Raw genomic sequence first — 84,056 nt, 5'->3', positions numbered from 1 at the left:
CATCGGGGCAGCCGATAGCGGCTGCCCCGATGCTCCCCAAGGCCGGCCTCCCGTGGCACACACCGTCGTTTCCCAAGCGGCGGTCGCGCAGGACCTTCCAGGTCTTCATACGGGCGAAGGCGTGCTCGACGCGGGCGTGAACCCATTTGTGGCTCATGTCGTGGGCCTCCTTCCCGTCGGGCGGTTCCTCGCCCTTGCGCCGGCGGTGCGGCATGATCAGCCCGGTGCCCAGGTAGCCGCCGTCCGCGATCGTCGTCGTGTTGCCGGCCGCCCGCTTGGCACCGGACTCGACCCGGGCCAGGCGGCCCTCCAGGGGCGGCCGAGATCGGAGACTCGCTGGAGAGCCCACGTCCCGGGCCGAACCCGCCGCTCCCGTGTCGAGCTCAGAGATCATTCAACGGACCGCCCCGAGGTCTTACGGGCGAGCAGGTGAATCGCCTGGAACTGGCGGCGGTCGGTGGGCTCGGGCTCTCGAACCATCCGGGCCACCTCTGCCAACCCGGTCTCACGCAGCATGGCGGCGAGGTGGTCGGGCGACCATCGATAGGCCGGAGCGACCGCGTGATCGAAGATCTGTGTCGCATGAGTGGGGCCGTCGGTGGCCCAGAGCCCGATCAGAAGGTGGCCACCGGGTGCGAGTACGCGGTGGAACTCCGTCAAGATCGCGGGCAGGTCCTGCGGCGGGGTGTGGATGATGGACCAGCGGGAGAGCACGCCGCTCAGCGCGCCGTCCGCGGTGTTCAGCGCCGCCATCGAGCCCACCTCGAACTTGATGGCCGGATACGCCTGTCGAGCCAACTCGATCATCGTCGCGGAGGCGTCGACGCCGAACGCCGCCAGCCCCAGCTCGTCCAGATGAGCCGTGATGTGGCCGGGCCCGCAGCCCAGGTCCGCGACCCGACCGTCCCCACTCGCACGTACGACCTCGGCAAAGGCACTCAACATCGCACGGTCCAAGGGAGCGTCACGCAGCTCGTCGCGGAACAGCTGTGCGTACTGAAGGGCGGCCGCGTCATAGGCTCGGCGGGTGGTGCTGAGGGCATCGTGTTCGACCATGCTCGCGACAGTAGTTCCCGGCCCCGAGGCGTGCCGAGCGAATTCCGATCATCCGTCCCACCCCATGCGCGACGACCGGCCGCTCAGGGTGGGGAAATCAGCCACCTTGCATTGTTCTCTCGCTGCTCTTGACGGTTGCTTGGTGGAATGAGTGAGGCATGACGCCAGCAGGCGAAGGATGACGGTGCGGGAAGGTCGGGAACTCCGATTCGGGCCGGTATCGCGGCAGTTCAGCGGGCGCACCCGAGGATTCGAAGAGACTTGTGGGGCTGTGGGTGGGCCGCGTTCGGCCGCGCTGCTGGTGACAGGCCGTCATTGACCGACACCACATCAGGATGAAGGACTGCTCGCTGTGCTGATCTACGCTTTCCGTGACGCCCGAGGCACGTGGCACGGAGACCCTGACACCACCACCCATGGCGTCCAGCCGGCCCGCGGTGCTCTCACCCTCCCGCCCACTGCCCGAGGCGAGGAGCCGGGTCTGTTCGACGGCGAGCGTGTCGAGGTTCTGTACGCGGCATGCGACCTGGAAGCGAGCGAGACGAGCTACCGACTCGACAACGGCGACACCTTCCTGGCTACCTGGCATGTCCACGAATTGCTGTCTCCCGCCTACCGGCAGGTGCCCGCGGCCCCCGCCGCAGAGGCGCGGGAATCGGCGACAGTGAGGTTGGAGATCGGCAGTTCCAGCCGTCGCTACAACCTGCACGCCGACCTCCTTCCAGGAGGGCGCGTCGGGATCACGATCGTCGTCTGCACGCCCGACGGAGTCATTCGAGGTGAACTCACGGGAGAGCTGGAGGCGGGTGACCTCGGGGAGGTCAGCCGCCTTCTTGCCTCAGCGCCCATCGTCGCGGCACCCGTCGCTTCCGCACCCAACGCCGCGGCACCCGTCGCCTCAGCCCCGATCGCTTCTCCTCCGGTCCCCGACGAGTTCGCCCCTTCGGCTCCCGCCGCGTCCGTGAAGGCCATGTCGTCCACGACCACACAGTCCACCGCCGACCCGTCCACGACGCCCGTGGCCTCCGCCCCTGCCAAGGCCGCCCGCCACGGTCAGGCATGGACCGCCGAAGCCCTCGCCCAGCTCAAGGAGCACCACCGGGCGGGCAAGAGCCCGGAACAACTGGCCCAGCAACTCGGGCGCAGCGAGAAGTCCATCCGCTGGAAGCTCTACAGTCTCAAGCTCGCGCCCTACCCCGGCGACCTCGTGCCCGAGCCGCGTCCGCCGGCCGAGCCGGAAGAGCCCAAGGCGTACACCGTGGAGGCGAAGCGGGAGCAACACCCAAACGCTTACAAGCCCTGGGAGCCCGGAGACGAACTGAGGCTGGCCGAGCGCTGCGCCCAGGGGGCCTCGCTGTCGGATCTGTCGCGGGAGTTCGGCCGCAATGAAGGAGCCATCGCCTCTCGACTGCTGAAGATCCAGGCCGAGGGGCCGGCTGTGGAGGCCGCATGGGAGTACGGCGGTTAGACCGGCCGCCTGTCGAATCGAAGCCCCCGTCGAACGTCAGCCCGCGCCGTCGCCGTCGTCGGCTGATGTTCGCCGGCTGACGTTCGACGGGTGCGGGCACCGGATCATCCAGTGGGTGCCGCACGGAGGTTCGACTGCGAGGAGCGGCAGTGCCCCGGCCGAGACGTGTCGTGCCCCGGCGGGGTGGCTGAAAAGGCCAGGCGGCGTGCCGCGTACGCTCAGCGCATGTACGACCGACGAGACCAGGCTCAGGGCCCCGGCAAGGCTGCGCCCAAGCCCGCCGCCTCCGCTACAGAGGGCGCCGCAGAGGCCGAAGCGGTGGTCTTCGTCTGCGCGACATGTGAAGTCCCCCTGACGGGCCCTCTCACTCGACTGCACGCGGTTCCCGAGCTGCCGTACTACGAGTGGTGGAACGCCGAGGAGCCCGGTCCGTCGCCGTCCACTGTCCCGTCAGGCTGCTACGCCATCGAGACGGAGCCGTACGGCGCACCCCTGGTGGTCTCCGAGGTGCCTGCGCAGGTGATGCCGCGCTACGGGACGAAAAGCAACGAGCACGGGCAGTACCTCGTGTCGCAAGGCCCGCGAGGCAACATCGTCATCAACCCGGACGATGCCCGCGGACTGGAGGTTCAGCATGTGTCCTCAGCCTGCTGCGGAGCGACCCCGACCGGCGGAATGAACCAGTTGTGTGCCTGCGGCACCTTCGTCGCCACACTCTGCTCCGACTGCTGTTGTCCGTACGAGCTGCACCTTTCAGCCGACCGCGTCCGCGCCGTCGGCCCCTGAGGGGAGAGCGGGCCACTCACGCTGCTCGCCCGCACATCCCACGTCCGTCAGGCAGCGGATGCGGCCAGTAACCATCGACACCTGCTGCCGGCTCGCGGTCGCACCAGCACAGTCAGTGAGCTCGCAACCGATGCGCAGGGGGGGGGCGTCCGGCCGGGTCTCGCCGGGAGTCCTAGATCCGCGAGTTACGCAGCGACTGCCACACCGCACCGGCCAGCCCGCGCGTCGCCTGGGGGACCGACAACCCTTCGTGCCGGCGGTAGAGCTCCCAGTTGTACTGGACCAGGGACAGCTTGTTCGAGGACAGCGAACCCGCCTGATGCGCTCTGTACACCGCGAGCGGCTCGGTCAGACCCCGGGCGTCGGCGCCGTCCCGCATGATCGACAACCACAGCGCGTAGTCCTGTCGCTTCCGCATCTCCGGCATCAGCCGCGTGCCGAGCACCTTGCGGTCGTACATGGCGGTCAGAGCGCCGATGTAGTCCCGCACCAGCATCGCCCGGTAGTCCACGTGTTCCCGCGCGCGGACCACTCGTCCGTTCGGGACGAAGTCGGTGCTCTCGCCGTCGTAGTCGGCATCCATCTTGTAATAGGAGGTGAACGTCAGGGGCGCATCACCCGCAGCGGCGAACTCGATCTGCCGCTCGGCCTTCTGCGGAAGCCACATGTCGTCGCTGTCGAGGAAGGCGACGTAATCGCCCCGGGCCCGCTCGATGGCGAGGTTGCGTGCCCGGCCGGCACCGCCCTGCTCCGGTGCCGACTCCGGCTTGACGCGCTCGTCCTGCCGGGCGAACTCCATCAGCAGGTCCAAGGAGTCGTCGGAAGACTTGTCGTCGGTGACCAGCAGTTCCACATCGCTGTGGGTCTGCGAGAGCACAGATCGAACCGCCGCGCCGAGCGTCGCTGCCGAGTTGTACACGGGCATTACGACGGACACCAGGGGCACAGTGCTTCTCCTTGCGTGATCAAAGACGATGTTCCATTGAAGCACCGGAATCCTAGTGGGTGTGCCACGCGTGTGTTGTCGCTGGTCAGGGTTACGTGGGGCCGGCGCCGGCTCTACGGCCCGGAGACGGGCCGGTGTGTCCTCGGCTACGACGTGGCGGCGAACGCTCGGCAGGTCACCGTCGGCCAGTCGTACGTCGAGGACGCGGGGTCCGCACGGCCCGCACCACCTGGACTCCTGATCCGCCGCCGTTCCCGTTACCCCGCTGCGACGCGTCCACCCGCCGAGGGGGCGGGATCTCGAGAGGTCGGACAGATTCAGTGCCGCACGAACGGCAGATCCGCAGGCTTCACGTGTTCGCGCGGCCCGGCCGCTCTCAGCACTACGTCGAGCACCCGCGCCGGGTCAGCGGCGTACGCGTGGGAGAACCACGCCATATTGGCCTCCACCACGGCCCACTGGTGGCCCGGGCGGTAGGCGTCGAGCAGCTGCCCGACGTCCACGACGACGGCACTCGGCAGGGCGGGACCGGCGTCGGCGACCAGGCGGTCGATGAATTCGGCGATCTCCGCGGCGAGGGGCCCGTGCCGGTCGAGCGGGTATGGGTCGAGCCGGCCGAAGACCGCGTATCGACTGCCTGTGGCGATCTGTCCGTCGAGCAGGAAGAGCCGGTACTCGGCAGCGAAGGTCACCACGTCGGAGAGCAGCACAGGAGTGAGAGGGTCCAGATCGGCGGGAAGCCGGGAGCCGTCTGCGTAGACGTCCGCGGGGAAGGACTTGTCCCGCGGTGGCTTGACGAACGTCGGCCGCTCGATCGCCCATGCGTCCAGGACGGTTGCCGCACGGACGTCCCGCCCGGTGAACTCCTCAGGCAGGTCGGCGAGCCACTCATCCGCCGGTTCGAGCAACGCGAACCCCAGCCGTCCGGCCCACCGCGCGCCTGCTGCGGGACCCCCGTACCAGTACGACGGTCCACCCGCCGTGGCAGCCTCCTCCGCGGTCAGGACCTCCATGCCCCGCCCCGCCGCCTCCACGGCCAACAGCTCCATCGTCGACGTCCGCCGCCCAGGCATGACAAGCACCGCAATCCTCCTTCGCGACGTACAAAGCCGCCAGGCTAGCCCCGCCCCGCTCTGGCCGCCTTCGGTTCAGACGTCGGTTTGGACGTCGTCTCATTGAAGTCGGAGTCTGCGCTGTGCGGTGATGATCGAGCCCTTGGCCCCGGGGGGTGCGGGGGAGCTGCTCCAGCGGGTGGTCCGGCCGCTCCGGCCCGGCCGCGGCGCGGCGGGCAGCGCCCCGGGCCGGGGACCGGGAAATGCCTGCCCGGCCCCAGGGGCGGTCCGAGACTCACCCGTGACCTGCGGAAAGTTCCACGGCGGACGTTAACGCCGGTTTCGTCGGCACGCGCACAGGATCGTCACCGAACCGACATACCGCGCGGTCGGAACCCCCTTACGCAGGAGCTATACCCATGAGTAACGTACGCGGACCACCAGCGCCACCCGCCCGTTCCCCGGGGCGGCAAGGAGCAAGATCGATGTCATACCACCAGCCTTTCCCCGGCCCACCGCCCGTCCCCCAGCACCAGAATGCCGGGCGGCACCGCCATGAGGCGGCGTCGCAGTCCTGGGAGGGCGGATCGCCGTCCTGGGACACCGATCCACAGGCAGCCTGGGACTCGTCCCCGCGAGCGTGGGACTCCTCGCCGCAGGGCTGGGACGCGCCCCCGCAGCCGCGACCGCCCGCTGCCACCGATGATCGTGATGACTTGCACCGGCTCGGAACGGCGTACCGCAGGCTTCGCCGCGTCGCCACCTTCACCGCGCTCGGCTACTTCGTCGTCTTTCTCTTCCTGTCCGGCTACGCCCCCTGGATGATGACCAGCAAGATCACCGGCGGTCTCACCGCCGGTCTGGTCCTGGGGCTGCTCCAGCTGCCCGTGGCGCTGGCCGCGATCGCGCTGTACGAGCGGATCGCGCGCAACCGCGTCGACCCGCTCGCGGCGGCGATCCGTCAACGCGCCGAGCAGGCGGCCGCGCCCCGGCCGGAGCGCCAGGGCCGCCCCGGACGTCCCGTGTGGCAGCAGCCCGGCGGAGGTGCGCGCGCATGACCAGCTTCAGCTCCGAGGCCCAGACCATGTCGCTGATGGCGTTCATCGCGGTCATCACCGTCACGCTGCTGCTGTGCGTGATGACCGGCCCTGATCGTGACGACCTGGGCGATTTCTACACCGGCTACCGCTCGCTGTCCCCCGTGCAGAGCGGCCTCGCGATCGCCGGCGACTACATCTCGGCCGGCACCGTGCTCGGCACCATCGGCATCATCGCGCTCGTCGGCTACGACGGCGTCACGCTCGCACTGAGCACCGTGCTCTCGCTGGTCCTGATGATGTTCCTGCTCGCCGAACCACTCCGCAACGCCGGGCGGTTCACGATCGGCGACGTCTTCACCCGGCGGCTCCCCGGCCCCGCCGTGCGGATCGCCACGGCCTCGGTCACCCTGACCGCACTGCTGCCGCTGGTGATCTTCCAGCTCGCGGGCGCGGGCGATCTTCTCTCCGTCGTCCTCGGCTTCGACGCCGACGGCTTCAAGACGGGGGCGATCGTGTCCCTGGGCCTGCTGATGATCGCCTACGCGGCGATCGGCGGCATGAAGGGCACCGCCTTCATCCAGATCGTCAAGACCGTCGTCCTGCTCGGCGCGTCCTTCGCGATCGCGGTGCTCATCCTCAACCGCTTCGACTTCAGTTTGCCCTCCCTGCTGGACGCCGCCAAGCGCGGCAGCGGGGCGGGAGACGCCTACCTCGCCGCCGGTCTGCAGTTCGGGGGGAACGAACTCGACATGATCAGCACTCAGCTGACGGTCGTGCTCGGTGCCGCGGTGCTGCCGCAGATCACCATGCGCATGTTCACCGCGCGCAGCGCGGCAGCCGTGCGGCGCTCGATGTCCTGGGCCGTGTCGACCGTCGTCGTGACCTGTCTGCTGATCACCGTCATCGGGTTCGGCGCGGCGGCGATCGTCGGCCACCAGGGGATCGTCGCCGGCGACCCGCAGGGCAAGACGGCGTTCCTCCTGGTGAGCCAGGCCGTCATGGGCGCGGACCAGACGGCCGTCGAGACACTGCTGTTCACGGCCGTGTCGACGGCCATCTTCCTCACCCTGCTGGCCTCGGTCGCCGGGATCACCCTCGCCTGCGCCAACACCCTGGCGCACGACCTCATCACGCACGGGTTGCGCCGCAAGGCGCGACTGAAGGGATCCGCGGAGATGGTCATCGCCCGGACCGCCGCGGCGGGCGTCGGGTTCGTGGCGATCGCGATCGCCGCCGGTGCAAGGCATCTGAACCTTCAGGCACTGCTCACGCTGTCGTTCTGCATCGGCGCATCCGCGGTCGCACCGGCCCTCATCTACAGCCTCTTCTGGCGCCGCTACTCCCGTACGGGACTCCTCCTCACCCTCATCGTGGGCAGCGTCTCCGCGTTCATCCTCATGGCCGGCAGCAAGCTGGTGTCCGGATCGCCCCAGGCGATCTTCCCGGACCAGGACTTCAACTGGTTCCCGTTCACCACGTCGGGCATCCTCTCGGTCCCGCTGGGCTTCCTCGCGGGCTGGCTCGGCACGGTGCTCTACGAACGTGACCCGGCCGACCAGCGCATGCGGTACGAAGCGGTGGAGGAGACGATCCTGGCCGGCACACCCGCGCCGAACAGCGCCTCCGCGTCCTGACGCGCACGCCCCGACGAAAGCAGCGCCCGGCCTGAAGTTCCAGGCCGGGCGCTGCTTTCGGCCGCCCCGAGGTGCCTAGAGCCTCTCTCTCGGCTCTTGCCGAACGAAAGACCCTAGTCGGCGACGCCCCGGTTCCGGCACCATGAGCCGGTTGAGGCCCCTCGGCCGCGCGCATGGTCGGGGGACCGTTGTTCGAGAACCGGGGGAGTGGTCGTGGGCAGGTTCAGGCGGGGTGGGCCGACCATCGAGGCGGATGCTCAACGACGGGTGCGACGAAGCCCGTTGCTCTTCACGGCGCCGATCGTGATGCTGGTCCTGCTGACGGCGGTGCTCGGCTGGGAGGTCGTCCGGGCCAACATGACGGCGGCGGCCAGGATCGAATGGCCGTGGCGGCTGGAGCTGCTCGACATGGAGCCGCTCGGCAGCCTGCTCGCCGTCGCGGTCGGAGCGGTTCTCGCCAGGGCACAGTACGCCCGCACCGTACGGCCGGCCCTGGGCTGGCGCGCCGACTGGACGACCGGGCACCTGCGGGGCGGCGTACCGGAATGGCAGGTCGGACTGCTCAACGGAGGTTCGCACACCGTGGTGGTCGAGGCCTACGAGTGCCGGGCCGTCCTGCGCGGCGAGGACCCGCGGCACGCTGCCCCCTGGACTGACGTCCAGGGCGTGGCGGAGGTGCTGACCGGCGCCGGGCTCACCGTGGGGGAGGACTTCCAGCTGGTCACCATGGGGCACTTTCCCCTGGTGGGCACCGGCTCCTACGAGACGACGATGCTCGGCGCCTTCTCCCAGCGCTTCGTCGACGAGGTCGAAGCGCTCCACCTCAGGGTCCGGGTCGGCGATGTCGTCGGGGACAGCCATGAACGGATCCTCGACGCCTTGAAGGGCGCCCGCTCGACCTCGTATCAGCGCCCGGCGCCCTGACCCTCCATCCAGCGCAGCACATCGGGCAGCGCCAACTGGGCGGCGAAATGACCGGCGTCCGGTACGAGGACGGGATCGGCGCCGGGGATTCGTCCGGCCAGCCAACGCGTGTGCGCCACCGGCGAGAAGGCGTCGTCGAGGCCGTGCCACAGCAGCACGGGTGAAGTGATGGAGGAGACGTCGAAGCCCCACGGGCGGACGAAGGCCAGGCAGTCGTCGAGCCAGCCGTGGTGCGAGACCCGCAGGGCCTCCTGGTAGGTGCGCAGCAGCACCGCGCGCACCCGGGGATCCTCGACGACCGGCAGGTCATGGGGGGACAGGTCGGTACGCAGGTCGTCGAGGAGCCGGACCGGGTCCCGCCGGAGGTCGGCGGCCCGGGCGGCGAGGTCCCGTTCGAGCCCGCCGGGGTCCCGCCCGTCCAGATGGGCGAGGGCCAGTCCGTACTCGTGCACGTTGAACGGGGTCATGCCCGCGTACCAGTCGAGACCGGCCGCGTCCGGCGGCGCGAGCCCGACCAGTACGGCGGCCGCCCGGACGCGGTCCGGCAGCAGCGCCGCGCACGCGAGCGCGTGCGGGCCTCCGCCGGACCGGCCGACCACCGCGAACCTCTCCACTCCGAAGGCATCGGCGACGGCGGCCGCGTCCCGGGCCGCGTCGGCGACGCGGCGGCCCGGGACGCGCCGGGACTCCCCGTAGCCGGGACGGTCGTACGCGAGGAACCGGAAGCCGGGGTGCTGCTCGGCGAGCCCGGGAAGCAGGGTGCCGAGACGGGTGCCGGGCGTCCCGTGGAAGAGGACCACGGGGGCACCCGAAGGATTGCCCCATTCCTCGGCCACGAGGACCCGGCCGTCGTCGGTGCGCACAGGGTGTCCCATGGGAGGGAGCCTAGGCCGGGACGACGGTGTTGCGCATCGCCGGCTGCAACGACATCGATTCCGACGGCGGCGATCCGTCTCCTGGTGTGCCCGTTCGCGTGGGGATCCAGTCGGCGAGATCCTCACGTGCCCCTCTGCACACACCAGGCCGTCCTGCCGATCGCCTCCCGGGCCGGAGAAGTGCGAAAGGGGCGGCCTACAGTGATGAAATGCCCACGTGTGCCGACCCCGACCGGACTGCCCTGGACCTGCTCGACGCACGACTGGAAGCGCTCCGGGACGGAGCGGTTCTCCCGCTGCCGCAGGCGCCGGCTTGTCTCCCGGTGGAGGGTGAGGGAGGGGTGGAAGGTGCCGACGGCGGGGGCGAGCTCCTCCGCTGGGTCCTCGACCGGCTCCGTCGTATCCCCTGTGAGCCGGAAGACGTCTTCGTGCGGCAAGTCGGCAGTTTGCTGGGGGAGTTCCGGCGCCGTCGTAGTCCCTGGAACGCTGCGGCACTGCGGTTGCTCGACGACACGTACACCTTTGCGGCCACCGGCCCCCGGCGGAACGAGAACTGGGCGTACGACGTTCACGCCGTACTGCACCGGACGGTCGCCGACCCCCGGGGCTGGGTTCGACTGGACGGGGACCGCACCAACACCGCCCGCCACACGGTTCCCGCGTACCCTTTCGATCCCCCGGACGTCTCGGAGATCCCCGACCGCCTGTACCCCCTGGACCCGGAGGCGGCGGTTGCCGCGCTCGCGATCATGGCCGAGGAATGGCAGTCGGAGCATGCCCCTGTCCGCTCCCGCCCGGACCGGGACGCCGTGCTGGCGGACGCCCGGATCCTGCTCGACCGGTACGGTCCCACCGCGCGCTACTGGACCAATGCGACGGCCGCCGCCGGAGACCCGGCCCCGGACTTCCTCGCGGCCGGCCTCCAGGGCACGAAATCCCATGGATTCCTCACCTCCGAGTACCTCAACGGCCTCGATCTCTTCGAGGACTTGGGCCTGATCGCGGTGGCCGACGAGGAGGTGGGCGTCTTCTGGTCGTTCGGGGCGTACTGACGACTGCCTTGGCTGGGTCCAGCGCTTGGCAGGCTCCAGAGCTCGGCAGTGTCCAGCGCTTGGTCGGCTCCAGGGCTTGGACTATGGCGCGCGCCAGAGGTTGGCGTAGGCGGAGTTCTCGATGGATCGCCTCTGACGTACGGCTTCGAGTTCCATGACCGCGTCGTGGGTGATGGCCACCACGGTCGTCGCAGCTTCGTCGTCGAGGTTGAGGTCAACGTCGTCGTCGGGCCGGCCACTGTCGATTCCTACGACGGTGGCGAAGGCGACCAGCACGGGTTCCTTGTCCTTCCAGCGTTCGGCCGCCCTGCGGCTGGCGGGCGTGTCGACCTGCTCGACGCGCTCCTGGCCGAAGGGCAACCGGCCGCTTCGCTTCCGAGTGAGCTCCCCGTCCTCTTCGAGGGCGGTCTGGTACGAGGCCGACAGGTCTTGGCCGCGCCGCCACAACCAGTCCTCGATCCGCTCGTAGGGCGCCTGCCGGGTGAGCTGTGCGGCGGCCTCGTCCAGAAGTCGATCGTCCACGCCGATGGGCCCGCCGGGCACGATGCGGTCGCCGTCCACGGCGACGGCCCCCGTACCGATGAGATCGATCAGCTCGGCCCCGGCGAGTGCGAGGGAGAGGTCTCCCTGCCCCACGGGGTGTTCCGCGGCCGGGTTCATGGCGATGATGAACAGGTCCTTCGCCGTGGTCATGAACGACTTCCCTTCGGAGACATCGGCAACGGGTGCGCCGGTGCCCGGTCGGCCCGGGTCCGGGGCGGGTCGCGATGGTGAAACGGCTGTCGTGATCAGTATCGCCCGGGACACCTCCTGACGGAACGGCCGACGCTCCTGACGGAACGGGTGAGGCTGGCGCCGGGAGTGGTTGAACAGTCCGGGATCTCCGAGCAAGCCACCCCGTCGACCAGCGGCCGACGAACCCCCTCAGCCCGCACGGCTGAGGCGTGCTGCCGGTATCGCCCCGTGCGTACGGCCTGACCGACGGGTGACACCGTGACCGCCGACAGCCAGGACCCAGAACAAGAGAGGGAAGGCGGCGACCCGCTCCATACCTCCCATGCCGAGACCGAGGTAGTGGTGGGAGAGGAACAGCCCCAGGGCGGCGATCGCCGTGACTCCCAGCAGTCCGGCTGCCCACCGCAGGGGGATCGGCATCCGTTCCCTCAGACCGAACCCGGCCAGGACGAGACCGATGTTGCCCGCCACCATGATGAGGAGGGCGCCCAGGACATGCTGGTTCTCGTTGACGTCGGCGGGAGCCAGCCCGGCCGTCACGAATCCCGCACCGGCACCGGCGAGCAGCAGACGAGCCATGGCGGCGGTCCGGCCTGTGCGCCACAGGGCACCATCGGTCAGGACCACGCCGAGGACGAGGAGCACCCCGAGGGTGATGAATGAACCGTTCATCAGACCGTGCTCGGGGGAGCAGATGTACCGCGGTTCGGGCTCCGGTTGCACGGCGCAGTGAGCGTTGCCCAGGTCGCTGATGTTGTTCCGCGCCCAGCTGTACGGTCTGGCCCAGGCCGACTCGGCGATCCGATGGACGACGAAGAACTGCGCCACGCCCACGATCCACGCCAAGTACCCGATACGGACTCTCATCTGTCCACCCTCCGTCACGCGAATCCCGTGCGGACAGCCGACCATGCGATGCCGAACCGAGGCACTCCGACAAGCCCCCGGAACAGGGTGGGGCGAACCCGACTGCGGCTGTCCGGGGCGGGTCCGGATCGGCATCCATTCCCTGCAGGTCTCTTGACGGGACACCTGCAACACTGGCTTGATGGCGAATGGGAGCGCTCCCATTCGTCTGCTCCCCTTCGTGGAAGGCCCCCACCCTTGCCTCGTGTCATCCTCCGCGGCGCGTTACGTCGCGCTGCCGCCGTGTTCACCGGTCTCGCCCTGGCCGCCGGCACCCTGACCACCACCGCGCTGGCGGCGGACTTCGTCGGCGCAGACGGCGGTACGGCGCTCGCGGCGCCCTCCGACTTCCCCGTCCGGGTCAACCAGCTCGGCTACCTGCCGGACGGGCCCAAGCGGGCCACCCTGGTCAGCTCGGCCTCCGCTCCGCTCGCCTGGCAGCTGCGCGACGGGTCCGGTGCGCAGGTCGCGTCGGGCGCGACGACGGTGAAGGGTTCCGATCAGGCGTCCGGCCAGTCGACGCACCTGGTGGACTTCGGCGGCCACACCGGTACAGGCTCAGGCTTCACCCTGGTGGTCGGCGGACAGGCCAGCCATCCGTTCGACATCTCCGCCGCGCTGTACGACGGGCTGCGCGCCGACAGCATGTCGTTCTTCTACCAGCAGCGCAGTGGAATCGCGATCGACGCCGGCCTGACGGGCAGCCAGTACGCCCGCCCCGCCGGTCACCTGGGCGTGGCGCCGAACAAGGGTGACACCAGCGTGCCGTGCCAGGCCGGCGTGTGCGACTACCGGCTGGATGTCCGCGGCGGCTGGTACGACGCGGGCGACCAGGGCAAGTACGTGGTCAACGGCGGGATCGCGACCTGGCAGGTCGTCAACTCCTATGAGCGGGCGCGCCGCTCGGGCGGTGACGCCGCTCTCGGCGATTCGACCCTGCGAGTGCCCGAGCGAGGCAACGGGGTGCCCGATGTGCTGGATGAGGCCCGCTGGGAGCTGGAGTTCCTGATGCGGATGCAGGTTCCGGCCGGCAAACCGTCAGCGGGCATGGCGTTCCACAAGATGCATGACACCGAGTGGACCGCTCTCCCCACGCGTCCCGAACTCGACGACAAGCAGCGCGAGTTGCACCGCCCGTCCACGGCCGCCACTCTGAATCTGGCGGCCGTGGCCGCCCAGTGCGCCCGGGTGTACGCGCCGTACGACTCCGCGCTCGCCACCCGCTGCCTGGACGCCGCCCGCCGGGCCTGGACGGCGGCCAAGGCCAACCCGAACGTGCTCGCGTCGGCCACCGACAACGCGGGCGGCGGGGCGTACGAGGACGCGGATGTCTCGGACGAGTTCTACTGGGCCGCGGCCGAACTGCTCGCCACCACCGCCGAGACGCAGTACCGGGACGCGGTGACCTCTTCCCCGCACCACGCGAAGCCCGCGGACGCGTTCTGGTGGGGCGGTACGGCCACGCTCGGGCGGATCACCCTCGCCACCGTCCCCGGGACGGCCCTGCCCGCGGACGACCTGGCCCGTGTACGAGGCCTGCTGACCGCCGCCGCCGACGGACATCTCTCCACCATGGAGGCAGGGGGATACGCGGTACCGATCCCGGCCACGGGCTACGTGTGGGGATCCAACAGCGCCGTCTCCAACAACGCGATCACCTTGGCCGTCGCGTACGAGATCACCGGTGCGCAGCGCTACCGCGCGGGCGCCCTGGAGTCGCTGGACTACCTGTTGGGGCGCAACGCCCTGGACCACTCGTACATCACCGGCTACGGCGAGCGCGCCTCCGAGAACCAACACCACCGCTTCTGGGCCCATCAGAGCGATGCCTCCCTCCCGCACCCGCCGGCCGGCTCCTTCGCGGGCGGGCCGAACGCGGGGCTCGACGACCCGGTGGCGAAGGAACGGCTGAACGGCTGCGCTCCGGCGGCCTGTTACGTGGACGACATCGGTTCCTACTCCACCAACGAGGTGGCGATCAACTGGAACTCCTCGCTGGCATGGCTGGCGGCCTTCGCCGCGGAGCGGCGCGGTGCTCCTGCGGCGCCCGCGGTGCAGGTGACGCCCGCCGCGGTGGCCGTGCCCGAAGGAGGCTCCGCCTCGGTGAACGTACGGCTGTCGGCCGCGCCTTCTCAGAGCGTCACGGTGACCGTCTCCCGAACGGCGGGAGACCAGGACCTCACCGCGACCGCGGGTTCGACCCTTGTCTTCACGCCCGCGAACTGGGCCACTCCGCAGCAGGTGTCGGTCTCCGCCGCACAGGACGGCGACACGGTCGCGGGCAGTGCGACGTTCATCGCCGGGGGACCCGGTGTGTCGGCGGCGACCTTCACGGCGACGGAGGTCGAGGACGACCTCGCGCCGCCCGCGGCGTCCTGTGCGGTGACGTACCGGGTGGAGAGCTCGTGGGGCAACGGCTTCACGGCCACAGTTGCCGTGAAGAACGCCGGCACCACGGCGATCACCGGCTGGACCCTCGGGTGGACCTTCGAGGGTGACCAGAAGATCAGCAGCGCGTGGAACGCGACGGTGAGCCAGTCGGGCAGCGCCGCGACCGCCCGGGACGCGGGGTGGAACGGCGCGCTCGCGGCCGGCGCGAGCGCCTCCTTCGGGTTCCAGGCCACGTACACGGGGGCGAACGCGCTCCCCGCACGGTTCACCCTGAACGGCGCCTCCTGCTCCTGAGCCGGGCCCGACCCTGCCTGCCGTACCGGCTCGGTGCGGCAGGCAGGGTCTGCAAGGCCTCCGGGGGACCGGCCGAACGGCTACTGGTCTCGGCCGCCACCGGCGTGAGGCCTCAGTTGCGGGCGTTGAGCTCCGTGACGATGGAGGCCGGCGTGTGGCCGCTGCTGTCGGATGTCCGGTGGAAGTCGACCGAGACGAAGTTCGGGTCGCGGCCGCCGGCCGCCGGGCGGCACTGTCCGTTGATTCGGTCCCGCAGTTTGGCCCCGTTGTCGAGGGCGGCGTTGATGAGCGTGGGCACGTTCCGATGGTGGCTCATGGTGAAAAGCCGCCGGAAGCCAGTCTCCTGACGGTCCAGCGGTACGTCGGCCCACCGGCTCACGCAGGAGACGTCGTTGCCGAGGTCGCCGAGGCTCCAGAAGTTGCTGACGGTCCAGGCCCTGTCGTACATGACGCCCAGGTGCTCACGGTCAGGCGCGTCGCTGAAGATCAGCAGGCGTTTCCCGGAGCCGACGAGGTCGGTCATCCTCGGCCACCCCTGTTGGCGTACGTTCCACGCGTCGGGCCGGAAGAGCAGCTGCTCGAGGCCGCGTACCCGGCCGAGCGCGCTTCCCAGCTGCTGGGCGCTGACGTAGTCCTCCAGGAAGATGGTCGCCACCTCCTGGGGATTCGCCGCGAGGAAGTCGACCACCGTCTGCATGCTGTTCTGGAAGGACTGCCGAGGCAGCGCGTAGGTGACCCCGGCGAAGGTCTTGCACTCGCCGTGACAGAGGTAGACGTCGCTCGGGTAACAGTCGCTGCCGAAGCTGATGACGCAGAGCCAGGTGCTCCGCTCGTACCAGTGGGTGTCCAGGCTCAGACCGCGCACGCCGTTCTCGAGCTGGTGGCGAATGGATTCGGACTGCGACACCGAACTCCACCGGGAGTCCTCGTAGTTGGTGAACGCGTTGTGGGCGCCGAGGAAGGAGACCTGGTCGAGTCGTCGGTCGCCCCAGCGCGCCTGGGCCTGGGCCACGGGGTCGCCGTTCGCCGTCGCGGCCGTCGCGGCCGTCGCGGCGGAGCGGGCCGGTGGAGGCGGTGCGGCGCCGGCCGGGGACGGTGCCCCGAGGCTCAGCAGACTCAGCAGAAGGAGGAGGGTGAAGGAGAGCCGGACGGGTCTCCTCGAGGACGTGGTCCCGACCGACCGCGGTCCGAACCGCGGGGCCGCGCCGAGGCGGGTGCCCCATAATGACATGTTCACGTTCGGCATGGACGTGAGCGTAGCGTGCCGACAGCCGATTCGACCCTGTTTGATACGACGCGGTCTCCCGCCGCTCCCGGCGGCATCGACGAGCGGAGCCAGGGGCCGCCGCCGGCCCTCGGCGAGTCACCTCCGCGGCCTCCGGCGGCCGAAGGTACTGAACCACCGGTCAGCCGGACGCATCCTGAACGCCTCCCGCCGACGGGCGCAGGACTCCGGGCCGCCGCGTACGGCGTCCGCGGCGCCGGCCGGCACGCGCAGGACGCGCGCGGACCCGTGACCGTACCCGATCCGCGACGAGCAGTGCCGGTCCATCTGCCGTCACCGCCCGCGTGGTGGACCGGTGGACTTCCCGCTCAGGCAACCCGGGTCGATTTCCTGGCGTCCAGCTTGGTGACGGAGGGTTGCCGAGCAAGTGGGAGCGCACGTGGCGAAGAATGACCAGACGGCCGAGGCGGCACGGGAGAAGGACCGCGAGAGGTGGATGGCGCGGTTCCAGGTGCGGCTGGCCATGCAGCCCGGTGTGGACCGGCCGATCGTGCTCCAGGCGGTCAAGGACGTCACGGCGCATTGCGCGGAGACGGGGGAGCACCCGAGGGATGCGTTCGGCGACCCGGATGCCTGCGCGGTGGAGGTGGCTGGACGGTTGGTGCCGCACGACCGGGCCGCGCGCGCGAGGCGGCGCGACGGTGGGCTTGCCGCGCTCGAGGCCGTCGTCCAGAGGATCAGGGACGCCACTGGACTCTGACGGCCGCGGAGGTGGGTGTCAGGGCGTGCGGCCGCTCGCTGCGAGGGCGCGGGCGAAGGCGGGGGCGTCGGATTGCACCGGAACCGGGACGGCGAAGCCCTCGTACGTGCGGTACATCTCGGCATAGCGCTCGACGACGTCGAGGAGGTAGGTGCCGGTGTCCTCCGGCAGGGTGAACGCCTGCCCGGTCGAGCGGGCCAGGTCCCAGCCGTGCAGCGCGAGTTCGGCGACGAGCATGGCGGCGATCTCGCCGGCGGGCATCATGTTGCCGCCACCGAGGTCGATGTCGCCGTCCCACGCCTCGGGCTTCGCCCAGGCCGTGAGCGCCCGGTCGAGCTGAGCCGCGTAACGCTCGGGCCAGTCGGCGTCGGCGGTGAAGTCGCGCGCGACCAGCTCGTCCGGGAGCTGGGTGCGCGAGGCGCGGTGTTCGAGGCCGTGTGCGGTGTAGAGGACGAGGTGGTTCGCGAGCTCGCGAACGGTCCAGCCGGCGCAGACGGAGGGCCGGTCGAGCTGCTCCGGGCTGATGCCACGGGTGGCCCGGGCGGCCTCGGCGGCGGTGCAGGCGAGGTGTGCATGGATCTCGTTCATGCAGCCCACGCTAGGGACTGTGCCCGCGTCGGTCTTGAACTTTCGCGACACGTCATCGGATGGGGCCGCGCCGGCCCGCGTCTTCTGCGACCAGCACTTCGGGCGGTACGCGAAGGGCAGCTCGCGGACCGCTGCCCCGGCCGACAACCACCAAGCCCTGCTCGACGCGCCTTCCCACCCGGCCGACGACGACCAGGTCGTATCTGGTGAATGCCATGTCGGTGTACTGCGAGGGTGTCTCCCACCCGGACCCTTGGGCCGGGGACGTGCCGACGACGACGCGAGGCACGTACGAGCAGCGACGTGCTCCTGCCTTCACAAGTGCGGCAGGCGATGAGAGAAAAGGAGCGGGTCCGAGGGCGTAGCCTGCCCCCGGACCCTGTGGATGCCGCTCACATCACACGTCGGCACACTTGAGAACCCGGGTCATTCGTCATTGCGTCGCGTCCTGCCTTTGGACCACCGCCGATCGAGCTCGGCGGACCAGATTCGAACTGGCATTTCGACGCACCAGGGCCCGGGCCCGGTCGATCCGGCGATGAGCGGCGCATGCTGAGTCTGGAGCAATAGTCTGAGATTGACCGCGGTCTGCCTCTGCCTGGTTGGGCCATCCCGGCAGGAAGTGCCGGGAGGAGGACTCGAACCTCCACTGGAACCGCGGATGTCACGACAAGGCTCAGCTTCAGCTTTGCGCTCCTCGCGCACCCCGACCGCTCTGCGCGACCGGGGAGTCTGTGGTGCCCCGGCTAACCGAACAGGTAGCCGAAGACTGCGTCGCCGACCCGCTGGTCGGTGACCTCGGAGCCGTTCGCCTCCTCACGGGCGAACTTCACCGCCTGCTGGAGCTTCTCCACCCGCTCCAGCAGTTCGTTGACACGCCGGGCGGGCAGCGCGCCCGAGAACTTCACCGTGGTCCAGTAACCGACCGGCACGTCCTCGTAGTACACCTCGACCTGCGCCGGGTGCTTGTCCGTGGCCTCCGCCTTGACGTGGTTGCGCGGCACCTTCTTCGTACGGACCGTACGGACGACCTCGGTCTTCCACGAGTCGGTCGAAGGGTCCTGCGTCCAGGACTCGGCGGCGTCCAGCACCGGAAGCTTGCGGACGAAGGTGTTGATGTCCGTCAGCTGCTTCTCCAGGAAGAGCAGGTAGGCGACGGGCACCCGTTCCACCAGCACCCGTCCGTCGACCATGACGTCGGCGCGCGCCTCGCAGTTCGCCCAGTCCTTGGTGGCCGTCACATCGAAGAGCCGTGTCAGCGCCCGCGCGGTGTCGCGCAGCGCGTCCTCCGCCTTCACCTGCACGAGCGTCGACTCGGGCGGCAGCTGCTCGCCCTCCTCGTCCTTCGGCTGGTACGTACGGGAGATGCCGGCGAGCAACGCGGGCTTCTGCAGGCCGTGGTGGGCCGCCGTCAGGTCCTGGTGCGCCCTGGACTTGACGCCCTTCTCCACTGCGATGATCTGATTGAGTTTCGTTGCCACGTCGCCGACTCTAGAACGAGCAGGGACGACTGATCGAACGATTTTCCACCGCGAGATTCCGGAAGCCGGGCGACCGCCCCGCCGAGATCACCGGATTGCCGGCTCCCCTCCCTAAGCTGGCCCCACGCGTACACGCGGTGGTTCGGCCTGGCCGGTCGCATGGACGGTGGTGGCGTGGGTGACAGTGGAGTGGTGATGCGACTGGGTTCCGGAGGCCCGGAGGAGCCGGGGGACGACGCCGACGGGTTGTTCGGCATGGGCGACCTCGCCGCCGCCGCAACGCCGACCGAAGGTGCGGACGGTCGGCGGTTCCACGACGGGCCGCAGGCGCGCAGGCTGCTCGACGTGGAGGAGATCCACGCCGAGCCGGCCGCCGCGGACTCGTTGCGGGGGCGGCAGATCATCGCGCGTTTTCCCGAGGCGCGTCTCATCGAGACGGCCTCCCACTGGCGCATCCCGCACCTGCACGGAAACGAAGGAAACGTGGAGCGGTGGGTGAGGGTCAAGCGGGAGACCCTCGTCCTGGGTGAGCGGAAGTCCTTCGGCGTCCGGCCCAACGGCCGCTCCGCCGACTGGATCGCCCCGGGACTCTCCAACGGCTGCGCCATGGCCTGCGCGTACTGCTATGTCCCGAGGCGCAAGGGGTTCGCGAACCCCATCACCGTCTTCACCAACGTCGAGCGCGTCCTGAGCGTTCTGGGCCGCCACATCGCGGGGTTGGGACGCAAGGAGGAACCCAACCAATGCGATGAGCACGCCTGGGTGTACGACATCGGGGAGAACGGCGACTGCTCGGTCGACGACCTCATCAGTGACAACACCGCCGACCTGATCCGTACGTTCCGGCGCTGGCCCACGGCCAAGGCCTCGTTCGCCACCAAGTTCGTCAACCCCGACCTGCTGCGACTCGATCCACAGGGCCGTACCCGGATCCGGTTCTCCGTCATGCCGCCCGACGACTCCCGACTCCTCGACATCCGGACCAGTCCGGTACCGGACCGTATCGCCGCCGCGGCGGATTTCCTCGACGCCGGGTACGAGGTGCACTTCAACCTCTCACCGGTGGTGATCCGCCCCGGCTGGGAACAGGCCTGGGGCGATCTGCTCCGGGCCATGGACGACGTACTCCCGCAGCGGGTCAAGGACCAGGCGGCGGCGGAGATCATCCTGCTGACCCACAACCAGGACCTCCACCAGGTCAATCTCGGCTGGCACCCGCGCGCGGAGGGTGCTCTGTGGCGTCCGGACATCCAGCAGCCGAAGCGCTCCGAGAACGGCAGCTGGAACGTGCGCTACCGCAATGCCACCAAGGCGCAGGCCGTCGACGCACTGGCCCGCCTGATCGAGGACCGAGCCCCGTGGATGCGGGTGCGCTACGCCTTCTGACCCTGGCCCCACGATGGGGCGGTAACGGCAGGTTCCGAAGAGAGGGCCCCTGTTTCGCTGGTGTCGGCCGCCCGTCCCCGTGATTCCGGGTCGCGATGTGGGTGGGAGCAGGTCATGGGTCGTACGACCGCGCCGGAGCCGGGATCGGCTCCGGCGCTTCAGGGTCGCTTCATACGACGTCGGCCTCCGAGGCCAACGGAACCTCGCCGGCGGTCTTGCTGAAGCCGAGGGCCTCCGCGATCCGGCCCTCCGTCACGCGCATGACGTTGACGCCGTGCACCCACTGGTCGGTGCCGTCCCCGAAGCGATAGGTCCACACGATCGTCGCGCGGTCACCCGCCACGATCACCTCCTGCGGGGTGAACTGCGTGGCGGGGTCGTCGACGAGGGCCGTCCACCACTCCGTACAGGCTTCTCGTCCGACGACCCGCTCCCCGCTCGGCGCGGGCTGGACGCTCTCCATGACGCAGTCCTCGGCGACCAGATCGGCCAGGAGGGCCGCATCACGCTCGGTGAACGCGCGGTTGAAACGGTCGATGACTTCGGCGGTGCTGCGCACGGACATGACGCCTCCTCGAACGAGATAGACCAGTCGATCTACTGTCTGCAGAAATAGATAGACCGATTGATCTATCGCGTCAAGCGCTGGCACAATCACGCCATGACCGCTTCCGTCAGACCCGGCCCCCGCGAACGCCTGCTGCTCGCAGCCCAGGAGCTGACCTACACACACGGTGTCGGTGTCGGCGTGGACAGCCTGCTCAAGGCGGCGGACGTCGCGCGCCGTTCCCTGTACGAACACTTCGGTGGCAAGGACGGTCTGATCGCCGAGGTCCTGCGCCGCAGCACCGCCGAGGACGTGGCGAAGTACCGCGCCACCATGGACGCCGCAGGCGACGACCCGCGGACGCGGCTTCTCGCGGTCGTCGACCAGCTCGGCCGCATCGCCGCAGGCCCGGACTTCCGCGGCTGCCGCTACCTCGCCGCCGACCTCGCGCTCACCGACCAGGAGCATCCCGGCCACGAGGTGACACGGGCCTACCGGCATACCCTTCACGGTCTGTTCACGGACGAGTTCACCGCCCTCGGGCACCCGCGCCCCGCCTTCGCCGCCGACCAACTGCTCATCCTCGTCGACGGCCTTCTCGCCGCCGGTGCGGCTCGCCCCGAGGACCGCCCGCCCGCCGCCGCGGCCCGCGAACTCGCCGAACACATCGTCGACGCCGGGCTCCCGGCCGCTGCAACCGCGGACCCGGCTACAGCGCCGTGAGGGCGTATCGGAAGCCCCGACCGACGATTTGGCCGGCGGCACCCCGCTCCACAGCCAGGGCCCGACCGGCACGTGCCATGGCGAGCGGCCCGCACCGCGTCAAGAGGGTGCGGGCCGCTCGGCCTCTCGTAGGGCCTCCGGGAAGACGCACGGTTTCTTCGGAGGCAGTCTGCGACGAGTGGATGGCACTGTCGCGAAATGCCTGAGCATGACCGGGCGCTGCCTGAACCTGACCGGGCGCAGGCTGTCCCACTTCGGCAGGAACACCAAGTGATCCGCCTGACGAACGGCGATTGCTGCTCAGACCGACCGGGACCTCGACGCGGTCAGGTGGGCGAAGACGACGACGTTGGCCGAATATCCGCTCTTCTTGTCGAAACGCCCGCCGCAGGTGATGAGTCGCAGTTCCGCTCGGCCCCTGGGCCCGTACACCTCGTTGCTGGGAAATGCTTCCTTGGTGTACGTCTTCACCTCGTCGACGGAGAAGACGGCGACCTGGCGATCGGCACGGGTGACCTCGACCGCGTCCCCTCGCCGTAGCGCCTTGAGGTTGAGGAAGATCGCCGGTCCCGTGAGGGTGTCACGGTGGCCGACGAGCACGGCTGTGCCCACTTCCCCGGGTGCGGGCCCGCGGCGGTGCCAGCCCACCGTCATCGGCTTGCTCAGGGGCGGCGCCCCCAGCCGCCCCTGGGAGTCCAGGCCCAGAGGACGGATGGGAGCCTCGATGAAGATGACGGGTACGGCGACGGTCGTCGGCGGTGAGCGCACCAGGGGCGGCGCCGGCGCGGTCCGCTGCGACGGCGCGGGCGGGGTGCCGCCGCCCGCGCCGTCATCCGCGCGGACAGCGGCAGTCGCCGCCCCGGGCTCGTCGGACGACCCGGAGCAGGCGGACAGGATGCCGCCCAGCACGCCGAAGGTCACCGACAGTGTCATGCTGAGACGGACCATCCGGCTCGGCCCCCGCCGCAGGGGCCGCGGAGGCCGACAGTGAGCGTTATGCCTCGTTACGGGCACGGCGCATCGCGGACCGGCGGACCATGACCAGCGCCGCCACCGCGGCCGTGATACCGGCGGTCACTCCGACGGTGGAGCCGATGCCCGAGTCACCCTCGGCGCTGAGGCTCTCCAGGTCCGGGACGCCGCCACCGCCCGCGGGTACCGCACCGGACGGCTGGCGGGCGTCGGAGCCCGGACCGATTTCCGCTGCCGGGCTGCCGCTCGGGCGCGCCGGGCGCTGGGGGCCCTGACCCGAGGCGCGGGTGGCGCAGTCGACCTTGAAGCTCCGGTGCTTCGGGCCCGCCGGGACCGTCCACACCAGCTGGTACGTGCCCTCGGGGAGCAGATAACGCTCGCTGCGTCCCGCGCCGTTGATCAGCGGCAGCGTGCTGACCAGGGTGTCACCGGGGGGCGTGGTCGGCGGCTGCGCCGTGATCGTCCACGGGACTGCCGGAAGCGACTCGAAGTTGTTGGCGACCAGCGTGAACGCACAGACCTGGACCCCGTCCTGGCCCTGCGAGTGCCATCCCGCCGATCGGACGTTGAGGTCGCCGCTGTCTCCGGGAGCGGCATGGGCGGCCGGCGCCCCGGCCAGGGTGATTCCGGCGACGGCCACTGCGGCAGCCGCGGTGGCACCGGTACGGACGCCGCGCAGGCGGAGCGAGGTGGACAGAGACATGGTGAGCTCCTTCGAGGTGGTCTGATTGTCATACTTATGAGCCTCGGCTCATCAGAAGTCATGAATCGGCGAGAACGACGGAGGCGGCGCCCTGAATCGCCAGAACCACCTGACTGGCGGACAGGCGCGATCAGGGGCCTGACCAGGAGCGGGAGCGGTCCTCCGGTCTCCGGTCGTCGGGCGAGGGGAGGGGGCGGAAGCCGCCTGCCGGTCATGGATGCGGCGAAGGGAACCGGCCGGACCGGGACCACTGGCAGCACCTCTGGTCCCGGACCCCCAGGGCACCCTTCCGTGGCGACGGCGGAACTCCATACCCCTGGAAGGGCCGGCGCGAGCAATGCAGCTGCGGAGTCGTGTAGTTGACACCTTGACCAGAGGAGACGCCCGGGCAGAAGGGCAGGCTGGGAACGCATGAGGACCGAGACCACTCTCACCGCGCTCCGACGGGTCACGGGCCGCCCGCTGCAACACGAGACGCAGGCGCAGGACCGCCTCACCAGTCCAATCGACCCCGCACAGTTGTCAGTTACGCCGTCTGCCGCCGCATGGCAAACGGCGGTCCACGACTTTCCACCGGCGCGATCAGCCGGACGAAACGTCGTACGGCTGCCACGGCCCGGGCGAGCCGTACGTGGACGACCTCAGCCGGAGCAGCGTCGTCAACGGCGCGTCCGCAGGCCGTGGAACGCCTCTCTGGTCAGCGGTTTCGCGGCCGGCGGAAGAAGCGGGAGCGGCGGCGGGGACGGCGTGCCCGCTGTGCGTCGCGAAGCCGGGGGAGGGGCTCCGTGCCGGCCCATGGGCCGTCCGGCGAGAGCACGGGAGCCTTCCGCGCTGTCTGGGTCCTGATCTCGTGGTACGACTCGTGCGCGGTGACGCGGAAGGCCTCGTCGTGCGCCGCCATCGCCGCGCCGATCGCCACGCCGGCCGTTCCCCGGCGGCGCGCCACGGCCGCGAGCCCGGCCAGCAGGCCCGCGGTCCCGGCGAGCCCGGCCGCGACCACGAGCAGCGGGAGGTAGTCGTCCATGGCCCCAGGGTACGAAAGCGCCCCATGTTCGGGGCGAAGAGGGGCGGTGGGGCCTGACGAGTGCCGCGCCGGCCTCGGCGGGCGGGCCCTGGATGCCGCTACCGATGTCTGCCGCTCGGCCCCCGCTTCCGACGGCGCCCCCGCCGCCGCCGACACGTGGCTGTCAGCGTCTTCGAGTAGGTTCTGTCCGTCCGGCCTGGCAGGTGGGTCATTTGAGCTGAGGGATTCGTCGTAGTGAGCATCTACCTGCACTTTCGTGCCGTGGCTGAGTCCGAGATCCGGGAGGACCACACCTGGCTCGCTGCGTTCATGTCTCAGGCTTGGGAAAACGATGAGGCCGAGTACGCAGCGGGCGTCGCGCACTCGATCAACACGAGGCTCATCCTTCGGCAGTGGCTTCCTCGCCACCGACCCTGTCGAGAGCCGTCAGCCCCTCGTTCCAGCGGGCGCGGCGCTCCGGTTCGGGCTGGTCCCACCACGGCGTTCCGCGCTCGCCGAGAGCGACCTTCGCGGTGTGCACACGGGCCCGTGCGGCGCGTTCGGCCTCCGCGTCCTCGGCGCGCCGAGCGGTGGCCACAGCACGACGCGCCGCCATGAGGTGAGAACGCAAGCGTGCGGCGACGTCGTCAGGAACCTCGGGATCCGTTGCCCGCCAGCGCCTGCCGTTGATGATCACGTACCGTCCGTCAGAGGTTCTGCCGGGTTGCCGCTCATCAGCCGTCACCTGTCCCAGCCTGGCACATCGACGGTGCCACGCGACCTGAAGAGGCGGCCGGGAAAAGACGTGGGCGCGGCGGCGTGCACCTGGCGTGCGCCCCGGGCGCCTAGCCTCTGTCGCTGACTGGGGAGCATGGCCACGGACCCGCGGGGCAGACGGGAAACATGCCTGTCCTCAAAACCAGCGTCCTCGTCCTCGACTCCACCGACCCGGAACCCCTCGCGCGCTTCTACGCGGCCCTGCTCGGCGCCACCGTGCAACCTGCGGGAGACGACCACGACCTGCTCCTCGTCTCCGGCCACACCGGAGTGGTGCTCGGCATCCGCCGTGACCTCGGGCAGGCGCCGCCGAGTTGGCCGCGCCCCGAGGACTCCCAGCAGGCTCATCTGCAGATCTTCGTGACCCCGGACGCCCTGGACGAGGCGGAGCGCGAGGCCGTCTCGCTCGGGGCTCGCCCCATCGCCGCCGAGCGCGACGGAACTCGGACCGACCGGCGGACGGACGTGCGCCGGTACACCGACCCCGGTGGTCACGCCTTCGTTCTTGCCACGATGTCCGCCATCGATTCCGGCCCGCCCCGGCAGGGTTCCTGACCTTTGGAAGGGCGCCTGCTGTGCGAGGTCGGCGCCCGGGCCTGGTCCGCGGATCTGTGGATACGAGCCGCGGACCCGCGGCCACTCGGCTTCCGTGCCTACGCCCCTCCTCGACCAGCTCCTGTCCGGTCCCGGCTCCCGGCGCCCCTGGCCCCGCCACCCTGGCAGTCGATTCCGAGCCGCATTGGGGTATCCGCCCCGACCGGCCCCCAGGTACCTCCGGCGATACCGCCATGACCCCGGACGGCCGAGGCCACCGCGACCGCCGACACTCCCCACCCCCGGCAGCTCCTCGTGCCCCTCCACGACGGGGTCGAGACCGGATCCCCTGAGCTCTTCGGCTTCCGGAACTACGAACCGCGCATCGGGCACGCCGGTGGATGGCCGAAGGCGCCTGCCGCCCGCCACAGTGCGCCCCTGGCCATCAGCGGAGTCGTCGTCGAAATGTCAGTCCCACATCGGGAGCGACGCGAGGGCGACAGCCGCTCTGTAGGGCTGGGTGGTCCCGTCACATCGGGTGGCGATGCCTCGTCGCGCTTGAGGCGCCTGAAGCACCGCCGCACGATGTCGTGATGTCAACGGGCCACGGCCTCGATGAGGGAGAACGGTGCGGCTTCCGTGAGCGGGGTGACCGAGGTGAGGGACAGGCCCGCCCTGTGGCACACCTCCTCGAACTCCTTGCGGGTGCGCTCTCTGCCGCCCACGTTCACCAGCATGTTGAGGTCACTCAAGTACGTGACTCCGCCGTCGGTGACATCGGCATCCGTGCCGGTGCCGACGACCTCGGGAAGTACGGGCTCCACGATCAGAACGAGACCGCCGGGCGGCAGGACCTTTCGGCAGTGGCTCAGGATTGTGGCCGCCTGGTCGTCCGTCCAGTCGTGCAGAACGCTCTTCATCAGATAGAGATCCGAGCCCTCGGGGACCGAACGGAAGAAGTCCCCGGCGATCAGCGAGCATCGCCCGTTCAACCCGTGCCGCGCCATGGTCTTCGGCGCCTCGGCCAGCCCCTGCTCCGTGTCGAAGACCACGCCGGTGAGACCCGCGTGGGCGCTCAGCACACCGGCCAGAAGGGTTCCCTCACCGCCACCGACGTCCGTGACGGTGGTGAACCGGCTGAAGTCGAAGGCGTACGGCAGCGCGGCGGCGGTCTCCGAGACGGCTTGGCTCATCGCCGCGTTGAACTGGGCGGACAGAATGGGGTGCTGGGCGAGATGGCTGAAGAAATCCGTGCCGAAGACGGTGTCGAACGCGATGTCGCCGGTGCGGACACTGTCGTCCAGGTGCTCCCAGGCGCGTACGATCGCCGGCTCGGTGAACATCCCCACGAACGACGTGAGCGAGTCGGGGTGGCCGGGGTCCAGGAGCGCGCCCGTGGGGGTCACCGAGAACGAATCGGGGGTGTGTTCCCGCAGCAGGCCGAGCCCGGCGAGGGCGCGCAGCAGCCGCGTCATGGGCTGGGGCTCGGCTCCGGCGTCGACGGCGACATCGGCGGCTCGGCGTGGCGTATCGCCCATCAACTCCACGACCCTCAACCGGACCGCGGCGCGCAGGGTTTGCGCGGCCATGCTCCCGAACGCGAGCCTGACAATCACGTCCCGGTCGGCTGTGCCTGCTGCTCGGACATCGGTGTTCGCCATCTTGTTTCCTTTCTTCGTGGGGTCGTGCGCGTATGAACGGGCGCGGGCGCCGGTGGGTGTAATTGGTCTCTCGGGCGTGGGCACGGTCATCCGACGGACGTGGCCCTGTCGGCCAGTGCGCCCGGCGTGCATCCGGCGAGGGCCAGCACGTCGCGATGGAGATGGGGCTGGTCGGAATATCCGCACGCCAGGGCGACGTCGCTGGGACGCTGGCCCGCGCGGAGCGCTCGGGCAGCGTGGTCGAAGCGGACCAGCATGGCTGCGCGCTTGGGGGTGAGGCCGATCTGAGCATTGAACCTGGACCACAGCCGTTTGCGGCTCCATCCGCAGGACGCGGCGAGGTCATCGACCCGTATCCGGCCCCGCCGGGCCACGATGGTGTCCCAGACCGCGCCGACCTCGGGCGACATCGACGGTGCCCCCGCAGCCCGCTTCGTGAGGAACTCGTCCGTCAGCGCGAGGCGTTCGTGCCATGTCGTGGCGTCGGTCAGCTGTTCGCGGAGGCGTCGCTCGTGTCGCCCCCACAGGTCCTCGAGAGCGGTGACGGACCCGTCCAGTTCACGCGGGGAGACACCCAGCAGCCCATAGGCGGCTCGGGGTGACAAGCACACTTCGACGCACTCGATCCGCTCGCCACGGATGCGGGCCGGGCCGGGGGAGAGCGAGGCGACGAGGCTTCTCATCGGCTGGTGTCCGGTGGCACTCTCCACCGCGACCGGGTTGCCCCCGAGCTCGATCACGACGACCACGGTGGGCTGGGGAAGCACCCGTAGATTCAGTCCAGCGGCGATACGGTCACGGAATCCGGCAATCCGGACGCCGTCGAGGGATGCACCGCCCAACGGATGGGCGACCTCCCAGCCGCTCTCGGCATCGCGATCCTTGAGGGTGGCCCCCTCTTCGTGTCTGCGCATGCCTCTACCGTCGCCGACGTCAAGTGGCCTTGTCTTGTACGAAAGTTCCACGGGTTCGGCAGACAGGTCCCGCCGATTCTGTCGGGCGGAGCCCTGGGCGCACGAGTGAGCAGGGGACGCGCGTACGGCTACGACCGGGGCCGCCGACGAGAGCGGCGTGAACTTGGGGGGTCGCGCCGAGCGGCGCGGCCGTGGTGAGTAGTGACGGGCGACGAAAGGCTCGGGGTCGCAGTGCACAAGAACTGAGCGCCGCCCGCTGGCAGCGTGCCGGGCTTGGCATCACCCTGCGCGAGGCGGCATTCCCGTCCTCCTTGAGAGGGGCGGATTCTGCCTTCGCCTGCCAATGAAGCGTCGGAGGATGTCGCGGGTTGAGCACGCTGGCTCCTGATCAGACGGAGGCCGGCGGTCCGTACACACCGGCCAGCTCAACCGCCAGACGTGCGAGTCGCTCCCTTGCCTCCGGCGGGTCCAGCACCTCGACGCGTGCCCCCAGCCCGGCCAGCTGTGTCGCGACGACCTCCGGCGTCGGCCCGTCGACCCGTATCTCCGTCCACCCGTCGGGGAGCACCGGACCGACGCGCAGGCGTCCGTCGAACAACCGCTCCAGGATCGCCATGGCTCCCGGCTCGGCCCGTGCTCGCACCGTCGCCGCGTACAGCCGCTCCTCCAAGCGCGCGGCGAACGAGCGCCAGACCGTGGGAAGGTCGAAGTCGTGCGGCCGTACGACGGGCTCGCCGGTTGCCTCGACCGAGGCGACCCGGCTGAGCCGGAAGGTCCGAAGTCCTCGCTCCGTCTCGGCGACGAGGTAGTCGCGACCCGCCTTGGCCACGAGCCCGAGCGGATGGACCGTTCGCACGCCCACGGGTTTGCCGGGCCCGGCGTACCCGAGCCGTACTTGGATCCCGTCCACCACGGCCCGCCGGAGAGCGTCGAGGTGTGGCCCGGTGGCCGTGACGTCGGCGCGCGACCAGTCCGTGCCGTCGGTGAGGCCGGCCCGCGACGCGGCCTCGGCGCCCGAACGAAGCGGGGCCGGGAGAGCACGTACCAACTTTCGCAGTGCCGTACGGAGTTCGGGCGTGGTCGACGAAGGGCCCGCGAGCAGGAACAGCGCCCGGATCTCCTCGGCGGTCAGCCCGGTGAGGTCCGTACGGGCGCCGCCGACCAACGGCCAGCCGCCGCCGCGGCCGCGCTGCGAGTAGACGGGGACGCCCGCGGTGGACAGGGCTTCCAGGTCACGGCGTGCGGTCCGCGGCGACACTTCGAGTTCGGCGGCGACCTCGGCCACGGTCACGCGAGTGCGCGTTTGGAGGAACAGCAGGGTGGCCACCAGGCGATCGGCTCTCATGCCGACCATCCTCTTCCGGAAAGTGGCCAGGAGATGACCTATTCGGCTTCCAGGATGAGGTCATGTCGAACACCGAGATCACCCCACAGTCCCCTGTCAGCCCCGACGCCACCGACGACCCTCGCCAGAGCCTGCTGAAGGCGATCGCGCTGGCCGGACGTACCGTCGCCGCCGTCCGGCCCGAGCAGCTCGAAGGACCCACGCCCTGTACCGAATTCACCGTCCGGCGGCTGGCCGGGCACCTCGTCGCTGTGCTGCGTCGGATCGCCCTCGCCGGGCGCGGCGGCGACGTGACGAGCCTTCCCACGGTCGCCGACGACCTCGCGGACACCGAATGGCAAGAGGCGTGGGATGCCGCGGTGCGTGACGTCGAGGCGGCGTGGGCGGATCCAGCGATCCTGGGCCGGACGCTGACACTGCCGTTCGGCAGCATTCCGGGTGCTGCCGCCGCGGCCGTTTGGACCTCGGAGTTCACCGTGCACACCTGGGACGTGGCCACCGCGACCGGCCAGCTCCCGGACTGGGACCCCGAACTCGTGGCGATCTCGTACGCCGCCATGAGGCGCGGGCTGCCCACCGGGCCGCGTGACGGGGCGCCGTTCGGGGCCGCGGTGGACGTCGACGCCGACGCGCCGGCCATCGACCGCCTCGTGGCGTGGTGCGGACGCAAGCCGTAGTCGGCACGGGAAGCAGGGAGGGCGGCCCCGGGCTGGGGTCGCCCTCCCCGCACGTTCGGGCAGGGAGGCGCCACGACGCGGCGGCCGGGCCGCCAACCAGACAAGCTCCTCCCACGGTGTCGGCGTACACGTGAGCACGGCCGGCCGAGTAAGGATGAACATGCCCAACCGCGGGGGCCAGGCGCTTCCTTGACCTGAAGCGTTATTGAGGTTCTAGCGTGTTGCCTACTTGATCATCTGACGACGGGAAACGCCCCCATGATCCTCGTGACCGGAGCCACCGGAAACATAGGCAGCGCCCTGCTGAAGGAACTGCACGCACGCGGTGCCGGGCCGCTGAGAGGCCTCACCTGTGATGCCGCCCGGGCCGTCTTCCCCGAAGAGGTCGAGGCGGTGGAGGGCGACGTCACAGAGCCTGCGTCGTTGAAGCCCGTACTGGAGGGGGTCCGCTCGCTGTTTCTTGTGTCGCGTCTGGGCCCGGACGCCGACATCCTCGAAGCCGCCCGGCCGGCGGGCGTGGAGCACGTCGTGCTGGTGTCGTCCATCACCGTCCAGACCCACCCCCACCTCGGCCCCGCCGGCGAGAACCTGGCGGTGGAACAACTGCTCAAGGCGAGCGGCATGGCCTGGACGATCTTGAGGCCGACACAGTTCGCCTCGAACACCCTGATGTGGGCCGCGTCCATCCGTGACCACGAGACCGTCCACGCGCCGTACGCGGAAACCGCGCTGCCCACCATCCACCCCGCCGACATCGCATCGGTGGCACGCGTGGCACTGACCGAGCCCGGCCACCACGGACGCACGTACGCCTTGACCGGTCCAGAGCGGGTGACCGCCCGGCAGCAGGTCGAGGCCATCGCGGCAGCACTGGGCCGGGAGGTCCCCTTCGCTGAAATCAGCCGCGGGCAGGCCCGCGCACAGATGGCCGCGGTCTTCGGGCCCGAGGCCGCCGACGCGGTGCTCGACGTCACCGGCGGAGACGTGAACGACGAGCTGCTGATGGTGCGCGACACGGTTTCCCAGGTCACCGGAGCGCCGGCCCGCCCGTTCCAGCAGTGGGCCTCGGAGAACGCTCACGCCTTCCGCTGAATCGCCTGTACCTGAGCGCGTTCATCCGTACTCAGGTGCGCACTTTCAGGAGTACGACGACACGCGGGGCTCAGACCTGTTCGTCGTCGCTGTGGCGGCCGAGACTGCGGCCGAAGCGATCGGCGATCGCCGGCATCAGGCTCTCGCCGTCGGCTGGGCGGTCCAGGCCGAAGACGTATCCGGGGAAGTCCAGGGGCTTCTGCACCGCCCAGATCCCCTCGTGGTCGTCCGGGGGGAGGATGCGCACTGGGTCGCCGACCGCGACCCAGCCGATCGGCACCATCGAGTCGGCGGGCAGCACGGTGCGCAGATGCACGATCCCGTTGATCCGCACCTCGGAGCGCGTCCCGATCCGGGCTCCGTTGAAGACGCGGCTGCCGGCGGCCAGGAAGACCTCGTCCTCGACTCGGCAGCCGGTCAGGTAGGAGGTGGGTCCCACCAGGACCTGCCGTCCCAGAATCAGTGGATCCCGTTTGGTGCCACGCAGGACCGCGTTCTCCATCACGATGCTGCTCTCGCCCAACTCCACCGGCCCGCCCTCGGCGGTGAGCACCGCACCGAAGAGCACCCGGCACCCGGCCCCCACGTGCACGTCCCCGCACAGGGTGGCGGTCGGAGCGACATAGGCCGTGGGGTGGACGGTCGGCGAACGACCCTCATGAGTGATCAGCATGACGGCGATCATGCCGCGCCTCGGGCGCCGGCGCACCCCGATCCCTCAGGACACGGCGGCGCGCGGGCGACGGTCCCGGTGAAGTGTTCCGTTGTTCATGAAGGGTTGACCCTGCGCCGGTCAGCCGGCTGCGGGTCCTGCTCTGGGACCGACCACCGACAACGTGGTCGCCTACATGTTCCGCCAAGAGGACCATGTAGGCGACCGCGCTGGAGCTCTGGCCTGAGGAAAACCCGTTCAGCCACTCAGAAGACATTGACGCGGTCTTCGTTGTGGAGATCCCGCCCGTGGAGCCCATCGGCATCCTCGAAGGCATCGTGGCTGCGGTGGAAGCGGGTTGGAGCGAGAGCGGCTCGTGATCCCTCTCGGGCAGGGCGCCTTGAACTACGTAATCGATTACGTAGTTCTACTGGCGCCTCCGGACGGCAGCGATGGGAGGCTCGCCCCGTGAGCTCCCCGACGGAGCCGTGGTGTCATGCCGGGGGAGCTTGCTGCCTCCGGCTGGGCAACCGTCGCCGGCGATCCAACGGGTAGCGGACGCTGTCCAGTCGATAGACCCCAGCTGAACATGGGAGAGTCCTCCATTGGTTTCCAAGATTCGTGTCCTTCTGGGCATGCTCGTGCTCCTGGCCCTGGCCGTCGGCGCCATCGCCCTGCTCGCTGCCATGAAAGCCGACCCCGTCTGGTTCACGATCGTTCCTCTCGGCATCCTCTTCATCGGCGCGTCCGTCATCCGGTCGCTCGGATGGTTCACCAAGAAGACCGGTGACTGACCTGGCGGCTTGCAGTCCGGGATGGATGGGCTCCGAGTGGATGTCCACTCGGGCGCACGCCCGTGCCAGCCAGTCTCGAAGCAAGAGCGTGTGCTGATACCTGCGCGGCCAGGACACTGCCGAGGCACCCAGTGGGGGCCATCGACACCGCGCGGTGCGAAGCGACCAGTGACCTGATCGCTCCCAGATATCCCCCCGACTCCTTCGCCGGCCCCGTCTGCTTCGTGCTCTACGGAGTGGACGGCAAGCTGCGGGCCTGGGAGCTCTTGGCGTTTCGGCAGCCTTGGACGAAGCGCTCGTCATAGAGGTACGGCCTCATGGCGATGTGTTCACCCCGATGGCAGGGGGAACGCTCGATCTCCGTAACCGGCCAGGCCCATGATCGTTACCCGCAGTGGCAGCTCCGAGGGCAGCGGTACAAACGCCCTCTCGCGCCCTGAACGCGTGTCCGACTTCGGGTCGTCGCAGGGAGGAATGACGAGTGGGTGGCTGGATCAGTGTCGGTCTCGGGGCTGCGGCGGCGCTGTGCCCGCTGCCGCACCACGCAGACGTGGCCGTCATCATGGACCACTCCCTCACCCACGGTCATCTGGTGGTGTGCGCCCCGGACGTTTGGGTCGACATGGGCTACGGCGACGCGGAGACGGAGAACCCGCGCCCGACGTGCACTCCGACGACCTCGCCGCCCACGGCGCCTCCTCCTTCTCCCTCGTGGCCGACATCACCGCCTCCTACGTTGCGGCCGTCACCACCGCCTCCGTCCCTGTCGGTCCCCGAGCCGACGTCGCCGAGGCCGCCCGCGCTCTCGCCACCGGAAACCGCTGCGGCACCACCGAAGGCCGCTCCGGAACCTGCCGCCCCGGCACCCCCGGTACCCGGCCCCGAGTGGGCACCACCAGCGCCCCCGGTGCCGAGCATCACCACCCCCTCCCCGGCACAAGCGCCCAAGGGATTCCGGTGGGAGCCGCGCTCGCACTACACGGGAGGCCCGTCCCGTCCCGCTCCGGCAAAGCTCTCGATGACCATGTCCACGGTCGTGGTCACCCTGCCGGCGGTTCTGGCCGCGGCTGCCCTGCGGCCCGGGTCCCGTCGCCGCGGCCGCGGCTGACCCTCTTCACTCTCGGCCGACCGCCGGGCCCCTGACCGGCCCGCCGCGTCCGCCCCCGCATCTCCTACACATCGCCTCGCTCGTCCTGGAGTTCTGCAATGCCGGAATGGCTCGTCTATACCCTGGCCTCGGTCCTGGTCTGCGTTCTCGTCGTCACGGCGACCGTCCTGCGGCATCGTCGCGTGGCCGTCGACGAAGACACCTCCGAGACACCGGACGTGCTGGAGTACATGGTCATGATGGTCGGCGTCGTCTACGCCATCGTGCTCGGACTGGCGATCGCCGGCGTGTGGGAGGCCCGTACCGCGGCCGAGGACACCGTCCAGCGCGAGGCCCAGGCCTTGTACGAGATCGATCAACGCCTGGACGTCTACCCTGCCGCCTTCCGGACACAGATCAAGGAGCACATCGACGCCTACGCCCGGCACGCGGTCACCGCCGAATGGCCCGCCCTGAAGGACGACCTGCCCGTCGACGGCACCGGCGCCGAACTGTTGCGCCGCATCCGGAGCGACATCGCTCACCGCACCCCGGCGGACGAGCTCCAGGCCCAGGCCTACCAGCCGCTCCTGGACCAGGTGGCGGCGGCGGACGACGCCCGTCACCAGCGCCTGGACACCTCCGGCACCACCCTTCCCGCAGCCCTCTGGTTCGGACTCCTCGCCGGTGCCCTGGTCACCCTCGGCCTGCTCTACACCCTGCAGATCCGCCGCTCCGCGCGCGAACTGCTGATGGCCACCACGTTCAGCGCCCTGGTGGTCTTCCTGCTCTTCCTCGTCTGGAGCTTCGACGCGCCCCTCGGCCACTCCGGAACGGACTCCGCCCAGCCCTTGAGCGACCTCCTCACCGCCGCGGTCTGACCAGGGACTGCGAAGGAACGCGAAACAGCACACCGTGCAGCCAGGCCCCTGAGCAGCGGTGGGCTGGTACGGCATGGCGGCGGGTACCGGTCCGGGCGGTGCAGGGCACTGGCGAAGGGCGAAAAGGAACGTCAGCGCGCTGCCGCCCGGCCACGAAGAGCGAGGTGCGGATCTCGTCGGCGGTCGAGGAACGGAGCTCTACACCCAAGAAGCCGTCGAGGCCGACGGTCGCCACGAGCGCGAGTACGGCGAGGCCGACAGCCCCGCCCACGACCGAGTCCGTAACGCCACCGCACTCGCCCCGGGGCGCTCCGGCCGGCTGCAGGGCGGAAGGCCATGGGCTGGTCGACTGTTGGCCACGCACCTCGGAGTGGGTACCCGGCTCGGAAGCGAGGGCCGGTTCGCCAAGTGACACGTCCCCGGCGTCCCAGACGTGAGCGGCCGCCGTCCGCACGTGGAAACGCACGGAGCCGTACTCGCCCGGCAGCAGGTCCGCCCGGCCGGTCGAAGACCTGGAGCGGTGTGCCGGTGACGCCCGAGACGGTTGCTGGCTTCACCTCCGCCGCGTTGGATCCACTCGACGAGATCCTGGGCGATCCTGCGTTACCCGATGCCGAGCATTTCCATGAGCATGCTGGGGCGGCCGCGGAAGCAGCAGCAGAGACCGCACCTGGCGATGTTGAGGGTCCGGGCGAGGGTTTCGGCCCGGACCGTACAGCGGCCGCCGGAGGCAAGCGCGCGCAGCCCTTCCTCGATCCGGCTGCCTCGCAGTGCCCGAGTCGTGTCCGCCGATGTCTCGCCTCACCTGCCCCAACCACCTATACGGGGCCGTATAGATGGGTCTATACTTGATCTATACGCCACCGTATAGACAGGGATTCGTCATGAGTGATCTGCGCCTTCCCGCAACCGACCACACGTCCCGCCCCTGGCGCATTCACGAGATCGCCGGCGACTTCCGGCTCGAGGATCTGTGGGCGCTGCCGACGCCGGGCGGCCCGGACGACCTGCATTTCCTGGTCCAGCAGATCGCGGACGGCAAGGACGGCCCGGACGGCGGCAATCCCGTGGGGCGATTCCTCTTCTCGGTGCGCTGGAAGCTCGGCGCGCTGCTCGGTTGGGACAAGCCCGACTCGGGCGTCGGTGGGCGGGTGGCGACGCTGCGTGACCGGCTGCCGGACGACCTGCGTGAGGGGCCGCAGGGGCCTGACCTCAGCACGGCGCCCTTCACATCGGTCTTCCAGACACATGACGAGTGGGCCGCCGAGTACGCCAACAAGACCATGCACGGGGTGATGCACATCGGCTGGGTCGGTGACGGGAACGGCGGTTACCGCGGCCAGATGGCCGTCCTGGTGAAGCCCAACGGCCGCCTGGGCGCGCTGTACATGCTAGGCATCAAACCCTTCCGGTACCTGGGGGTCTACCCGGCCCTCATGCGATCGATCGGCCGGGAATGGCGAGAGAACACGGCACGCCGAACCACCCACTGAGAGATGCCTTGTGGGCCGTGGCGGTGTGTCCCGATCCAATGGAAGGGCCGGCCGTGGTTCTTGCTCACGGGGCCGGGGCTGTTGGGCGGGATGCGGCAGCCGCAGGTCGAAGCGCTGGCGGATGAGTTCACGCTGGTGGCTAAGACGTCGTATCTGTTGGTGGGTGGGTGCCGGGCATCATGGTTGTCGGTGGGAGCCGATGGCGGCGAGGGGACGGGTGCGGCAAGTGTCTGGGGGCGTACAAACGGCTTTGACCGAGCTGTGGCAGCAGCAGTGGCCCAGCTGTCCTCCGGTCGGGTACAAGCTCCGCGACCCGTACCGGGATCTCTGGGTGCGCTTCCACAGCCTGCCGGAGTCGAAGCGATACGCGCAGGACGAGAGCGAATACGCCGTCCTCCTGGAGCGGTACAACACCGTCCTCGATGAGTTGTTCGCCGGCGGGGATGTCTACGTGATCACCCCGGTGTGGGCGAGCGAAGCCGAGGCCCCACCATCTCAGCCAGACGCTGGCTACTGGCAGAGCCTGCTGGTCAACGACGATCCAGACCCGGAGTTCCGTACCTACTGCCACCTCTTCGCCGGCCGCCGGCCCTGGCGAAACGGCTGCCTCGACGAGCTGCTCCGTGACATCGCCGATGACAAGATGGCGGGAGTCCTCATCACCGACACCCAACTGCGACGCATCTACCACCCCTACGACGGCGGCGCCAATGTCTTCCTCGCTACGCCCCGGGAACGGGATCGGATGCGCGATCGGCATGCCGACTGGCTTTCCAGCCACCCGTTGGGTCTCTGACGGGACGGGCTCACCCACCCCGCCCACGTCGCCTGATTCAGGCAGTCAACCGACGGAAGCAGACGCGGAGGGCCGCTATGCCGACAAAGGCAAGGAAGGCAAGGAAGGCGAGGAAGTGTTCGGCCTTGCGCTCGCAGCGCCTGTGGAGCCGTCCGCAGCCGGCCAGCCAGGACGCAGTCCTCTCAACCACCCATCGGTGGCGGCCGATCCTCTGTGAGGACCCGACGCCTTTGCGGGCGATGCGGTGGCGGATGCCACGGTTGCGAAGCCACCGCCGCAGATGGCCGTAGTCGATCTGTCAAAGGCCCCTTATACAGCCCGGACACGGACCGAGCCGATTGGGCACCGCGACCAGTAAAGCTGACCCCGGGCACCGAGTTCGTCGAGCACGACCCGATACAACCCGGCCCAGACCCGTCCCCGGCTCCGCTGAGCGAAGGGTCGGTAGACCGTGGGCCAGGCTGGCCCGAACACCGGCGTGAGCAAGGTGCGTCAGGTGATTCAGCGTGCTCGCGCCGACCGGCGAGCCGGTCGCGGCGGATGTCGCCCTTTGGCGGAGGCCGGCTGCCCAGCGGGGGCGAAGCCGGACGCTGAAGCCGCTGTCGTCGGGGTCGAGCTTGAGGAACAGTCAGGTATGCCGTCGGTGCTGGGCGTTGAAGGATGTGGGCTGGCGTAGTCCACTGAGGTCCGGTAAGCGTCTTCGTGCGCCGGACCGTGCAGCCACGGGAACACTTCCCCATGGGCGAGGCCCAGCAGGGTGGCGGCGCCGCCTCCAGGAGGTTGGCACCGGCGAGGTTGATGAAGGTGAGCCTGCTGTCCAGCTCGGGCCCTCCCTGCGCCAACTCGCTTCTGAACCCGGTCAGCGGGAGACATTCTCATGGAGGCGTCGGTGCAGTCGCAGAAGCAGTGTGGCGTCGGCGACCCCGGCGACCTGGGTCACCAAGTCCTGGATCGCCGGATCATCGCCGGCCCGGACCGTAGCGACGATCTGGTGGATGAGTATCTCGCCGGCCTCCGGAACGGCCGGCGGTGCAAACGAGGTCCAACCACGGTCGTCTCGACCGCCCAGCCGTTCCGGATTCGTACGTTCTGAAGGCATCGACGCGTTCAACGACCGCGGCGGTCCGGGGTCATCTACCGGGAGAGGAGATGGTCGTGGAGCCTGCCTGCGCCGGGCTGTCGGTGTGCCGGAGCTCGGCAAGGAGTTCATTCTGTCCGGCCAGGAGTTCAGTGAGGATGCGTCGTGCGGCGCGCAGAAGTTCCGCCACGTCGCCGCCGGCAAGGGCGTAGCTGACGGTGGCACCGTCACGAATGGAGATCACGATGCCGGACCGTCTCAGTACCGCAAGTTGCTGGGAGAGGTTCGACGGTTCGATCTCGATCACATTCAGGAGTTCGCGTACGGGTACTGGACCGTTTTGGAGCAGCTCCAGCACACGGATCCGGACGGGATGCCCGAGCATGCGGAAGAACTCTGCCTTGGCCTGATACAGCGGCACCTGCATGCGACAACACTCCAAACCCACGGTTCGACCATTTCAGGGCCGGCGACTGGACCTGCCGGATCCTCGATACCAAGCCCCAGCCATCCTCCCGGCTCCCGGCCCAACCTGCCCTGAACTGAGCACATTCGGATGTGCGGAGTTGAAGACTTCTTCAATTCATGGGCAAGCGGAGCCGGGAAAGGAGACGGCTACAGTTCCAGTTCGGCCTCGATGCGCCTGAGCTGATGCCGGGCCATGGCCAAGTTCGCCCGGCCCTTGTCCAGAACGAGGTAGAGGAACAGGCCGTTGCCCCCGCGGCCCTTGATCAGCCGCATGAGGTGGTACTGGGTACCGAGGGTGATCAGCACATCCTCGATGTCGTCCTTGAGACCCAACATCTCCATCGTGCGGACCTTTGCCCGGATCACATCGGTGTTCGCCGCCGCGGCCACCGTGAGATCGAGCTCCTTGCCCCCGCCCAGCGATCCCAGCGCCATGCCGCTCGTGTAGTCGACCAGCGCGACCGCCACGCTCCCCTCGATCGAGGTCATCGCCTCCTTCAGAGACGTCTCCACAGTCAGCATCGTTTCCCGCTCCTTCTGTTCTGAACAGCGCCGGCCGGAGCCAGATCCCGGCCGAGTGATGACCGCAGACGCTACCCACCCGCCGCCCAGGAGTTCTGGGAAGACCAGGAATATGGCGGGAATCAACCCCTCGTGTCCCACTATTCGGCTGTGAACCCCGTCAGCCCCCGGCCGAGGGCGCACCGGTCGAGAGGACAGCACCACAGCGTTCGGTAGTCAGGCCTAGATCATCGTTTCAGGATGAAGCGCTTGGCCAGAGAGTTGCGCGCTGCGATGATGCGCACTCGACTGGGCGGTGGGGGGGATGGGGACACCAGATGACGAGGTGGCAGCTCTTGCAGGGAGATGTTCTGGTCGGTGAGCTCAGCGAGTACGGCTGTGATCAGCCGTTCTTCCTGGCGCGCTTCACCCCGGGACCTGGCTGGGAGAGTGTGAGGCCGTTGTTCGAGGCATGGGCGGCCTATAGGGGCTCGGACCCGGATGGGCTCAGGTTCGTCGCCCTGGCCAAGCCGTTGCAGGATATGGGGCTCACACTGGCTCCGTTTGACGGCCGGCAGCCTCCGTTGCAGCTCTTCAAGGACTGCATGGTGCGTATTGATGGGGCTGAAGCTCGCCTCCGCTACTGACCGAGCGATTGGGCGTCCGTTGGAGCCGGTGCAGACGTATCAGGCTGCAGGCCAGTTCGAGCGGGCCCTGATGGAGATCGGCGCGTCTTCCGTAGTGGGTTCGGAGCCATTTGAACTGGTGCAGCCAGGCGTCGGGGCTTGTGGCGGGGATGCCCCCGCAGTCCCCGGATCGACGGGATGCTGTCAAGCGGGGGCAGGAGCTGGGTGACGTCGTGCCGGTTACCGCCGGTGAGCGTGGCGGCGAGCGGGGTTCCGTGACGGTCGACGATCAGGTGGTGCTTTTGCGCCAGGACGGGCCCGATCGGCGGGCGAGGGGCCGACGTGAAGCCCCTTTGACAGCTCGTACGTGCGATCCACGCGACCCATTCACCGCATGTGATCAGCGACTGTCCCCGGCTAGAGGGAAAGACTTCACCCGGACGTGGACGACCGCGCCGAGGCCCGGTGGAGCGGGCCGCTGGAAAAGGCCGGGGAAACCTGACCTTCGGCGAGGCCGAGCAGTGCGTGCTTCGCAACGTCGCGCGCACCGAGTTGCACCTTCACCGCGAATCATGGGACCAGGAGTCTCACCGTCCTGCCGGAGTCCGGCGCAGGGCTCCGCTCCCTCGCCATGATCGGTGAGTCGAGCACTCGACTCCCTCCACGGCCCTCCCGGGACGCCTCGTTCCACCTGCCGTGAGTCTCGACGCAACCTGTCAGCCCACAGGTCACCGGCCCTGCATCTGCAGTATCTGCTGAGACGGGACACTTATCATGGGGACATGAGTTCGAACGCGGGTGCTGAGACGCGACCGGAGCTGAGCGCGGCGCTGAGTGGGGACGAGTTGGCCCGCTGGTACTGGACGCTGGCCGAGCTGACCGTGCTTGCCCGGGAGATCGGTGTGTCGCGGAGCGGTGGGAAGGTGGCGCTGACGGAGCGACTGCGGGCCGCGTTGGACGGCGTCGCCCCGGCGGCGGCGGCGTCCCGGACGCGCAGCGCCGGCCGCCAGCTTGGTGCGCCGGTAAACGGCTCCACCGTGCTTCCCGAGGGGCAGCGGTGCAGTCAGGTCCTGCGCGAATACTTCCGCCGGGAGATCGGCCCGAGCTTCCACTTCGACGCGTACATGCGAGCGTTCGTTGCCGAAGGCGCAGGGCGCACCCTGGCCGACGCCGTCGCCCACTGGCACGCCACGCGCCAGACCGCTGCCCAGGTTCAGGAGATCGGCGCGCAGTTCGAGCTCAACCGCTTTCTGCGTGACTGGCATGCCGAGCATCCGGCTGGCAGTCGGACCGAAGCGCTCGCTGCGTGGCGGGCTCACCGCGACCGACCTCGTAGCCCGGCCGAGGGGTGACCGATGCGCAGCGATGACAGGGTGCTGTAACGACGTTCCGGGCATGTCGCGCTGGCCCTCGCTGCTTCGCTGCCACCCGAGCCCTTGCCGCATCCAGCAGTCTCTAGGAGGCGAACGAGGGCTGTTCCTCCATAAATCCAACTACCTGAGAGGCTGCCTCAGCGCTTGCCAGCGACCTTCGGTTCCGGTGTTGAGCAGCGAGTCTGTCTCCGCTGAGCAGCTGAGGCGTCGTTCGTTTGGCGAGATATAGCGGTGAGGCATTGTGCTCGGTTCGTCGGACGCGGCTGTTCTTGTCAGCGGGGCATGCGGTGTCCCAGTTCCCGTGCCTTCTCGCGCAGGCCCCCTGCCCAGGCTGCGCCTCCGCAGGGGCGGACATCCCGGTGACGCTGGAAACCTGCACGTCTTGGAGTGGGGCAGCCAGATGGCGCCGCGAGTTCAGCTGCGGTGTTGAAGTAGACGGGGCGGTCGGCACCGACCGCGTACGCATTGCGTGAGCGTCCACGCTTTCCTCCCAGGTGAGCATCCAGGGCCCTTCAAACTGGCCGAACTCCGTGCTCACGCAGGCTCTCCACGACACACCGACACGAGTTCGGCACGCCGGGAAAGATCACGCAAGGGGCGGGGAGATCACCTGAGCCTGCCGCCGCTCACGCAGAGACGGCCAGTCAGTCGCAGGCGGCGAGCAGTTCTTCGAGCGCGGCTCGGATGGCTTCGTCCTGGGTGAAGCCCCGCCAGCAGCCGTTGCTGCGAAGCCGCTGATCACCAGTCAGCACGCCGCGGAGGAGCTGCGCGGCGGGTCGAGCGGGGCGGCCGACCTGGGTCAGGTATCGAACGGCGGGGAGCATGACGGGGAGATAGACGCCGTTGGTCAGCTCCTGAACGGCACTCGTCATGGCCGGGACGCTGGTCTCGAAATCGCCAGTCGTGGCCCAGAGCGCATGCCCCGCCTCGACGCGGGTCCAGGGGTCGTTGTCGGCAGCCATAACCCGAAGCTGGTCCGCGTAGAAGGCAGCGTGAGGGCCGAGGTCAGCGAGCATGCGCAGGGAAGGACGTCGGATGCTTCCCTCGGCGGCGACGTGTCCAAGCGCTTCCAGGGCCGGTCCAGGCTCGCCGCCAACCTTCCAGTACGCCCAGGCTGCGACTTCTGCGCGTGCTTCGCCGCTGCTCGATCGGGCCAACAACAGGTCTCGTGCCCCGTTCCCCGCCACCCCGATCCGTGCCAGCACCTTCGCTGCCGCTGCCCAGGTCCGATCGTCCTCCAAGAGACCGAGCAGCTGGGGAACCGCTGCCTTCGCGGCGGGCCCCCAACCCGCGAGCACCCGGCAGAGGCTGTTGAGCACACGGTCGTCCGTGACGGCATCAAGCTGCTCGCCGATCGCCGGCAGGAATAGCTCGGCGTGGTCAGGAAGACAGCCCAGAACCTCGTGGACCGAGGGGAGGACAGCATGGTGCAGGCCGTCGGTGACGGGATAGCCAGGGGAGCCTGTAGCGAAGCCCGATCGTGTGTCAGTCATCAGCTTGATCAGGCCCGGCACGCAGCGCGGATCGTTCATCCGGGCCAGCGCCCACAAGGCGGCCTCGGCGGCGGTCTGCCGCTTCCGGGTGTCCCGCGCGGCGGTGTCGTCGAGCAGGACGGCGACCTCGTCGGCGTGGGCCACGGCGGCCGGGCCGAGGCAGGCCAGCAGCTCGGCCGCCCGGAACCGGACCTCAAGGGTGGGATCGTCCAGCCGAGCGGCGAGGGAAGGAAGGAGGTCGGCGGTCACCGAACGCCACTGCGCGAGCAACGCGCCTGCCTGGGCCAGTGCGCCGACCCGCTGGTCGTCGTCGGGATGGTCCTCCAGCAGGCCGAGGGTGAAGGTGGGGGACGGCCCGGTGAACAACGCCGCCGTCCAGTGGTGGACACCTTTGATGCCGGCATCAACCGAGCTTGTGTGGCGCCACAGCTCGACGCTCGGGTCCCGGACTGCTTCCAGCAGGAGGTCGACCCGTTGTACGGGAAGGTTCGGAGCGGCCGGGGCGAGCGCGTGCACCGCCGCCAGGCGGGTCTGCGCCTCCGGGCCGTCGAGCAGCCCGCGGAGTACCTCCAGGACCTCGGTGGCCTGCGGTCCAGCCGGCTCCCGTCCCACCGCCCTGCCGAGCGCGAGGACCACGTCGAGACGAGTCGCCGGATCGACCTCTGCCTGCCAGGCCCGCACAAGCGTCGGCAGGACGAGTTCACCGGGGCTGTCGCAGACAGCGAGTAGGTGGGCCGAGTCCCGCCGAATGCCCGGGGCGGGATCAGTGAGCAGGACGAGCACCTTCGGAAGAGCCCGTTCCCATGCCGACTGCCAGCCAGGATCAAGGAACCTTTCCGCTACCTGCCCGGCCTCGGCCGCCAGTCTCCACACCAGCTCCAGCACCGCGCGGCGACTCGGGAGCGGGACAGCCGGACTCGCGGCCAGGCGCAACAGAAAGGGCAGCGCAGCCGGTGCCGCTGAGCAGATCCAGCCACCCTGGTGGAAGAGCTGGTTGAGCAGATCGAACGCTGCGTCGACGGCGTCGTCCGGATCCGGCCCCGCACATCGACGCAAGAGGTCGGGCACGTCCTCGGCAGACCCGTAGTTGTGCCTCAGCGCCGCCCAGTCAACCGCGTTCAGTCCCTCCTCCATGCCCGCGACCCTATCGCCCGGCTCGACACACAGTCGACGAGTCGGCGCCATGGGCAGCAGCGACGCGACCGCACCACACCAAGGGCCCAGGGAACGGCCCTTCGCCGACCCGCGCATCAACATCGGGTCCCAGGTCTGGCTCACCAAGGCCCGCAAGGCCACCACCAAGAACGGCAGGGGTCCTGCTCATCGAGCGGGGCTGGGCCCCCTTCATAGGCTGCTGGGCGATGTCGGGTGGTCACGTGGAGCCGATGAGACCAGCCGCAAGGCGGCCGCAGGGGAGCTCGCGGACAGGCGGACTGAGCAGGCGGACGCGGTCGTGACTGAGGCTGCCGGTGGGATACAACGGTTGGTATGACGGTCTTCTACTGCGCGAAGTGCGGTGCCGAACTCACCCCGGACCTGCAGGAGCTTCAGAGCATCCCGGACATCTCGGTGCTTGACAGGGACCGGCACGGCAAGACGCGGCTCGCGCCCTCGACAGTCCCGAGAGGCAGTTATGCCTTGGATCCCGAACCCTGGGGCGCCCCTTTCGTGGCCCCAGGTACCCGGGCGCCGTCCGCACTTGTGAGCCGGGCTCTCCTCATGCCGCCCGGGATGACGGACATGGCGCCTGCCGGCCCCCGAAACTCTGCCATCGTGCACCCGGAGGACACGCTGAACCTGCAACTGGCCAGCTCTCCGGGTATGCACCACGGTTGCTGCGGACCTCTTGGAACCGGAGGACCCAACATGACGTGCGTGTGCGGGGCGGGCGTGGCAACCCTTGCCGCGGACTGCATGGGCCCGCATGAGATGCACCTGGATCCGCTTCGGACGTACGCCTTCACGCCCGACACATCCCTGTGATCATGAACTATTCGACGTCTTCGGACCGGTGTCCCTGCCTGTCATGTTGACGGCTTAACTCCATGAGGTGTCCTTCCCACGCGACAGCCATGGGGAAGAGGATCCTCACCGGTCGGGGTCGACGGCGCGTCGCTTCGTTGTCGGTGGCGGCTACCACGCTGATCAGATGAACGGCGATGAGCAGCAGCTGAACGGACGCGTCTACGGCGCGGACCACGACGACCCCAAACGCCGGCCCGCTCCCGCAACGGGACCTACGCCGAACGGGTCGGCGGGCCGCTGGACGGCATGCTGCTGGACATCCATGGCTTGCGGACCGGGGAAGTCGACGACGGCACCGCTCTGACCACCGAGCTGTCGCGGTGACTCGGCCTTGGGTGGCTTCGTCCACGAGAAAGGACGGAAAATGTTCACCACTTCGGGTTCTGGCTCAAGTTCTGCGGGCTGTGACTTTGGGTAACCGATTAGATCTCGAAGAGGGCCTCCTCTTGTGGCGGGATCGGAGGGTCAAGGAGGTCGCGGAGGCGGGTGATCTCCTGACGCCATTTCGACCAGTTCGCAGCTTCGGCCCACTGTTCGGCGAGTTCAGACAGGCCGGAGACCACTTGGTCCAGGGCGTCGGCGGCGAGCATTCGAAGGTCTGCGGGCAACTCCGGCACCGGCTCTGATGGGCCATAGTTCAAACATGCTGGCTCGCAGTCAGGATGCTGGGCGACGACCAGGGCAGCTGCGGCCACTGCCCGCTCGCCGTCGTAGATCCCGAGGAAGTCCACGAGGCTGGCGGCGCGTACGAGCACGCCGCGGATCATGGGTTCGCGTTCTTCCCGCGCTGCCTCGTCCAGATCACCCCCGAAGTCGGCGGCGGTGTCGTTGTCGAAGGGGCCGGTATCCCAGGTGCCCATGTCTCTCCTTGCGTGGCCGTCTGGAGGATCGTCGCACTGGCCACGCCTTGTGCATCTGAATCGGTGACCGCTTGAAGCGGAAGTGGATTCCAGCGATCAGGAGGAGGAAGTGCCTAAAGCCGTACTCGGTTTGTTCGTGGCACTGGCGGCGGCGCTTGCGGTAGTGCCGCTGGTCGGCGCCGACCAGAGTGAGACCGTCGCCTGCTGCGGCCGGCCGCCGGGCCAGACGTAAAGGGCGCTCGCCATTGCATGAGGATCCGTCAGTTCGTGGGCGGACCCTCGTCGGACCGTTCTACGCCGACGAGCGCTTGGAGGCCCGTGCGCCCGGCCGCCTGCTATCCGCACCCGCGGGGCCGGCCCCGGCGCGGCGCAAGCCGGGCGGCCCCCGATGGTCGATGCCTGTCGTACTGGCGCTGCTCAACTGGGCGACGACTCGGCCCGTCGTACGCCTTGCCGAGTGGGGTTGGGCGCCGTGCCCCCGCCGTCACGGATGTCCGTTGACCGGACCACCGGGAACGGGTGGATGCGGAGCAGGCGGCCGCGATGTGGGCTGTGGCCGGTGTTGTCGCTCCGTGTCGGCACCGGTCCTATTGGGGCTGATGCGCGTGTCGTTCAGCCGTACTCCGGCAGCTCGCCGGCTCCCAATCTCAGCGACTGTAGTTGAAAGCGTCTGACGGGTGGTTCCATTCGGCCGCCGGGAGGCAAATCGACGACCTCATCGCGCCAGGTCGGGTCGTTGGCGCTGGTCACAGATCGCAGGAGATCTCAGCCAGCCATTCCGGGGTGTAGCACTCGGCGAACGACCACTTCTGGTCCGAGTAACGATCGTCTGTGCTGTCTGTGTACACCTCAAGCCTGCCTTGCGGCGTCAAACGGTAGTACTCGCGAATCGGGTCACCCTCCACGGTGGGATAGGTCACCTTCAGTTCCGCGCTCTCGCCGTTCTTGAGGGCTCGCTGGAGGCAGGCAATTTCCCGCGCCGCCTGTTTCTGCATCTCCGTACCCTGATCCAGGCTCACCTCGCCGCAACGTGAGAACTCGGTTCTGGACTCCCAGCGTTCCTTGACCGGATCGTTCAGCATGCCGCAACCGGCAGCCAACAAGGACGTTAGCGCCACCGCGACGAGCCGCGCGCGAATCGAAACAACCGCCACGCAGCGACGACGGGCCTTACCTTGAGCTATCACGTCGCCCCCTTCCTGGCCGTCAGACGCGGCTTCGATGAAACCGGTTCCGTGCGCGCGCGTGCCAGATCCGTGCCAGATCGAGCGTTCAGCCACGGTCAACCGGGGGTGTGACGGCGCAGGGGACGTTCTGGTGGTTCAGTCGGTGGTTCAGTCGGTGGGGCTGTCCGGCGGGGGCCACGGCCCGTCGAAGGCCGGCCCGCAGTCGAGGGGCAGGTGGGCCACCACCAGCGCGGCCGCCTCCTTCGGCGTGAGCCCCTCACCCAGGACCGACGAGTACAACGGCCCGTACACCTTGCACGGATCGCTGCCGGCGATGAACGGCAGGTCGTTGCTCCACGGGAACTGCGAGTTCCTGTGAAAGGTGAGGCACCCATGGCTCGGGAACGGGAACAGGACCCGCAGGCGCGGTTCAGCGTAGGCGGCCTCCACCACCGCCGGGTCCCCCTGCCGTACCGCGGGGTCGCCCTCCAGCATCTGCCGCCAGGTCTCCTCGACCGTCGTCTCCTCAATCATCCGGCGATCATGATGCTTTGCGCCCCTGGCGGACAACTTGACCGGCTCTGGCCTGGGCCCCGGCCCTTTGACCGTCGGCGCCCGGGGGTACAGAAGAGCGTCCCCTGCAGCCGGAGCCGGTCAAAGCCAGTGGGCCATCGGTCAAGATCGCATGCCAGAGGTAGTACTTCAGTGTGACTTCGCGATCTACGTGCTCGAGGGGATGGCAAGTCGCTGTCGATAGTGGCTGCGACGTACCGAAGCTTGGTGGTTTCTGCGCCAGCTCGACCAATGTAGGAGCGCGTTCAGGGACGTGACCGGTGGGCTGAGCAGGGCGCCGATGAAGCGGCGGATCTGCGGGACGGTCCGGTGGACCGGCTCTCCGCCCCGGGGGGACGGTTCGGAGCCGCAGGTCTGGTCGGTCTCGCGGCGTCGACGGCCACGGCCAGGAACGCAAGCACGGCCCGAGGTGACCAGCAGAGGCAAAAGGCGAGCTCGTCGGTGGTGGGATTGTGGCGGACCGGCAGATAACGGTGCTCGTCGGTGCCGTTCTGCACCCAGGCCCAGTCGTAGTAGCGGGGCCCTTTGGCCCCAGAACCGGCGCTCTGCCGCTGCCAGGCCGAGGCGGGCAGGCAGTCGGCGGCCGCGTCCGCACGGATCGGGGTGCGGCCCTGGTTGATCTGTACTTTGGTGGCGCAGGAGACCGCCAGCACGTAGCCCACCTCGCGGGCCTCCAACCCGGTCCGCAGGCCGGGGTCCTGGCCCTAGGCCTCATCGCCGGTCACCCACGACGTGCCAACTCCGGCATCCAGAGCCGCCGTAATCATCTGCAGGGCGAGACGGGGCTTGGCCGCAACACATGAGGGCGGGACCCCGTCCGAGACGGGGTCCCACCCACGCATTTCCGCTCGGTGGACGGGCCGCCGGACGGGGGACGCGGTCGGCGGACCGGGCGCCGAGGCCCTCCGGCGCGCAGGCGGCGTCCGTCACGCGCCGCTGGCCCCGGAGGCGGAGAGCCGGCGGGGTGTCGCTGTGCCGTTCTCGTCTCGGGTGGAGTCTCGGGTGTGGCCCGGCGACGGGGGCGGCTGCGCGTCACCCTCAAGGGTGAATTCCGACTGAAGGTCTGACGGTCGGTTTCGCTGAGTACAGCGGAGGACCGCCAGCTGTGACGTGACCAGCAAGGACGGTCCCGAGGAGGCCGTACATCGCCCGAGTCCCTCCCCTTGGCGCCCGGCCTTGTGCGTCCGTCGGACCTCCGCCCCAGTCGAGGTCGCCACGCAGCAAGCCATGGGTTGTACCTGCAGTTATACAGCTGCAGAGGCAATGCCGGTTCGCCCCCCAACCACCCTGAGCCCGTATGTCCCAACCCAAGTGGCTGCCCCAGAGGTGCCAGCTGACGGTGGGCCATGTCGCTGCGCATCCGGAGCCGACGATCAGTCAGCCGGCGCAGCAGACGAAGGGAAGTTTCATCAATGCGCTCTGCCCGCATTCTGATCGCCACGACAGCCGCCGCCGGCACCCTGGCGCTCGCCGCACCCGGCGCCTACGCAAGCACCGCCGGAGACTGGGACAAGGACGGCTCGTCCCACAGCCAGGAACGTGAGCACCACAAGCCGAAGGGCGGCGTCCACACCGGCGCAGGGGCCCTGGCCCTTGTCGACGCCGAGGACTGGTCGAAGGACGAGCACGACAAGAAGGACCACGACAAGAAGAAGCACGACAAGCCGCACGGCGGAGTCCACGCCGGCGGAGGCGCGCTCACGTCCGTGAGCGGTGACGAGTGGTCCAAGGACCACGACAAGAGCGGCAAGCACGTGAAGGACCACGAGAAGCCGAAGGGCGGCGTGCACACCGGTTCCGGTGCCCTGGCCGTCGTGAACGGCGAAGACTGGTCGAAGGACGAACACGGCAAGAAGGACCACGACAAGCCGAAGGGCGGCGTGCACACCGGCTCCGGTGGGCTCTCCCTGGTCAACGCCGACGACTGGTCCAAGGACAAGCAGAAGAAGGAAGAGGACGGCTACAAGCACGAGAAGCCCAAGGGCGGCATGCACACCGGCGGGGGCGGCCTCGCGGGCAACGGCACGAGCCTGACCGGCGCCCTTGTACTGGCCGGCGGAGCGGCCGCGTTCGTCCTCTACCGCCGTAAGAAGGGCGCCGGCGCACCGGCGTGACGAACAGCCGGATGCAGGGGCCGATCATCGGCAGGCCCCTGCATCCGGCCCCCGTCCCGGCTCGCGACCCGACCTCCCGTACGGCTTTCGAAAGGCGCTCACCGTGAAGACCCGACCAGACTCCGCCGGAGTGCAGCCACCCCGCCGTACAGCACGGTGGGTCATCCCCGCGGTGTTCTGGACGCTGGCACTCACGGTGCTCCTCTTCTCCTTCGGCCCTGGGATGTTCACCCCCGACTCGGCCTCATCTCCCGGGCCCACGACCGCCTCCGCCGCCGGGAACGCTCCGGCGGCCGCCCCCGCAGCGTCCGCGGTGCCGGACGCGTCCCCGCGGTCTACGCCGAGCGCTGTCGCGGCCGCCGGGCCCGCCATGCCCCGGTCTGCGCCCACCCGCTTGAGAATCCCCGGGATCGGAGTGGACGCACCGTTCACCGGACTGCAGATCGGCTCTTCGGGAGCGCTGGACCCGCCGCCGGCCGATGACACGAACCTGGTCGGCTGGCACGCGGCCGGCGTTTCGCCCGGTGAGCGGGGGACCGCGCTCGTCGCCGGACACCTCGACACCGCCACCGCACCGGCTGTCTTCGCCCGTCTCAGCGAACTCGACGCGGGTGACACTTTCGAGATCCAGCGTGCCGACGGCACCACCGCCGTCTTCCTGATCGACTCCGTGGAAAGCTTCCACAAGGACGACTTCCCCGACCGGCGGGTCTACGACGACACGCCCGCCGCACTCGTCAGGCTCATCACGTGTGCAGGCTCCTACGACCGCACGGCGAAGGACTACACCGAAAACCTCGTCGTCTTCGCCCACCTGCGGGCCACCGGCTGATCCCGCTCTCGAGTGCAAGGGTCTCCGGTGACCTGCTCGAAGACGCCAGATAGTGGCGAGGGTCGGATAAAGCCCGTATTTCGCTCCCGGATCAGGTTCCGTGGCCCTGCATGAACGTCCCCCACAGGTCGGCAGGTATGAACCGGCCGCATGCGGAGCCGTGGGTGAGCCCGGGCGCACCACGCCCTTCCGCCGCGCGCTGATCGGCCTCACCGGCTCCGGGCCGATGACTCCATGGCGTCGAGCAGGTGGTCGGCTGTCCAGTGCGGCCCACGGCGACGGAGCGCCTCCGACCAGCGCCCCAGACCCGCGGGGGCGTGTGCGAGGAGATCGCGTACGGCGGCACCCGCGGTGTCCTCGGTGAGCGTCGCCGGGTTCAGACACGTGGCCAACCGCGCGCGCTCGGCGTCGTGGGCGATGGAGAACTGGTCGCTGGAGAAGGGCAGGATCAGCGCCGGAGTCCCGGATGCCACACACTCGGTGAACGAGTTGTTGCCTCCGTGGTGCACCATGGCGTCGACCCGCCTCAGCAGCCATCGCTGAGGAACGACCCGTGCGACGTGAACCTTGGGCCCGGCGAACTCCGCCAGCCTCGACGCCCCTTCACCTGCGGCGACGACGACCGCCACGTCCGGACAGCGGGCGAGGATGCCCCGGATCAGCAGCGCCAGCACGTCGTCGCGCGCGGACAGGAAGGTGCCGAGTGCGATCAGCACCAGCCGCCCTGAACGTGACCTGAGCCGACTGAGTACGCCTTCCCACTCTTCCCCGGGCCCCGTCTCCTCCGGCGACACGCAGTGGCCCCCGTGCAAGAAGCGCACATGGGACGACTGGTGCTTCGGCAACCAGGAGAACCACGGGTAGTTGAAGACGACAGCGTGCCTGGAGGTCAGAGCGAAGGCCCGGCCGGGCGCCGGAGCCTGTGGCGCGTGCCCGCGGGCGACCGCGGCGAACCGCTCGGTGAAGGCGAGGTCGTTCTTCAGGGCGGCCTGCCTCAGCTCGGCGAGCTCCCGGACCGAGGGACGGACAGCCCGGGGCCAGGCGTAGGGGACACCGAACAAGGCCTCCGGGCCGTGTGGCAGGTACGTCGGATGCCCTGGACAGAAGGTGGCGAAAGGGAGCCCGAGGCAGTGCAGGGCAAGGGTCACCGAGTAGCTCAGCTGGTCGACCACGAACCAGTCGGGAGCCAGCCGCTCCTGGAGGGCGCGAACCTCGGCAAGGACCTTCTCCGGGCCGGCGAGCATGTCCTCACCACGGTGACGGGACTGCGTGAGCAGTGCGGCGATCGCACCCTCCCGTGTGGAGCCGAGGAACTCCTCCAGCCGTTCCGACTCCCGTACGCCCTGTCGCGTGCTCCGGGCCACACCGGTGTTCGCGTTGCGTGACACGGTCAGGGGGGCGAAGGCCGTGCGGGCCTCCTCGGCCAGCCGGGCGAAGGGAGGTGAGCACGCGAAGGTGACGTCGGAGCCCGCTCGGGCGAGAGCGCCTGCCAGTACCGACAGGGGCTGGGCATGCGACTGGAAAGGTGGACTGACCACCACGACGCGCGGCATCCGACCTCCTTCGGCGAGAGCACTCGGCCCTCCTGCGGCCGGACACTTCCCCCCGTGCTTCGCCTCGGAACGCGGAAACGGATGCGCTCTCGACACCCATGGGGTTCCGCGGCCGAAGGCCACCGCCATGGCGGTGCGCACCCCACGTGAGCGGCCGTCGGCGCACCCTTCACGCCCGCTCGGACAGATCCACCGCACGCGGCCCGGGACGGATCCCCCGCGCACGGGGTGCATCCGTGCCGGGAGGAGGAGACGAAAGCTAGCTGGTCGGATGTATCCCACCAGGAGTCCACATGGAAAACTCTCTGCCGGACCTGGCGGCGCCGGGTCGCGACGGCTTCTCCGCCACGGATGGCAGGCGTGACGCGTTCACGGCGGCCAGGCGCGCCTTCTGGACCCGGTCCGGGAGTGCGCAGGTGTCGTCGGACCCGGCAGCCCCGCTCCCCTCCACCCGCAGCCTTCTTTCTCAGCTGGTCCAGGAAGAGTACGGAGCAGGCAGCCGGGACCACCACCACGGTCAGCGCTCCCCGGCTACCGCATGGGACGTCGCGGTGGCCCGCATGCGGACCCGGGTAAGGATGGGGCGGCCGCCCGGACCGGAAGAGTGTGTACGGCTCATGGCAGGGGGTGACGGAGCACGCGGAGCGGTCTTCGAGGCCTGGCCCGAGGCGGTGCGACTCCACGGACGATCGCGGGCGACGAGAGCGCTGCGCGCCGGCTTCCGTACCGCTCACGACCCCGACGCGACAGCGATGCTGCTCCACCTCGCGGCCGCCACCGACCTGCGTCCCGTCCCGTTGGAGAGCGTCCTCCCTCGGGCGCGCGGGGGCAGCCGCCGTGTACGGCACGCGGCATGGCTGCTGCTCGCCCGGTACGGGCGTCGAGGGAATGCCTGGCTCCGGACGGTGGAGCCCGCCGACGTCTACGAGCGGCTCCTGCTGGAGACCCTGCACCACGAGCAGCACACCAGAGCCTGGCGGCATTCGCCCCCTCCGGGGCTGCTCGTCGCCCAGTCCATGCTGATGGGGCGGTTCGACCGGCCGGGGGAGGGCTTGAGCGGAGGCCTCAGCGTCCTTCTCGCCTCCGTCGGGGACGCGCTCGCCTCGACCGACGGCATCGCGGGCGTCGTCACGGTGGTCACCGCCTCTCGCCCCGAACTCGAGGACGACCGTGTGCTGTTCCGCCGACGGAGCCCCGGTCACTGGATCCTGCGGCTTCCCGTGGACGCGGATCGCCCGGCCGGACCACATGACATCGGCGAGCACCGTGAGGCCTTGGCCTGGTGGGCCACCACGCTGTTGGCCGCGCTCGGACGGCCGCTGGACGTCCTGCACGCGCGCTACGCCGACGACGGTTCGCTCGCCCTGGCCGAGGCTGCCCGGCGCGTCGGCGCAAGGGTGGTCTTCACCGCGACGCCCGACCCCCACCGCCAGATGAGCGAGCGACTAGATCACCCGGACGCCGATCCCGACCAGGTCCGCCTCGACCTGCACCGTGTGTTCCTCGCGGACCGTCTGGTCGACCGAGCCGATCGCGTGGTGGGAATCGCCGGGCGCGGTGGTACGGCGGAACTGCTGCACCACTTCCCGCAGCTCGCCCATCGGTACGGGGCAAGGCAGCTGAGCGCCCCACCGGAAGGCGTGGCGCCCTACGAGCCGCCGCCCGACGCGGCGAAGCGACGCGCGTTCCTCGTCGACGAGATCCGAGGTCTGGCCGGAGCGGACGAGGAGTCCGGACTCACGGTGTTGTTGAGCGTCGGCCGTCTGCACCCGGTGAAGCAGCAGGACCTCCTGGTCCGCGCGTGGATCGAGTCGGGATGCCACCGAGAGTCGGTCCTGGTGCTCGTCGGAGGGGGCACACACGCGCCGGACCACCAGGAGTCCCTGATACGAGAACGGATCCTGGCGGCAACTCTCGGCAACCCGGAAGCCCGGGAACGCCTGCTCCTCCTTCCCGCGCTCTCCAACGCCGACGTGCGGTTGCTCGAACGCACGCTGGCCGACCCCGCATACCGGTTCACGGCACGCTATGTCTGTCCGAGCGCGAAGGAGGAGTTCGGTCTCGCGGTCCTGGAGGCCATGGAGGCGGGGATGGTCGTGGCCGGGCCCGAGCGTGGCGGCGTACCGCACTATCTGGAGGACGGGGTCAACGGTCTGCTCCTGGACACCTCGACGTCGTACGCGCTGGGCCAAGGCCTCCGGCGCCTTGTGGACCTGGACGATGAGGCCGCCGAGGCCATGGGGCGGCGGGCACAGCATCTCGTTCGCGCCAGGTACTCGGCAGCTGCCATGGCACAGGCTCTCGCGGGCCACTACGCCGACGTCGCATCGCGGGGCCGAGCTGACGTCGCGTCGCGGGGAGGAATCGCGCGACGCGGTACGCCCTCGGAGCGGGGCGGACGCGTGCCTGGCTGACGCGTGCCTGCCTGGCTCCTGCGGGTCTGACGTACGTCTGTCTCATGCGTGCCCGCCCGACGCGGGCCGGGTATCAAGAGCGAACGCCTGAACAGGCGAGCAGGAGGGGCTGCCGACCGAACCCCATCAACACCCGTCGTCGCACCGTCCACGGCGATCTCTCTGCACGTGAAGCACGTCCCCGGCAGGTAGGTCTGCCAGGGGCGTGCGAGGCGAGGGTGCGCGGAGCGTCAGCCGACACCGATGAGGTCCACCGGTGCTTCTTCTTCCTGTTCGTAGTTCGCCAGCGCCAGTCCCAAGGCGAAGAACGTGGGCGCCCACTCACCCACGAAGATGCCCCACCGGTCCGCCCTCTCCAGGTCCTCGTTCCGTCGCGAGGTGAGCCACGAAGCCAGCGACAGACCGATCGAGCCGAAGGCCGCGAGGTAGGCGTGCTCACTGCTCACTCCCGCTTCGTGCAGCTTCTTGACAATCATCATTCTCTCGCTTCCGTCGAACCGGCAGCGCCCTGGTGGCCGAAGGGCCCGCGCGCTGTGAGATGAAGCCAGTAGCCAGTAGCCAGTAGCCAGTAGCCAGTAGCCAGTAGCCAGGTGCCGAGCGCACGGCGCACTTGCCGCTGACGCTCATCTCCTCCTCCATAGTTCGGGTTCTCCGTGCCCCTGGATGCACCGACCGCCCGACGGGCGAGGAGGAGCGGGGACGAGCGGGCGCGAGTCGTTCACGGGCGCGTGCATCCGTCGCCGGCCCGAAGCCCGAATCTGCATACGACGACGGCGTCGGCGCTCACGCGTGGCCTCGTCGTCCCGTAGCAGAGGGGGCCGGATCCACCGGGCCCCGCGGAGCCGGACAACCGTTCCGACCCACCTGCTCGTAAGGCTGCGGAGGTGCCCCCATGAGGCGGAAGGACGAGTTGCCCATCGACCACCATCTCGCGCGGGTCTATCGCACGGGTGCTGCCATCTGTGGGCTGGTTCTCCTGACCTTCGGATGTCTCGGATTCGCGGACGCGCTCGATCCCTTCAGCACGTCGGGCCGCAGCATCGCCGGGTTGACCACGAATGCCACGCTGAGCGTCCTCTCGGTCGTCGTGGGTCTGCTTCTCCTCGCGGGCGCCGTCAAAGGCGGAAACTTCGCGTCCACCCTGAACATGGCGGTCGGATCGCTCTTCCTGCTCAGCGGATTCGTCCACCTGTTCATCCTCGACCGGTCCGCGAACGTCCTCGACTTCGGCATGACCAACGTCGTGTTCAGCTTCGTGATGGGATTGCTGGTTCTCACCTTCGGCATGTACGGGCGCGTCTCCAGCAAGTTGTCCCACGACAACCCCTACTGGAGACAACGCCATCCTCGAGAGGCCGCGCAGGAGTCGCTCGCCAGGCGACGCCGGGAGGCCTCGGCCGGACTGAGCGCCGGAGCGCCCGCCCTCCCGGAATCCGCCGAAGAAGAACGGCCCTGACCCGGCCGACGGCGACATGCGTCGCCGGAGCACGGTCCGACGTTCTGCGAGGGACGGCGAGTGACAGCCCGAAGGGTCAGATCAGACCGGTTCGCCGTGCCACGGTCTCGGACAGCTTCATCCTCTCGTGTCCCTCGCTGCCGATCCTTTCCAGGACACAGGCGACCAAGGACTCGATGAGGGCCAGCGCGGGCGTGAGGCTGTCGTACGGAGACCCCGACGTCACCTGGGTGGTGAGGACGACGTCCGCGTGGGCAGCGGCCGGCGAGAGCCACGGGTCGGTGAAGACGATGACCTTCCCGCCTCGTTCGCGGGCCAGTTCGGCGATGACGGTCTTGTCGGGCTCGTAGCGCCGGTAGTCGAACACCACGGTGACGTCACGCCGTGCGAGCTGCGTGAGGAAGGAGGTCCGTTCCACGTCCCTGTCGGGCAGGAAATGCACCTGGTCACGGAATTGTGTGAGGTGCAGACCCAGGTACTGGGCAAGCAGGTGGGTGAATCTGCCGCCGGCGACGTGCACGCGACGGCGGGGATCGCTCAGCAGCTGCACCGCGTCGTCGAACTCGTGCGGAGCCACTTCCTCGAACGTCTGCGACACAGCCTGCTGCACGAGAGACAGCGCTGCCCCGAGCCGGGGGTCGGACGTCCGCCCGGTTCGCTCCCGCGCGCCGTGCTCCGGTGACCCGGAGTGCTCGTACAGAGTGATGGGGGAGGCCGTGCGGGCGTCGAGTTCGGCGCGCAGAGCTGCCTGCAGATCGGGGAAGCCCTTGAAGCCGAGCCGGGAAGCGCAGCGCAGGACCGTGGGGGCGGAGACCGATGCCCGCTCGGCGATCGTGGCGACCGTCTCGAAGACCGCGGCCGGATATCCGGCCAGGAGGACCCGCGCGACCTTGCGTTCGGCCGGGCTCAGGTCTCCCAGTCGCTTGCGGATCTCGTCGGCCAGCGTGGGGCTCATCGGGTTTCCTCCCAGGTGTGGTCCGATCACGGCGACCTGCCGCTGCCACCAGCCGCGATCAAACCCGGCTCAGTTCATCGCCAATGTACTGCCTGTTACGTGCTCGATGCAGAGGCCTGGGCGGGGCTTCTCAGGCGACGGCGTCTGACGCGCTTCGCCCAGCCCTGTTGCCAGACCTCTGCGGCCTGTGTAACGGACATTCCAGTTCACCCTTGTGGGTTCTAAATGTAATGAGTGATACTCATGCAACGGTCGCGGAGAGCGGCTGTTCGTGATGCGGAAACCGTACGGAGGTGCGCGCCGATGAACGTGCGACGCGAAGAGAGCGACCTGATCGGCACCCTGGACGTGCCCCGAGACGTCTACTACGGCATCCACACCCTGCGGGCCCGGGACAACTTCCCCCTCACCGGTGTCGTGCTTTCCGCCCACCCCGAGCTCGTGACGGCACTGGCGAGTGTCAAGGAGGCGGCTGCCCGTGCCCACGCCGAGCTCGGCACGCTGTCCGAGGAACGGGCCACGGCCATCATCAAGGCCTGCCAGGAGATCCGGGGTGGAGCCCTGCACGACCAATTCGTCGTCGACGTCCTCCAGGGCGGCGCGGGCACGTCCTCGAACATGAACGCCAACGAGGTGATCGCGAACCGGGCCCTCGAACTCCTCGGTCACCCGCGCGGCCACTATGTCTTCCTGCATCCCCATGACGACGTCAACCGCGGGCAGAGCACGAACGACGTCTACCCCACGGCGGTCAAGATCGCGTTGCGGGACGCCGCCGGCCATCTGCTGGACGGGATGGCCGTCCTCGCCAACGCCTTCACGGACCGGGGAGGAGCGTTCGCGAAGACCTACAAGCTCGGCAGGACGCAACTGCAAGACGCTGTGCCGATGAGCCTGGGGCGCGAGTTCGACGCCTTCGCCCTCACCGTTCGTGACGACGCCGCCCACGTCCGGCAGGCGGCGGACGGGCTGTGCGAGGTGAACCTGGGGGGTACGGCGATCGGCACCGGCCTCAATGCCGATCCCGGGTTCGGTCGAGCCGCCATCGCGCACCTGGCCGCGGTGACAGGTGCGCCGGTCCATCAGGCGCGCGACCTCATCGAGAGCACTCAGGCTGTGGGCGCGTTCCTTCGGCTGTCCGCTGCCGTGCGCCAGTTCGCGCTGCGGCTCTCCAAGATATGCAACGATCTGCGGCTGCTGAGTTCGGGTCCGACGGCGGGGCTGGGCGAGATACGGCTCCCCGCCCTCCAGGCGGGGTCGAGCATCATGCCCGGCAAGGTCAACCCGGTGGTGCCGGAAGCCGTCAATCAGGTCTGCTTCGACGTCTTTGGTGCCGACGCTGCAGTGTCCATGGCGGCCCAGGCCGGCCAGCTCCAGCTGAACGCGTTCGAGCCGCTGATCGCCCACCTGCTGCTGAACTCGCTGAACAGGCTCGATGCCGCCTGCCGTGTCCTCGCGGAGCGCTGCGTGCTGGGGATCGAGGCGGACGAGGAGCGTGTGCGGGATCTCGTCGAGCGCTCGGCCGGACTCGCCACGGCCCTGAACCCGGTGCTCGGGTACCGGCGGGCGACCGATCTGGCACGTCGGTCCCTCCTCACAGGCCGCTCGGTGAGGGAGCTGGCCCGCGAGTCGGCACTGCTGACCGACGAGCAGATCGACGTGCTCCTTGATCATGAGCGCTTGGTGCGTCCGGAGCTCTGATCAGCGGTGTCCGGCTCCGGAGCGCCTCGGCCTCCGGAGCCGGACATCATGGATTGCTTTGTCCGTCGCGCGGGACGGGCTTCGGAAGGTCAGTTCTTGGTCAGGGTGCAGGTGTAGGGGGAGGAGCCGGAGCCGCTGTAGGCCTCGATGTCCACGTAGTACGTGCCCGCCCCGGAGGCGGTCCTGGTGAAGGTGAGGGACTCGTCGGTGCCGGCGCCGTTGTTGACGGAGCGCTCGAGGGTGCTGCCGGAGGAGTCGAGCCAGTAGAGGTCGGCGTCGTAGGCGCCGGGGACGGCGCACTGCACGGACGCGTTCTGCCCCGAGGCGAGTGTCACCTTGAAGTAGTCGCGGTCGCTGGTCGACTTCATGGTGCCGCTGACGGTGGCGGGGGAAGTGAGGCCGGTGGCGTCGTTCGCGGTGTCGCGGGTGTCGTTCGGTTCGGACTCCGTCAGGCCACCGCCGGAGGGGGATCCGCAGGTGGTCACCGGGGTGCCGTTGTAGAGGTTGGTGTCCGGCACGCCGTTGGTGACGCTGCGCAGGTAGTAGCCACATGTCGGCCGGCTCTTGAAGTCGAACGTCGATCCCGGCGCGAGGCGCCAGATCTTGAAGTTCGAGTACGTCAGCGGCTTCCGGTCCGCGGCCTGCTCGGGCTGGTGGTCGGCGAGGACGACATAGGCGTCCTTGCCGTACTCGGTCGCCATGCCGTTGCGGTCGATGAACAGCGAGCCTCCGCCTTCCTCGACTCCGACGGCCCAGGCCGCGCCCCCCGTGGTGAGGCCGTCCTTCACCGCGCGGGCGACGAACGCCATGCTGCGGCCCATGCGGTCCCGTGTCACGAAGTGGGAGTCGTTGATCACCCCGCCGTAGTTGGCCCACTGGAACATACCGGTGGTGAAGGTGATGTATCGGTCGTAGGGATTGGCCAGCGCCTCGCTGGTGGTGACGCTGCCGTTGCAGGCGTCGTACACGAGTGGGCTGTTGATGTGATGGCCCGCGCTGCCCCCGCCCGATCCACCGCCCTTGGCCACCACGGACTCCACGGAGTCTTCGAGTGCGGTCCCCTTCCAGGCGGCGTACCGGCACTGGTCGCCGCCGGCGAAGTACACGAACTCGGCGTTGCGTACATCGGTGTTCACCTGGCTGTTGTTGCCGTCGGCGGCTGCGGTGAGCGTCCATGTCGTACAGGAGTTGACGCCCGTCAGGCTCATGACGGTGTCGCATTCGGGTGTCTTGCTGCCCGAGGTGGGTGCCGATCCGGCGAGGACGACGACGTCGATGCTCCCGGTTCCGCCGCGGATCTCCTCGATGGCTCTGTTCATGGAGGCGGGTACGACGGCGCCGGCGCCGTTCATCGTGAAGGCGGGGCCGTTCCAGGCGGTGCGACTGACGTCCGCGGCCGAACCGAGCCGGACGCGGTCGGCGGCCGCGTGGGCGGACTGCTGGGCGGTGAGGGACATCGTCAGGGTCAACAGGGTGACGGCCAGCGCCGGGGTGGATCTGCGGATGGCGGGTGACGCCATGATGCGCTCCATGGGCAGAAGGGTGGTTTCGGTGCGGAGGGCGGCGACTACCGAAGCGACGTCTCGGCACGTGCACGCCTGGCCTCCAAGTTGGTAGCGGAACTTACAGATAGTTCGTCTCGGGTGGAAGATGTACGCCCTGCTTTCTCTCCGCAGTGGTGGACGAGGGCCACGCGTGAGCCTCTGAACTGCAGAGGAAGCCGTGTGGTGGGACCAACCCGTCGGTGTTACATCTGCGTAACGTGCGATACATCTAGTCAATCTTCTGTTTCTTCTGTAACTTCCGTGCTGTGACCGGCGGCTTGGATCCGTCGGCCGAAATCCCTGAGAGGCCCGTCCCCGATGAACGCTCGTGTTACCCGCTGCCTTGCGGCTGCCGCTGTCACGACCACGGCCCTTGCGACGCTCTCCGCGTGCGGAGACGCCGAACCCGCCCCCGCGGCGGGCGGAACGGTCACCGTGAACGGAGTCCAGATCAAGAAGGACCCGGCCCTTCACGCGATGCTGCCGGACAGCATCAAGAAGGCGGGGAAGGTCCGCGTCGCTACGGACGTGCCCTACCCACCCTTCGAGATGTTCGTGAAGGAGGGCGAGAGTGAACTGACCGGTCTCGACTACGACCTGGGCCAGGCCCTCGGCGGAAAGCTCGGCGTGACATTCGTCTTCACGCCGCAGAAGTTCGACGGCATCGTCCCCGCGATCCAGGCCGGAAAGTTCGACGCCGCCATGTCGGCCATCACCGACAACAAGGAGCGCCAGCAGGTCGTCGACTTCGTCGACTACTCCCAGTCGGGATCCGGCATCCTCGTCGGCAACGCCAACCCCGCCGACATCGCCGACCTGGACGACCTGTGCGGCAAGAAGGTCGCGGTCCAAGCCGCGACCAACCAGCTCGACCTCCTCAAGGGCCACCAGGCGACGTGCTCGAAGGCCGGCAAGGGTGCCATCGAGGTCCAGACCTTCCCCAAGGACTCGGACGCCCAGCTCGCCCTGCGTTCCGGCAAGGTCGTGGCCCAGGTCCTGACGAAGCCGGCCGCCGGCTGGGTCGCCAAGACGGCCGACGCGGGCAAGGCCTTCGATCTCGTGGAGGACCCGGCGGCACCCGGCGGTTACAACGCCTCGCCCAACGGCATCGCCGTCAGCAAGCAGCAGCCCGCCCTCACCGACGCGATTCAGAAGGCCCTCCAGGCCCTTATCGACGACGGAACCGTCACCAAGATCTACAGCAAGTACGGTGTCGCCTCGATCGCGGTCAAGGAAGCCACCAAGAACGCGGCGGTCGACTAAAGATGATCGACACCACGAACCCACTCAAGACCACCTTGCCGCCCGAGCAGGCTGCACAGGACCTCGAAGTCGTCCCGGTCCGCAACTACGGACGCTGGATCGCCGCAGTGGCCTCGATCCTGGCACTGGTCGGACTGATCGGCTCCCTGGCGAAGAACGACAACCTGCACTGGGACGTCGTCGCCAAGTACCTCTTCGCCGACCTGATCTTCGAAGGCCTCGCCACAACCCTTTGGCTCACCGCCGCCGCGATGGCCCTCGGTCTCGGCATGGGCACCCTCGTCGCGGTCATGCGGCTGTCCACGAGCCCCGTCCTCTACGGACTCGCCACCGCCTTCGTCTGGGTCTTCCGCGGCACCCCGCTCCTCGTCCAGATCATCTTCTGGGGCTACGCCGCCGCCCTCTACAAGTACGTGAAGGTCGGTGTCCCCTTCACCGACATCACGTTCTTCCAGGCGGAGACGAACGCACTTCTCACCCCCGCCATCGCGGCCCTGCTCGCGCTCGGCCTGAACGAAGCCGCCTACGCCTCCGAGATTGTCCGCGCGGGCATCCAGTCCGTCGACACCGGTCAGGCAGAAGCCGCTCACTCCCTGGGCATGCGGCCCACGCTCACCATGCGACGGATCGTCCTGCCCCAGGCCATGCGCGTCATCATCCCTCCGATGGGCAACGAGACCATCAACATGCTCAAGATGACCGCCCTCGTCTCGGTCATCTCCGCCCACGACCTCATGTCGAACATTCAGGACGTCTACGCGCAGAACTATCAGGTCATTCCCATGCTGGTCGTCGCCAGCCTCTGGTACCTCGCGCTCGTCACCCTCCTCAGCATCCCCCAGGCATGGCTGGAACGCCGGTACGGACGCGGCACCGCCCAGGCCGGCCACATCTCCCCACTGCGGCGGATGCTGGGAGGAGCCGCTGGACTGATCGGCAAGAAGAACAAGGAGACGGGCCGATGAACGCCCCCATGGTGCGCGCCGAAGGCGTGCGCAAGCACTTCGGGAAGCTTGAGGTCCTCCAAGGGATCGACCTCACGGTCGAACGCGGCCAGGTGTGCTGCCTGCTCGGCCCCTCGGGCTCCGGGAAGTCCACCTTCCTGCGGTGCATCAACCACCTGGAGAAGGTCGACGGCGGCAGGCTCACCGTCGACGGCGAGCTCGTCGGCTACCGGCAGCACGGCATCAAGCTCCACGAACTGCGCGAGCGGGAGGTGGCCGAGCGCCGACGCGACATCGGCATGGTCTTCCAGCGGTTCAACCTCTTCCCCCACATGACGGCGCTCGAGAACGTCATCGAGGCCCCGGTCAAGGTGGGCAGAGTACCCAAGGCGGTAGCCCGTGAACAGGCTCAACAACTGTTGGAGCAGGTGGGCCTCGGTGACCGTGCGGGGCACTACCCCGCCCAGTTGTCCGGAGGCCAGCAGCAGCGCGTAGCCATCGCACGAGCCCTGGCGATGAAGCCCAAGCTCATGCTGTTCGACGAGCCCACGTCCGCCCTCGACCCCGAACTCGTCGGCGACGTCCTGGACGTCATGCGCGACCTCGCCGCCGACGGCATGACCATGGTCGTCGTCACCCACGAGATCGGATTCGCCCGCGAAGTCGGCGACACCGCCGTCTTCATGGACCAGGGAGTCGTCGTCGAAGCGGGCGACCCGCGCCAGGTGCTCGCCGAACCGGAGCAGGAGCGGACCCGCGCCTTCCTGTCCAAGGTCCTGTGAACGCGCCCCCCCGACAGCAGCTCAGCGCGGAGCTGCTGACCCTGGCCCGCGCTCGCCACACCCAATACCTGACGGACCTTCGCGAACTCGTCTCGATCGACTCCGGCTCCTACAGCCCGGACGGCGTCAACAAGGTCGCCGACTGGGTGCAGGAACGCCTCCTGCGCATCGGGTTCGACGTCGAGCGCGTCCGCCTCCCGGCCGACCACCGCTACCAAGCCGGTGACGTCGTTATCGGACGCAAGCATGGCCGCCTCGACCCCGCCGCGAGCGGCCGCAGGATCCTCCTCGCGGCACACATGGACACCGTCTTCGAGGACGGCACCGCGGCCGACCGGCCGTTCCACATGAACGGGGACATGGCCTACGGGCCCGGAGTCAGCGACGACAAGGGCGGACTTCTGGCCGGCCTCACCGCCTTGGAGATCCTCCACGAGGCCTCCGTCGAGGACTTCGGCGAGCTGGTGTTCCTCGCCACCCCGGACGAGGAGATCGGCTCCCTGGTCAGCAGGCCGATCATCGAGCAGACCGCGCAGGGCATGCACTACGGCCTCGGCCTCGAGTGTGCCCGAGAGAACGGCGACCTCGTCGTCGCGCGCAAGGGCGTCGCGGACTTCCGGCTGACGGTCTCCGGCCGCGCCGCGCACGCCGGCATCGAGCCGGAGCGCGGGGCCAACGCGGCCCTCGCGGCCGCTCATCTCACGGTGGAACTGCAAGGGCTCAACGGACACTGGGACGACGTCACCGTCAACGTCGGAGTCGTCCGCGCGGGAACCCGCCCCAACATCGTGTGCGCCGAAGCCGAACTGCACATCGAGGTACGCGCCGCCACCAGCGCAGACATGAAGCGTGTGACCGAGGCCATCCACCGTGCCGCGGCCCATCCCGCCGTCCCGGGCACCGCAGTCATCGTCGAGCAGATCGACCTGTGCCCGCCGATGGAGGACACTCCCTCCTCACGGCGCGTCTTCGAAACGGCTCGAAATGCCGCCTCCGAATACGGCGTGCGGCTGGGAGCAGCGGCCACCGGCGGAGTCGGCGACGCCAACCTCATCGCCGGTGCGGGAGTGCCCACGCTCGACGGCCTCGGCCCTGTGGGAGGGTCCGACCACACGCCCGGCGAATGGCTCGACACCTCCAGCGTCCCGCACCGCGTCGCGATGCTGGCCTGTCTGATCGCCTCGCTCGGCAGTGTCGGCAACGACTCCTGACCGTGCGGCGGCCCGGCACGGCACAGCCGTCCGCCCCGCCGCCCCCCGGCAGTTTCTCCCGTCGACCTGCCGGGGCACGACCAGGGCCTCGCAGCCGACGCCGCGGGGCCCTGGTCCTACCATCCACACCACTCACGGAGGCATCATGCGCGCACATTCCGGACCCGCACGCCGCGTCGTCCTCGCCGGTAGCACCGCACTCGTCCTCGGTCTCGTCTCCGCAGCCCCCGCGGCGCAGGCAACCCCCACCGCCCCGCACCACCCGGGCTCGCTGGTGCTCGTGGGAGGCGGCCTCAAAGACGGCAACAGTCAGGTCTACGGCGAGATCATCAAGCGCGCCGGTGGCGCGAAGGCCCGTATCGGCGTCATCACCGCCGCCTCCGTGCCCGAGAGTCAGGACCCGGACGCCGGCGACCCGGAACGGTGCAGCAACTCCGCCTGCAACGGTGCCTACTACGCGAACCTCTTCAAGCAGCACGGCGCCGCCGACGCCCAGTGGGTCCCCATCGACCTCGACCACATCGCGAACGCCGACTCCGACCGCGTCGTCGCCCAGGTCAACCAGATGACCGGCTTCTTCTTCGGCGGCGGAGACCAGTACCGTTACGTCACCACACTGCTCAACGGGGACAGGCACACCGACTCCAGGGTCCTCGCCGCCATCCGCGCCAAGCTCGCCCGGGGCGCCGTCGTCGCCGGATCCTCCGCCGGCGCCCAAATCGCCTCCGGACCCGACATGGTCAGCGGCGGGGAGTCCTACGAAGGCCTCCGGGACGGCAGCAGCGTGGGCTACTTCGACGATGCGACCCGCCTCGGGTACATACCCCGGGGCGGCTTCGGCTTCCTGCGCTCCGGGCTCATCGACACCCACACCGGTGCCTACGGTCGTGAAGGGCGCGCCCTGCGCCTCGCCGCCGACACCCACCACAACCGCGTGTACGCCCTCGAGGAGAACACCGCCCTCGTCGTCGACGACCCCGGCACCACCGACGAGCGCATCTCCGTCCTCGGTCCGAACGGCGTCGCGATCCTGGACCTGCGCCAGGCACACGCCGGCACCACCACGGCCGGCTGGTCCCTCCACAACGCCCGCTACTCCTACCTCACCGACGGGGACCGCTACCTCGCCCGCAGCTGGTCCGCCTTCCCCGCACACGACAAGAAGCGGCTGACCCCGCGCGACACAACCCCCGTGCCGGTCAACAGGGACGTCTTCCACTCGGCCGCCAACCCCGACGGCAGGCCCTACGCGTTCCGGACCACGGCCCGTGAACTCGCGGCCCGCCTCCGGACCCGCGCCACGGCGACGACGTACGAGACCGGGCCCGGCTTCACCGTCACCCTGACCAAGCCCCTCGGATTCACCGCATGGTCCGACACCGCGGGCAGCCCGCAGACCCTGCTCGGACTGCGGGTCGGCATCGCTCCGAACTAGCCGTCGCCGGTGCTCCGTGAGGGCGGGACGACCGTCCTCACGGAGCACCTTCACTCCCAGCCCGGTCGAACGCAGGGTGGCCCGCGTACTCCTGGCCGCCTGTCCTTCGGTCGGCTTAGAGACCGTCGCCGCGATCGCCGATCGCGCAGGCGTCAGCGCCCCCACAGTCCTCCGATTCGTCGCCTGCCTCGGCTTCGCCGGGTTCCCTGACTTCCCTGACTTTCCGACCGCCCACCGGGAGAGCCTGAATGTCCGCCTGCCGCATGCCGTTCGCACTCGTCCTGGCCGCGCTGACACTCAGCGCGTGCTCCGGGGGTGGCGAAGGCGGAACCTCGGGCGCCGTCCCTCCGGCCGAGGCCGGACCCGTCACCGCGATCCCCGGACTCACCATCGAGCCCGAACCCATGCTCCACGTCATGCTGCCCGTGGGCATCCGCTCCGCCGGAACCGTCCGCGTGGCCACTGACGTGCCCTACCCGCCCCTCGAAATGTACGAGAGCGAGGGCCGCAAGCAGGTCATGGGCATCGACTTCGACCTCGGCCAAGCCTCGACGAGGTCACCGCCGGATACGTCGCCGCCAAGGCCGACAATGGATCCACCTTCTCCACCGTCACCGGCCGCGCTGCGGTGGGGGAGTACAGCGCGTCACCCATGCGGATCGGCGTCTCCAAGACCAGACCAGGGCTCAAGGAAGCCACCCAGGCCGCGCTACAGTGCTTCGGCTGAGCAGGGACCGCGGAGGGAGAATCGTTGCTGCGGAGCAGCTTTCCTGCAGCACGGTTCGCGTTCTTGTGATCAGCTGATGCTTCGAACAGGAGCGGGGATCGGCCGTCATCAACCGGACTGCGCGGAAGTCCAGTCGCAGTGACCGCCGCCCCAGAGAGAGAATCGTGTACTCCCCCCATCGTGTCGCGCGGTGGTGCCCGCTCAAGCGATGAGCAAGCGGAGGCCGAGATCCGCTGTGTCGAGGCCGGCGAGGTCGCTGTTGCGTTCGGCCCACCGGCCGGTACGGAGGTCGTCACCGAGGCTTCGTACCGCCCGCTGCTCGGCGTCCGGCCCGACCCTCGTCCACACTGACATCGCACGACGCACGTGATCCTCCAGATACGCCCCGGGGCGGCGCCAGTACGCCTCGAACAGCCCGTCAGCGCAGTCCCAGGGGACGGGCACCGGCTCAGCGCGGGCGCCGATCGCTTCGGCCATCCCCGCAAGTGAGGGAAATTCCGAGAGGACGGCGGCGAACTCGGGCAGGTAATCGCGGGTAAGCCAGAATCGGTCCTGCCGTCCGGGCTCGTCGGTGTCGAACGTCAGCACCACCACGCGGCGGGCCACGCGCCGCATCTCGCGCAGCCCCGCTATCGGGTCACCCCAGTGGTGAACAGTGGAGACGGCCATCGCGACATCGAAGGAGTGGTCCTCGAACGGCAGGCTCTCCGCGGCGGCGGCCACGCACCGAGCCGAGCCGGCAGGCCGCTGCCCCCGCATGACGGCCGATGGCTCCACCGCGGTCACGTCACGATCGCCAGGCTCGTAGGAGCCGGTGCCGGCCCCGACGTTCAGGACGGTCTGCGCATCGCCGAGCGCGTTCCAGATCTGAGCGGCGATGCGCGGCTCGGTACGCCGCGTCGCGGGGTATGCGCCGCCGATCGCGTCGTACAGCCGGACACCGAGCATCTCCAGTTGCTCCTCCGGTGTCACCATCAATCCGTTCGCCCGTGCCTCGATCTCCCTGTCGATGGCCGCCACCATGGCGTCGACGCGACGGCGCCGCTCCAGCAGCAGGCCGCGGAGTCGGTGCAGGTGCGCGACCGCGTCGGTGGACGAGTCGTCGACCAGCTTCGCCACCTCCCGTAGTCCGAAGCCCAGCCGCCGGTAGGCCAGCACCTCCCGCAGCCGCTCCACGTCGTCCGCCGAGTAGGTCCGGTACCCGGCCGCGGTCCGTCCCAAGGGACGCACGAGGCCGATCTCGTCATAGTGATGCAGGGTGCGGACGCTCACCCCGGCCAGCTCGGCCACGCGTCCCACGGTCCAGTGATGCTCCACGGCATCGACTATGCAGCCTGACGTCACGTGAGGGTCAAGGCCGTTACCCGGCCACCGAGTTCGCGCGAGCGGCCGCCCGCCTTCTCGCGAGCTCCTGGGCGGCCGGAGGGTTCACGGGACGGTGCGCGACCGAGCGGATTTCGTCGCACGGGCCTCCGTCTGAGCCGGCGGGGGAGACGGGGCTGTGCGGCTTCTGCGCTTCCCCGACGGGGAACGCGAAGGTCAGTCGCCGTGACCGGTGCCTCCACTGCCGAAACCGCCGCTCGAGATGCCACGCCATTTGCGCTTCTCCTCGCTCTGCGGATCGGTGTCCGCATCACCGGAGCTCTTCAGGTTGTACGGCATGAGCCGGTGCTCCCCGTCCGTCTGGGGGATCTCGGAGGGCTTGCGGTACTCGGAGACCTCCCCGGGCAGCTGGTCGGTCTCGGGCCGGTGCGGCTGGGAGTCGGGCTCGGGCGGGGGAAGCTCCTTCTTCATCACCCGGACCCCGAACACGAAGGCGCCGATCAGGATGGCGACCACGAGCAAGCCACCGACGACCTGAGCCAGCCCGGACTGCCAGACCCCCGCCGAGAGCACGGACATCTCTGGAAACTGTGTGTGCATGGCTACGATCCGTTCGCTCGACTTCCAGGGCGCGTGGCTCGGGCCCGGCAGAAGCCGGGTCCGATGCCTGCCTCATTCCTCACTTGGGCATGAGAACCGTGTCGATGACGTGCACGGTCGCGTTGGAGGTGTGCACTTCACCGCAGACGATGGTGGCGGTGTCATTGACCTTGTACGAGTCCCCGGAGCCGGACGTGGTCAGCGTGCCGCCTTCCAGCGTCTTGAACGAGCCGTCCGCCAGGTCCGCCTTTGTCACCGGCTGATCGACCACGTGATAGGTAAGGATCTTGGTGAGCATGTCCTTGTCGGCGAGGACTTTGTCGAGATCGCTCTTCGGGATCTTGGCGAAGGCGTCGTTCGTCGGGGCGAACACCGTGATGTCCTTCGCGTTGTTCAGTGTGTCCACCAGACCCGCCTTCTTCACGGCGGCGACCAGGGTGGACAGAGCCGGGTTGTTCGACGCGGCTGTCGCGACGGGGTCGTCAGCCATGCCTTCGACCGAACCCGGACCCTCCTTGGGTACCGATGCACAGCCGGGGCCGAACGGAGTGCCGCCTTCATCGGCTGACGCCTGCGGCGCCAGAGCGACTCCCATGGAGACGGAGAGGGCCGCCGCGGCAAGTGCGGCCGCGACGCGACGTCGGGTGTGCGTGGGGTTCATGGAGTGCTCCTTCCACCGGCCGACCACAGTCGAGCGGCGGCCGTGGATCGGTGGTCCTCATCCAGGTATTCGGTGCGGCGGGGGTGGGCGGATGTGTGCGGAGCCGAGTGTTTTCGAAACGGGCTCCGGATCGAGTCCTGAAGGGCCGCCGATCGGGCTGGTTCAGGACTGCTCAGCCCTGGGCGGGCCGAGCGCCACGTCGTTCCTGGGTCACGCAGCACCTCACCCGCACTGCGCGTCCGTGACGCGAGAGCAGGAGGAGTACTCCTCCGGGAACGTATCCAAAGACCGGCCCCGGCTGCGGACCCTCTTCACCGCCGCCGCAGCGGGCGACCACACGGCCGCGGTGGACCTGCTCAACGCCCCGCTCCTGGAGTTCCCGGTCAGCCCGCAGGTCTCCGGCCACGACCACCTCGACGAGGAGGGTCGGCCGGACTGGCACACGCACCCTTGCCGACCACTCCTCGAACGCCACCACCGGCTACGCGGCCCTCTGTGCCATGGGGCTCGCCTTCCACCTCACGAAGTGCGGCCCCGGCCCCGACCTGTGGGGCGCAGTTCGCGTTCGAGGGCGGACAGGGCGAAGGCGTGTGGGGAGGTGTGCTGCCAGCGGGACCGTCCGAACATCACGTCTTCCGAGAGCCCGCTCAGCATGGCCACGGCCCGGATGGTGAACTCGGGGAGCTCTACGTCGGCGAAGTGTCCCAGCTCCCGGCCCTCACGAAGGATGGCTTCCAGGCGTTCGTCCCAGCCGTCCAGCAGCTCGGTGAGGATGCGCCGGCCCGCTTCGTCGTGGCGCTGGGCAAGTACCTGCGTCCACAGCGCGTAGCGTTCGTCGCCCTGGTGGCTGGGCAGGTAGAAGCGGACGAAGAGGTCCAGCTTCTCGGCAGGAGATACGGCCTGGTCGGCAGCCTGCTGGAACCGGGTCCAGAGGTCGGCCTGGCTCCATGCGAGGACTTCGAGCAGGAGCCGGTCCTTCTTGCCGAAGTGGTAGAGGATGTGCCCGGTGCTCATGCCGGCCCGTGCGGCGATGTCCGACATCCGCAGGGCCGCGGTGCCCTTCTCGGCGATGACGCTGATGGCGGCCCGCATGGCCCGCTCCCGTGCCTCGTCCCCGCTGGGCTGACGTTTCCTGTCGATCGGGACCCGGGCCGCGGGCCGCGAGGTGGTTCCGGTCCCGGCACCAGCCGACCCGGTCGCGCCGTCGGGCGGGGTGCGGTCGGGCACCGAGGGCCCGGTCTCTGACGTCGGCATGAGCTCGCTTTCGGTTCCGAAATCCAGGCCCCAAGTCTAGGTTCCAAGAGTTTAGACCGTTAGTCTAGACTGAAAATCTAGTCAATGCGATGGGGAGTGTGACGGCCGGCTGTGTGCGGTCGCCCCGAGGGCCAGCGGCCCGCCTGCCCTACCCACCACCCAGGAGAGACCCACATGACGCGCGGATTCGATGTCGTGGAGACCTGTATCGCCGACCTGCGCATAGCGCTGGAGAAGGGCGAGACGACCGCGGTAGGGCTGCTCGAGGCCTACCTCGCGCGGATCGACGCGTACGACCGGCCCGGTACGGCCACCGCCCTGAACGCGATGGTCGTGATGAACCCGCACGCCCGGGCGGACGCGGAGGCCTCCGACGCCCGGCGCGCCCGCGGCGAGACGCTGGGCCCGCTGGACGGCATCCCGTACACCGCCAAGGACAGCTACCTCGCCGAGGGGCTCACGGCCGCGTCCGGCTCCCCGGCGTTCGAGCACCTCGTGGCCCAGCGCGACGCCTTCGCCATCGAGCGACTGCGCGCGGGGGGCGCGGTCCTCATCGGCCTGACCAACATGCCGCCGATGGCGAACGGCGGCATGCAGCGCGGCGTGTACGGCCGCGCGGAGAGCCCGTACAGCGCCGACTGGCTCACCAGCGCCTATGGCTCCGGTTCCTCCAACGGCTCCGGTACGGCGACGGCGGCGTCCTTCGGCGCGTTCGGTCTCGGCGAGGAGACCTGGTCCTCGGGCCGTGCCCCCGCTTCGAACAACGCGCTGTGTGCCTACACCCCGAGCCGCGGCGTGATCTCGGTCCGCGGCAACTGGCCGCTCGTACCGACCATGGACGTCGTGGTCCCGCACACCCGCACCATGGCCGACCTGCTCGAACTGCTCGACGTCGTCGTCGCCGACGACCCGCAGACGCGTGGGGACCTGTGGCGCGCGCAGCCGTGGGTGCCGCTGCCCTCGCCGTCGCAGGTACGCCCTGCCTCCTACCCGGCCCTCGCCCCCGCCGACGCCAAGGCCGCCTCCGACGCGCTCGCCGGCAAGCGCGTCGGCGTGCCCCGGATGTACATCAACGCCGATGCCGTCGCCGGAACGAACCCCGACGGAGGAATCGGCGGCCAGACCGGGCAGCGCATCGACACGCGGCCCTCGGTGATCGCGCTGTGGGAGGCCGCCCGTCGCGACCTGGAGGCCGCCGGAGCCGAGGTGGTCGAGGTCGACTTCCCCGTCGTGTCGAACTACGAGTCCGACCGCCCCGGCGCGCCCTCGCTGTTCACCCGTGGACTGGTCGGCCGCGAGTACCTCACCTTCGAGATCGAGGACCTGTCCGCCTGGGCGTGGGACGACTTCCTGCGCGCCAACGGCGACCCGGCGCTCTCCACCCTGGCCGACGTCGACAGCGACCGCATCTGGCCCAAGCAGGAGGGCGAACTGCCCGACCGGTACGACGGTTTCGACGACACGATCAGTGACTACCCCCGCCTTGTACGCGAGCGCCCGTATGCCTCCCTCACCGACATGCCGCACCTCGAGCAGGGGCTGCGCGGTCTTGAGGAGACGCGGCGCGTCGACCTGGAGCTGTGGATGGACGGTCTGGGCCTCGACGCGGTGGTCTTCCCCGCAGTGGCCGACGTGGGCCCCGCGGACATGGACGTCGACGCGGCCTCTGCCGACCTCGGCTGGCGCAACGGCGTCTGGGTCGCCAACGGCAACCTGGTCCCCCGCCACCTCGGCATCCCGACCGTGACCGTGCCCATGGGCACCATGGCCGACATCGGCATGCCCGTCGGGCTGACCTTCGCCGGCCGCGCCTACGACGACAATGCCCTGCTCACCCTTGCGGCAGCCTTCGAGAAGACCGGAAGCCGGCGCATGTCCCCGCCGCGCACGCCGCGCCTGTCGGCGGAGTGACCTGACGGAGCGCTCCGGGCTGATCGCGACAGCCGGCAGCCGACCACACTGCGGGGAGGGCGTGGCATGCGGCCACGCCCTCCCCGCGGTCGGATCAGCGGCCGCCGATCACCCGGGGCAGTTGCGTCAGGGTGTCCGCGATGCGATCGGCGGCCAGGCCACTGCCCTGGGTCGGCTCCGGAGGACCGCCGCCACGTCCGCCGAGAGGCTGCAGCGCGGATGGTGGTGGCCTGCTGCTTGAGGCGGGCGTTCTCCCGGGCGGCGGCCTTGAGCCGGTCATGTGGGCCCGCGGTCTTCTCGGGCGGTTCGGCGCGGGGCGTGTTCAGTTGCTCGGCGTCGTGGGTGACGAGGTCACGCGCGGGCCGGGTAGCCGAAGCGCTTCGCTCCGACGGCCGCTTCGAGGCGGCGCATGCCCGCGCCGACCGCGCCCCCGGGGGTTTGGGGGGTTTAGGTGGGTTGGTTGTGTTGGCGGTTGTCGTAGGCGGTGCGGGCTGCGGTGATTTCGTGTTGGTGGTGTTCGGTCCAGTTGACGAGGGTTTGGATGGTGGTGTGGAGGGTGGTGCCGAGGGGGGTGAGGGTGTAGTCGACGCGTGGGGGGATGACGGGGTGGATGGTGCGGGTGATGAGGCCGTCGCGTTCGAGTTGGCGGAGGGTGACGGTGAGCATGCGGTGGCTGATGCCTTGGATGTTGCGGTGGAGTTCGGAGAAGCGGAGGGTGTGGCGTTCGAGGTGGGCGATGGTGAGGAGGGACCATTTGTCGGCGACGCGGTCGAGGATGTGTCGGACTTCGCAGCCTTGTCGGGTGTCCCATTGGAGGACGTCGTAGTCGTGGTCGGTTCCTGTGCAGTGACCTGGTGACTTTAAAGTGCGTTCTTCCATGGTTGTTCCACGGTGCCGCATGATGCGGGTGGTTACAAGTGGGGACCGGGCCTGGTGTGTTGGCGGCCCGGGGCTGCCGGGCGGCCTGTCGTGTCGGGTGTGTTGCCGGTGGTGGGCGGGTGGGTTCTCACGCGGGCTTCAAGGGGTTTTCAAGCGGTCTCGTTTAGGAATGCGGCTGGTTCCCCTTTTTGTTGTTCCCTTCGCGTGCAAGGAGAAATTCTGTGTCCACACTGCCATCCCCCTCGGGCAGCGGTACCGACCGCATGAGCGGGCGCGCGTGGGGCGTGCTGTTCGTGCTGTGTGGCGCGATCTTCCTCGAGGGTATTGATGTGGCGATGCTGAATGTGGCGTTGCCGTCGATCCGTGAGGATCTGGACATGTCGACGGGCATGCTCCAGTGGGTGATGAGCGCCTATGTCCTGGGTTACGGCGGGTTCATGCTGCTGGGCGGGCGGGCGGCGGATCTGTTCGGGCGTCGTCAGATGTTCGTGTTCTGGCTCGTGGTGTTCTTGTTGTTCTCGGGTCTGGGCGGGTTCGCGACCGAGGGCTGGATGCTGATCGTGGCCCGTTTCGTGACGGGTGTGGCGGCGGCGTTCATGACGCCGGCGGGTCTGTCGATCATCACGACGAGTTTCGATGAGGGTCCGCAGCGCAACAAGGCTCTGCTGGTGTATTCGGGTACGGCCGCGGGCGGGTTCTCGATCGGTCTGGTCGTGGGTGGTCTGCTGGCCGCGATCAACTGGCGGTGGGTGTTCTTCGCTCCGGTGATCCTGTCGCTGCTGATCCTGATCGCGGCGGTGGTGCTGATTCCGAAGTCGGCGCGTCCGGACCGTACGGGTCAGGGTGTGGACCTGGCGGGTGCGGTCAGTGTGACCGGCGGCATCCTGCTCCTGGTCTTCGGTGTCGAGCGTGCCACGCACGTGTCGGCGGCGTGGACGGCCGGGACGATCGGGGCGAGTCTGGTGCTGTTCCTGGTGTTCGTCGCGGTCGAGCGGAAGTCGTCCTCGCCGCTGGTGCGTCTGGGGATCTTCCGTAACGGGTCGCTGGTCCGCGCGAATCTGGCGGGCATGCTGTTCGCGGCGGGGTTCTTCGGTTTCCAGTTCATCGCGGTGCTCTACCTGCAGGAGCTGCGTGGCTGGTCGACGCTGCAGACCAGTTTCGCGCTGATCGTCATCGGTGTGGACGCGGTGCTGTCGCCGACGCTGACTCCGAAGCTGGTGGCCAGGTTCGGCAACGCCCGGGTGATCTTCGGCGGTCTGCTGCTGGCCGCGTTGTCCTACGCCCTGTTCCTGCCGGTGGGTGCGGACTGGACGTATCTGGCGATGTTCCCGAGCCTGATCATTCTGGGTCTGGCGTTCTCCCTGGCCTACGGTCCGCTGACGATCGTGGCGACCGACGGGATCGCGGAGGAGGAGCAGGGTGTGGCCGGCGGTCTGCTGTACACGTCCTTCCAGTTCGGTGCGGCGCTGGGTCTGTCCTCGGTGGCCGCGGTGAACATCGCGGCCACCGAGGGGACGTCGCCGGCGGCTCTGCTGGACGGCTACCAGGCCGCTCTGGTCGTGCCGCTGGTCGCCGCGCTGGTCGCCGCGTTCATCAGTGCCTTCGGTCTGCGCAGCCGGGCCGGGGCCGAGGACGCCGGGCCCGTTCCGGCGGAGGTTCCCGGCCCGGCCGAGCGGGTCGAGGCCTCGAGGTGACTCCGGTCGCGCCTGCGGCCGTCCCCGCCGCAGGCGCAACCGCCCCGGGTGCGGTGCGGCCGGCCCGGCCGTTGTACCTGTAGTCCCGTAGTCCCGTAGTCCCGTAGTACCTGTAGTCCCGTAGTACCTGTAGTCCCGTAGTACCTGTAGTCCCGCGCGCGCGTCGCTTCCGCAGGGGTGCGGAATCCTTCCGCACTCTCCGTACTCTCCGCGCGTGTGAGCGGCATTGCCCCGGCGACCGTGCCCCGGTCGGCCGGGGCAATGCCCTTTCCCGGCCTCCCGGCCGGCCCGGTCTCCCGGCCTCCCGGCGAACCCGGTCTCCTGGCGAACCCGGTCTCCTGGCGCACCCGGCCGACCTGGGCTCCCGGCTAACCCGGTCTCCTGGCCGACATGGATTCCCGGTCGGGGGCCGGGTTGTGCTGGTTTCGTGGTGGCTGGGGGCCGGTGGGCCGCCAGGTCGTGCTGTTTCTCTTCCGTGTGGGGGCCTGGCCCGTTCCTTTCCTGTCCTGCCGTTGCTCCGCCCCCGCTCTCCCGGTGCTCCCTCCCTGCTCTCCCGGTCCTCGGTCCCTGTTCTCCCCGGTTTTCCCTGACCGCTGTCCCGTTCTTCTCTTCTCTTCCTGTTCTTCCTGTTCTTTCTGCTGTTACGGTCCGTGCGGTCTTCCCTTCCTTCCCTCCTGGTCTTTTCTCCTGGTCTTCTCTTCTGGTTTTCTCCTTGGTCTTTCCGGGCTTGGCCGGCCTTCTGGTGTTTCTGGGGTTCTCTGTTTTTGTGGTCTGTTTGTGCGGTTGGCCGGGGGTGGGTTTCCGGTGTGGGGCGGTCATTTTTTGGTAACCGGCTGTCCGGGATGGTTTCGGGGTTTTCGGGAGTGCCGGGTTACCTGTGCGTGAGTGTGGTTTTGCGAGAATACGAATGCCCGTCGGCGCAGAGGAAGCGCGCCGTAAAGTTGCTGCGGCAAAGTTTCTGAGGAGTCAGGATGACCACGACCGACAGTGCCGTCACCGCGGTGCTGGACGAGGTGACAGGCCTCGTCGACACGCTTCGCAAGAGCGGGCCCGAGGCCGAGGAGCGTCGCTGGATCCCGGACGAGAACATCGAGCTCCTCGACAAGGCCGGTGTGTACCGTCTGGCGGTCCCGAAGCGTTTCGGTGGCCTTGAGGCCCCGGTCGCCGATCAGGTCAGGATTCTGGGTGAGATAGCCCGGGCGGACACGGCCACGGGCTGGGTGTCGATGATCTGGGTGTCTTCGGCCTGGGTTCCCAGCCTGTTCCCCGACAAGGCGCAGGAGGAGGTGTACGCGGGTGGTGCGGTGCGTGTCTCGACCGGTTTCACGCCTTCGGGGACTCTGACGGCGGCCGAGGACGGCTCGTACACGCTCAGTGGTTCGTGGAAGTGGCTCTCCGGTGCCCGTGGTGCGAACTGGGCGCTGCTGTCGGCGCTGCTCGTCGGTCCGGACGGGACGCCTGCTCCGTTCGCGGCTCTGGTTCCCTTCAGCGAGCTGTCCATCGCCGACGACTGGCACGCCGCGTACGGGGCGGGCACGGGCAGTTCGACGGCGACCGCCGAGAACGTGTCGGTTCCGGCGCACCGGGTGGCCAGCCTGATCGAGATCCTCGGCGGTACCACCGGCTCCCGGGCGAACACCGGTGCCACCGGCCGTAACTACGCCTTCGTGCCGTTCTTCATGGCTCAGGGCGCGTCGGCCTACATCGGGATCGCCAAGGGTGCCTACGAGCTGTTCCTGGACCGGCTCCCGGGCCGGGGTATCACCTACACCTCCTGGACCGACCAGAGTCAGTCCCCGGTCACCCAGATCCAGGTCGCGATCGCCGCGAACAAGATCGCGGCGGCCGAGGCGCTCCAGGACAACTGGCTGCGCCGGCTGCAGGAGCACGCGGACGCCGGGACGGGTCCGTCGGTGGAGGAGCGGGCCGCGGCCCGTGGCACGGCCGCTTTCGCCATCCAGCTGGCGAAGGAGGCGGTCGACGAGCTGTTCGAGGCGAGCGGCGCGTCGGTGATCCTGCGTGATGTGCCGTTCCAGCGCTACCACCGCGACATCCGGGGCCTGGCCCTGCACGCCCTGTTCGCGTTCAACACCAACCAGGAAGTCCACGGACGGGCCATCCTCGGGCTCGCCCCCGACACCCCGTTCCTCTAACCGGTCCCGCCGGCCGGCCCGGACACCCCCTCCTCCGTGTGCCGGCCGGCCGCAGGGCCCGGTGGCCCGCCGTCACGGGTGGCCGCAACGCCTCCGGCCCACCGCGCTACTCCCGCCGGGGCCGGGGCGCTTCGGCCACCGGAGGCTTCCGGAAGGCTTTTGGAGGGCCGCCGGTCTGCCGGAGCTCTCCGGCCGCTGTTCGAACGGCGCCGGTCGGCTGGTGTCCTTGCGGCCACGGGAAGGGCTTCGGCCGGCCGGTGCACTCAGGCCGGCCGCCGTAGCGCTTGGGCTGTCGTGGCGCTGTGGTCCTCGCCGTGGCGTGGTGCTCTGGCCGGAGGGTGTCCTGTTCCTCGCAGCGACTGCGGTGACCGTGACACTCCTACCGGCTCGAACAGTTCCGGCAGAACGGGCACTGCGGCCTCCGGAACGCTCCGGCCATCGCGGTGCTCCGGTCGCCGCCGTGCTCCGGTCACGGGAGCCGCTCCGCTCACCAGGCACCCTGGCCACCCGGGGTGCCCCGGCGGCCGCAACGCCCAGGCGCCCGTGACGCTTCGGCCACCGGGAGGCTCCGTCTGCCGGGGTGCCCCCGGCGGCCGCAACGCCCAGGCATTCGTGATGCTTTGCCCCCCGGGTGGCTCCGCCTGCCCGGGGGTTCCGGTCACCGGGGTGCTTCGTCCCGCGGAACGCCCCTGCTGCCGCAGCGCTTTGCCCACCGGGGCGCTCCGGTCACCATGGGCCGCCGGGCACCGTGGGACTCCGGGCACCGGGGTCCTCCGGTCCCGCCGTGGGACTCCGGTCACCGGCGCGCTGTGGTCACCGGGGGACTTCGGTCACTGTGGTGCTTCGCGGTCCTGGTAGCTCCGGTGCTTGTGGCGTTCCGGTCACCGGGGCGCTTCGGGTAAGTGCTCGTGGCGTTCTGGATACCGGGGTGCTGCGGTTGCCGGGCGCTTGCCCGGGCCGGCCGGAGTGCTGCGGGCCGGCGTGCGTCTTCGGCTGTCGTGCTGCTCCGGCCCGCCGCGGTCCGACCCGCCTCGCCGCGGGTCCTCGCCCTGCCGTGCCGCGGTGGTGCGTGGGGCCCTCGCCCCTGCTGCGCCGCGGGGTCCTCGGCCCGGTGTGTTGTGCCGGGTGGCCGGGTGGCCGGGTGGCCGGGTGTTTGGGCGGTCTTCATGTTCTGGCCGGCTGGGCCGTCCGCGTGTGCGGACGGCCCGGTTTCGTCCATCCCTCTCTGTTCAGGAAGGCTCGATTGCCATGACCGACACCACCGTTCTCGTCCTCGGCGGTACGGGTAAGACCGGCCGCCGTGTCGTGAACCGGCTGAAGGAGCGCGGGGTCACCGTCCGTGCGGCCAGCCGTTCGGGTGACGTCCGTTTCGACTGGGACGATGTGAATACCTGGGAGCCCGCGCTCGCGGGTGTTGATGTCGCTTATCTGGTGGATGCGCAGGACAAGCCCGGTGTCTGGGACGCCGAGGCCGCGCTGCGTGAGCTGTCCGGGCTCGCTGTGGCCCGCAGGGTCCGCCGGCTGGTGCTGTTGCAGGCCCGGGTGAGTGAGCCGGTGGGCGGGAAGTCGCTGATAGCCGGTGAGCGTGCGGTGAAGGAGTCCGGTGCGGAGTGGACGGTGCTGCGGCCGAACTGGTTCTTCCAGAACTTCGACGAGGGCGTGCTGCTGGACGGGGTGCGTTCCGGTGAGCTGTCGCTGCCCGCGGGATCGGGCCGTGAGCCGTTCGTCGACACCGAGGACGTCGCCGCCGTCGCGGTCGAGGCCCTGCTGGGCGACGGTCATGCCGGACAGACCTACGAGCTGAGCGGTGCCCGGGCCCTGACTCTGGACGAGGCGGTGAAGGAGATCGCCCAGGCCACCGGCCGGGACATCCGCTACGTTCCCGTCGAGCACCAGGCCTATGTCGAGGAGCTCGTCGGTTACGACGTGCCCGCCGACTACGCGCTCTTCGTCGCCGATCTCGTCGCGCAGATCCGTGACAACAAGAACGCCACGCCCACCGACACCGTCCGGCGGGTGCTGGGCCGTGAACCCCGCGACTTCTCCGACTTCGTCAAGGACGCCGCCGCGCGCGGCGTGTGGAACGTCTGACCCCACCCCCGGGGTGCCTGGCGCCCCTGGTGTCCGTACGGGTGCCCGTCCGGCTGCTTTCCTGACAGGAACGCGGACGGGCGGGCACCCCCCTTTTTTTTGCGGGCGCCTGCCTGGTGAGGGTCTGCCGGTGCGCGGTGAGGGGCTGCCGGCGTGGTCCGGGCCGCGGCCGGATCGTGGGTGGCGGTGGCGGTGGCGGTGGCGGTGCCGGTGGTGGTGTGGCGGAAGGGTGGGGTGCCGGTCCCGGCGGGGCGGGTCTGGAAGGTGAGGCGCGCCCGGTGTCTGTCCGGCGAAGCCGCCTGCCGGTGAACCTCCGGCCCCGTGGGGTGAACGGCCTGTCGGGAGCGGTCGCGTTCACAGGCCGTTTCTCGTGTTCGGCGAAGAGCTGGCACAGCGGCCGCGCGAGCAGCCCTGCGCGCGGGCGGGCGCCGTGACGGCCGGGCCCGACGCAGGCGCAGACCGCGGAGTGCGGCACCGCGCAGCCACCTGGCCGCCGCGGGTGCGACAGCTGTTTGTGGCGGGGGTATTTCACCGGTGGGGCGGTCGGACTGTCCGGCGGCGCCTGGTTCGGCGAGTTCCGGCACGTCGCAGGACCGGGCGTCGGGGGCCTTGAGCGCACCCTGCTCACGAGAGGTGAACGAGAACCCGGACCAGGGGCAGACCGGACACGGTCCGCCGGGGGCGGGCGATCTGTCGGAACTCCTCATTCCTGCGCGCGTGGAGCGTGACAGCCATCGCGCGCGTTCCCGCTTCTGCGCGCGGTCGGGTCGGCGCACCGGACGGTCACGGCTTGTGGACTATGTTGGGCGGATGACTACCGGGAAGGCCTTGCGCCGCACACGGATGGGTGACCCGGCGCTTCTCTGAGCGCCGTACGGGCCGGTGCGGGCCCGCTGCTCGACCCAGGATCCTTCGCTGCCGCGCGGGCTCCGCCTCGTCGTGTTGATCACAGGCTCCACACATCAACCACGACAGGAGAAGTCATGCACACCACGACGCTGCGGATTCCCACCGCGGACGGGCACGCCGATGCGTTCGCCGCCTTCCCCGGCGACGCCGGGCAGCACCCGGGGGTACTGATGTACGCGGACGGCTTCGGCATCCGTCCCGTGCTGCGGGAGATGGCCCGCGAACTGGCCGGGCACGGGTACTACGTACTCGTCCCCAATCTCTTCTACCGGCACGGCCCGGCACCGGTGGTCGAGCTTCCCGAGCACATCGCAGAAGAGGCCCGGCCCGCGATCTTCGACCAGTTGATGCCCTTGATCGAGGCACACACCGCCGAGCGTGTTCTGAGCGACGCCGACGCCTATCTCAGGTTCCTCTCCCTCCAGCCCGAGGCCGGTGCCGGCCCGGTCGCGGTGACCGGCTACTGCATAGGCGGCCTGCTGGCGATGCGCACCGCCGCTGCCCACCCCGGCCACGTCGCGGCCGTCGCCGCGTTCCACGGCCCCGTGGGCGCCGACGGCCCCGGCCTCTTCTCCGGGCTCACCGCCCAGGTCCACCTCGGTCACGCCGAAGGCGACATGACACCCCAGGCCCTCGGCGAGCTCAACCACGCCCTGGACACCGCGGGCGTCAGCCACACCTCCGAGATCTACCCCGGCACCGTCCACGGCTTCACCATGTCCGACACCGACGCCTTCAGCGCCTTCGGGCTCAAGCGTCACTGGGACCGGCTCCTCCCTCTCCTGGACCGCACCCTGGGCCACAGCTGAGGCTCCGGGCCAGGAACCAGACCTGAGGACCTGACGACCTGACGTACTCGGCTCCGCGCCTGCCGGCCCGTACCGCCCGGCGCCGCACCCGCACCCGCACCCGATCGAGAACGACCGGTGATCCACCACCGCCGCAGGGCCGCCCTCGCCGCCGGCGGGGCGCCCCCGCCGCCACGGGGCCGCCCCCGCCGTCGCAGGACTGTCCCCGTGGTCGCGGGGCCGCCCCCGTCCTCACTGGTGCGGGGGCCGCCCTCGCTCCGGCCGGGCCGGGTGCGGCCCTCGCTCCGGCCGGGCCGGGTGCGGTCCTGTCCGGTTCCGGCGGCAGTGCCGGGACCTGCTGCGGGCAGGCCCTGCTCACGCGGCGGGGTGAAGCCGTGAAGCCGGCGCCGAGGATTGCGGGCCGTCCCCCCCCGGGCCGGATGCCGAGTCCGGTGACACAGGCCAAGGGCGCTGATTTACGGGTGCCTTGGGCGGCCCGGGTCGGGTAGCGTGCGCGCCATGTCGAGTCCTGAGTCAGACAAGGTGGGGGCTTTCGGTCACGCCGTCAGCCCCCTTTAACTCCCGGCCACTGTCGTCGCACCGCGTTCCGCGGTGGGACGAGTGTGCCCTCGGGGCCGGCCGCGGTGACGAGAGACGACTGTCTCGTACCTTCTCCTCACCCCGGAGCCTTCGATGCCTCTCCCGCTCTACCTGCTTGCCGTGGCGGTCTTCGCCATGGGCACCTCGGAATTCATGCTCGCCGGCCTGCTGGCGGACATCGCCGCGGACTTCGGCGTCACCGTCGCCACCGCAGGCATGCTCACCCCGGCCTTCGCCGTCGGCATGATCGCCGGCGCTCCCGTGGTGGCCGCCCTCGCCCGCAACTGGCCCAGGCGCTCCAGCCTTCTCGGATTCGTCCTCGCCTTCGCCGCCGCTCACGCCGTGGGCGCCGTCACCACCAGCTTCACGATCCTGTTCGCCACCCGCGTTCTTGCCGCGCTCGCGAACGCAGGGTTCCTGGCCGTCGCTCTGACGGCCGCCGCCACGCTGGTTCCGGCCGGCAGGAAGGGACGTGCACTGGCCGTGCTGCTGTCAGGAACGACGCTGGCCACGATTGCCGGTGTCCCCGGCGGGTCGCTGCTCGGCACCGTGTTCGGCTGGCGGTCCGCGTTCTGGGCCGTCGCCGCTCTCTGCCTGCCGGCGGCCCTCGGCATTCTGCTGGGCATCTCCGCGAAACGGGTGAAGGCGCAGAGGACGGGCGGGCCCGCCCTGCGAGCGGAACTCGCCCTGCTCACCAGGCCGCGGCTGCTCCTGGCCATGCTGCTCGGCGCGCTCGTGAACGCGGCGACGTTCGCAAGCTTCACCTTCCTCGCCCCCGTCGTGACCGGCGCAGCCGGGCTCGACAAGCTGTGGATCCCTGTGGTTCTGGTCCTCTTCGGCGCCGGCTCCTTCGCGGGCGTCACCCTCGCCGGCCGGCTCTCCGACCGGCACCCCGGCCTGGTCCTCGCAGCCGGCGGCCCGCTGTTGCTCATCGGCTGGCCGGTGCTGGCGGTACTGGCCGACCAGCCGGTCGCCCTGTGCATCCTCGTGTTCGTCCAGGGCGCCCTGTCCTTCGCGCTGGGCAGCACGTTGATCACCCGGGTCCTCTACGAGGCAGCCGAAGCCCCCACCATGAACGGCTCGTATGCGACCGTGGCACTCAACGCCGGCGCCGCCGTCGGACCCCTCGTCGCCGCGGCCACCCTCACCACCCGGGCCGGAGTCCTCGGGCCGCTGTGGGCGAGCGGGCTCATGACCGCCGCCGCGCTGCTCATCGCGTTCCCCCTGCGCACCACGGCCGCGGCCGGGGCCGGGGCCGGAGGAAGCACCGAGGTGCTCCCCGGCTGAACCGGCACCGGGCCGCGCCTGACGACTGGTCACCGAACGGGGACGTGATGCCCGGCGCAGTGTTCTTGCCGCGCCGGCATCGGCCGGAGAGTCTGGGGCGATGCCAGGACAAGCGAAGAGGAAACGGCGGCAGGAGGCGGAGAGTCGGCGGACGGCTGCTCGCACCGCGCCTGACGCAGGGCAGTGGGAAGAAGTCCTTGAGACACAGGACCAGGCAGAGCTGCGCGCGTACGCGCGGCGACTGCGACAGGCGGGGACCGACGCATCACTCATCCGGATCGACACGCTGTGCCGACGTCCGGCGGAGCGGAGCACATACCGGCTGAGCCGGTTCGTGGAGAACACCGCCCGCGAGCCGGACCGAGAGGTCCCTGATCACTGATCCCGTGGCGGGCCGTGGTGAGCCGACGGACACGACGCGGGAGCGGACCGAGCCCCCTGCCTGCCACGCACGCACGCACGCACGTGCGCACGTACGCACGGACGGGCGGGCGGCGGGCGGGCGGGCAGACGTGCGGGCGGGCGGGTGGAAGTTGCTGTGCGTGGCGTGACCATGGCCCGGTGGTCGGCGGTGCGCTGTGGCGGCTGCGGACCGGGACGCCGTGGTGTGATCTCCCGGAGCGGTACGGGCGGGCCCTGGCAAGCGGACGACGAACGGTCCCCCCGGGGAAGCGGACAGGGCCGGGGCGGGCGACGTTGCCGGAGCACGTTCCCGCCCGTGCCGACGCGATGGGCCGGACCGGGTGGACCGCCACCGCCGGCTTCACCTCCAAGGACTCACCTCGCTGCCGACGGCCGGGACCTGCCGCTGCCGATCGTGCTCACTGCGGGCAACGACCACGCCGACGACGCCTCCGGCCAGGCCCTCGGCGAAACCCGCCTCCCGCGCCGCCACGCAGGAGGAACGTTCCCACTTCCTCCGGCAGCCGTACCGGCAGCCACACCTGCAGCTGCGCCCCGGGCTCCGCGAGGTGGCGTCGCCGAGCTTGGTCTTCAAGGCCGGACCGGGCCGGGCCGGTGGCGACATGCGGCAGGGTCACCGACCGCCCCGAGCCAAACCGATGGCACCGACAGCCCTCCGGCGACAAGACTGCGCCGGTGAACACCCTGCCACCGCCGCCCGGCCCGCTCCTCCTGCCGGTACGGGACCCGCGCGCCCGCGACCTCGTACTCGACCATGCGGACATGCACGCCCTGGTTGCCGACCTGGTTCTGCCGGGCGGCGCGTCGATGTACGTCATGAGCGCGATGGAAACCTCCCGCGAGCTCATCCGGCACTCCTGTTTCCGCTACGAGTTCGCCACCGTCGCCGTCACGCATTCCCTGTTCGCCCTGGAGCACGTCCTCGCCGAGCGTCTGGCCACGAACGAGCCGCTCCACGACCTGATCGAGCGGGCCGCCGACGCAGGGCTCATCACGGCCGGACTCGCCGCCGAACTCGACCGCAGCCGACTGCTGCGCGACGGACTCACACAGGGCGCCGAGTCGAGTGCCGCCCTCCGCCCGATCCAGGCCGTCGCCATGGTGCGTGCCGTCTTCGACGCCGTCTCCCTGCTCCTTCG

The 84,056-nt window shown here is 69.5% G+C and carries 69 protein-coding genes and 6 pseudogenes; 38 read left to right on the top strand and 37 right to left on the bottom strand.

What is annotated here, in order from left to right; translation table 11 throughout:
• Both IE311_RS29990 and IE311_RS29985 read right to left on the bottom strand, forming a co-directional pair.
• Window positions 1-298: pseudogene (locus IE311_RS29990) on the bottom strand (transposase family protein); the annotation flags it as partial.
• A gap of 92 nt (window positions 299-390) precedes the next feature.
• Window positions 391-1,056: a class I SAM-dependent methyltransferase gene (locus IE311_RS29985; RefSeq protein ID WP_189834973.1), complete on the bottom strand. Its 666-nt coding sequence runs from the start codon at window positions 1,054-1,056 to the stop codon at window positions 391-393.
• A gap of 352 nt (window positions 1,057-1,408) precedes the next feature.
• On the opposite strand from IE311_RS29985, the gene IE311_RS29980 reads away from it, so the two are divergent.
• Together IE311_RS29980 and IE311_RS29975 are read left to right on the top strand one after the other, a co-directional pair.
• Window positions 1,409-2,524 (top strand): hypothetical protein, encoded by a 1,116-nt coding sequence (locus tag IE311_RS29980; RefSeq protein ID WP_189834972.1) that lies wholly within the window; start codon window positions 1,409-1,411, stop codon window positions 2,522-2,524.
• A 225-nt stretch (window positions 2,525-2,749) separates the two neighbouring features.
• Complete coding sequence (locus IE311_RS29975) at window positions 2,750-3,310, top strand: hypothetical protein (RefSeq protein ID WP_189834971.1); 561 nt, start codon at window positions 2,750-2,752, stop codon at window positions 3,308-3,310.
• Window positions 3,311-3,482: 172 nt separating this feature from the next.
• Here the strand turns inward: IE311_RS29975 and IE311_RS29970 are convergent, their stop codons facing one another.
• Together IE311_RS29970 and IE311_RS29965 are read right to left on the bottom strand one after the other, a co-directional pair.
• On the bottom strand, window positions 3,483-4,256 hold the full coding sequence (locus IE311_RS29970; protein WP_189834970.1) for a glycosyltransferase family 2 protein: 774 nt from the start codon (window positions 4,254-4,256) through the stop codon (window positions 3,483-3,485).
• Window positions 4,257-4,573: 317 nt separating this feature from the next.
• The gene (locus tag IE311_RS29965) at window positions 4,574-5,305 is read right to left on the bottom strand and encodes an ATP-grasp domain-containing protein (protein ID WP_189834984.1); all 732 of its coding nucleotides are present in this window, start codon (window positions 5,303-5,305) and stop codon (window positions 4,574-4,576) included.
• Between the two features lie 719 nt (window positions 5,306-6,024).
• Between IE311_RS29965 and IE311_RS36935 the strand changes: the two genes are divergently transcribed.
• The 3 genes from IE311_RS36935 (at window position 6,025) to IE311_RS29950 (ending at window position 8,906) form a co-directional block, all read left to right on the top strand.
• Complete coding sequence (locus IE311_RS36935) at window positions 6,025-6,366, top strand: DUF485 domain-containing protein (protein ID WP_308439837.1); 342 nt, start codon at window positions 6,025-6,027, stop codon at window positions 6,364-6,366.
• Complete coding sequence (locus IE311_RS29955; RefSeq protein ID WP_189834968.1) at window positions 6,363-7,982, top strand: sodium/solute symporter; 1,620 nt, start codon at window positions 6,363-6,365, stop codon at window positions 7,980-7,982. The genes IE311_RS36935 and IE311_RS29955 overlap by 4 nt, the downstream gene beginning before the upstream one ends.
• A 267-nt stretch (window positions 7,983-8,249) precedes the next feature.
• Entirely contained in the window at window positions 8,250-8,906 is a 657-nt protein-coding gene (locus tag IE311_RS29950; protein ID WP_229902251.1) for a hypothetical protein, read from the top strand.
• Here IE311_RS29950 and IE311_RS29945 read toward each other — a convergent pair.
• Entirely contained in the window at window positions 8,888-9,781 is an 894-nt protein-coding gene (locus IE311_RS29945; protein WP_189834967.1) for an alpha/beta fold hydrolase, read from the bottom strand. The genes IE311_RS29950 and IE311_RS29945 overlap by 19 nt on opposite strands.
• Before the next feature lie 209 nt (window positions 9,782-9,990).
• Here IE311_RS29945 and IE311_RS29940 point away from each other — a divergent pair, with 209 nt between their 5' ends.
• Window positions 9,991-10,833 carry a hypothetical protein gene (locus IE311_RS29940; protein WP_189834966.1) on the top strand — a complete coding sequence of 281 codons (843 nt, stop codon included), beginning with the start codon at window positions 9,991-9,993 and terminating at the stop codon, window positions 10,831-10,833.
• Between the two features lie 81 nt (window positions 10,834-10,914).
• Here the strand turns inward: IE311_RS29940 and IE311_RS29935 are convergent, their stop codons facing one another.
• Together IE311_RS29935 and IE311_RS29930 are read right to left on the bottom strand one after the other, a co-directional pair.
• Window positions 10,915-11,526, bottom strand: coding sequence for a GOLPH3/VPS74 family protein (locus IE311_RS29935; RefSeq protein WP_189834965.1), 612 nt, complete (start codon window positions 11,524-11,526; stop codon window positions 10,915-10,917).
• A 231-nt stretch (window positions 11,527-11,757) separates the two neighbouring features.
• On the bottom strand, window positions 11,758-12,435 hold the full coding sequence (locus IE311_RS29930) for a DUF998 domain-containing protein (RefSeq protein ID WP_189834964.1): 678 nt from the start codon (window positions 12,433-12,435) through the stop codon (window positions 11,758-11,760).
• Window positions 12,436-12,717: 282 nt separating this feature from the next.
• Here IE311_RS29930 and IE311_RS29925 point away from each other — a divergent pair, with 282 nt between their 5' ends.
• On the top strand, window positions 12,718-15,159 hold the full coding sequence (locus IE311_RS29925; protein WP_229902250.1) for a glycoside hydrolase family 9 protein: 2,442 nt from the start codon (window positions 12,718-12,720) through the stop codon (window positions 15,157-15,159).
• Window positions 15,160-15,271: 112 nt separating this feature from the next.
• Here the strand turns inward: IE311_RS29925 and IE311_RS29920 are convergent, their stop codons facing one another.
• The gene (locus IE311_RS29920) at window positions 15,272-16,405 is read right to left on the bottom strand and encodes a PI-PLC domain-containing protein (RefSeq protein ID WP_189834962.1); all 1,134 of its coding nucleotides are present in this window, start codon (window positions 16,403-16,405) and stop codon (window positions 15,272-15,274) included.
• Between the two features lie 418 nt (window positions 16,406-16,823).
• Between IE311_RS29920 and IE311_RS29915 the strand changes: the two genes are divergently transcribed.
• Window positions 16,824-17,144, top strand: coding sequence for a hypothetical protein (locus IE311_RS29915; protein WP_189834961.1), 321 nt, complete (start codon window positions 16,824-16,826; stop codon window positions 17,142-17,144).
• Between the two features lie 18 nt (window positions 17,145-17,162).
• On the opposite strand, the gene IE311_RS29910 is transcribed toward IE311_RS29915, so the two are convergent.
• Together IE311_RS29910 and IE311_RS29905 are read right to left on the bottom strand one after the other, a co-directional pair.
• Window positions 17,163-17,732, bottom strand: a complete 570-nt coding sequence (locus IE311_RS29910; protein WP_189834960.1) for a TIGR03086 family metal-binding protein — start codon at window positions 17,730-17,732, stop codon at window positions 17,163-17,165.
• Between the two features lie 746 nt (window positions 17,733-18,478).
• Window positions 18,479-19,213 (bottom strand): DUF7873 family protein, encoded by a 735-nt coding sequence (locus IE311_RS29905; protein ID WP_189834959.1) that lies wholly within the window; start codon window positions 19,211-19,213, stop codon window positions 18,479-18,481.
• Window positions 19,214-19,408: 195 nt separating this feature from the next.
• Between IE311_RS29905 and IE311_RS29900 the strand changes: the two genes are divergently transcribed.
• Window positions 19,409-20,599: a spore photoproduct lyase family protein gene (locus tag IE311_RS29900; RefSeq protein ID WP_189834982.1), complete on the top strand. Its 1,191-nt coding sequence runs from the start codon at window positions 19,409-19,411 to the stop codon at window positions 20,597-20,599.
• 169 nt (window positions 20,600-20,768) lie between these two features.
• Here the strand turns inward: IE311_RS29900 and IE311_RS29895 are convergent, their stop codons facing one another.
• Window positions 20,769-21,164: a nuclear transport factor 2 family protein gene (locus tag IE311_RS29895; RefSeq protein WP_189834958.1), complete on the bottom strand. Its 396-nt coding sequence runs from the start codon at window positions 21,162-21,164 to the stop codon at window positions 20,769-20,771.
• A 96-nt stretch (window positions 21,165-21,260) separates the two neighbouring features.
• On the opposite strand from IE311_RS29895, the gene IE311_RS29890 reads away from it, so the two are divergent.
• Window positions 21,261-21,869, top strand: a complete 609-nt coding sequence (locus IE311_RS29890; RefSeq protein ID WP_189834957.1) for a TetR/AcrR family transcriptional regulator — start codon at window positions 21,261-21,263, stop codon at window positions 21,867-21,869.
• A gap of 300 nt (window positions 21,870-22,169) precedes the next feature.
• Here IE311_RS29890 and IE311_RS29885 read toward each other — a convergent pair whose 3' ends face one another.
• From IE311_RS29885 to IE311_RS29870, 4 genes are all read right to left on the bottom strand, one after another.
• The gene (locus IE311_RS29885) at window positions 22,170-22,802 is read right to left on the bottom strand and encodes a class F sortase (protein WP_189834956.1); all 633 of its coding nucleotides are present in this window, start codon (window positions 22,800-22,802) and stop codon (window positions 22,170-22,172) included.
• 61 nt (window positions 22,803-22,863) lie between these two features.
• Complete coding sequence (locus IE311_RS29880; protein WP_189834955.1) at window positions 22,864-23,544, bottom strand: hypothetical protein; 681 nt, start codon at window positions 23,542-23,544, stop codon at window positions 22,864-22,866.
• Between the two features lie 697 nt (window positions 23,545-24,241).
• Entirely contained in the window at window positions 24,242-24,568 is a 327-nt protein-coding gene (locus IE311_RS29875) for a hypothetical protein (protein WP_189834954.1), read from the bottom strand.
• A 379-nt stretch (window positions 24,569-24,947) separates the two neighbouring features.
• Window positions 24,948-25,292, bottom strand: a complete 345-nt coding sequence (locus IE311_RS29870; RefSeq protein WP_189834953.1) for a hypothetical protein — start codon at window positions 25,290-25,292, stop codon at window positions 24,948-24,950.
• 158 nt (window positions 25,293-25,450) lie between these two features.
• Here IE311_RS29870 and IE311_RS29865 point away from each other — a divergent pair, with 158 nt between their 5' ends.
• Window positions 25,451-25,879, top strand: a complete 429-nt coding sequence (locus IE311_RS29865) for a VOC family protein (RefSeq protein ID WP_189834952.1) — start codon at window positions 25,451-25,453, stop codon at window positions 25,877-25,879.
• A 575-nt stretch (window positions 25,880-26,454) separates the two neighbouring features.
• Here IE311_RS29865 and IE311_RS29860 read toward each other — a convergent pair.
• The 3 genes from IE311_RS29860 to IE311_RS29850 form a co-directional block, all read right to left on the bottom strand.
• Entirely contained in the window at window positions 26,455-27,519 is a 1,065-nt protein-coding gene (locus IE311_RS29860) for a methyltransferase (protein ID WP_189834951.1), read from the bottom strand.
• Between the two features lie 86 nt (window positions 27,520-27,605).
• Window positions 27,606-28,433 carry a helix-turn-helix transcriptional regulator gene (locus IE311_RS29855; protein WP_189834950.1) on the bottom strand — a complete coding sequence of 276 codons (828 nt, stop codon included), beginning with the start codon at window positions 28,431-28,433 and terminating at the stop codon, window positions 27,606-27,608.
• A gap of 388 nt (window positions 28,434-28,821) precedes the next feature.
• Window positions 28,822-29,778: a helix-turn-helix transcriptional regulator gene (locus IE311_RS29850; RefSeq protein WP_189834949.1), complete on the bottom strand. Its 957-nt coding sequence runs from the start codon at window positions 29,776-29,778 to the stop codon at window positions 28,822-28,824.
• 62 nt (window positions 29,779-29,840) lie between these two features.
• Between IE311_RS29850 and IE311_RS29845 the strand changes: the two genes are divergently transcribed.
• Window positions 29,841-30,455 (top strand): TIGR03086 family metal-binding protein, encoded by a 615-nt coding sequence (locus IE311_RS29845; RefSeq protein ID WP_189834948.1) that lies wholly within the window; start codon window positions 29,841-29,843, stop codon window positions 30,453-30,455.
• 258 nt (window positions 30,456-30,713) lie between these two features.
• Entirely contained in the window at window positions 30,714-31,547 is an 834-nt protein-coding gene (locus IE311_RS29840; RefSeq protein WP_189834947.1) for an NAD(P)H-binding protein, read from the top strand.
• A 70-nt stretch (window positions 31,548-31,617) separates the two neighbouring features.
• Here the strand turns inward: IE311_RS29840 and IE311_RS29835 are convergent, their stop codons facing one another.
• Window positions 31,618-32,220: a gamma carbonic anhydrase family protein gene (locus tag IE311_RS29835; protein WP_189834946.1), complete on the bottom strand. Its 603-nt coding sequence runs from the start codon at window positions 32,218-32,220 to the stop codon at window positions 31,618-31,620.
• A gap of 614 nt (window positions 32,221-32,834) precedes the next feature.
• On the opposite strand from IE311_RS29835, the gene IE311_RS29830 reads away from it, so the two are divergent.
• The 4 genes from IE311_RS29830 to IE311_RS29815 all read left to right on the top strand — a co-directional run bounded on the left by IE311_RS29830 (window position 32,835) and on the right by IE311_RS29815 (window position 37,250).
• Entirely contained in the window at window positions 32,835-32,993 is a 159-nt protein-coding gene (locus IE311_RS29830; RefSeq protein ID WP_229902249.1) for a hypothetical protein, read from the top strand.
• Between the two features lie 1,206 nt (window positions 32,994-34,199).
• Window positions 34,200-34,961 carry a bestrophin-like domain gene (locus tag IE311_RS29825; protein ID WP_189834944.1) on the top strand — a complete coding sequence of 254 codons (762 nt, stop codon included), beginning with the start codon at window positions 34,200-34,202 and terminating at the stop codon, window positions 34,959-34,961.
• An 884-nt stretch (window positions 34,962-35,845) separates the two neighbouring features.
• The gene (locus IE311_RS29820; RefSeq protein WP_189834943.1) at window positions 35,846-36,454 is read left to right on the top strand and encodes a DUF2867 domain-containing protein; all 609 of its coding nucleotides are present in this window, start codon (window positions 35,846-35,848) and stop codon (window positions 36,452-36,454) included.
• A 199-nt stretch (window positions 36,455-36,653) separates the two neighbouring features.
• Window positions 36,654-37,250 carry a DUF3885 domain-containing protein gene (locus IE311_RS29815; protein WP_457853430.1) on the top strand — a complete coding sequence of 199 codons (597 nt, stop codon included), beginning with the start codon at window positions 36,654-36,656 and terminating at the stop codon, window positions 37,248-37,250.
• 37 nt (window positions 37,251-37,287) lie between these two features.
• Here the strand turns inward: IE311_RS29815 and IE311_RS37395 are convergent.
• Window positions 37,288-37,733: pseudogene (locus tag IE311_RS37395) on the bottom strand (hypothetical protein); the annotation flags it as partial.
• 406 nt (window positions 37,734-38,139) lie between these two features.
• On the opposite strand from IE311_RS37395, the gene IE311_RS29805 reads away from it, so the two are divergent.
• Window positions 38,140-38,343, top strand: coding sequence for a hypothetical protein (locus IE311_RS29805; RefSeq protein ID WP_189834941.1), 204 nt, complete (start codon window positions 38,140-38,142; stop codon window positions 38,341-38,343).
• Between the two features lie 37 nt (window positions 38,344-38,380).
• Here the strand turns inward: IE311_RS29805 and IE311_RS29800 are convergent, their stop codons facing one another.
• The 3 genes and pseudogenes from IE311_RS29800 to IE311_RS29790 all read right to left on the bottom strand — a co-directional run.
• Entirely contained in the window at window positions 38,381-38,755 is a 375-nt protein-coding gene (locus tag IE311_RS29800; RefSeq protein ID WP_189834940.1) for an ArsR/SmtB family transcription factor, read from the bottom strand.
• 188 nt (window positions 38,756-38,943) lie between these two features.
• Window positions 38,944-39,318: a hypothetical protein gene (locus tag IE311_RS29795; protein WP_189834939.1), complete on the bottom strand. Its 375-nt coding sequence runs from the start codon at window positions 39,316-39,318 to the stop codon at window positions 38,944-38,946.
• A 573-nt stretch (window positions 39,319-39,891) separates the two neighbouring features.
• Window positions 39,892-40,274 (bottom strand): annotated as a pseudogene (locus IE311_RS29790) (transposase); the annotation flags it as partial.
• A gap of 431 nt (window positions 40,275-40,705) precedes the next feature.
• Between IE311_RS29790 and IE311_RS29785 the strand changes: the two are divergent.
• Window positions 40,706-41,275, top strand: a complete 570-nt coding sequence (locus tag IE311_RS29785; protein ID WP_189834938.1) for a DUF6434 domain-containing protein — start codon at window positions 40,706-40,708, stop codon at window positions 41,273-41,275.
• Window positions 41,276-41,940: 665 nt separating this feature from the next.
• On the opposite strand, the gene IE311_RS29780 is transcribed toward IE311_RS29785, so the two are convergent.
• The 5 genes and pseudogenes from IE311_RS29780 to IE311_RS37465 all read right to left on the bottom strand — a co-directional run.
• Complete coding sequence (locus tag IE311_RS29780) at window positions 41,941-43,923, bottom strand: hypothetical protein (protein ID WP_189834937.1); 1,983 nt, start codon at window positions 43,921-43,923, stop codon at window positions 41,941-41,943.
• Window positions 43,924-45,236: 1,313 nt separating this feature from the next.
• On the bottom strand, window positions 45,237-45,674 hold the full coding sequence (locus IE311_RS29775; protein ID WP_189834936.1) for a DUF4259 domain-containing protein: 438 nt from the start codon (window positions 45,672-45,674) through the stop codon (window positions 45,237-45,239).
• Between the two features lie 746 nt (window positions 45,675-46,420).
• Entirely contained in the window at window positions 46,421-46,954 is a 534-nt protein-coding gene (locus IE311_RS29770) for a hypothetical protein (protein ID WP_189834935.1), read from the bottom strand.
• Window positions 46,955-47,008: 54 nt separating this feature from the next.
• Window positions 47,009-47,374 (bottom strand): DUF6193 family natural product biosynthesis protein, encoded by a 366-nt coding sequence (locus IE311_RS29765; protein WP_189834934.1) that lies wholly within the window; start codon window positions 47,372-47,374, stop codon window positions 47,009-47,011.
• Window positions 47,375-47,560: 186 nt separating this feature from the next.
• Window positions 47,561-48,207: pseudogene (locus IE311_RS37465) on the bottom strand (IS701 family transposase); the annotation flags it as partial.
• A 618-nt stretch (window positions 48,208-48,825) separates the two neighbouring features.
• On the opposite strand from IE311_RS37465, the gene IE311_RS29760 reads away from it, so the two are divergent.
• On the top strand, window positions 48,826-49,527 hold the full coding sequence (locus IE311_RS29760; protein ID WP_189834933.1) for a hypothetical protein: 702 nt from the start codon (window positions 48,826-48,828) through the stop codon (window positions 49,525-49,527).
• Between the two features lie 163 nt (window positions 49,528-49,690).
• Window positions 49,691-50,359, top strand: a complete 669-nt coding sequence (locus tag IE311_RS29755; protein ID WP_373314005.1) for a class F sortase — start codon at window positions 49,691-49,693, stop codon at window positions 50,357-50,359.
• Between the two features lie 209 nt (window positions 50,360-50,568).
• On the opposite strand, the gene IE311_RS29750 is transcribed toward IE311_RS29755, so the two are convergent.
• Window positions 50,569-51,912: a glycosyltransferase gene (locus IE311_RS29750; protein ID WP_189834932.1), complete on the bottom strand. Its 1,344-nt coding sequence runs from the start codon at window positions 51,910-51,912 to the stop codon at window positions 50,569-50,571.
• Between the two features lie 617 nt (window positions 51,913-52,529).
• Between IE311_RS29750 and IE311_RS29745 the strand changes: the two genes are divergently transcribed.
• Window positions 52,530-54,326 (top strand): glycosyltransferase family 4 protein, encoded by a 1,797-nt coding sequence (locus IE311_RS29745; RefSeq protein ID WP_189834931.1) that lies wholly within the window; start codon window positions 52,530-52,532, stop codon window positions 54,324-54,326.
• Between the two features lie 230 nt (window positions 54,327-54,556).
• Here IE311_RS29745 and IE311_RS29740 read toward each other — a convergent pair whose 3' ends face one another.
• Complete coding sequence (locus IE311_RS29740; protein WP_189834980.1) at window positions 54,557-54,802, bottom strand: hypothetical protein; 246 nt, start codon at window positions 54,800-54,802, stop codon at window positions 54,557-54,559.
• A 416-nt stretch (window positions 54,803-55,218) separates the two neighbouring features.
• On the opposite strand from IE311_RS29740, the gene IE311_RS29735 reads away from it, so the two are divergent.
• Window positions 55,219-55,782 carry a DUF4383 domain-containing protein gene (locus IE311_RS29735; RefSeq protein ID WP_189834930.1) on the top strand — a complete coding sequence of 188 codons (564 nt, stop codon included), beginning with the start codon at window positions 55,219-55,221 and terminating at the stop codon, window positions 55,780-55,782.
• Window positions 55,783-55,858: 76 nt separating this feature from the next.
• On the opposite strand, the gene IE311_RS29730 is transcribed toward IE311_RS29735, so the two are convergent.
• Window positions 55,859-56,737 carry a MurR/RpiR family transcriptional regulator gene (locus tag IE311_RS29730; RefSeq protein ID WP_189834929.1) on the bottom strand — a complete coding sequence of 293 codons (879 nt, stop codon included), beginning with the start codon at window positions 56,735-56,737 and terminating at the stop codon, window positions 55,859-55,861.
• Window positions 56,738-57,040: 303 nt separating this feature from the next.
• On the opposite strand from IE311_RS29730, the gene IE311_RS29725 reads away from it, so the two are divergent.
• Window positions 57,041-58,438, top strand: a complete 1,398-nt coding sequence (locus IE311_RS29725) for an aspartate ammonia-lyase (RefSeq protein ID WP_189834979.1) — start codon at window positions 57,041-57,043, stop codon at window positions 58,436-58,438.
• Window positions 58,439-58,527: 89 nt separating this feature from the next.
• Here IE311_RS29725 and IE311_RS29720 read toward each other — a convergent pair whose 3' ends face one another.
• Complete coding sequence (locus IE311_RS29720; protein WP_229902248.1) at window positions 58,528-59,958, bottom strand: pre-peptidase C-terminal domain-containing protein; 1,431 nt, start codon at window positions 59,956-59,958, stop codon at window positions 58,528-58,530.
• A gap of 459 nt (window positions 59,959-60,417) precedes the next feature.
• Here IE311_RS29720 and IE311_RS29715 point away from each other — a divergent pair, with 459 nt between their 5' ends.
• The 6 genes from IE311_RS29715 (at window position 60,418) to IE311_RS36920 (ending at window position 66,083) form a co-directional block, all read left to right on the top strand.
• Window positions 60,418-61,245: an ABC transporter substrate-binding protein gene (locus IE311_RS29715; RefSeq protein WP_229902247.1), complete on the top strand. Its 828-nt coding sequence runs from the start codon at window positions 60,418-60,420 to the stop codon at window positions 61,243-61,245.
• Window positions 61,246-61,247: 2 nt separating this feature from the next.
• Window positions 61,248-62,210 carry an amino acid ABC transporter permease gene (locus tag IE311_RS29710; RefSeq protein WP_189834927.1) on the top strand — a complete coding sequence of 321 codons (963 nt, stop codon included), beginning with the start codon at window positions 61,248-61,250 and terminating at the stop codon, window positions 62,208-62,210.
• On the top strand, window positions 62,207-62,971 hold the full coding sequence (locus IE311_RS29705) for an amino acid ABC transporter ATP-binding protein (protein ID WP_308439836.1): 765 nt from the start codon (window positions 62,207-62,209) through the stop codon (window positions 62,969-62,971). The genes IE311_RS29710 and IE311_RS29705 overlap by 4 nt, the downstream gene beginning before the upstream one ends.
• Window positions 62,968-64,182: a M20 family metallopeptidase gene (locus IE311_RS29700; RefSeq protein WP_189834926.1), complete on the top strand. Its 1,215-nt coding sequence runs from the start codon at window positions 62,968-62,970 to the stop codon at window positions 64,180-64,182. Before IE311_RS29705 ends, IE311_RS29700 begins: the two co-directional genes overlap by 4 nt.
• A 145-nt stretch (window positions 64,183-64,327) precedes the next feature.
• Window positions 64,328-65,617, top strand: a complete 1,290-nt coding sequence (locus tag IE311_RS37135; RefSeq protein ID WP_189834925.1) for a cyanophycinase — start codon at window positions 64,328-64,330, stop codon at window positions 65,615-65,617.
• A gap of 16 nt (window positions 65,618-65,633) precedes the next feature.
• Window positions 65,634-66,083, top strand: a complete 450-nt coding sequence (locus IE311_RS36920) for a MurR/RpiR family transcriptional regulator (RefSeq protein WP_308439835.1) — start codon at window positions 65,634-65,636, stop codon at window positions 66,081-66,083.
• 462 nt (window positions 66,084-66,545) lie between these two features.
• On the opposite strand, the gene IE311_RS29685 is transcribed toward IE311_RS36920, so the two are convergent.
• The 3 genes from IE311_RS29685 to IE311_RS29675 form a co-directional block, all read right to left on the bottom strand.
• A complete protein-coding gene (locus tag IE311_RS29685) occupies window positions 66,546-67,643 on the bottom strand; it encodes a MerR family transcriptional regulator (protein ID WP_189834976.1) in 1,098 nt (365 codons plus the stop codon).
• Window positions 67,644-67,883: 240 nt separating this feature from the next.
• Entirely contained in the window at window positions 67,884-68,246 is a 363-nt protein-coding gene (locus tag IE311_RS29680) for a DUF6479 family protein (RefSeq protein WP_229902245.1), read from the bottom strand.
• Between the two features lie 100 nt (window positions 68,247-68,346).
• A complete protein-coding gene (locus tag IE311_RS29675; protein WP_189834923.1) occupies window positions 68,347-68,928 on the bottom strand; it encodes a fasciclin domain-containing protein in 582 nt (193 codons plus the stop codon).
• A gap of 289 nt (window positions 68,929-69,217) precedes the next feature.
• Between IE311_RS29675 and IE311_RS36915 the strand changes: the two are divergent.
• Window positions 69,218-69,461: pseudogene (locus IE311_RS36915) on the top strand (ABATE domain-containing protein); the annotation flags it as partial.
• Here the strand turns inward: IE311_RS36915 and IE311_RS29670 are convergent.
• Entirely contained in the window at window positions 69,448-70,182 is a 735-nt protein-coding gene (locus tag IE311_RS29670) for a TetR/AcrR family transcriptional regulator (protein WP_229902244.1), read from the bottom strand. The pseudogene IE311_RS36915 and the gene IE311_RS29670 sit on opposite strands and share 14 nt — an antisense overlap.
• 174 nt (window positions 70,183-70,356) lie before the next feature.
• Between IE311_RS29670 and IE311_RS29665 the strand changes: the two genes are divergently transcribed.
• Window positions 70,357-72,093, top strand: coding sequence for an amidase (locus IE311_RS29665; RefSeq protein ID WP_189834922.1), 1,737 nt, complete (start codon window positions 70,357-70,359; stop codon window positions 72,091-72,093).
• A 447-nt stretch (window positions 72,094-72,540) separates the two neighbouring features.
• Here the strand turns inward: IE311_RS29665 and IE311_RS29660 are convergent, their stop codons facing one another.
• Window positions 72,541-72,972: a winged helix-turn-helix transcriptional regulator gene (locus IE311_RS29660; protein ID WP_189834921.1), complete on the bottom strand. Its 432-nt coding sequence runs from the start codon at window positions 72,970-72,972 to the stop codon at window positions 72,541-72,543.
• Between the two features lie 263 nt (window positions 72,973-73,235).
• Between IE311_RS29660 and IE311_RS29655 the strand changes: the two genes are divergently transcribed.
• The 6 genes and pseudogenes from IE311_RS29655 to IE311_RS29630 form a co-directional block, all read left to right on the top strand.
• On the top strand, window positions 73,236-74,666 hold the full coding sequence (locus tag IE311_RS29655; RefSeq protein WP_189834974.1) for an MFS transporter: 1,431 nt from the start codon (window positions 73,236-73,238) through the stop codon (window positions 74,664-74,666).
• 971 nt (window positions 74,667-75,637) lie between these two features.
• Complete coding sequence (locus IE311_RS29650) at window positions 75,638-76,819, top strand: acyl-CoA dehydrogenase family protein (RefSeq protein ID WP_189834920.1); 1,182 nt, start codon at window positions 75,638-75,640, stop codon at window positions 76,817-76,819.
• Window positions 76,820-78,067: 1,248 nt separating this feature from the next.
• A complete protein-coding gene (locus tag IE311_RS29645; protein ID WP_189834919.1) occupies window positions 78,068-78,910 on the top strand; it encodes an NmrA family NAD(P)-binding protein in 843 nt (280 codons plus the stop codon).
• A gap of 983 nt (window positions 78,911-79,893) precedes the next feature.
• Window positions 79,894-80,628 carry a dienelactone hydrolase family protein gene (locus IE311_RS29640; RefSeq protein WP_189834918.1) on the top strand — a complete coding sequence of 245 codons (735 nt, stop codon included), beginning with the start codon at window positions 79,894-79,896 and terminating at the stop codon, window positions 80,626-80,628.
• A gap of 672 nt (window positions 80,629-81,300) precedes the next feature.
• Window positions 81,301-82,494, top strand: a complete 1,194-nt coding sequence (locus IE311_RS29635) for a Cmx/CmrA family chloramphenicol efflux MFS transporter (RefSeq protein WP_189834917.1) — start codon at window positions 81,301-81,303, stop codon at window positions 82,492-82,494.
• A gap of 1,098 nt (window positions 82,495-83,592) precedes the next feature.
• A pseudogene (locus IE311_RS29630) lies at window positions 83,593-84,056 on the top strand (hypothetical protein); the annotation flags it as partial.

This window comes from Streptomyces zaomyceticus (genome assembly GCF_014656215.1).
GTDB classification, from domain to species: Bacteria; Actinomycetota; Actinomycetes; order Streptomycetales; family Streptomycetaceae; genus Streptomyces; species Streptomyces zaomyceticus.
Note: the sequence above shows the minus strand (reverse complement) of the source record. Positions and strands in the feature narration are given on the sequence as shown.

What these genes read in the sequence shown, in the direction of transcription:
- IE311_RS29985 (WP_189834973.1), bottom strand. Translation starts at nt 1,056, where the DNA reads ATGGTCGAACACGATGCCCTCAGCACCACCCGCCGAGCCTATGACGCG.
- IE311_RS29975 (WP_189834971.1), top strand. Translation starts at nt 2,750, where the DNA reads ATGTACGACCGACGAGACCAGGCTCAGGGCCCCGGCAAGGCTGCGCCC.
- IE311_RS29965 (WP_189834984.1), bottom strand. Translation starts at nt 5,305, where the DNA reads ATGGAGCTGTTGGCCGTGGAGGCGGCGGGGCGGGGCATGGAGGTCCTG.
- IE311_RS29955 (WP_189834968.1), top strand. Translation starts at nt 6,363, where the DNA reads ATGACCAGCTTCAGCTCCGAGGCCCAGACCATGTCGCTGATGGCGTTC.
- IE311_RS29945 (WP_189834967.1), bottom strand. Translation starts at nt 9,781, where the DNA reads ATGGGACACCCTGTGCGCACCGACGACGGCCGGGTCCTCGTGGCCGAG.
- IE311_RS29940 (WP_189834966.1), top strand. Translation starts at nt 9,991, where the DNA reads ATGCCCACGTGTGCCGACCCCGACCGGACTGCCCTGGACCTGCTCGAC.
- IE311_RS29935 (WP_189834965.1), bottom strand. Translation starts at nt 11,526, where the DNA reads ATGACCACGGCGAAGGACCTGTTCATCATCGCCATGAACCCGGCCGCG.
- IE311_RS29930 (WP_189834964.1), bottom strand. Translation starts at nt 12,435, where the DNA reads ATGAGAGTCCGTATCGGGTACTTGGCGTGGATCGTGGGCGTGGCGCAG.
- IE311_RS29920 (WP_189834962.1), bottom strand. Translation starts at nt 16,405, where the DNA reads ATGCCGAACGTGAACATGTCATTATGGGGCACCCGCCTCGGCGCGGCC.
- IE311_RS29910 (WP_189834960.1), bottom strand. Translation starts at nt 17,732, where the DNA reads ATGAACGAGATCCATGCACACCTCGCCTGCACCGCCGCCGAGGCCGCC.
- IE311_RS29900 (WP_189834982.1), top strand. Translation starts at nt 19,409, where the DNA reads ATGCGACTGGGTTCCGGAGGCCCGGAGGAGCCGGGGGACGACGCCGAC.
- IE311_RS29895 (WP_189834958.1), bottom strand. Translation starts at nt 21,164, where the DNA reads ATGTCCGTGCGCAGCACCGCCGAAGTCATCGACCGTTTCAACCGCGCG.
- IE311_RS29890 (WP_189834957.1), top strand. Translation starts at nt 21,261, where the DNA reads ATGACCGCTTCCGTCAGACCCGGCCCCCGCGAACGCCTGCTGCTCGCA.
- IE311_RS29885 (WP_189834956.1), bottom strand. Translation starts at nt 22,802, where the DNA reads ATGACACTGTCGGTGACCTTCGGCGTGCTGGGCGGCATCCTGTCCGCC.
- IE311_RS29880 (WP_189834955.1), bottom strand. Translation starts at nt 23,544, where the DNA reads ATGTCTCTGTCCACCTCGCTCCGCCTGCGCGGCGTCCGTACCGGTGCC.
- IE311_RS29875 (WP_189834954.1), bottom strand. Translation starts at nt 24,568, where the DNA reads ATGGACGACTACCTCCCGCTGCTCGTGGTCGCGGCCGGGCTCGCCGGG.
- IE311_RS29865 (WP_189834952.1), top strand. Translation starts at nt 25,451, where the DNA reads ATGCCTGTCCTCAAAACCAGCGTCCTCGTCCTCGACTCCACCGACCCG.
- IE311_RS29860 (WP_189834951.1), bottom strand. Translation starts at nt 27,519, where the DNA reads ATGGCGAACACCGATGTCCGAGCAGCAGGCACAGCCGACCGGGACGTG.
- IE311_RS29855 (WP_189834950.1), bottom strand. Translation starts at nt 28,433, where the DNA reads ATGCGCAGACACGAAGAGGGGGCCACCCTCAAGGATCGCGATGCCGAG.
- IE311_RS29850 (WP_189834949.1), bottom strand. Translation starts at nt 29,778, where the DNA reads ATGAGAGCCGATCGCCTGGTGGCCACCCTGCTGTTCCTCCAAACGCGC.
- IE311_RS29845 (WP_189834948.1), top strand. Translation starts at nt 29,841, where the DNA reads ATGTCGAACACCGAGATCACCCCACAGTCCCCTGTCAGCCCCGACGCC.
- IE311_RS29840 (WP_189834947.1), top strand. Translation starts at nt 30,714, where the DNA reads ATGATCCTCGTGACCGGAGCCACCGGAAACATAGGCAGCGCCCTGCTG.
- IE311_RS29835 (WP_189834946.1), bottom strand. Translation starts at nt 32,220, where the DNA reads ATGCTGATCACTCATGAGGGTCGTTCGCCGACCGTCCACCCCACGGCC.
- IE311_RS29830 (WP_229902249.1), top strand. Translation starts at nt 32,835, where the DNA reads ATGCTCGTGCTCCTGGCCCTGGCCGTCGGCGCCATCGCCCTGCTCGCT.
- IE311_RS29825 (WP_189834944.1), top strand. Translation starts at nt 34,200, where the DNA reads ATGCCGGAATGGCTCGTCTATACCCTGGCCTCGGTCCTGGTCTGCGTT.
- IE311_RS29820 (WP_189834943.1), top strand. Translation starts at nt 35,846, where the DNA reads ATGAGTGATCTGCGCCTTCCCGCAACCGACCACACGTCCCGCCCCTGG.
- IE311_RS29815 (WP_457853430.1), top strand. Translation starts at nt 36,654, where the DNA reads ATGGCGGCGAGGGGACGGGTGCGGCAAGTGTCTGGGGGCGTACAAACG.
- IE311_RS29800 (WP_189834940.1), bottom strand. Translation starts at nt 38,755, where the DNA reads ATGCAGGTGCCGCTGTATCAGGCCAAGGCAGAGTTCTTCCGCATGCTC.
- IE311_RS29795 (WP_189834939.1), bottom strand. Translation starts at nt 39,318, where the DNA reads ATGCTGACTGTGGAGACGTCTCTGAAGGAGGCGATGACCTCGATCGAG.
- IE311_RS29785 (WP_189834938.1), top strand. Translation starts at nt 40,706, where the DNA reads ATGAGTTCGAACGCGGGTGCTGAGACGCGACCGGAGCTGAGCGCGGCG.
- IE311_RS29780 (WP_189834937.1), bottom strand. Translation starts at nt 43,923, where the DNA reads ATGGAGGAGGGACTGAACGCGGTTGACTGGGCGGCGCTGAGGCACAAC.
- IE311_RS29775 (WP_189834936.1), bottom strand. Translation starts at nt 45,674, where the DNA reads ATGGGCACCTGGGATACCGGCCCCTTCGACAACGACACCGCCGCCGAC.
- IE311_RS29765 (WP_189834934.1), bottom strand. Translation starts at nt 47,374, where the DNA reads ATGATTGAGGAGACGACGGTCGAGGAGACCTGGCGGCAGATGCTGGAG.
- IE311_RS29760 (WP_189834933.1), top strand. Translation starts at nt 48,826, where the DNA reads ATGCGCTCTGCCCGCATTCTGATCGCCACGACAGCCGCCGCCGGCACC.
- IE311_RS29750 (WP_189834932.1), bottom strand. Translation starts at nt 51,912, where the DNA reads ATGCCGCGCGTCGTGGTGGTCAGTCCACCTTTCCAGTCGCATGCCCAG.
- IE311_RS29745 (WP_189834931.1), top strand. Translation starts at nt 52,530, where the DNA reads ATGGCAGGGGGTGACGGAGCACGCGGAGCGGTCTTCGAGGCCTGGCCC.
- IE311_RS29740 (WP_189834980.1), bottom strand. Translation starts at nt 54,802, where the DNA reads ATGATTGTCAAGAAGCTGCACGAAGCGGGAGTGAGCAGTGAGCACGCC.
- IE311_RS29735 (WP_189834930.1), top strand. Translation starts at nt 55,219, where the DNA reads ATGAGGCGGAAGGACGAGTTGCCCATCGACCACCATCTCGCGCGGGTC.
- IE311_RS29730 (WP_189834929.1), bottom strand. Translation starts at nt 56,737, where the DNA reads ATGAGCCCCACGCTGGCCGACGAGATCCGCAAGCGACTGGGAGACCTG.
- IE311_RS29725 (WP_189834979.1), top strand. Translation starts at nt 57,041, where the DNA reads ATGAACGTGCGACGCGAAGAGAGCGACCTGATCGGCACCCTGGACGTG.
- IE311_RS29720 (WP_229902248.1), bottom strand. Translation starts at nt 59,958, where the DNA reads ATGGCGTCACCCGCCATCCGCAGATCCACCCCGGCGCTGGCCGTCACC.
- IE311_RS29710 (WP_189834927.1), top strand. Translation starts at nt 61,248, where the DNA reads ATGATCGACACCACGAACCCACTCAAGACCACCTTGCCGCCCGAGCAG.
- IE311_RS29705 (WP_308439836.1), top strand. Translation starts at nt 62,207, where the DNA reads ATGAACGCCCCCATGGTGCGCGCCGAAGGCGTGCGCAAGCACTTCGGG.
- IE311_RS37135 (WP_189834925.1), top strand. Translation starts at nt 64,328, where the DNA reads ATGCGCGCACATTCCGGACCCGCACGCCGCGTCGTCCTCGCCGGTAGC.
- IE311_RS29680 (WP_229902245.1), bottom strand. Translation starts at nt 68,246, where the DNA reads ATGTCCGTGCTCTCGGCGGGGGTCTGGCAGTCCGGGCTGGCTCAGGTC.
- IE311_RS29675 (WP_189834923.1), bottom strand. Translation starts at nt 68,928, where the DNA reads ATGAACCCCACGCACACCCGACGTCGCGTCGCGGCCGCACTTGCCGCG.
- IE311_RS29670 (WP_229902244.1), bottom strand. Translation starts at nt 70,182, where the DNA reads ATGCCGACGTCAGAGACCGGGCCCTCGGTGCCCGACCGCACCCCGCCC.
- IE311_RS29665 (WP_189834922.1), top strand. Translation starts at nt 70,357, where the DNA reads ATGACGCGCGGATTCGATGTCGTGGAGACCTGTATCGCCGACCTGCGC.
- IE311_RS29660 (WP_189834921.1), bottom strand. Translation starts at nt 72,972, where the DNA reads ATGGAAGAACGCACTTTAAAGTCACCAGGTCACTGCACAGGAACCGAC.
- IE311_RS29655 (WP_189834974.1), top strand. Translation starts at nt 73,236, where the DNA reads ATGAGCGGGCGCGCGTGGGGCGTGCTGTTCGTGCTGTGTGGCGCGATC.
- IE311_RS29650 (WP_189834920.1), top strand. Translation starts at nt 75,638, where the DNA reads ATGACCACGACCGACAGTGCCGTCACCGCGGTGCTGGACGAGGTGACA.
- IE311_RS29645 (WP_189834919.1), top strand. Translation starts at nt 78,068, where the DNA reads ATGACCGACACCACCGTTCTCGTCCTCGGCGGTACGGGTAAGACCGGC.
- IE311_RS29640 (WP_189834918.1), top strand. Translation starts at nt 79,894, where the DNA reads ATGCACACCACGACGCTGCGGATTCCCACCGCGGACGGGCACGCCGAT.
- IE311_RS29635 (WP_189834917.1), top strand. Translation starts at nt 81,301, where the DNA reads ATGCCTCTCCCGCTCTACCTGCTTGCCGTGGCGGTCTTCGCCATGGGC.